This is a genomic window from Streptomyces changanensis (assembly GCF_024600715.1).
GTDB classification, from domain to species: domain Bacteria; phylum Actinomycetota; class Actinomycetes; order Streptomycetales; family Streptomycetaceae; genus Streptomyces; species Streptomyces changanensis.
Genome location: NZ_CP102332.1, coordinates 3,376,936 through 3,491,103, shown reverse-complemented (window position 1 = coordinate 3,491,103; position 114,168 = coordinate 3,376,936). Strand labels below are relative to the sequence as shown.

At 72.2% G+C, this 114,168-nt stretch carries 100 protein-coding genes, 3 tRNA genes and 3 pseudogenes (2 of these 106 cut by a window edge); 51 read left to right on the top strand and 55 right to left on the bottom strand.

All coding sequences use genetic code 11. From position 1 onward, the window contains the following. Together NRO40_RS15455 and NRO40_RS15450 are read left to right on the top strand one after the other, a co-directional pair. On the top strand, positions 1-432 hold the 3' portion of the coding sequence (locus tag NRO40_RS15455; RefSeq protein WP_058944865.1) for a MarR family winged helix-turn-helix transcriptional regulator. Its footprint begins 72 nt before the window's first position; the window shows 432 of its 504 coding nt (coding positions 73-504); its start codon lies off the left edge, out of view; the stop codon is at positions 430-432. A gap of 8 nt (positions 433-440) precedes the next feature. Beyond that, a complete protein-coding gene (locus NRO40_RS15450; protein WP_079047469.1) occupies positions 441-2,015 on the top strand; it encodes an MDR family MFS transporter in 1,575 nt (524 codons plus the stop codon). 423 nt (positions 2,016-2,438) lie between these two features. Here the strand turns inward: NRO40_RS15450 and NRO40_RS15445 are convergent, their stop codons facing one another. From NRO40_RS15445 to NRO40_RS15405, 9 genes are all read right to left on the bottom strand, one after another. Next, the gene (locus NRO40_RS15445; RefSeq protein WP_058944866.1) at positions 2,439-3,224 is read right to left on the bottom strand and encodes a TetR/AcrR family transcriptional regulator; all 786 of its coding nucleotides are present in this window, start codon (positions 3,222-3,224) and stop codon (positions 2,439-2,441) included. 29 nt (positions 3,225-3,253) lie between these two features. Next, a complete protein-coding gene (locus NRO40_RS15440; RefSeq protein WP_058944867.1) occupies positions 3,254-4,762 on the bottom strand; it encodes an MFS transporter in 1,509 nt (502 codons plus the stop codon). Positions 4,763-4,991: 229 nt separating this feature from the next. After that, complete coding sequence (locus tag NRO40_RS15435) at positions 4,992-5,735, bottom strand: response regulator transcription factor (RefSeq protein WP_058944868.1); 744 nt, start codon at positions 5,733-5,735, stop codon at positions 4,992-4,994. Positions 5,736-5,769: 34 nt separating this feature from the next. After that, on the bottom strand, positions 5,770-6,855 hold the full coding sequence (locus NRO40_RS15430; RefSeq protein ID WP_079047472.1) for an amidohydrolase family protein: 1,086 nt from the start codon (positions 6,853-6,855) through the stop codon (positions 5,770-5,772). Positions 6,856-7,028: 173 nt separating this feature from the next. Then, positions 7,029-7,877 (bottom strand): DUF2797 domain-containing protein, encoded by an 849-nt coding sequence (locus NRO40_RS15425; protein WP_058944869.1) that lies wholly within the window; start codon positions 7,875-7,877, stop codon positions 7,029-7,031. After that, entirely contained in the window at positions 7,874-8,029 is a 156-nt protein-coding gene (locus NRO40_RS15420; RefSeq protein WP_157901937.1) for a hypothetical protein, read from the bottom strand. Before NRO40_RS15420 ends, NRO40_RS15425 begins: the two co-directional genes overlap by 4 nt. A gap of 63 nt (positions 8,030-8,092) precedes the next feature. Next, positions 8,093-8,536, bottom strand: a complete 444-nt coding sequence (locus NRO40_RS15415; protein WP_157901938.1) for a DUF7677 family protein — start codon at positions 8,534-8,536, stop codon at positions 8,093-8,095. An 88-nt stretch (positions 8,537-8,624) separates the two neighbouring features. After that, a tRNA-Arg gene (locus NRO40_RS15410) sits at positions 8,625-8,697 on the bottom strand. Between the two features lie 202 nt (positions 8,698-8,899). After that, positions 8,900-8,990: transfer RNA gene (locus NRO40_RS15405), tRNA-Ser, on the bottom strand. A 204-nt stretch (positions 8,991-9,194) separates the two neighbouring features. Between NRO40_RS15405 and NRO40_RS15400 the strand changes: the two genes are divergently transcribed. Both NRO40_RS15400 and NRO40_RS15395 read left to right on the top strand, forming a co-directional pair. Next, positions 9,195-9,641, top strand: coding sequence for an SSI family serine proteinase inhibitor (locus tag NRO40_RS15400; protein WP_058944870.1), 447 nt, complete (start codon positions 9,195-9,197; stop codon positions 9,639-9,641). Positions 9,642-9,797: 156 nt separating this feature from the next. Beyond that, positions 9,798-13,754 (top strand): response regulator, encoded by a 3,957-nt coding sequence (locus NRO40_RS15395; RefSeq protein WP_058944871.1) that lies wholly within the window; start codon positions 9,798-9,800, stop codon positions 13,752-13,754. A 220-nt stretch (positions 13,755-13,974) separates the two neighbouring features. Here the strand turns inward: NRO40_RS15395 and NRO40_RS15390 are convergent, their stop codons facing one another. The 4 genes from NRO40_RS15390 to NRO40_RS15375 form a co-directional block, all read right to left on the bottom strand. Next, positions 13,975-15,624: a long-chain fatty acid--CoA ligase gene (locus NRO40_RS15390; protein ID WP_058944872.1), complete on the bottom strand. Its 1,650-nt coding sequence runs from the start codon at positions 15,622-15,624 to the stop codon at positions 13,975-13,977. Positions 15,625-15,855: 231 nt separating this feature from the next. Continuing rightward, positions 15,856-16,401, bottom strand: a complete 546-nt coding sequence (locus NRO40_RS15385; RefSeq protein WP_058944873.1) for a SigE family RNA polymerase sigma factor — start codon at positions 16,399-16,401, stop codon at positions 15,856-15,858. Positions 16,402-16,466: 65 nt separating this feature from the next. After that, positions 16,467-17,363 carry a DUF817 domain-containing protein gene (locus NRO40_RS15380; protein ID WP_079047471.1) on the bottom strand — a complete coding sequence of 299 codons (897 nt, stop codon included), beginning with the start codon at positions 17,361-17,363 and terminating at the stop codon, positions 16,467-16,469. Positions 17,364-17,505: 142 nt separating this feature from the next. Beyond that, a complete protein-coding gene (locus NRO40_RS15375) occupies positions 17,506-18,099 on the bottom strand; it encodes a GNAT family N-acetyltransferase (RefSeq protein ID WP_058944874.1) in 594 nt (197 codons plus the stop codon). A gap of 291 nt (positions 18,100-18,390) precedes the next feature. Here NRO40_RS15375 and NRO40_RS15370 point away from each other — a divergent pair, with 291 nt between their 5' ends. Continuing rightward, positions 18,391-18,822, top strand: a complete 432-nt coding sequence (locus tag NRO40_RS15370; protein ID WP_257375432.1) for a hypothetical protein — start codon at positions 18,391-18,393, stop codon at positions 18,820-18,822. A gap of 143 nt (positions 18,823-18,965) precedes the next feature. On the opposite strand, the gene NRO40_RS15365 is transcribed toward NRO40_RS15370, so the two are convergent. From NRO40_RS15365 to NRO40_RS15350, 4 genes are all read right to left on the bottom strand, one after another. Further along, the gene (locus NRO40_RS15365; protein WP_058942015.1) at positions 18,966-19,382 is read right to left on the bottom strand and encodes a VOC family protein; all 417 of its coding nucleotides are present in this window, start codon (positions 19,380-19,382) and stop codon (positions 18,966-18,968) included. A gap of 10 nt (positions 19,383-19,392) precedes the next feature. Further along, positions 19,393-19,848 carry a helix-turn-helix transcriptional regulator gene (locus tag NRO40_RS15360; RefSeq protein ID WP_058942016.1) on the bottom strand — a complete coding sequence of 152 codons (456 nt, stop codon included), beginning with the start codon at positions 19,846-19,848 and terminating at the stop codon, positions 19,393-19,395. Positions 19,849-20,630: 782 nt separating this feature from the next. Continuing rightward, positions 20,631-20,715, bottom strand: a tRNA-Ser gene (locus NRO40_RS15355). Between the two features lie 172 nt (positions 20,716-20,887). Next, positions 20,888-21,745 (bottom strand): GNAT family N-acetyltransferase, encoded by an 858-nt coding sequence (locus tag NRO40_RS15350; RefSeq protein ID WP_058942017.1) that lies wholly within the window; start codon positions 21,743-21,745, stop codon positions 20,888-20,890. 213 nt (positions 21,746-21,958) lie between these two features. Between NRO40_RS15350 and NRO40_RS15345 the strand changes: the two genes are divergently transcribed. Continuing rightward, on the top strand, positions 21,959-22,399 hold the full coding sequence (locus NRO40_RS15345; protein ID WP_058942018.1) for a DUF1622 domain-containing protein: 441 nt from the start codon (positions 21,959-21,961) through the stop codon (positions 22,397-22,399). Further along, positions 22,396-22,707: a DUF1622 domain-containing protein gene (locus NRO40_RS15340; RefSeq protein WP_107115079.1), complete on the top strand. Its 312-nt coding sequence runs from the start codon at positions 22,396-22,398 to the stop codon at positions 22,705-22,707. Before NRO40_RS15345 ends, NRO40_RS15340 begins: the two co-directional genes overlap by 4 nt. Before the next feature lie 199 nt (positions 22,708-22,906). Here the strand turns inward: NRO40_RS15340 and NRO40_RS15335 are convergent, their stop codons facing one another. Continuing rightward, positions 22,907-23,176, bottom strand: a complete 270-nt coding sequence (locus NRO40_RS15335) for a hypothetical protein (protein WP_058942019.1) — start codon at positions 23,174-23,176, stop codon at positions 22,907-22,909. Between the two features lie 8 nt (positions 23,177-23,184). Here NRO40_RS15335 and NRO40_RS15330 point away from each other — a divergent pair, with 8 nt between their 5' ends. Beyond that, complete coding sequence (locus tag NRO40_RS15330; RefSeq protein ID WP_257375431.1) at positions 23,185-23,313, top strand: hypothetical protein; 129 nt, start codon at positions 23,185-23,187, stop codon at positions 23,311-23,313. 61 nt (positions 23,314-23,374) lie between these two features. Here NRO40_RS15330 and NRO40_RS15325 read toward each other — a convergent pair whose 3' ends face one another. Next, positions 23,375-25,135 carry a S1C family serine protease gene (locus NRO40_RS15325; protein WP_058942020.1) on the bottom strand — a complete coding sequence of 587 codons (1,761 nt, stop codon included), beginning with the start codon at positions 25,133-25,135 and terminating at the stop codon, positions 23,375-23,377. A 232-nt stretch (positions 25,136-25,367) separates the two neighbouring features. Here NRO40_RS15325 and NRO40_RS15320 point away from each other — a divergent pair, with 232 nt between their 5' ends. The 3 genes from NRO40_RS15320 (at position 25,368) to NRO40_RS15310 (ending at position 27,953) form a co-directional block, all read left to right on the top strand. Next, positions 25,368-26,174, top strand: coding sequence for a glycerophosphodiester phosphodiesterase (locus NRO40_RS15320; protein WP_058942021.1), 807 nt, complete (start codon positions 25,368-25,370; stop codon positions 26,172-26,174). Between the two features lie 47 nt (positions 26,175-26,221). Next, the gene (locus NRO40_RS15315) at positions 26,222-26,911 is read left to right on the top strand and encodes an ATP-binding protein (RefSeq protein ID WP_079047031.1); all 690 of its coding nucleotides are present in this window, start codon (positions 26,222-26,224) and stop codon (positions 26,909-26,911) included. Between the two features lie 70 nt (positions 26,912-26,981). Next, complete coding sequence (locus NRO40_RS15310; protein ID WP_058942023.1) at positions 26,982-27,953, top strand: DUF5926 family protein; 972 nt, start codon at positions 26,982-26,984, stop codon at positions 27,951-27,953. 345 nt (positions 27,954-28,298) lie between these two features. Here the strand turns inward: NRO40_RS15310 and NRO40_RS15305 are convergent, their stop codons facing one another. Together NRO40_RS15305 and NRO40_RS15300 are read right to left on the bottom strand one after the other, a co-directional pair. After that, positions 28,299-29,054 (bottom strand): hypothetical protein, encoded by a 756-nt coding sequence (locus NRO40_RS15305; RefSeq protein ID WP_198549325.1) that lies wholly within the window; start codon positions 29,052-29,054, stop codon positions 28,299-28,301. 206 nt (positions 29,055-29,260) lie between these two features. Beyond that, a complete protein-coding gene (locus NRO40_RS15300; protein ID WP_058942024.1) occupies positions 29,261-29,941 on the bottom strand; it encodes a bifunctional DNA primase/polymerase in 681 nt (226 codons plus the stop codon). Positions 29,942-30,498: 557 nt separating this feature from the next. Here NRO40_RS15300 and NRO40_RS15295 point away from each other — a divergent pair. After that, entirely contained in the window at positions 30,499-32,253 is a 1,755-nt protein-coding gene (locus tag NRO40_RS15295; RefSeq protein ID WP_079047032.1) for a PP2C family protein-serine/threonine phosphatase, read from the top strand. A 261-nt stretch (positions 32,254-32,514) separates the two neighbouring features. Further along, positions 32,515-33,978: an aminopeptidase P family protein gene (locus tag NRO40_RS15290; protein WP_058942026.1), complete on the top strand. Its 1,464-nt coding sequence runs from the start codon at positions 32,515-32,517 to the stop codon at positions 33,976-33,978. 148 nt (positions 33,979-34,126) lie between these two features. On the opposite strand, the gene NRO40_RS15285 is transcribed toward NRO40_RS15290, so the two are convergent. Further along, entirely contained in the window at positions 34,127-34,573 is a 447-nt protein-coding gene (locus NRO40_RS15285) for an ATP-binding protein (RefSeq protein ID WP_058942027.1), read from the bottom strand. A 222-nt stretch (positions 34,574-34,795) separates the two neighbouring features. Here NRO40_RS15285 and NRO40_RS15280 point away from each other — a divergent pair, with 222 nt between their 5' ends. The 9 genes from NRO40_RS15280 to NRO40_RS15240 all read left to right on the top strand — a co-directional run bounded on the left by NRO40_RS15280 (position 34,796) and on the right by NRO40_RS15240 (position 44,740). After that, positions 34,796-35,584, top strand: coding sequence for a hypothetical protein (locus NRO40_RS15280; RefSeq protein WP_058942028.1), 789 nt, complete (start codon positions 34,796-34,798; stop codon positions 35,582-35,584). Between the two features lie 254 nt (positions 35,585-35,838). Beyond that, positions 35,839-36,549 (top strand): YcnI family copper-binding membrane protein, encoded by a 711-nt coding sequence (locus NRO40_RS15275; RefSeq protein ID WP_058942029.1) that lies wholly within the window; start codon positions 35,839-35,841, stop codon positions 36,547-36,549. A 44-nt stretch (positions 36,550-36,593) separates the two neighbouring features. Then, positions 36,594-37,292, top strand: coding sequence for an SCO family protein (locus NRO40_RS15270; RefSeq protein WP_058942030.1), 699 nt, complete (start codon positions 36,594-36,596; stop codon positions 37,290-37,292). Next, positions 37,289-37,840, top strand: coding sequence for a copper chaperone PCu(A)C (locus tag NRO40_RS15265; protein WP_079047033.1), 552 nt, complete (start codon positions 37,289-37,291; stop codon positions 37,838-37,840). Before NRO40_RS15270 ends, NRO40_RS15265 begins: the two co-directional genes overlap by 4 nt. 22 nt (positions 37,841-37,862) lie before the next feature. Then, on the top strand, positions 37,863-39,812 hold the full coding sequence (locus NRO40_RS15260) for a copper resistance protein CopC (protein ID WP_058942031.1): 1,950 nt from the start codon (positions 37,863-37,865) through the stop codon (positions 39,810-39,812). Positions 39,813-39,820: 8 nt separating this feature from the next. Continuing rightward, positions 39,821-41,065, top strand: coding sequence for an iron uptake transporter deferrochelatase/peroxidase subunit (gene efeB, locus NRO40_RS15255; RefSeq protein ID WP_058942032.1), 1,245 nt, complete (start codon positions 39,821-39,823; stop codon positions 41,063-41,065). Between the two features lie 35 nt (positions 41,066-41,100). Continuing rightward, positions 41,101-42,039: a prephenate dehydratase gene (gene pheA, locus NRO40_RS15250; protein WP_058942033.1), complete on the top strand. Its 939-nt coding sequence runs from the start codon at positions 41,101-41,103 to the stop codon at positions 42,037-42,039. A 620-nt stretch (positions 42,040-42,659) separates the two neighbouring features. Further along, positions 42,660-43,937, top strand: coding sequence for a serine--tRNA ligase (serS, locus tag NRO40_RS15245; RefSeq protein WP_058942034.1), 1,278 nt, complete (start codon positions 42,660-42,662; stop codon positions 43,935-43,937). After that, positions 43,934-44,740: an HAD family hydrolase gene (locus NRO40_RS15240; protein WP_058942035.1), complete on the top strand. Its 807-nt coding sequence runs from the start codon at positions 43,934-43,936 to the stop codon at positions 44,738-44,740. The genes serS and NRO40_RS15240 overlap by 4 nt, the downstream gene beginning before the upstream one ends. 594 nt (positions 44,741-45,334) lie before the next feature. Here NRO40_RS15240 and lpdA read toward each other — a convergent pair. From lpdA to NRO40_RS15215, 5 genes are all read right to left on the bottom strand, one after another. Next, entirely contained in the window at positions 45,335-46,738 is a 1,404-nt protein-coding gene (lpdA, locus tag NRO40_RS15235; RefSeq protein WP_058942036.1) for a dihydrolipoyl dehydrogenase, read from the bottom strand. Between the two features lie 224 nt (positions 46,739-46,962). Next, positions 46,963-47,685 carry an ABC transporter permease gene (locus NRO40_RS15230; protein WP_058942037.1) on the bottom strand — a complete coding sequence of 241 codons (723 nt, stop codon included), beginning with the start codon at positions 47,683-47,685 and terminating at the stop codon, positions 46,963-46,965. 15 nt (positions 47,686-47,700) lie between these two features. Next, on the bottom strand, positions 47,701-48,612 hold the full coding sequence (locus NRO40_RS15225; RefSeq protein ID WP_058942038.1) for an ABC transporter ATP-binding protein: 912 nt from the start codon (positions 48,610-48,612) through the stop codon (positions 47,701-47,703). A 49-nt stretch (positions 48,613-48,661) separates the two neighbouring features. Continuing rightward, complete coding sequence (locus NRO40_RS15220) at positions 48,662-49,540, bottom strand: ABC transporter permease (RefSeq protein ID WP_058942039.1); 879 nt, start codon at positions 49,538-49,540, stop codon at positions 48,662-48,664. After that, positions 49,537-50,505 (bottom strand): ABC transporter ATP-binding protein, encoded by a 969-nt coding sequence (locus tag NRO40_RS15215; RefSeq protein ID WP_058942040.1) that lies wholly within the window; start codon positions 50,503-50,505, stop codon positions 49,537-49,539. Before NRO40_RS15215 ends, NRO40_RS15220 begins: the two co-directional genes overlap by 4 nt. A 265-nt stretch (positions 50,506-50,770) precedes the next feature. On the opposite strand from NRO40_RS15215, the pseudogene NRO40_RS15210 reads away from it, so the two are divergent. From NRO40_RS15210 to NRO40_RS15185, 6 genes and pseudogenes are all read left to right on the top strand, one after another. Further along, positions 50,771-51,315: pseudogene (locus NRO40_RS15210) on the top strand (hypothetical protein). Then, positions 51,312-53,084, top strand: a complete 1,773-nt coding sequence (locus NRO40_RS15205; protein ID WP_058942041.1) for an SDR family oxidoreductase — start codon at positions 51,312-51,314, stop codon at positions 53,082-53,084. Before NRO40_RS15210 ends, NRO40_RS15205 begins: the two are co-directional and overlap by 4 nt. 176 nt (positions 53,085-53,260) lie before the next feature. After that, the gene (locus NRO40_RS15200) at positions 53,261-54,226 is read left to right on the top strand and encodes a MerR family transcriptional regulator (RefSeq protein ID WP_058942042.1); all 966 of its coding nucleotides are present in this window, start codon (positions 53,261-53,263) and stop codon (positions 54,224-54,226) included. 135 nt (positions 54,227-54,361) lie between these two features. Further along, complete coding sequence (locus tag NRO40_RS15195; protein ID WP_058942043.1) at positions 54,362-54,919, top strand: RNA 2'-phosphotransferase; 558 nt, start codon at positions 54,362-54,364, stop codon at positions 54,917-54,919. An 88-nt stretch (positions 54,920-55,007) separates the two neighbouring features. Beyond that, positions 55,008-55,904: an LLM class flavin-dependent oxidoreductase gene (locus tag NRO40_RS15190; protein ID WP_058942044.1), complete on the top strand. Its 897-nt coding sequence runs from the start codon at positions 55,008-55,010 to the stop codon at positions 55,902-55,904. Positions 55,905-56,095: 191 nt separating this feature from the next. Further along, on the top strand, positions 56,096-56,920 hold the full coding sequence (locus NRO40_RS15185) for a Cof-type HAD-IIB family hydrolase (RefSeq protein WP_058942045.1): 825 nt from the start codon (positions 56,096-56,098) through the stop codon (positions 56,918-56,920). Between the two features lie 12 nt (positions 56,921-56,932). Here NRO40_RS15185 and NRO40_RS15180 read toward each other — a convergent pair whose 3' ends face one another. From NRO40_RS15180 to NRO40_RS15165, 4 genes are all read right to left on the bottom strand, one after another. Beyond that, positions 56,933-58,174 carry a M23 family metallopeptidase gene (locus tag NRO40_RS15180; protein ID WP_079047035.1) on the bottom strand — a complete coding sequence of 414 codons (1,242 nt, stop codon included), beginning with the start codon at positions 58,172-58,174 and terminating at the stop codon, positions 56,933-56,935. A gap of 177 nt (positions 58,175-58,351) precedes the next feature. Continuing rightward, a complete protein-coding gene (gene cydD, locus NRO40_RS15175; RefSeq protein ID WP_058942047.1) occupies positions 58,352-62,083 on the bottom strand; it encodes a thiol reductant ABC exporter subunit CydD in 3,732 nt (1,243 codons plus the stop codon). A 25-nt stretch (positions 62,084-62,108) separates the two neighbouring features. Next, the gene (gene cydB / locus NRO40_RS15170; protein ID WP_058942048.1) at positions 62,109-63,113 is read right to left on the bottom strand and encodes a cytochrome d ubiquinol oxidase subunit II; all 1,005 of its coding nucleotides are present in this window, start codon (positions 63,111-63,113) and stop codon (positions 62,109-62,111) included. A gap of 16 nt (positions 63,114-63,129) precedes the next feature. After that, complete coding sequence (locus NRO40_RS15165; RefSeq protein ID WP_058942049.1) at positions 63,130-64,635, bottom strand: cytochrome ubiquinol oxidase subunit I; 1,506 nt, start codon at positions 64,633-64,635, stop codon at positions 63,130-63,132. A gap of 209 nt (positions 64,636-64,844) precedes the next feature. Between NRO40_RS15165 and NRO40_RS15160 the strand changes: the two genes are divergently transcribed. Continuing rightward, positions 64,845-65,213, top strand: a complete 369-nt coding sequence (locus tag NRO40_RS15160) for a cyclophilin-like fold protein (RefSeq protein ID WP_058942050.1) — start codon at positions 64,845-64,847, stop codon at positions 65,211-65,213. Positions 65,214-65,363: 150 nt separating this feature from the next. On the opposite strand, the gene hisC is transcribed toward NRO40_RS15160, so the two are convergent. After that, entirely contained in the window at positions 65,364-66,449 is a 1,086-nt protein-coding gene (gene hisC, locus NRO40_RS15155) for a histidinol-phosphate transaminase (RefSeq protein ID WP_058942051.1), read from the bottom strand. Positions 66,450-66,842: 393 nt separating this feature from the next. Here hisC and NRO40_RS15150 point away from each other — a divergent pair, with 393 nt between their 5' ends. The 3 genes from NRO40_RS15150 (at position 66,843) to NRO40_RS15140 (ending at position 70,245) form a co-directional block, all read left to right on the top strand. Continuing rightward, on the top strand, positions 66,843-67,958 hold the full coding sequence (locus NRO40_RS15150; RefSeq protein WP_058942052.1) for a LacI family DNA-binding transcriptional regulator: 1,116 nt from the start codon (positions 66,843-66,845) through the stop codon (positions 67,956-67,958). 260 nt (positions 67,959-68,218) lie between these two features. Next, a complete protein-coding gene (locus tag NRO40_RS15145) occupies positions 68,219-69,400 on the top strand; it encodes a metallophosphoesterase (protein ID WP_257375430.1) in 1,182 nt (393 codons plus the stop codon). A 125-nt stretch (positions 69,401-69,525) separates the two neighbouring features. Then, positions 69,526-70,245: a hypothetical protein gene (locus NRO40_RS15140; protein ID WP_058942054.1), complete on the top strand. Its 720-nt coding sequence runs from the start codon at positions 69,526-69,528 to the stop codon at positions 70,243-70,245. Positions 70,246-70,663: 418 nt separating this feature from the next. Here the strand turns inward: NRO40_RS15140 and thiC are convergent, their stop codons facing one another. Then, on the bottom strand, positions 70,664-72,445 hold the full coding sequence (gene thiC, locus NRO40_RS15135) for a phosphomethylpyrimidine synthase ThiC (RefSeq protein ID WP_058942055.1): 1,782 nt from the start codon (positions 72,443-72,445) through the stop codon (positions 70,664-70,666). Positions 72,446-72,665: 220 nt separating this feature from the next. Between thiC and NRO40_RS15130 the strand changes: the two genes are divergently transcribed. Beyond that, entirely contained in the window at positions 72,666-74,030 is a 1,365-nt protein-coding gene (locus NRO40_RS15130; RefSeq protein ID WP_058942056.1) for a YibE/F family protein, read from the top strand. A gap of 57 nt (positions 74,031-74,087) precedes the next feature. On the opposite strand, the gene NRO40_RS15125 is transcribed toward NRO40_RS15130, so the two are convergent. The 4 genes from NRO40_RS15125 to NRO40_RS15110 form a co-directional block, all read right to left on the bottom strand. After that, positions 74,088-74,522 carry an SsgA family sporulation/cell division regulator gene (locus tag NRO40_RS15125; protein WP_058942076.1) on the bottom strand — a complete coding sequence of 145 codons (435 nt, stop codon included), beginning with the start codon at positions 74,520-74,522 and terminating at the stop codon, positions 74,088-74,090. A 137-nt stretch (positions 74,523-74,659) separates the two neighbouring features. Next, complete coding sequence (locus tag NRO40_RS15120; RefSeq protein ID WP_058942077.1) at positions 74,660-75,424, bottom strand: IclR family transcriptional regulator; 765 nt, start codon at positions 75,422-75,424, stop codon at positions 74,660-74,662. 247 nt (positions 75,425-75,671) lie between these two features. Further along, positions 75,672-75,905, bottom strand: coding sequence for a DUF5326 family protein (locus NRO40_RS15115; protein WP_058942057.1), 234 nt, complete (start codon positions 75,903-75,905; stop codon positions 75,672-75,674). 172 nt (positions 75,906-76,077) lie between these two features. After that, on the bottom strand, positions 76,078-76,395 hold the full coding sequence (locus NRO40_RS15110; protein WP_058942058.1) for a cupin domain-containing protein: 318 nt from the start codon (positions 76,393-76,395) through the stop codon (positions 76,078-76,080). A gap of 50 nt (positions 76,396-76,445) precedes the next feature. Here NRO40_RS15110 and NRO40_RS15105 point away from each other — a divergent pair, with 50 nt between their 5' ends. From NRO40_RS15105 to NRO40_RS15090, 4 genes are all read left to right on the top strand, one after another. Then, complete coding sequence (locus tag NRO40_RS15105; protein ID WP_058942059.1) at positions 76,446-76,826, top strand: phage holin family protein; 381 nt, start codon at positions 76,446-76,448, stop codon at positions 76,824-76,826. Continuing rightward, positions 76,826-78,004, top strand: a complete 1,179-nt coding sequence (locus NRO40_RS15100) for a cystathionine gamma-lyase (RefSeq protein ID WP_058942060.1) — start codon at positions 76,826-76,828, stop codon at positions 78,002-78,004. Before NRO40_RS15105 ends, NRO40_RS15100 begins: the two co-directional genes overlap by 1 nt. Positions 78,005-78,289: 285 nt before the next feature. Continuing rightward, positions 78,290-79,186: a LysR family transcriptional regulator gene (locus NRO40_RS15095; RefSeq protein WP_058942061.1), complete on the top strand. Its 897-nt coding sequence runs from the start codon at positions 78,290-78,292 to the stop codon at positions 79,184-79,186. Positions 79,187-79,365: 179 nt separating this feature from the next. Further along, positions 79,366-79,845 (top strand): NUDIX domain-containing protein, encoded by a 480-nt coding sequence (locus tag NRO40_RS15090; protein ID WP_058942062.1) that lies wholly within the window; start codon positions 79,366-79,368, stop codon positions 79,843-79,845. Positions 79,846-80,031: 186 nt separating this feature from the next. On the opposite strand, the gene NRO40_RS15085 is transcribed toward NRO40_RS15090, so the two are convergent. Continuing rightward, positions 80,032-81,390, bottom strand: a complete 1,359-nt coding sequence (locus NRO40_RS15085) for a globin domain-containing protein (protein WP_079047036.1) — start codon at positions 81,388-81,390, stop codon at positions 80,032-80,034. Positions 81,391-81,777: 387 nt separating this feature from the next. Further along, a complete protein-coding gene (locus tag NRO40_RS15080; protein WP_058942064.1) occupies positions 81,778-83,010 on the bottom strand; it encodes an MFS transporter in 1,233 nt (410 codons plus the stop codon). 154 nt (positions 83,011-83,164) lie between these two features. Between NRO40_RS15080 and NRO40_RS15075 the strand changes: the two genes are divergently transcribed. Together NRO40_RS15075 and NRO40_RS15070 are read left to right on the top strand one after the other, a co-directional pair. Further along, on the top strand, positions 83,165-83,623 hold the full coding sequence (locus NRO40_RS15075) for a MarR family winged helix-turn-helix transcriptional regulator (RefSeq protein WP_058942065.1): 459 nt from the start codon (positions 83,165-83,167) through the stop codon (positions 83,621-83,623). Positions 83,624-83,643: 20 nt separating this feature from the next. Beyond that, on the top strand, positions 83,644-84,096 hold the full coding sequence (locus NRO40_RS15070; RefSeq protein ID WP_058942066.1) for a GNAT family N-acetyltransferase: 453 nt from the start codon (positions 83,644-83,646) through the stop codon (positions 84,094-84,096). Positions 84,097-84,176: 80 nt separating this feature from the next. Here NRO40_RS15070 and NRO40_RS15065 read toward each other — a convergent pair whose 3' ends face one another. Beyond that, on the bottom strand, positions 84,177-85,547 hold the full coding sequence (locus tag NRO40_RS15065) for a serine hydrolase domain-containing protein (protein ID WP_058942067.1): 1,371 nt from the start codon (positions 85,545-85,547) through the stop codon (positions 84,177-84,179). Positions 85,548-85,633: 86 nt separating this feature from the next. On the opposite strand from NRO40_RS15065, the gene NRO40_RS15060 reads away from it, so the two are divergent. Beyond that, complete coding sequence (locus NRO40_RS15060; RefSeq protein ID WP_058942068.1) at positions 85,634-86,296, top strand: GOLPH3/VPS74 family protein; 663 nt, start codon at positions 85,634-85,636, stop codon at positions 86,294-86,296. A gap of 6 nt (positions 86,297-86,302) precedes the next feature. Here the strand turns inward: NRO40_RS15060 and NRO40_RS15055 are convergent. Next, a pseudogene (locus tag NRO40_RS15055) lies at positions 86,303-86,936 on the bottom strand (LysE family transporter). A 646-nt stretch (positions 86,937-87,582) separates the two neighbouring features. Here NRO40_RS15055 and NRO40_RS15050 point away from each other — a divergent pair. Together NRO40_RS15050 and NRO40_RS15045 are read left to right on the top strand one after the other, a co-directional pair. Further along, positions 87,583-88,320: a dienelactone hydrolase family protein gene (locus NRO40_RS15050; RefSeq protein WP_058942069.1), complete on the top strand. Its 738-nt coding sequence runs from the start codon at positions 87,583-87,585 to the stop codon at positions 88,318-88,320. A 235-nt stretch (positions 88,321-88,555) separates the two neighbouring features. After that, positions 88,556-89,383 (top strand): DUF6193 family natural product biosynthesis protein, encoded by an 828-nt coding sequence (locus NRO40_RS15045; RefSeq protein ID WP_257375429.1) that lies wholly within the window; start codon positions 88,556-88,558, stop codon positions 89,381-89,383. Positions 89,384-89,405: 22 nt separating this feature from the next. On the opposite strand, the gene NRO40_RS15040 is transcribed toward NRO40_RS15045, so the two are convergent. After that, on the bottom strand, positions 89,406-89,708 hold the full coding sequence (locus NRO40_RS15040) for a hypothetical protein (protein ID WP_058942078.1): 303 nt from the start codon (positions 89,706-89,708) through the stop codon (positions 89,406-89,408). A gap of 58 nt (positions 89,709-89,766) precedes the next feature. Then, positions 89,767-90,102 (bottom strand): hypothetical protein, encoded by a 336-nt coding sequence (locus tag NRO40_RS15035; protein WP_079047037.1) that lies wholly within the window; start codon positions 90,100-90,102, stop codon positions 89,767-89,769. A 200-nt stretch (positions 90,103-90,302) separates the two neighbouring features. On the opposite strand from NRO40_RS15035, the gene NRO40_RS15030 reads away from it, so the two are divergent. The 3 genes from NRO40_RS15030 to NRO40_RS15020 all read left to right on the top strand — a co-directional run bounded on the left by NRO40_RS15030 (position 90,303) and on the right by NRO40_RS15020 (position 92,665). Next, positions 90,303-91,544 carry a hypothetical protein gene (locus NRO40_RS15030; protein ID WP_232791058.1) on the top strand — a complete coding sequence of 414 codons (1,242 nt, stop codon included), beginning with the start codon at positions 90,303-90,305 and terminating at the stop codon, positions 91,542-91,544. 324 nt (positions 91,545-91,868) lie between these two features. After that, the gene (locus NRO40_RS15025; RefSeq protein WP_058942071.1) at positions 91,869-92,267 is read left to right on the top strand and encodes a hypothetical protein; all 399 of its coding nucleotides are present in this window, start codon (positions 91,869-91,871) and stop codon (positions 92,265-92,267) included. After that, positions 92,264-92,665, top strand: a complete 402-nt coding sequence (locus tag NRO40_RS15020; RefSeq protein ID WP_306674873.1) for a hypothetical protein — start codon at positions 92,264-92,266, stop codon at positions 92,663-92,665. The genes NRO40_RS15025 and NRO40_RS15020 overlap by 4 nt, the downstream gene beginning before the upstream one ends. 12 nt (positions 92,666-92,677) lie before the next feature. On the opposite strand, the gene NRO40_RS15015 is transcribed toward NRO40_RS15020, so the two are convergent. The 6 genes and pseudogenes from NRO40_RS15015 to dnaB form a co-directional block, all read right to left on the bottom strand. Further along, positions 92,678-94,678, bottom strand: a complete 2,001-nt coding sequence (locus NRO40_RS15015; RefSeq protein WP_232791059.1) for a LysR family transcriptional regulator — start codon at positions 94,676-94,678, stop codon at positions 92,678-92,680. A 213-nt stretch (positions 94,679-94,891) separates the two neighbouring features. Beyond that, positions 94,892-95,332: pseudogene (locus NRO40_RS15010) on the bottom strand (TniQ family protein); the annotation flags it as partial. Beyond that, a complete protein-coding gene (locus tag NRO40_RS15005; protein WP_058942073.1) occupies positions 95,329-96,447 on the bottom strand; it encodes an AAA family ATPase in 1,119 nt (372 codons plus the stop codon). The gene NRO40_RS15005 and the pseudogene NRO40_RS15010, both read right to left, overlap by 4 nt. Beyond that, complete coding sequence (locus NRO40_RS15000; RefSeq protein ID WP_257375428.1) at positions 96,444-98,570, bottom strand: helix-turn-helix domain-containing protein; 2,127 nt, start codon at positions 98,568-98,570, stop codon at positions 96,444-96,446. Before NRO40_RS15000 ends, NRO40_RS15005 begins: the two co-directional genes overlap by 4 nt. After that, the gene (locus NRO40_RS14995; RefSeq protein ID WP_232791174.1) at positions 98,567-99,211 is read right to left on the bottom strand and encodes a TnsA-like heteromeric transposase endonuclease subunit; all 645 of its coding nucleotides are present in this window, start codon (positions 99,209-99,211) and stop codon (positions 98,567-98,569) included. Before NRO40_RS14995 ends, NRO40_RS15000 begins: the two co-directional genes overlap by 4 nt. A gap of 269 nt (positions 99,212-99,480) precedes the next feature. After that, positions 99,481-100,974: a replicative DNA helicase gene (gene dnaB, locus NRO40_RS14990; protein ID WP_058943641.1), complete on the bottom strand. Its 1,494-nt coding sequence runs from the start codon at positions 100,972-100,974 to the stop codon at positions 99,481-99,483. A gap of 442 nt (positions 100,975-101,416) precedes the next feature. Here dnaB and NRO40_RS14985 point away from each other — a divergent pair, with 442 nt between their 5' ends. Continuing rightward, a complete protein-coding gene (locus NRO40_RS14985; RefSeq protein WP_058943640.1) occupies positions 101,417-102,754 on the top strand; it encodes an MATE family efflux transporter in 1,338 nt (445 codons plus the stop codon). Positions 102,755-102,906: 152 nt separating this feature from the next. On the opposite strand, the gene rplI is transcribed toward NRO40_RS14985, so the two are convergent. From rplI to rpsF, 4 genes are all read right to left on the bottom strand, one after another. After that, entirely contained in the window at positions 102,907-103,353 is a 447-nt protein-coding gene (gene rplI, locus NRO40_RS14980; protein WP_058943639.1) for a 50S ribosomal protein L9, read from the bottom strand. Between the two features lie 18 nt (positions 103,354-103,371). Next, positions 103,372-103,608 (bottom strand): 30S ribosomal protein S18, encoded by a 237-nt coding sequence (gene rpsR / locus NRO40_RS14975; protein WP_005315025.1) that lies wholly within the window; start codon positions 103,606-103,608, stop codon positions 103,372-103,374. Between the two features lie 44 nt (positions 103,609-103,652). Further along, the gene (locus tag NRO40_RS14970) at positions 103,653-104,228 is read right to left on the bottom strand and encodes a single-stranded DNA-binding protein (RefSeq protein WP_058943638.1); all 576 of its coding nucleotides are present in this window, start codon (positions 104,226-104,228) and stop codon (positions 103,653-103,655) included. A gap of 71 nt (positions 104,229-104,299) precedes the next feature. Beyond that, positions 104,300-104,590 carry a 30S ribosomal protein S6 gene (gene rpsF / locus NRO40_RS14965; protein ID WP_015609864.1) on the bottom strand — a complete coding sequence of 97 codons (291 nt, stop codon included), beginning with the start codon at positions 104,588-104,590 and terminating at the stop codon, positions 104,300-104,302. 297 nt (positions 104,591-104,887) lie between these two features. Between rpsF and NRO40_RS14960 the strand changes: the two genes are divergently transcribed. From NRO40_RS14960 to NRO40_RS14950, 3 genes are all read left to right on the top strand, one after another. Continuing rightward, positions 104,888-105,202, top strand: a complete 315-nt coding sequence (locus tag NRO40_RS14960; protein WP_058943637.1) for a hypothetical protein — start codon at positions 104,888-104,890, stop codon at positions 105,200-105,202. Between the two features lie 110 nt (positions 105,203-105,312). Next, positions 105,313-106,431 carry a lipid II:glycine glycyltransferase FemX gene (locus tag NRO40_RS14955; protein ID WP_058943636.1) on the top strand — a complete coding sequence of 373 codons (1,119 nt, stop codon included), beginning with the start codon at positions 105,313-105,315 and terminating at the stop codon, positions 106,429-106,431. Positions 106,432-106,512: 81 nt separating this feature from the next. After that, positions 106,513-107,544 carry an alanine racemase gene (locus NRO40_RS14950; RefSeq protein ID WP_058943635.1) on the top strand — a complete coding sequence of 344 codons (1,032 nt, stop codon included), beginning with the start codon at positions 106,513-106,515 and terminating at the stop codon, positions 107,542-107,544. Positions 107,545-107,601: 57 nt separating this feature from the next. Here the strand turns inward: NRO40_RS14950 and NRO40_RS14945 are convergent, their stop codons facing one another. Both NRO40_RS14945 and NRO40_RS14940 read right to left on the bottom strand, forming a co-directional pair. Next, positions 107,602-109,098, bottom strand: a complete 1,497-nt coding sequence (locus NRO40_RS14945) for a glycosyltransferase family 87 protein (protein ID WP_079047286.1) — start codon at positions 109,096-109,098, stop codon at positions 107,602-107,604. Between the two features lie 160 nt (positions 109,099-109,258). Next, complete coding sequence (locus NRO40_RS14940; RefSeq protein WP_058943633.1) at positions 109,259-112,003, bottom strand: transglycosylase domain-containing protein; 2,745 nt, start codon at positions 112,001-112,003, stop codon at positions 109,259-109,261. A gap of 359 nt (positions 112,004-112,362) precedes the next feature. Between NRO40_RS14940 and NRO40_RS14935 the strand changes: the two genes are divergently transcribed. Further along, the gene (locus tag NRO40_RS14935) at positions 112,363-113,055 is read left to right on the top strand and encodes a PadR family transcriptional regulator (protein ID WP_058943632.1); all 693 of its coding nucleotides are present in this window, start codon (positions 112,363-112,365) and stop codon (positions 113,053-113,055) included. Positions 113,056-113,105: 50 nt separating this feature from the next. After that, positions 113,106-114,168: the 5' portion of an inositol-3-phosphate synthase gene (locus tag NRO40_RS14930; RefSeq protein WP_058943631.1), read on the top strand. The gene runs 20 nt beyond the window's last position; the window shows 1,063 of its 1,083 coding nt (coding positions 1-1,063); the start codon lies at positions 113,106-113,108; its stop codon lies off the right edge, out of view.

Below are 114,168 nucleotides of genomic sequence, written 5' to 3'. Positions count from 1 at the left end.
GCACGGATGCTCCCCACCGAGTGCCCCAGCGGGGCGGCCGCGGTGCTGGCCCTGCTGGACCGGTACGGGGACATGCGGATGAGCCGGCTGGCGGAGCTGATGGCCATCGACATGTCGGTGACCAGCCGCCACGTCGCCCACGTCGTGGAACGCGACTGGGTGGAGCGTTCACCCGACCCGGGCGACCGGCGCTCCCGCATCCTGCGGCTCACCCCGGACGGCCGGGCGGTCCTCCGGGACCTCGGGCGACGCGCCGCGGACCTGTTCGCGGACCGGCTCGGGGACTGGTCCGACGACGAGGTCGGACAGCTGATCACCTTGCTGGCCCGCCTGCGCGGATCCTTCGGGGACTGCCGGGCGCAGCCGACGAGGGCGCGGACACCGCAGGAAGAACCGCAACCAGCACACACGACGCAGACGACGTACGCGTAAGGAAGTTCATGGCTACGACCACACCGACCGACGTGCGGGACGGCCACGCCGACGGGGCCGCCGGCGAGCCGATGACGCACCGACAGATCATGGAGGCGCTGTCCGGGCTGCTGCTCGGCATGTTCGTCGCCATCCTGTCGTCGACGATCGTCTCCAACGCCCTCCCCGAGATCATCTCCGACCTCGGCGGCGGCCAGAGCGCCTACACCTGGGTGGTGACGGCGTCGCTCCTCGCGATGACGGCGACCACTCCGCTGTGGGGCAAGCTCGCGGACCTCTTCTCCAAGAAGCTGTTGGTGCAGCTGGCACTCGTCATCTACGTCGTCGGTTCGATCGTCGCGGGCCTGTCGCAGAGCGCGGGCATGCTGATCGCCTGCCGCGTCGTCCAGGGCATCGGCGTCGGCGGGCTGTCGGCCCTCGCCCAGATCGTCATGGCCGCGATGATCTCCCCGCGCGAGCGCGGCCGGTACTCCGGCTACCTCGGGGCGACCTTCGCCGTCGCGACGGTCGGGGGGCCGCTGATCGGCGGCGTCATCACCGACACCGACTGGCTGGGCTGGCGCTGGTGCTTCTACGTGGGCGTGCCCTTCGCCGTCCTCGCGCTGATCGTGCTCCAGAAGACGCTGCGCCTGCCGGTGGTCCGGCGTGAGGTGAAGGTCGACTGGTCGGGCGCGGCCCTGATCAGCGCCGCCGTGTCGCTGCTGCTCGTGTGGGTGACCTTCGCCGGGGACAAGTACGACTGGCTGTCGTGGCAGTCGTACCTGATGGTGGGCGGCTCGGTGCTGCTCGGCGCGGCGTTCGTGCTGGTGGAGTCCCGGGCGAGCGACCCGATCATCCCGCTGCGCCTCTTCCGCAACCGCACGATCACGCTGGCCTCGCTGGCCTCGCTCTTCGTCGGCGTCGCGATGTTCGCGGGCACGGTCTTCTTCAGCCAGTACTTCCAGCTGGCCCGGGACAAGAGCCCGACCATGTCCGGCGTCATGACCATACCGATGATCGCGGGCCTGTTCGTGTCGTCCACCGTCTCGGGCCTGGTGATCACCCGGACCGGGCGCTGGAAGGCGTGGCTGGTGACCGGTGGCGCGCTGGTGACGGCGGGCCTCGGACTCCTCGGCGGACTGCGCTACGACACCGAGTACTGGCACGTCGCGGTGTACATGGCGGTCCTCGGCCTGGGACTCGGCATGATGATGCAGAACCTCGTCCTGTGCACCCAGAACCAGGTCGCCACCGCCGACCTGGGCGCCGCCTCGTCGGTCGTGACGTTCTTCCGCTCCCTGGGCGGCGCCGTGGGCGTCTCCGCACTGGGCGCGGTCATGGCGAACAAGGTCACGGAGTACGTCAAGGACGGCCTCACCGCCCTCGGCCCGCAGGGCGCGGCCCTCGGCCACGGCGGCACGGGCGGCGGCGGCATCCCCGACCTGGAGAAGCTGCCGGAGCCGATCCGCCTGGTGATGGAGAACGCGTACGGGCACGCCGTCGGCGACATCTTCCTGTACTCGGCGCCCTTCGCCCTGGTCGCCTTCCTGGTGACGCTGTTCATCCGTGAGGTCGCGCTGAAGAGCGCGAAGGCCGACCACTGAGGCCGGGCCACTGAGCCCCGGGCGCGCCGCTCCGTAGCGGAGGGCGGCGCGCCCGGCAGAAGAGGGCCCCGGCGGCCGGAGTGTGGGAGGGGACGCCCACACTCCGGCCACCGGGGCCTCACTCGTCCCCCGCGTACGACGCCGACCCGGCCGGCCTGACCCGACCCGGCCGACCCGGCCGACCCGGCCGAACAGGACCACCCGACCACCCGACCACCCGACCGACCCGGCCCACCCGGCCGAATCCGGGCACCGGGTCGGTGCCCTCGCGTCCCGGTGGTGCGGGTGGCGAAGGGGTGCGTACCCCCCTCCGTTCAACCGGGGAGGGTCCGCTGCCAGGAGTGACCGACCCCGGGCCGCACCCCGCGCCCTCCCGGCCGGGGCCGGAGGGGGCTGCGGCGGGGCGCAGGGCCGTGGTCGCCGTCAGGTGCCGTCGCCGGAGGACATCGCCTCGATGCCCGCGAGCAGCAGCTCGAAGGCGAAGGCGAAGTCGCGGTCGCGCATCTCCTCCACCGTCCCGCCGCCCCGGGCGGCCACCATCTCCGCGGCGGAGTCGACCATCGGGGCCAGCTCCGGCTGCCCGTCGACGGCGCTCATCGCGTACCGGAAGTACTCGTCCTGGCTGAGCCCGGCCTCCTCGCAGCGCCGGAGGAAGTGGCCCTCGATCGTGCCGAAGCCGTACACGAACTGGAAGACCGCGGCGATGGCGCCGGTCTGGCGGTCCGGGGGCAGGCCGGTGGAGCGGACGATCCGCTGCACGGACAGGACGAACGCCGCCCAGTGCGGGCCGACGTTGAGGAAGCGGCCCATCAGCGGTGACATCCACGGGTGGCGGACGAGCAGGGCCCGGTACCCCTCGGCGAGCCGGCGCAGCCGGTCGCGCCAGTCGCCGTCCTCCGCCTCGTCGGGCAGCGGCACCTCGCCGACCGCCGCGTCGCTCGCCAGCTCCAGCAGGTCGTCCTTGGAGTCGACGTACCAGTACAGGGACATCGCGGTCACGTTCAGCTCGGCCGCGAGCCGGCGCATGGAGAACTTGGCGAGGCCCTCCTCGTCCAGCAGCCGCACCGTCGCCGCCGTGATGCGGTCGCGGTCCAGGCCGGACGGCTGGTCGCCGCCCGGCCTGCGGCCCCGGGACGTCGCCGCCTTGCCGTCCAGCCAGACGCTCATGCGCGCCGGGCGCTTCGTGTCGCGATCGGCTGCCGCCACCATGGCCTCCTCGTCGTTCCGTGCCGCCGATGCTATGCCGGGGCCGGCGCGCGTCGCTCCGCCCGCCGCAGCAGCAGCGCCGCGAGCAGGCCGCCCGCGAGGACCGCGACCGCGCCGACCAGCTGGCTGGTCTCCAGGCCCGCCGCGAACGCGTCGGCGATACGGGCCCGCTCCGACGGGCCCTCCGCCGCGGCGAGCGCCGCCGGCAGGGAGACGGCGGTGACCGAGGCGAGCGCGGCGAACCGCGCGTTCAGCACGGCACCCAGCACGGCGACGCCCAGGCCGTTGCCGATCTCGGCGAGGGTGCCGTTGATCCCGGCGCCGACACCGGCCTTCTCCGGCGGTATGGCGCTCATGATGGCGTTGGCCATGGCCGGCATCGACAAGGAGACGCCCGCGCCCATGACGACGAGGCCGAGGAGCATCCCGCCGTAGCCGTGCGCGCCGCCGAGGAGCGCGATCGAGGCGAGCCCGGCCGAGACCAGGGCCATGCCGAGGGCGATGGTGAGGGGCGTGCCAAGCTTCGGCAGCAGCCTGGCGCCGACCCCGCTGAGATTCAGCACGACGACGGTCAGGGCGAGCGGGGCCGTGCGCAGACCGGCGGCGAGCGGGTCGTACCCGAGGACGAACTGCAGGTGCTGCGTGAGCAGGAACAGCGAGCCGGTCATGCCGAACGCGACCAGGATCGCGCCCGCGACGGCGCCCACGAACCGCTGGTCGCGGAAGAAGTGCATGTCCAGCATGGGGTGCGGGACGCGCAGCTCCCAGAACGCGAACGCGCCCATGACGACCAGGCCGAGCGAGGCCGAGCCGAGGACCTGCCCGGAGGTCCAGCCGTGTTCGGGGCCGTTGATGATGGCGTACACCAGCGCCGTCATACCGACCGTGGACAGCACCGCGCCGAGCAGGTCGGGACGGTCGCCCTGCTTGTGCCGGGACTCCGGTACGAGGAGGGCGACGGCGATGAGGCCGAGCACGGCGACCGGCAGGTTGACCAGGAAGATGGCGCCCCACCAGAAGTGGTCGAGCACGAACCCGCCCAGCAGGGGGCCGGCGGCGAAGCCGAGCGAGCTGACCGTGGACCACAGGGCGATGGCCTTGACCCGCTCCGTGTCGTCGAAGATCTGGACGACGACGGCGAGCGTCGTGGTCATCAGCAGCGCGCCGCCGACGCCCATGCCCGCGCGGGCGGCGATGAGCTGCGTGGAGCTCTGCGCGAGGCCGGCGGCGAGCGAGCCGACGCCGAAGAGCGCGAGGCCGGTGAGGAGCATCCGCTTGCGGCCGTAGCGGTCGGCGGCGTTGCCCGCGGTCAGCAGGAGGCCGGACTGGACCAGGGCGTAGGCGTTGATCATCCACTGGATGTCGGCGGTGGACGCGTCCAGCTCCCGGGTGAGGGAGGGGATCGCCACGTTGAGCACGGTGTTGTCGAGCAGCACGGTGAGCTGGGCCAGGCAGATGACGGCGAGGATCAGCCAGCGCTGCGGGTGGCCGCCGCCGGGCGCGGCGGCGGTGGGCGGGTTCTCGGCGGTCGTCGCCGTCACGGAGGCGCTCCTTTACGGTGTAAGAGGTTGATGCCTTACACCGTAAAGGAGAGTCCCTTACGCCGTATAGTGATTATCTTCGGCCGGCTCTTTCACGTCAGGTCGCGCCGCGGGGGGCCTGGTGGGTGTGCGGGACGGCCGGTACGGGGGTGCCGCTGGTTGCCCGTCCGTCGGCCTGACCGGCTCCTCCACGGCGAGCCGGGTGGCCGGCGGCCCGGCAACCGGGCCGTCACTCGCCGGGTTTGATCAGGTAACCGGCTCCCCGCCGGGTGTGGATCATCGGCGTACGACCGGCGTCGATCTTGCGGCGGAGGTAGGAGACGTACAGCTCGACGACGTTCGCCTGGCCGCGGAAGTCGTAGGACCACACGCGGTCGAGGATCTGTGCCTTGCTGAGCACGCGCCGTGGGTTGCGCATGAGGAAGCGCAGCAGTTCGAACTCGGTCGCGGTGAGGTGGATACCCTGCCCGCCCCGCGTCACCTCGTGGCTGTCCTCGTCGAGGGTCAGGTCGCCGACGACCAGCAGCGACCCGCCGCGTTCGAGGCCGGCGCCGGAGCGGCGGACCAGGCCGCGCAGCCGCGCGACGACGTCCTCCAGGCCGAACGGCTTGGTGACGTGGTCGTCTCCGCCGGCGGTGAGCCCGGCGACGCGGTCCTCGACGGAGTCCTTCGCCGTCAGGAACAGCACGGGCGTCTCCGCGCGGTCGCGCCGCAGCCGCTGCAGGACGCTCAACCCGTCCGTGTCGGGCAGCTTCACGTCGAGCACGACGGCGTCGGGCCGGAAGTCCCGCGCGGCCTGCACGGCCTCGGCGCCGTTCTCCGCGCTGCGGACCTCCCAGCCCTCGTGGCGGAGGGCGAGGAACAGCAGTTCCGACAGTGACGGCTCGGCGCCGACGACGAGAACGCGGACGGGACCGCTGTCGGGGCGGCGCGTCCCGGCGCGGGTCCGAAGGGGGGAGGGGGAGGCGGTCATGGCACCACGCTGCGGCGGCGCCCTGAGAGGCGGCTTACGCGTTCCTGTGAATTCCCTGAGAATCCATACCCGTCCCCGCCGTGCCCGTCCCCGCCGCTCCCGTGCCCGGGTCGGCACCCGTCCCCGGGTCGGCACCCGTCCCCGCGTCGGCGAAGAGGGCGGCGGCGTTCCCGTGGAGCACGCCCCGCAGCCAGTCGTCCCCGAGTCCGAGCCGTTCCAGGGCCTCCAGCTGGTGGAGGTAGCCGTAGGGGATGTTGGGGAAGTCGCTGCCGAGCAGGACGCGGTCGCCGAGGGCGAGGAGCCGGCCGTGCTCCTGGCGGGGGAAGGGCGCGAGGCGCTCGGAGAAGTCGGTGAAGACCATCGTGGTGTCGAGCCGCACCTCGTCGTACCGCTCGGCGAGGTCGAGGAAGTCGGCGTACTCGGGCATGCCCATGTGCGCGACGACCAGCCGCAGCCGCGGGTACCGGGCGAGCAGCCTCCCGACGGGGCCCGGGCCCGTGTGGGCGCCGGGCGTGGGGCCGGAGCCGCAGTGGACGACGACCGGTACGCGCGCGTCGGCGAGGGCGCCCCAGGCCGGGTCGAGGAGCGGGTCGTTCGGGTCGAAGTCGCCGACCTGGAGGTGCACCTTGAACACCCGCGCCCCGCGCGCGAGGTGCTCGGTGACGTACCGCCCGACGCCGTCCTCCGGGTAGAGCGTCCCCGTGCACAGGCACTCCGGCACCCGCGTGGCGAACCCCGCCGCCCAGTCGTTGAGCCACCGGGCCATGCCGGCCTTGTGCGGGTAGACCATCGACGTGAACCGCAGCACCCCGAACCGGCGCAGCAGGTCGACGCGCCGGTCCTCCTCCTCGCGGTAGGTGATCGGCCAGGCGACGCCGGTCAGGTCCTCGACGCCGTCGAAGTAGGCCCACACCTTGCGCAGGACGCGGTCGGGCATGAAGTGCGTGTGCACGTCGAGGAGTCCGGGCAGTCCGAGCCGGCGGGCGACCGCCCGTACGGCCGCTGCCTCCCCGCCCCCACCGCCTCCGCCGCCTCCGCCGTGTCGCGCGTCCCGCGGCGTCCCGTCCGCCCCGACCGTCCTGCCCGTGCCGCCGGCCGCCCGGCCACCCGGTCCGTCCATGTCGCCCACCCGCCCGCCTTCCCGCGTGGCGCGTCCCGCCCGCAGCGCGTCGTGTCACCACCGGCATCACTACCCACCCGGCTCCCCGCCACCGGCCCCGCATCGCTCCACGGCCCCGCATCGCCCCACCGGCCCGGCACCCGCCCGCCACCGGATGCGGCGCCGCCGCGCGGTCAGAACAGGCCGCGTTGCACCACCTCGACCGGCAGGGTCGTGCCGCCCTCCGCACGGGCGAGCTCCCACCCCGCGGCGAGCCGGCCGTCGAGCACGACCTGCCGCCCGTCGTCCAGCTCCAGGTGCAGGTCGGGCCCCGCGACGGCGAGCACCGTGCCGCGCAGCTCCCCGCCTCCGGCGAGGCGTCCGACGACGCCGTCGACCCGCTCCACGTGCCGCAACCCGAAGACGTCGACGTGGTCGCGCACCCCGTCGAGGGGCAGTGCCTCCAGGGTGTCCGCCCATCCCCCGACGGCGCGGGCGTCGCGGTACGCGCGTTCGATCCGCTCGGCCCTCGCGGTGGGTCCCGGCAGGTCGACCCGGGCCAGGCGCTTCGCCGCGTACGGGATCCGGTCGGGCACGCCGAGCGCGGCGCCCAGCACCTCCTCGGTGCGCCGGGCGGCCATCAGGGGCCCGCGCCCGAGCCAGGCGAAGGCGACGGCCCCCTGTTCGAGGAGGCGCGCGTCGCCCCGCTCCTCGGCGGTGATCCCGACCTTGAGGAGCGCGCCGCCGAACCAGGCGAGGTACACACGGAAGACGCGCGGGTCGTCCAGGGCGGTGTCGGCGGCGACGGAGTGCGCCCGGTCGAGCCGCGCGCACTCGGGGCACGTGCCGCCGGTGCTCCGGGCGGGGACGACGGCACCGGTGGGACAGGGGTTGCCGCGCGCTCCGGGGCAGCGGCGCTCCCCCGTGACGCGGAAGCCGAGCTCGCGCCCGTGGGTGAGCGGGCTGGTCCGCCCACCCTCCCAGGCCCAGACGGGGCGGCCCGCGACCCACCGGACGCCCCGGCAGCGCCAGCCGCCGCTCACGACGCGCCGGATGCCGGCGACAACCCGCCCGCCGACGCCCCGTCTCGGTGGCCGAGGGCGCCCGCCTCGTCCATGGCGCCGGCGGCGCCCGGCAGCGGCAGCACGGGCGGGGCACCGGGGAGGAAGGGCCGGTTGCCGGCGGTCAGCACCATGCGGGCCACTGTCCCACACGCCCACCGCCCGCCCGGCCGCCCGCGGGGAGGCGAGCGGCCCGCTCAGGGCCCGTGCAGTTCGGTCTCCCACGCCTCGAACGGCGGTTCCGCCGTGTAGTCGGGGTCGCACCGCATCCTGATCCACTGGGCGACCCGGTACTGAGCCTCGCCGTCGTTGAGCGTCCGGCCCTCCTCGTCGACCTCCAGGACGTTGGTGAAGATGGCGAAGGCCATCTCCAGGTCCGACCCGAACCGGAACACCCGGTCCCGGTAGTCGATCCCGTCGAGCAGGTCGACGTCGAGGGTGTCATTGGCCAGGTAGAAGGCGAAGAACCGGATGGCGGCCCGTACGTCGGTGGGTAGGTGCGTCACCCGGCCATGATGGGCGAGACCCGCGCCGGGGCGTCCGGGGGTGACGGCGACGGACCGGCCGGTGCCGACGACGCGGCCGGCGGCGCTCCTCGTCGTACCGGCGTCCACCCGGCTCTCCCAGGCGGTGGATGGCACGAACGGCTGAACCTGGTTGCTGTACTTCGCCGCTGTACGGCCCGGCAACGCAAGAGGCCCCGGATTTCTCCGGGGCCCCTCATCTGTGTGCACTCGGCAGGATTCGAACCTGCAACCTTCTGATCCGTAGTCAGATGCTCTATCCGTTAAGCTACGAGTGCCTGCCAGCGATCTTACTCCCTGGCTTTCCTCCCGGGCTTTTCGGCCCGGTCGGCGTTGCGGGAACAACATTACATGACCTGCGCCGGGACGCGAAATCCATTAGCCAAACCACCCTTGACCTGGGCAAATCACCCATCGGCGCGAGGATCCGGGGCCGGGAACGGCAGAAGCCCCGGCCGTGGGGCCGGGGCTTCCGTGGGGCGGAGGCGGAGGGATTTGAACCCTCGATGGGCTTTAAGACCCAAACCGCATTAGCAGTGCGGCGCCATAGACCGGACTAGGCGACGCCTCCACTGCACCCGTGCTCGCGCGTGAGGTGCGTGCAGATGATGACACAGCCCAGGGCCGCGCCACCAATCGGTGACAACGGTACTAGGCGCGAGGGGCGCGGGGCAAAGGCTTACGGTTGCGCAACGCGGAGGGCGGTGCAGCGTTAGAGAGGTGGGGCCGGGCCCCACCGGTGCCCCTCATGGTTCCCGAGCGTCCTGGAGTACGCATGCTGCGCCGTCTCGTCCTCACCTCCGCCGCCTCCCTCGCCGCCCTCGGCGTCGCCACCCCCCTCGCCGTGGCCGCGCCGCTGCCCCCGCTGCCGTCGCTGCTGGGCGCGCCCGACTCCCTGACGATCACCGTCGAGCGGTCCGGCAACCCGACGGCCGACGGCACGTTCAAGCTGGAGTGTGACGGCGACCGGGGCACCGGTACCCACCCGCGCGCCCAGCGCGCCTGCGAACGGCTGGCGGAGCTGTCGCAGGACGGCCAGGACCCGTTCAGCCCGGTGCCGCAGGACCGGATGTGCACCCAGCAGCACGGCGGCCCCGCCACGGCCCGGGTCGAGGGGACCTGGCACGGCCGGCCGGTCGAGGCCGAATTCGCGCGGACCAACGGCTGCGAGATCGCCCGCTGGGAGAACATGCAGCCGGTCCTGCCGCAGGCGCGGTCGTAGCGCCACGCCGCGCTCACCAGGACGAACGGGCCGGGGGCGTACGCCATGCGCACACAACCTTGCTCAGAGCTCCCCCTCATCCGCCGTCGCGCGTGCACCCCCAGCCCTTAGACTCCCTCCCGTAAGCGGCAGTAGGTCAGTGGGAGGAAGCGCGTCGTGAGCAGCAGGCCATCCCGAGGCGCTGCTCGCCTCGCAGCCATACTCGACGCCCTGCCGGACGGGCTCGTCCTCGTCAACACCAACGGCACGGTCGTCAACGCCAACACCATCGCCCTGGAGATGTTCGAGACGCCCGGCACGGCGCTCGTCGGCCGGGGCCTGCTGGACCTGTTGCCCTCGTTCGACTCCCGGCTCATCCCCGGTTCCATGCGGCGGCCGGAAGCGGCCGATCCCCTCGGTCGGACGAAGCCCACGCGCATGGTGGCCCGCCGGACGGACGGCGACGAGTTCCCCGTCGAGGTCACCAGCGCCGGCTTGGAGGACGGCCGCGAGGCGTACGACGCGTACGGCGGCGGCTACAGCGGCGACGAACTGCTGATGATCGTCGTGCGGGACCTCTCCGGGGCCCTCGACACCGAGGCCGAGCTCGCCCGCTCGCAGCGGCAGACCGAGATGATCCTGCGCGCCGCGTCGGAGGGCGTGGTCGGCACCGACACGGACGGCCGCATCGTCCTCGTCAACCCCGCCGCCGCCCAGATCCTCGGCTGGCGCGCCAGCGACCTGGGCGGCCGCGAGCTGCACCCGCTGATGCTGCACTCCCGGGCCGACGGGGAGCCCTTCCCGTACGACGAGTCGCCGCTCGCCGACACGCTGCGCTCCGGACGCAAGCACCGCGTGCGGGGCCAGGTGGTGTGGGCGAAGGACGGGTCCTCCGTGCCGGTGGACCTGACGACCGCGCCGGTACGGGACGGGGACCAGCTCGTCGGCGCCGTGATGACCTTCGCCGACCGGCGGCCGTACGAGCAGCTCACCGAGGAGCACGCCGCCGAGATGGCCGCGCTCACGGAGAAGCACGAGACGGAGGCCGCCGCGGTCGCCGAGCGGCACGCGGCGGAGGTCGCGGCGCTCGAGGAGCGGCTCGCCGAGGCGGACCGGCGGCACGAGGCGCTCACCGCGCGGCACGCCCAGCTGACGGCCGTGCTCGGCGACTCGCTGCGCGGACCGCTGATGGAGCTGCGCCGCGAGCTCGGCACGCTCGCCGCGGACCCGGCCGGGCAGCTGTGGCCCGAGGCCAACCAGATCCTGCACCACCTGGCCGCCGGGTACGCCCGGATGACGACCCTCGTCGACAACGTCCTCGGCTTCCAGCGGCTGGACGTGGGCGAGGAGGAGCTGCGCAAGGAGCTGGTGCTGCTCGACGCGGTCGTGGCGAGCGGCATCGAGGGCGCGGTCGAGCTGATCGGGCCGGGTCGGGTGCAGTTCGCGGTGCACGCGCCGCCGATCGAGGCGGAGGTGGACGGCGTACGGCTGTCGACCGCCCTGGCCCACCTCGTGGCGGACGTCGCCGGCGTCGACTCCACGGGCAAGGCCCGGGTGGTGGCCGACGGCGGGTACGCCGGCTCGACCATCGTGGTGGCCGCCGCGCAGCGCGGCGACGTCGTCCGCATCGAGGTGCGCGGCCCGTACGCGGGCGGCGACCCGGTCCACGAACCGATCGTGCGCGGCATCGTCCGCGCGCACGGCGGCGTCCTGCAGACCCACGACGTGCCGGGGACGACCGGCGGGGCGTACGTCCTGGAAGTGCCGCTCGGCGAGGGCGGCGGCGCGGTTCCCACCGCGGAGCGGGCGGACGGCGCGGCGCCCGGTGCGGAGGTCGGCACGGCGGGCGGCGGGGGCGCCGAGGGTACGGAGGGCGCCGGGGCCGTCGCGGTGCCGGAGGCCGGGGCGGGCGGGGCGGCCGTCGTGCCCGCGCAGGGTTCCGGCGGGATCGGGCGGCGGCGCGCGCGGCGCGCCTCGACGGACTCCTTCCTCGACAGCCCGGTACACGCCGAGGACCCCGTGGCCGCAGGGCCGACCGGTCGCCGCCGCGCCGCCCCCGGCACCGGGGGCGGTACGGGGGAGCAGCAGCTGATCCCCGCGCAGGACGCGGGCGCCGCGGAGCCGACCGGCCGGCGGCGCGGGCGGCCCAGCCCCGCCGAGTCCCCCGCGCCTTCGGCCGCCCCGGCACTCCCGCCCGCCGAGGGGTCGGTGGTCACGGCCGCCGAGTCGGCGCAGGCGCGCCCGGCCGCGCTCGGCGACACCGTCCCGCCGCAGGGCGTCGCCCCCACGGGCGAGGCCGTACCGGCCGGCCGGCGGGCGCGGCGTGCGCTCGCGGCGGGTCAGGAGCGGGCGGCGGCGCCCGAGGGGGCGGCCCGTTCCGCGTTCGCCCTGCCGCCCGCCGAGGCGGACCGCGTCCAGCCTCAGGGGCAGGCGCGGGCGTTGCCGCAGGCGCAGGGCTTGCCTCCGGGGGCCCAGCCGGTCGCGACGGCGCACGCACGGCCGGTCGCGCCGGCGGTGGCGGTCGCGTCGGGGGTGCCGGTCGCGCCGGTTGACGAGGGGCGTCACGACGCGGTGCGGTCGGTGCCGGGCGCCGACCACACGCCGCCGCTGCCGCATCCCCTTCCGATCCCCCCGGGCGCCACCCCGCCGCCCGGCGCCCCGCTCGCGCCCGGCACCACCGTGGTCCCGCCGGGCGGCGTCGTACCGCCGGGTGGTGTGGTCCCGCCGGGCGGTGTGGCCGGGACGGGTGCTGCTCCGGCCGAGGCGGCCTCCGGGCCCGTACCGCCCGTTGCTCCGGCCACCGTGCCTCCCGCCGGCGCGACTCCCGACGCGGCGCCCGTGCCGCCCGGCGCTCCCACCGCGCCCGGTGATGCCGGAGCCGTACCGCAGGCGACGCCGACCGGGCGCCGCCGCGCTGTGACCGCCCCCGACGCACCGGCGGCCCCCGGCTCCGCCACGCCCGCCGCCGGCACCCCGGCCGCCGGCACGCCCGCCGTGCCACCCGGGGACGCGACCACCTCCACCCAGGGGCGGGCGTTCAGCGTCCGCACCCTCGGTCAGGGCGTGCCGTTCGCCCAGCCCGCGACCGCTCCGCAGCCCCAGACGCCCGCGCAGGGCACCGGTTCCGGGCGGCGCCGCAAGCTGGCCACTCCCCCGGAGACCGACCCGCAGCCCACGACGGACGCGACCGCTCCGGCGGCACTCCCCGGACAGCAGCCGCCGGTCCAGCAGCCCGCCGCCCCCCAGCCACCGGCGCAGCAGCGTCTCGCCGCGCCCGCCACGGAAGGGCGCGCGTACGAGATAGGGGCACCCGACGAGGGCGCGGACGAGGGCCCCGAACCGCTGGACGGCCCCGGCGGCGCCGTCGAGGTCGCCAACCAGCCGCCGCCGCGCCCCGTCGACGACGAGCTGCCGCCCGAGCCGCTGGACAACCCCCGCCGGCTCCTCGTGTGGCCGGCGCCGGACGTCGCCACGCAGCAGGCGCTGAGCGACCGCGGGTACCGGCCGGTGATCGTGCACTCCCGCGAGGAGGTGGACGCGCAGATCGCGGCGTTCCCGGCGGCTCTGTTCGTCGACCCGCTGACCGGACCGATCACGCGGACGGCCCTGCAGTCGCTGCGCCAGGCGGCCGTCGCCGCCGAGGTGCCGGTACTGCTGGCGGCCGGACTCGGCCAGGCGACGCGGGAGGCGGCGTACGGCGCCGACCCGGCCGTACTCCTCAAGGCGCTGGCGCCGCGCGACAGCGACCAGCACCCGTCGCGGGTCCTGCTGATCGAGGAGCACGACGAGATCGCCCACGCGCTGGCGGCGGCGCTGGAGCGGCGCGGCATGCAGGTGCAGCGGGCCGCGGCCGACACCGACGCGGTGGCGCTCGCCACCCGGCTGCGGCCGAACCTCGTCGTCATGGACCTGATGCAGGTGCGGCGCAGGCGGGCCGGGATCATCGACTGGCTGCGCGCCAACGGGCATCTGAACCGCACCCCGCTGGTCGTCTACACCTCGGCGGGGCTCGACGCGGCGGAGCTGCCGAAGCTGGCGTCCGGCGAGACGGTGCTGTTCCTGGCGGAACGGTCGACGAGCGCCGAGGTGCAGTCGCGGATCGTCGACCTGCTCGCGAAGATCGGCACCAACTGACGCCGGTCCCCCACCGCACGGGGGACGCGGCGGTCTCACGGTGAGACGCGGCCTCGCGGTGACGCCGGTTCGCGGTGACGTCGGTTCACGGTGACGAGACCGGAATCGGCGGCCACCGGACCCGGGGCCACCGGAAACGCGGGACCCGGGGAGGCGGCGCGGGAGGAGGGGCGGGCCCGGCCCGCCCCTCCTCACCACCCACCGACCCGCGCGGTACGGGTCAGAGCTGGGTGACGTCCAACTCGCCCTCCGCGTACTGCCTGCGGATCACCTTCTTGTCGAACTTGCCGACACTGGTCTTGGGCACCGCCGGGATGATCGCCCAGCGCTCCGGCAGCTGCCACCGCGCGACGCCGGCCTCCGCGAGGAACGCCCGCAGCGCCACGTAGTCCGTCTCGGCGCCCTCCTTGAGGACCACCGTCGCGAGCGGGCGCTCGCCCCACCGGTCGTCGGGGACGGCCACGACGGCGGCCTCGGCGACGGCCGGGTGGCCCATCAGGGCGTTCTCCAGCTCGACCGACGAGATCCATTCGCCGCCCGACTTGATGACGTCCTTCGCGCGGTCGGTGAGGGTCAGGAACCCGTCCGGGCTGATGATGCCGACGTCACCCGTCTTGAGCCAGCCGTCCGCGCTGAACTTGTCGTCGGGCCGCAGCGGTTCGCCGGTCGAGCCGCCGTAGTACGCGCCGGCGATCCACGGGCCGCGGACCTCCAGCTCGCCCGCCGACTCGCCGTCCCACGGCAGGATGTCGCCGCCCGGTCCGACGAGTCGGGCCTCGACACCGGCCGGGAAGCGGCCCTGCGTGATGCGGTACGGCCACTCCTCCTCGGCGGTCAGTCCCGCCGGCGGAAGGGCCATCGTGCCGAGCGGGGACGTCTCCGTCATGCCCCAGGCGTGGCAGAGGCGGACGCCGAGCTTGTCGTACGCCTCCATGAGGGAGGGCGGGCAGGCGGCGCCGCCGATGGTGACGGAGGCCATGGAGGAGAGGTCGCGCGGGTTGGCGGTGACCTCGGCGAGCAGGCCCTGCCAGATGGTCGGCACGGCGGCGGCGTGCGTGGGCCGCTCCTTCTCGATCATCTCGGCGAGCGGGGCCGGCTGGAGGAAGCGGTCCGGCATCAGCATGTTCACGCCGGTCATGAAGGTGGCGTGCGGCAGGCCCCAGGCGTTGACGTGGAACTGCGGGACGACGACGAGCGTCGTGTCGCGGTCGGTCAGCCCCATGGACTCGGCCATGTTGACCTGCATCGAGTGCAGGTAGACCGAGCGGTGGGAGTAGACGACGCCCTTCGGGTCGCCGGTGGTGCCCGAGGTGTAGCACATGGCGGCGGCCTGGCGTTCGTCCAGCTCGGGCCAGTCGAAGGTGGTGGGCCGGTCGGCGATGAGCTCGTCGTAGTCGTGGACGCGCGGCGCGGCGCCCGCCAGGACGGAGCGGTCACCGGCGCCGGAGACGACGACGTGCTCGACCGTCGGCAGGTGCTGCAGCAGGGGGGCCAGGAGGGGGAGGAGGCTGCCGTTGACCAGGACGACCTTGTCGGCCGCGTGGTTGACGATCCATATCAGCTGCTCGGCGGGCAGGCGCAGGTTGAGCGTGTGCAGGACCGCGCCCATGGAGGGGATCGCCAGGTACGCCTCGACGTGCTCGGCGTTGTTCCACATGAGGGTCGCCACCCGGTCGTCGCCGGTGACCCCCAGTTCGTCGCGCAGGGCGTTGGCCAGCTGCGTGGCCCGGGCGCCCGTCTCGGCGAAGCTGCGCCGCTGCGGCTCCGGTCCGCCGGTCCAGGTGGTGATCTGAGACGTGCCGTGGATCGACATCCCGTGGTGCAGGATACGGGTCACGGTCAGCGGTACGTCCTGCATGGTGCTGAGCACGGCGTCCTCCCGGTGGGCGCTCGCTTCGCGGCAGTGTGGTGTGGAGATTCTGCGCACATACCAAGCGGTATGTCACTACCTGAAGGTTCGCCGTTTCACGTGAAACATCCCGCGCGGAGTCCGATCGGGCACCGTGCCGGGGGGCCGCGCCGCGCCGTGCGGTGCCGTACGGGGCCACGCCGTGCGCCCCCGTACGGGGACCGAGCCGTGACGTGCGGGTACCCCTCCGCGTCACCGTACCGGCGCGAGCTCCGGGTCGTCCCGGAGTTTGCCGAGTGCGCGGGAGACGGCGCTCTTGACCGTGCCCACGGAGACCCCGAGCAGCGCCGCCGTCTGCGCCTCGCTCAGGTCCTCGTAGTACCGGAGGACGACCATGGCCCGCTGGCGGTCGGGCAGCCGCATGACCGCGCGCCACATCGCGTCGTGCAGGACCTGCCGCTCGGCCGGGTCCGGCTCGGGCACGCCGTGCGGCTCGGGCAGCTCCTCGCACGCGAACTCGTCGACCTTGCGCTTGCGCCACTGCGACGTGCGGGTGTTGACGAGCGCGCGGCGCACGTAGCCGTCGAGGGCGCGGTGGTCCTCGATGCGCTCCCAGGCGACGAACGTCTTGGTCAGCGCCGTCTGGAGCAGGTCCTCGGCGTCGCTCGGGTTCGCGGTGAGCGACCGGGCGGTGCGCAGCAGGAGGGGCCCCCGGGCCCGTACGTACGAGGAGAAGCACGGGTACCCGGTGGCGGCCGTGGAGGCTCCGGCGCAGACGGGGCCAGTAGTCGCGGTCATACGGACCACGCTAGGAGCGGCCGCCTCGCGGGGGATCGCCCCCAGGTCCCGAAAGCGGGTCCCCCTCAGGTTGTAGGGGTGGTGCGGGCCCCACCTCCTGAAGGTGGAGGGGCGGCGGCCACCCGGTCGGGGTTCCGCAGGCGTCGGCGGTGTGCCGGGATACCGGCCGCCGGAGCGCCGCTCCGGGTCGGAGCGGCTTCGGCGCCGCGCCGCCGGGTCCGTTCGACCAGGACGAACGTCACGCTGATCAGCAGCGCCCACGCGCCGAACTTCGTCAGGGCGACCGGCTGCCAGCCGTTCAACTGGTGCGGGTAGCTCCAGGCCCCGACGTAGGTGGCGGCGTTCTCGGCGACCCACAGGAAGAAGCCGATCAGGACGAAGGAGAGCCCGAGGGGCATGCGGTGGCTCCGCCCACCGACGGTGTACCGGACCCACGCACCGGCGGTGACGGCGAGGAGGCCGGCGGCGAGGACCCAGCGGGCGTCCGGGAGCCAGTGGTGGGTGAAGAAGTTGACGTACACGGCGGCCGCGACGGCGGTGGTCGCGGTGGCGCGGTAGCCGGAGACCCGCAGGTCGAACAGGTGCCAGGCGCGGCAGACGTAGCTGCCGACGGCGGCGTACAGGAATCCGCCGTACAGCGGCACCCCGGCGATCTTCGTGACGGCGTCCTCGGGATAGGCCCAGGAGCCGAGCCGCACCTTGACCAGCTCGAAGGCCAACCCGATGAGGTGGCAGGCCGCGATGACACCGGTGTCCCGGGCGGTGTCCCACCCCACCCACCGGGCGACGACGGCGAGCAGCACACCGTACGCCAGGACCAGGTCGTACCGCGCGACCGGCAGCTCCGGCAGCAGCCCGGAGACGGCGATCCCGCCGACGAGCGCGAGGGCGAAGGCGCAGCAGCGGAGCTGGAGCAGCCCGAAGAGCAGAAGCTGTCGCAGGGCGTCACGGATCGTGTCCATGGCGGGAAGGACGCACGGGCACGCGCGGCGGGTTTCGGGGTACTGGCGTGGGCGGGCCTCCCGGGACGGGCGTGGGCGCCGGGCGAGGGGCCCGGGACGGGCCCGGGCGCGTACCCGTGAGACCCGGGACGGGCCCGGGCGGTCAGAGGCGGGCGGCGAGCCGCGCCTTCGCCTCCGGCCACTCGTCGGCGAGGAGGGAGAAGTACACACTGTCGCGCCAGGTGCCGTCGGGCCGGCGGCGGTGTCGGCGCAGCACGCCCTCCCGGCGGGCGCCGAGCCGGGCGATGGCCGCCTGGGAGCGCTGGTTGAGGTGGTCGGTCTTCAGCTGCACGCGGCCCATGCCCAAGTCGTCGAAGGCGTGGGTGAGCAGGAGCAGCTTGGCCTCCGTGTTCACGGCGGTGCGCCAGTACGCACGGCCGTACCAGGTCCAGCCGATCTCCAGTCGCTCGTCGTCCGCGTCGATGTCCAGGTAGCAGGTCCACCCCACGGCTCGCCCGTCGGCGCGGTGCACCACGGCGAACGGCACGTACTCACCGCGCTCGGCAGCCTCCAGCACCGCGTCGAGCTTCTCCGCGAGCTCCGCCTCGGAGCGCGGCGCGGGCCCACCCTGCCACCGCCACACCTCCTCGTCCCGCCCGCCGGCGGCGAACAGGTCGCCCAGGTGGTCGGCGGTGAGCGGCTCCAGGCGGACGTGTCGTCCGACCAGGGTGGTGGAGGTGGGGCGAGTGGCAGGCATGACGGCAACCTAACCGAACGTTGCACTAGCTGCAAGCATTTATCGCACTAGTACGAACGAGAATGCTCTCGCCATCCACACAGCCGGAGGCGGCACACCCGTCCCCGCACCCACCCCCGCAATTCCCATTCGGAAGCAATTCGTTGATTCTTCGACTTTTCATCGGAACCTCACGGGAGGCTCAAATGCATTGAGCCACCGCAAGGCCTTCGGATAACTTCACGGGGTCAAACCGCGACCCGTCACACATCGACCGGACGGAACTCGCGGCACGACGGAAACGGGAGACAAGTGAAGAACTTCAAGCGAGCCCTGGGCGTCGGCGGGGCGGTCCTCGCCTGCGTCATGGCGTCGGCGACGACGGCCCACGCCGCACCGGTCAAGGGCACCGGCAAGGCGTACTACGGCTGCACCAACACGGTCTACGTGTGGAAGTCAGCCGGCAAGGTCCACGCCTACGCGCAGCAGGACTGCAAGCAGGCGAAGATCAAGATCATGCGGCCCACGATCGCGCTGTCCGGCAACAACGGAAAGCAGTTCGTGACCAAGGGCAAGGCGTGCACCAAGGTCAACACCTGTCGCACGCCCACCGTGACCCTCAAGGCGAACAAGGGCTGGACGTACCGCGCGTCCAACGCGGGGACGGGTTCCTTCGCTCAGGCCGGAGCGGCCGACTTCTGGTGGCCCACCAACACGGTCGCGCACGCGTCCCTGAAGGGCTGACACCCACCGCGGACGACGCATCCGACGCACCACAGCGGCGGCTCCCGGAATCCTCACGGTTCCGGGAGCCGCCGCGACGCGTTGCGGTCAGTCAGCCGGGTGCGTGCCGACGGGAAATCCCGCCCCGACCGGAATTCGGGTATTCAGCGCGTACGCGACTGGGTGACCCTCACCATGTTGCCCGCCGGGTCGCGGAAGGCGCAGTCACGGACGCCGTAAGGCTGGTCGATGGGCTCCTGGAGCACCTCGGCGCCGGCCGCCCGCACCCGTTCGAAGGTCGCGTCGCAGTCGCCGGTGGAGAAGATCACGCCTCGGAGCTGGCCCTTGGCCAACATCTCCGCCATCACCTGCCGGTCCGCCGGGGAGGCGTTGGGGTCGGCGAGCGGCGGTTCGAGGACGATCTCCACGTCCGGCTGCTCGGACGAACCGACGGTCACCCACCGCATGCCCTCGAACGCGACGTCGTTGCGCACCTCCAGCCCGAGGGCGTCACGGTAGAAGGCGAGCGCCTTGTCGTGGTCGTCGACGGCGATGAAGCACTGGGAAAGCTTGATGTCCATGCCGTCGACGCTACGAGGCGGCGGTGGATTCCGCTTCTCCGTTCCTGACCGGTTCACCGTTCCTGACCGGTACGCCGTTCCGCACGGGTCGCGTCAGGACCTTGGCCACGCACGCGGGGACGGCGGCACCCGCGTCGTGCCGGCGGGCCCGGTACGCGCTCGGTGTCTCGCCGACCAGCTCGGTGAAGCGCGAACTGAACGACCCGAGCGAGGTGCACCCGACGGCGAAGCAGACCTCCGTCACGCTCAGGTCCCCGCGCCGCAGCAGCGCCTTCGCCCGTTCGACGCGCCGGGTCATGAGGTAGCCGTACGGCGTCTCCCCGTAGGCGGCGCGGAAGGTGCGGGAGAAGTGCCCCGGCGACATGTGGGCGCCACGCGCCAGCGTCGGCACGTCCAGCGGCCGCGCGTACTCCCGGTCCATCACGTCCCGGGCACGACGCAGCCGCACCAGATCCTCAAGCCTCACACCCCCACCCTCCCACGCAACCCCCGAGAACGAGCCGCCCGACCGGATGGCGGGGGCCCCGTACGCGAGTGCCGGCCGTGGAGGGCGGAGGCCGGGAACTCCCCTCCCTTCTGCCACCGACCCCGGCGAAGCCCAGCCGACACGGCACCGGGCACACGACGCCCACTCCACGGTGTGCGGGTCCATGGCCGACGGGATGGGATCCGGGGTGAGTGGTGGGTTGGGTGGTGAAGGCTCGCTGCATCCGGCGTAGGTCCGGTGGGCGAGGAGCCGCGACCCGTCAAGACAACTGTTCCAGGTCGTGCCCGACGTGGTGGATCAGAGGCTGATGGGTACTCACAGGCGACTCGACGGATCGATGCACACGATCTCAGGCGCCAGCCTGCGCCTCGGCGTCTGCGGTTCGTGCGTTCCTGCGGAGGGTGATCGCACGATGGGCAGCCGACGCCGCCAGGCCAGCGAACCAGGTTCCCCCCAGGCACGGTCCAAGGAGTTCCCACCAGTCCACGACTGGCTCTGCGAGGATCCCCGCGACCCACCAAACGTCGTAGGCCACGATGCCGGTCAACCCCACGGCAACAAGAGCCGTCGTCCACCAACGCTCAGGCCACCCCTTGCTCACGATTCCCCCAGCCAGACCCGCCGATGCGGACACGCCCAGTGTGCCGTGCCCGCTACGTGCCCTCTCAAGCGGGGAGCGACGGGGAACAGCGGATGACGACAGCGCACCAGCACGCGAACGGCCCCCAACCGTGTACCTGGTCAGGGGCCGTCCCACCACGCGGTGGGTGTGGGATTTGAACCCACGGTGACTCGCGCCACGACGGTTTTCAAGACCGTTCCCTTAGGCCGCTCGGGCAACCCACCTCGCTCCGCCCGCCTGGGGCAGGGCGGGTACAGCGTACCGGCCCCCGGTCGGGTGCGGGGGCCGTGGCCCACACGGGGCGCTGGGCAGGACCGGCCCGGCACCATGGGGGCGGTGCGCCGGCCGCCCCGGGCCGGCCCCGGTGAGGAGGGGCCGGCGGTGTCGTGGGGCGGGTCATGCGAAGTCGTACACCGCCCAGTCGGTGAGCGGACCGTATCCGATGCGCCGGTAGAGGCCGTTGCTGGTGGGGTTGGCGGGGTCCGCGAACAGGAGGACGTCCGTCGCGCCCGCGGCCAGCGCGGCCCTGCTCACCTCGACCGTCACCGCTCCCGCGTAGCCGCGGCCCCGGAGGTGGGCCGGGGTGTGGACGGGGTCCACCCGGACCATGCCGCCGACCATCGCCGTCGAGCCCGCCAGGGAGACGGGAGTGCCGTCCGGGGTCTCCCAGAACGTGAACCGCTTGTCGGCGAAGCGGGAGCCGGCCCAGGAGGCGGCGTCCACGGCGGGGGCCTCTCCGACGGCATCGCAGAACTCGCCGCACCAACGGACCACGTGCTCGTGGTCCTCCTGGCCGGCGACCCGCCCCCGACCTTCCGGGCAACGCTCCGGCGGGGTGAGCGTGCCGAGACGGTACAGCCGGATCCGCTTGCGATGCGTCGGCGCCGCGCCGGTGTGCCGCCGCCACGCCTCGGTGAAAGCGGTGGCGGTGCCGTGGTCCGCGCTGACGTAGGGGAGGGAGTGCCCGAGCGCGGCCAGGTGGGCGGCGAGGGCGTCGGCGTGCTCGGCGGTGAGCGGGGTGAGGCTCAGGCCACGGGACGGGAGCCGGTAGAACGCGGCGCGGACCTCCCCCGCCCGCTCCAGCCGGCCGAAGAGGGGGACCCCGGCGCCGTGTGCGCCCGCCCCGCCCGTCCGCAGCTTCTCGGTCACCGTCAGCGGCATGGTGTGCAGGGCGGGCCGCGAACGCAGGAAGTCCCCGGCGCGGGCGAGGAAGTCGTCGACGTCTTCGGTGAGGTGCCAGTCGTCCGGTCGCATGCCTCATGATCTCGCCCGCCGGCAGGCTTGCGCCCTCCCATCCGGGTCGCGCACCAGGCGAGTTGACGCTGCCGGTCGGTACTGGCCACATCACCCGTCCCCGCGGCACGCGGGTCCGGGGCGAGGGGGTGCGGGGCCGGGTGGGGTCGTGTGACCGGGGGTGTCGGGCGCGTCGGGGTGGGGGAAGCCGGATCGGGGGGTACGCCGGGGTCTATGACTCTTTCCCTCGACCTGTTGCCCGAGGAGGACCTGCGTGAGGCGATCGGGCTGCTGGTGCGGCTGGTCGAGTCGGCCGGTGCGCTGATCATCTTCGTCGGGGCGGCGTGGGCCTTCGCGCAGTTCGTCCTCGGCATGGCGCGTGACCGGGCGCGGACCGGGGCGTTCAACCGGATCCGGCTGCGGCTCGGGCGGTTCCTCGTGCTGGGGCTGGAGTTCCAGCTCGCCGGTGACGTGCTGCGGACCGCCGTCGCGCCGAGCTTCGCCGAGATCGGCCAACTGGCCGCCATCGCCGCGATCCGGACCGCCCTCAACTACTTCCTGGGCCGCGAGATCGCCCAGGAACGTGACGAGATCGAACGCGCGGGCAAGCGGGCGGCCGCGGACGGCCCTGGGCCCGCGGCCGGCGGCGACCACGCGACCGCCGCCACACCGTGACGGCGGTCCTGCTCCAGGCGTCCGTCCTCTGTGCGGCCATGGGCCTGCTCGCGTGCCCCTTCGCCTACCGGGCGACCGGCCGCGTACCACCGACGCTGGCGGTGCTCCTGGACTTCCTCACCGCCGCGGGACTGCTGCGCCTCGCCGCAGCGCCCGACTGGAAGGGCATCGCCACGGCCGCCGCCGTCATCGCCCTCCGCAAGGTCGTCTCGGGTGCGCTCGGCCGGGCCGGCCCGTCAGCCGCCGGCCCGTCAGCCACCGGCCCGTCAGCCGCGGGCCCCCGCCACGGAGGTCACCCGCGCGGGTGAGACGCACGGCCGGCGGACGGGCGTACGCGACGCCCGCCGTCTGCGGGCGGGCCGCGCGCCCCGGCGGGCGTCGGGCGCGCGCCGGCACCGGCTCCGGCGCCGCGCCCCTGCCCTCTCGCGTGTTCCGCGCCGCCCCCTCCCAGGAGACGCCCCGGAGGGTTCCATGAACGTTCCCTGGCCCGGGTGACCCGGAGGGCCGTCATCGACGTCCGGACGGAGCGGCCGGCGAGCTCGTGGTGTCGTTCCTCGCCGCCGGCGGCTGCGCGGCCTTGTCCGCGCTCGTCCACGCGGGCGCGATGACGTACACGCTCGCCCACCACCGGCACTGGGACGTACCGGCCGCGCTCTTCGTCTCCGTCTCCTTCGCCCTGATCACGCTGCTCTCGTCCGTGCCGCGCCTGGTCGCCGAGGCCACCGTGAGCACGGGCAGCGCCTTCCCGCGCGCGCTGATCTGGGGTACGGGCTTCACGGTCGGCGGTGCTGCCGGTCGTCGCCGCTGCCATGGGCGACGCGCGGTACTCGATGTGCGCGCTGATCGGGGCCGTCACCGTGCCGGCCGTCGCCTGCTTCGGCGAGATGGCGGCGTACGCGCTCGCCGAGGCGTGACCCCCGCGGCGGAAGGCGCGGGAGGGCCTCGTCCGGGGCCCTCCCGCGCGGGGGCGGGCGGTCAGTCGCCCTTGCGCTCGCCGAGCGTGATCTGGACCTGCTTCTCCTGGCCGCCGCGCTTGTACGTCACCGTCACGGTGTCACCGGGCTTGTGCGTCCAGATCTCGCTGATCAGCGTCGGGCCGCTGTCGATGATCCGGTTGCCGAAGCGCGTGATGACGTCCCCGGGGCGCAGCCCGGCCTTGGCCGCCGGGCCGTTCGGCGTGATCGCCGCCGTACCGCCGGTGCCCTGGTCGACGATGGTCGCGCCCTCGCCCTTCTCCGTCATGTTCACGGTCGCGCCGATCATCGGGTAGACCGGCTCGCCCGTCTTGATCAGCTGCTCGGCGACGTTCTTCGCCTGGTTCACCGGGATGGCGAAGCCGAGGCCGACCGAGCCCGCCTGGGACTGTCCGAGGCCGCCGGAGCCGGGGGACTGGATGGCGGAGTTGATGCCGATGACCGCGCCGCGCGCGTCCAGCAGCGGGCCGCCGGAGTTGCCCGGGTTGATCGACGCGTCGGTCTGGAGCGCGCTCATGTACGAGTTCTTGCCGCCCGAGCCGTCGCTGGAGGCGACCGGGCGGTTCTTCGCGCTGATGATGCCGGTCGTCACCGTGTTGGAGAGGCCGAACGGGGCACCGATCGCGATCGTCGCGTCGCCGACGGCGACCTTCTCGGAGTCGCCCAGCGGGAGCGGCGTCAACCCGGAGGGGGCGTTGCGCAGCTTGAGCACCGCGACGTCGTACCCCTGTGCGCGGCCGACGACCTCGGCGTCGTACTTCTTGCCGTCGGCGAACGTCGCCGTGACCGCGCCGCCGTCCGCCGCCGACGCCACCACGTGGTTGTTGGTGACGATGTGGCCTTCCTTGTCGTAGACGAATCCGGTGCCCGTACCGCCCTCGCCCTCCGCCGCGCCCGACTTGGCCTCGATCGTGACGACGCTCGGCAGGGCCTTGGCCGCGATGGCCGCGACGGTGCCGGGGTCGCGCTTGAAGTCGGCTGGGGTGTCGCCGGCGGAGATGGTCGTCGAGGCGGAGGTGTCGTTGCGCTCGGCCGCCCAGTAGCCGAAGCCGCCGCCCACGCCACCGGCGACGAGCGCCGCGACGAGGACCGCCGCGATCAGGCCGCCGGAACGTTTGCGCGGGGACGGCGGGACGGGCGGGAGGCCCGGGGGCGTCCCCCATCCGCCCCATCCGCCGCCGTGGCCACCGCCCGCCGGGGTCTGGCCGCCGTTCGCGGGATAACCGGCAGCGGGGTAACCGGCAGCGGCCGAATGACCGCCGCCCGCCGGACCGCCTGCCTGGCCGCCCTCCTGGTGGCCGCCGCCCTGGTGGCCGCCACCGCCCTGGCCCGCGGCCGCGTGCGCGTCGGCCGGCGGGGAGCCGCCGTCGTGCGCCGGCGGCTGCTCGTGGCCGTGGGCCGCGGCGTACGCCGGAGCGGGCGCGCGGTGCGGCGGGTACGCGGGCGGCGCCGCCGGGGGCGGCGGGGTCGCGGGCCCGCCGGGGGCCGTCGTCGGGTACGCGGCCGTCGGCTGCTCCCCGGCCGGGGCGGCGGACGCCCCCGGAACCGCGGAAGCGGCGGGCGCCGCGGGCGGAGCGGTCGGCGGCGCGGGGGCCGCGGGGGCCGCGGCCGGAGGTGCCGGTGTCGTCGACGGCGCGGGCTCCGCGGCACCCGGGGCGGCGGTGGCGGGGGCGGTGGGCCGCTGGGGGGTCTCCTCGGGAGCGGGCGCGGACGGGGCGTCGGGGGCGGACGGGACCGCGTTGCCCTCGTTCTCGGTGCTCACAGCTCGTTCTCCTCGGTGTCCACGTCGTCATCCACGTCGTCGCTCGGCACGAGCCCGCCGTGCAGCGTCCGTGTGCGCACTCAGCTTTTCCTACTGCTCGTCAGGCCACTGTAAGCGGGAGCTGTGCGTCCGCCACCGCTCCTTTATCCCAGACAAATGGGACGTGCCCCGCTGCGGCCGAAGTACACCGGCCGGTGTCGGCCGGGCGGGCGAACGGTGGCACCATGTCGCGGTGACCCACGCACGACAGCACAGCATCCGAGTCGTCGCCCACCGGGGTGCCTCCGAGGAAGCGCCCGAGCACACCCTCGCCGCCTACGTGAAGGCCATCGAGGACGGGGCGGACGCCCTGGAGTGCGACGTGCGGCTCACCGCCGACGGACACCTGGTCTGCGTGCACGACCGCCGCGTGAACCGCACCTCCAACGGGCGCGGCGCGGTCTCCGCCCTGGAGCTGGCCGACCTGGCCGCCCTGGACTTCGGCTCCTGGAAGGACCGGTACGAGAGCCCCGACTGGGGCGACCCCGAGTACACCTCGGTCCTCACCCTGGAACGGCTGCTGGAGCTGGTCGCGGACGCGGGACGCCCCGTCGGGTTGGCGATCGAGACGAAGCACCCCACCCGCTGGGCGGGCCAGGTGGAGGAGCGGCTCGTCCGGCAGCTGCGCCGGTTCGGCCTGGCGGACCCGGCCACGCCGGAGGAGTCGGCCGTGCGGATCATGAGCTTCTCCGCTCGCTCGCTGCACCGCGTGGCGGCCGCCGTGCCGACGGTCCCGACCGTGTACCTCACCCAGTTCGTGTCGCCCCGCCTGCGGGACGGGCGGCTGCCCGCCGGCTCGCGGATCGCCGGCCCCTCGATCCGCATCCTGCGCAGCAACCCCACGTTCGTGGAGCGGGCCCACCGGGCCGGTCACGAGGTCCACGTGTGGACGGTCGACGATCCCGACGACGTCGACCTGTGCGTGCGCCTCGGCGTGGACGCGATCATCACGAACCGTCCCAGGCAGGTCCTGTCACAGCTGGGGCGTACGCCCCTGTAGTCACCGCGTGTGCTCCGGCGCGTTCGCACCGTGGCGGTCCGTGTCGAATGCGTCACTGGATGCGGACTGGCCGGTTTCCGGTCCAGGCCATTGGGGCATCCACTCGATGGCGTGGGGTGAAGGAGGTCTCGGGGGTGGCGTTGGTGGTGGCCCGGGAAGTGCCGACGTCGTCGAGCATGGCCGTACCCCATGGCCCTGCGGGCGTGGGCGAGGCGAGGCACCGGATGCGCGAGCACCTGCGGCGCAGCGGCGTCGCGGATCCGGTCGTCGACGACGCCGTACTGATCCTCTCCGAACTGCTCAGCAACTCCTGCCGGCACGGCAGACCGCTGGACGCGGCCGACGCCGGCGAGGGCGCCGTCCGCGCCTCCTGGCGCGTGGACGACCGCGGCGCCCTGACGGTCGAGGTCACGGACGGGGGCGGACCGACCCGGCCTGCGCCGTCCACGCCGTCGGTCACCGCGCGCGGCGGCCGCGGGCTGAACATCATCGACGCGCTCTCCCACGAGTGGGGCGTACGGGACGGCGCGGCCGGCGAGGTGACGGTCTGGGCCCTCGTCGCGGGGTCGGCGCCGCGGCCGGACGGTGCCGCTCCGCGCGTCAACGGCCGGCGCCGCGACCCCTCGCCGCTCGCGGGCGGGCACTTCCCCGGCGCGCGGGCCGCTCGGGCGGGCGCGGCCGCGGTACCGCTCGTGGGCGATCTCGGCTTCCTCGACGTGTACGGGGACGCCGACTGAGGCCCGGGGTCCTCCCGTACGGCTAGGCTCGCGGCCGACACCGGACCGCGTTCCATCGGGAGACCCACGCATGGCCAAGAAGCGCCCCCAGAAGAAGTCCGCCGGCGCACCGCAGGTGACGAACGGCGAGGTGCCGGTCGTCGGCGCCCGGGAGCCCTGCCCGTGCGGTTCGGGCCGCCGCTACAAGGCCTGCCACGGCCGGGCCGCCGCGCACGCGGTCACCGAGCTCGTCCAGCGCCCCTTCGAGGGCCTGGCCGGCGAGTGCGACTGGGTCGCGCTGCGCGAGCTGGTCCCGGCGGCCACCGCGCCGCTGCGCCTGAAGGGCGGGCTGCCGGACGGCGTGCCGTCGGTGACGCTCGCGACCGTCCTGCCGATGGCCTGGCCGGCGCTGCGCCGCGACGACGGCTCCGTCCTGCTGGCCCTGCAGAACGACACGTCCTCCGGTGACCTCAGCCGCGACCTGGCGGACACCCTCCAGCGCGCTCTGGAGGCCGAGCCGGGCACGCCCGTCGCCGCCCGCCGCGTACCGGCGGAGGGGCCGCGCCTGCAGGACCTGCTCGACGCGGAGGCGGGCTTCGAGCCGGCCGTCCACACGGGCTTCGAGTTCTGGGTGCCCGAGTCCGCGGACAGCGCCTCGCCCGAGGTCGCCGCCTCCCTGGAGCGGGCCAACGCCGCAGCCATCCCGACGGTGAAGCTGCCGGGCGTGGACGCCGCGTACTGGTGCGAGACGCCGGACAAGAACCACCTGCGGTGGGTCATGCCGCACCCGGAGGAGGAGCTGCTCGACGCGCTCGCCCGGCTGCACGCCGCGGGGACGTCGTCGCTCGGTGAGGGCACCCGGCTCGTCGGTTCGTTCCGGGCGCACGGCCTGGTCGTCCCGGTGTGGGACCTGCCGACCGGGATGACGGCGGCGGACTGCGAGAAGCCGGCCGCGGCGTTCGCGGAGCGGCTCGCGGGCGCGCTGGCCTCGGACGCGCCGCTGACGGCGGAGGAGCGGCGGGCGCGCGGCGGGCTCACCAACCGTCAGGTCACGCTCAGCTGAACCATCGGGGCGGCGTCGGTCCCGCGGGTCGGGCCCGGGGGCCGGGCCCGTGGGTCGGGCCCGGGAGCCGGTTCGGTAGGTCCGTTCCGTGGGTCCGTTCCGCGGGTCGGTCCCGGGTCTGTTCCGCGGGCAGGTCGGCGGTCGGTTCCGCGAGTCCGGCTGGATCTTTACCTGGCCCTTACCGGCCGGTAAATAGCTGTCCGAATAAGCGAGATCGAATTTGCGAACCGCCGATCTCTTGTTACCGTTCTAGAAGCCCGGTCGCTGGTGCATCCCCCGTCGCCAGCGACCGGGTTCTTGCTTTTTCCCGGAATCCGACCTTCCGGTTCGCTTCCGCCCGTCGGCTCAGCCGGCCCGCGACGGCGCGCGCACGCTTCCGGACCGCAGCAGCAGCGGGCCATCCGGGTCCCCGCCCGCCGCGAACTCCGCGACCGCCGTGTACCCCTCCGCCCCGCCACGCCCCTCTTCACGTGGGGTTTCGCAGGTTCCGGGTTCGTCGACCGCCGGGACCACGCAGTGCGTGCGCACCGTACGGCCGGCCGGTCCCATGAGGCTGAGGATCGCCCGCAGCTCCTCGCCCCTGGTGTTGCGGTAGTAGGTCCGCGCCCACGTCGCCGCCCCGTCGGCGACCACGCAGGTCTGCGCCTCGACGCCTCGCGGGGAGACGAGGGCCGGGCCGCAGTGCGTGACGCGCCCCGCGCCCGTCGCATCCGACGGGTCGGCAGTTTCGGTCATCCGGCGGGCCGGTGTCCCTTTCCGGCCGGATCCGCCGGAGGCGTCTGACGCATCGGGGGCGTCTGACGCGTCGGCTCCGTCGGACTCGGCTCCGTCGGCTCCGTCGGACCCGTCGGCCGACGTGCCGCCCGTGCCCGTGCCGGTGGCGGGGCGCGCGTCCGTGGCCGTACCGGGCACGGGGCGCGTGTCGGCGGGGACGTGTGCCGAGAGGGCGCCGGGGGGCGGGGCGACCGCCACCGGGCCCGGCCCGCCGCCGGTGACGAACCCCGCCTCGCGGGGGCCGCCGGCCGGTCCGGCCGTCGCCACGAGCGGCAGCAGCGTGGCGGCGACCACGAGGGCGCCGAGCCCGATCATGCGGAGGTTCATGGGTGTCCCACCTGACCCGTGGGGCCTGTCGGGTGACTGACGGTGGGGCGACGATATCGGTGACGGGCGCGCGCCTTCCGGGCCGCGCGCCCGTTTCCCGTACAAGTCGGCCGGGCGTCACACCCGTACGAGTGACCCGTCTGTGTGGGGTGCCCCCGGTGACGCCTCCTGCGGCGTCCTCTGCGGCACCTCCGGCGGGCGAGGGGTCAGTAGCGGAGCCGGCTGCCGCCGTCCGGCGCGCCCGCGCTCGCCTCGACGAGGGCGTCCAGGACCGTCTCCACGTCCGGCAGCCACGGCGCGGCGCCCGCGAGCGGCGGCCGCTCCCAGCGCACGGCGCCCGTGCCGGTCTCCGACGGCGGCAGCACCAGGTAGCCGCCGTCACCGTGGAAGCGGAGCGAACTGGGCACGCAGTCCTTCGTGTACAGGAGTTCGCCGAGCCGTTCCAGGGAGTAGGGGGCCACCAGGAGTGACCAGCGCGTGGGCGTCGCCACGACGGGGCCGAGGCGCAGACCGCCCCGGTCCAGCACCGCGAGGGCGCGCGCGCCGGCGAGGGCCGGGAGGCTGATCGCGCAGGGTGCGCGACCGCCCGTGGCCAGGACGACGGGGGCGTCCGGCCGGTTGGTCCACCACCAGCGGATCATCCGCTGGTCGGTGGTGGCCGCGAGCAGGCCGGGGTCGAAGGGGTGGGCGCCGGGGACGACGCAGTCGGGATCTGGGCAGGCGCAGCCGCGCTGCCGGTCGCCGCGGCCACCCGTCGCCTTGAGCCCCACTCCGGGGAGGACGGGCCACTGCCACCCGGTGGCGCTGAGGAGCGCCGCGTCGAGGTGGGCGTTGCCCTTCCTGCGCCCGAACCGGAGCCTGCGTCGCCTACCGAGGATCTCGCGCATAGGCGCTCGTTCCTTTCCGTTGAACGCCGAGGTCCACATCACATCAACATGTGTGCGTTACTTCACTGTGCGTACGGGGCGGCACACTGCCGCCCTGGCCACCGGCAGGGGCGCCGCGCGGCCGGACGAGCGCCGCTTGTGGGGCCGGCGTCAGCCGATTCCATGGAGCGCGTGGCGAGGGGTGGCGCGAGCAGGGCGCCTTTCCGTACCACCGGTGCGGTTCCGTCGGGACGGCACCGCCGAACCGGCACCGCTTGCGTGCCGCCGCGCCGTCCCGCTGGTTCTCTCCCCGCCAGGCGTACGCGAGGCCGGGGCGCGCCCTCGGCGGTGAGGACGCCGGGGCTCCCCGCCGGGTTCCGGGCCTGCCCCAACTTCCCCTGGCCTCCACCGATTACGTACCCCGCGCGCTCGGAATGACGCCGTCGCCCGAGCCGGCTGGGTGTCGCCTCGGGTGGTGCCCCTTGTCGAACGCGCTCAGTCGACCGCAAAACCTGCCCATCGGGGCTATTTTTTGGCCAAGTTCAGCATCGCACAGACACCACACGTCCCGCAGGACAATGCTGGACATCCCCTCACGTCTACGTGTACATGTGGATGCACTGATAGCGGCGCAGCATGACATGCGGATTGACATGGGGGTTTGCGATGCTATTGAGCAAAGAAGAGCAGCCGGAAAGCCGGCTGCCATGAGCGCCCCTCACCTGCCGAAAGTGGCCGGAATCGATCCGACGGTTCCCTCCCCTGCGCACACTGCAACGCCCCTCCCGGGCATCCCCGCCGCTGCCCCCGCACCCGGCGCGCAGATCCAGGACCGGCTGGCGGGCTGGGTATCCGACCTGACCACCCTCCACGAACTGACCGAGCGCCTCGCCCGGACACGCACCCTCGACGAGGCGCTGCGCGAACTCCTGCGGGCCGGTGCCGCCCTCGTCGGGGCCCGTCGCGGCATGGCCGTCCTCGAACCCGCCGACGGGCACGGCCCCACCACGACCATCGGCCTCGGGCTCGCCCACGCCGACCTCGGCACCATCGAGACCGTGCCGCGCGGCGCCACCTCGTACGGCCGCCTCCTCGACGGGCTGCCCGGCGTGCCGCCGCCCGACCGGCCGCCCGCTTCCGACCCCGCGCCGGACCCCGCCGCGCCGGCCGTGGGCGCGTCCCCGGCCGCCGTGCCCGGCCCCCTCGCCGCCCCGGACCTGGCCACCCCTGACCTGGCCGCCCCCGGCCCCGCCGCTCCGGGCCCCGGCGCCTCAGTCCCCGCCGTTCCGGACCTCCTGGCCCCCGGCCCCGCAGCCCCGGACCTCGCCGCTCCGGATCTCCTCGGTGACGAGCGGCTGGACCCGCGCCACCGCGAGGTCGCCGCCCGCCTGGGCTTCGCCGCCAGTTACGCGCTGCCGCTCGACGCCGAGGACACCGGCCGCCTCGGCGCCGCCGTCTGGCTGTACGACGAACCGGCCGAGCCCGACGCCCGCCGCCGCCACCTCGTCGGCCTCTACGGGCGGTACGCCTCCGAGCACCTGGCCCGGCTCCTGGAGCTGGAGCGGGGGCGCGCCGAGATCGCCACCATCACGGAGGAACTGCTGCCCACCCGGATGCCGCGCGTTCCGGGCGTGCGCCTCGCCGCGCGGCACGTCCCCGGGGCGCGCGGCGGCGGTGACTGGTACGACGCGCTGCCGCTCCCGGAGGGGGCCCTCGGCCTGGCCGTCGGCTCCGTCTCGGGGTCGGGACCGAGCGCCCTGGCCGCCATGGGGCGGTTGCGGGCCTCGCTGCGCGCGTACGCGGTGATGGAGGGTGAGGATCCGGTCGCCGTCCTGTCCGACCTGGAGCTGCTGCTGCGGCTCACGGAACCGGCGCGATCCGCGACCGCGCTGTTCGCCTTCGCCGAGCCTGTGCGGCGGAAGATCGTGCTGGCCGGCGCCGGCCACGCCCCGCCGCTGGTCGTGGGCGACCGTCGCACCGAGTACGTCGAGACGTCGCTGTCGGCGCCGCTCGGGATGCTCTCCTGCTGGGAGGCGCCGAGCGTCGACCTCGTGGTCGAGCCCGGGGAGACCGTGCTGCTGTACACGGACGGGTTGCTGCGGCGGATCGGCGGCCCGGTGGACCGCGCCTTCGCCCGGCTGCACGCCGCCGCGGCCGGTGTGCCGAGGGCCGACCGCGCCGACCCCGGGGCGGTCGCCGACCACGTGCTGCGGCTGGTGCTCGCCGGGGCCTCCCCGGACGGACCGGACGGCGGCTCGGCGGGCGGTCGGAGCGGTCGGCGGGGCCAGGACGGCGACGAGGACGTCGTGATGCTCGCCGCCCGCTTCGACTAGGCCCTGGGTCCCCGCCCGCGCCCCGGGGCGGTGCCGCGTCCAGGGACGCGACCGGGGACGGGACCGGACCGGAAACAGAGGGCCGGAACGGCGCCGGGACCCGTGTGGGGACCAGGGGCCGGGGCCTTTCGGTCAGGTACCGGCGGACCGCTTCTTCACCCCTGGGCCTCCTTACGCACGCCCGTACGATGGTGGACGTGACCCCGGGCCCCTCAGGCCCGGGTCAGGGGGTTCAGTGTCGTACCTGAAGGAGGCGGACCCGTGGCCGATGAGCTCACTCCGGAAACCCCGGAGAGCGACGAAGAGGCGATCCAGCAGCGCAAGAACGGCCTGTACTGGGGCGTCTCCGACGAACTCGCCGAGAACATGAAGACCGGCTGGGCCGACACCGAGCTGCGGGACCTGCGGCCCGTCGCGCAGGCCGCGCACACGGCGGCCCGCCGTGCCGCGCTCTCGGCCCGCTTCCCCGGCGAGCGCCTGGTGGTCCCGGCGGGCAATCTGAAGACCCGCGCGAACGACACGGAGTACAGCTTCCGCGCCGCCACCGAGTACGCCTACCTCACCGGCAACCAGACCGAGGACGGCGTCCTCGTGCTGGAGCCGAAGGCCGGCGGCGAGGGCCACGACGCGACGCTGTGCCTGCTGCCCCGATCCGACCGGGAGAACGGCGAGTTCTGGCTCTCCGGCCAGGGGGAGCTGTGGGTGGGCCGCCGCCACTCGCTGAGCGAGGCCGCCACCCTGTACGGCATCCCCACCGACGACGTGCGCGAGCTGGCCGGCAGGCTGCGCGAGGCCACCGGCCCCGTCCGCGTCGTGCGCGGCTACGACGCCGGCATCGAGAAGGCCCTCACCGACAAGGTCACCGCCGAGCGGGACGAGGAGCTGCGCGTCTTCCTCTCCGAGGCGCGGCTCGTGAAGGACGACTTCGAGATCGCCGAGCTGGAGAAGGCGTGCGCCTCCACGGCGCGCGGCTTCGAGGACGTCGTCAAGGTCCTCGACAAGGCCGAGGCGACCTCCGAGCGCTACATCGAGGGCACCTTCTTCCTGCGCGCCCGCGTCGAGGGCAACGACGTCGGGTACGGCTCGATCTGCGCCGCCGGCCCGCACGCCTGCACCCTCCACTGGGTCCGCAACGACGGCCCGGTCCGCTCCGGTGACCTGCTCCTGCTGGACGCCGGCGTGGAGACCACCGAGCTGTACACCGCCGACGTGACGCGGACGCTGCCCATCTCCGGCACGTTCACCGACATCCAGCGGAAGATCTACGACGCCGTCTACGAGGCGCAGGAGGCGGGCATCGCGGCGGTCAAGCCGGGCGCCGCGTTCCGCGACTTCCACGACGCCGCCCAGCGCGTCCTCGCCGAGAAGCTCGTCGAGTGGGGCCTGCTGGAGGGTCCGGTCGAGCGCGTCCTGGAGCTGGGGCTCCAGCGCCGCTGGACCCTGCACGGCACCGGCCACATGCTCGGCATGGACGTCCACGACTGCGCCGCCGCGCGCACCGAGGCGTACGTCGCGGGCACGCTGGAGCCGGGCATGTGCCTGACGGTCGAGCCGGGTCTGTACTTCCAGACGGACGACCTCACCGTCCCGGAGGAGTACCGGGGCATCGGTGTCCGGATCGAGGACGACATCCTGGTCACCGAGGACGGCAACCGGAACCTCTCGGACGCCCTGCCGCGCACCTCCGCCGAGGTCGAGACGTGGATGGCGAATCTGAAGGGCTGAGCCGTCGCGGTACGACGACAGCGTCCCCCCGCCGGAAGACCGGTGGGGGGACGCTCGCGTTTCACGTGAAACATCGACGCGCACGGGCGCACGGGCCGCACCACGCGGCCGCTGTTTCACGTGAAACAGCGGCCGCGGGCTCCCGCCGTCAGGTGGTCAGGGCGAGGGGCGCGTCCGCGCGCCACTTCACGATCTTGTCGAAGGAGACGACGGCACCGCCCCGCCCGGCCCTGTTGCCGAAGTGGACGTGGTCGGCGAGCTCCTCGATGAGGCGCAGCCCCCGCCCTCCCTCGGCGTCGACCGGTGCCGGGCCCGGGGGCATCGCGCGCAGCGGGCCTGCCGGGAAACCGGGGCCCGAGTCGGAGACCTCGATGCAGCACTTCTCCCCGTCGAGGTACGCGGTGACCCGGAACTCCGCGGAGCCGTCGCCGGCATGCTCCACGGCGTTCGCACAGGCTTCCCCGAGGGCGAGAGACAGGTCGTAGGAGGTGTCCGGGTCGACGCCCGCGGTCTCCATGGCGCCGAGGAGGAGGCGACGGGCGAGCGGGACGCTCGCAGCCTCGCGCCGCAAATGGAGGGACCACCAGATGCTCATGCTGAAGCCTCCCGGCCGCGGCTCGACATGTCGTTACGTATTGCCCCGTATTCGCTCAGTAAGCATGGAGTTGACGCCGCCTACCCCGTTCAGCGGAAGTGCGTGCCCCGGACGCCGGTGCAGGGGGAGACGGCCGGCGCCTTTCGGGGATTCCGGCGCCAAAGGCGACGTACCGGACCTGCCGTAGGGGTGGCGGGGGCGTGGTGGGATGATGGCCCGGCCATGTCTGCCCCCCTTGGTCCACGGCTGCTGAGGGCCGCGGTGTTCACCGCGGTCTGCCTCGTGCTGTCCGCGCTGGGCCACTCGCTCGCCGCGTGCGAGCCCGTGCCGTGGTGGACGTTCCTCGTCGGTTTCGCCGCGATCTTCGTCCTGTCCCTGCCGTTGACCGGGTGCCGGCGCTCGCTGCCGACGATCACGGCGGCCCTGGCGGGCGGACAGCTCGGCCTCCACACCCTCTTCGGGATCGGGCAGGAGCACGCGGCCCCCGCCGCCTCCGGAGGCCCCGCCGGCGACGCGCTGATCCGCGCCGCCGCACGGCTGATGTGCGGCGGGAGCACCAGCGGGCTCACCCAGGGCGAGGCGCACCGGATCGTGACGACCGCGGGCCTCGACCCGGCGACCGCCGCGGCCGCGGCCGGTCCGGCGACCGCCCCCGCTCCGGTCGAGACGCCGATGCTGCCGAACCTGTCGATGGTCCTCGGGCACCTCCTCGCCGCCGTCGTGGCCGGCTGGCTGCTGCGCCGCGGCGACCTCGCGCTGCTGCGGCTCGTCCGGCTGGCCGAGCTGTCGGCGCGGGGCGCGGTCGAGGCGGCCGAGGAGGCGCTCGTACGGGCGCTGCGCGCGGCCCTCGTCCTCGTGCGCGTCCTGCTCGCCGGGGTGCGGTCACTGCTCGCGGACGCCATGCTCGGCGCCCGCGCCCGGGAGGACGTGCCGCCGCCCCAGGCGGCCGGGGCCCTCCAGCACTCCGTGATCAGGCGCGGCCCGCCGTCCGCCTTCACGCTCGCGGCCTGACCCTCAGGGTCGGCCTCCCCGTAGCCCACGCGGCCCCACCCGGCGCACCCGTACGCCGACACGTCCGACCCCCTTCCGGCATCCGTCCGGCGCCCGGCGGCGTCCCGCACACCGCGCGGCGGCCCCACGGCCCGTCCGGCAGGTCCGGTGCGTCGGCCCGTGCCGGTACGACCCGCCCGGGGTGGCGCCGCCGCGCCCCACGCGCACACGTTCGCGCGCCGGCGCCCCACGCCCCTGCTCTGGAGTGTCCTCACATGAACGTCACCCGTCTGCCCTCGCGGCTCGCCCTCGTCTCGGGCGTCGCCGTCTCGTCCGTCCTCCTGCTCTCCTCCGCCGCCCACGCCCACGTGACCGTGCAGCCCCAGGGGCCGGCCGCGAAGGGCGGCTACGCCACGGTCAACTTCAAGGTCCCCAACGAGCGGGACGGCGCGTCCACCGTGAAGCTGGAGGTCACCCTCCCCAAGGACCACCCGATCGCCTCCGTGATGCCGCAGCCCGTGCCGGGCTGGACCGTCACGGTCGAGAAGGCGAAGCTGGCCACTCCGCTCGACCTGCACGGCAAGAAGATCACCGAGGCCCCGTCCAAGATCACCTGGACGGCGAGCGGATCGAAGATCGGTCCCGGCCAGTTCCAGCAGTTCCCGGTGTCACTCGGCCGGCTCCCCGAGAAAACCGACCGGCTCGTCTTCAAGGCCCTCCAGACGTACGACAACAAGGAGGTCGTGCGCTGGATCGAGGAGCCCGAGGAGGGGAAGGCCGAGCCGGACTCGCCCGCGCCCGTGCTGGAGCTCACCGCCGCCGGGGCCGAGCCCGCGGACGACACGGACGACTCCCGGGCCGTCGCCTCCGATGACGACGACGGCGACACCACGGCCCGTGTCCTCGGCGTCATCGGCATCCTGGTCGGAGCCGCCGGCGTCGCCTTCGGTGTCCTCGCGGGCCGCCGCCGCTCCCCCTCCGCCTGAGCCACGCCCCCATCCCGCCCCTGACTGATCTGAGAGACAACGTGATGCGCAACGTCCTCCGCGCCACGCGGCCCCGTCCCGCGGCCCGGCGCACCCGGCTGGCCGCCGCCGCACTCGCCGCCGCGTCGGCGCTGGCCCTGTCCGCCTGCGGCACCGGTTCCACCTCCGGCGACAGCCCCGTCGCCGACGTGTCGATGGCCGCCGACGCCGACAAGCCCGGCACGATCCTCGACCGGCCCTTCGACAAGCCGGACCTCGTCCTCACCGACACCACCGGCAAGCCGTACGACCTGCGCGCCCGCACCAAGGGCAAGCCGACGCTGGTCTACTTCGGCTACACCCACTGCCCCGACGTCTGCCCGCTGACCATGAGCAACCTCGCCACCGCGATGAAGGAACTGCCCAAGGCCGACCGGGACAAGCTGGAGGTCGTCTTCGTCACCACCGACCCGGAGCGCGACACCCCGGCCGAGCTCGCCAAGTGGCTGCCCGCCGCGGGCGACCCGAGCTTCGTCGGACTGAGCGGGCCCTTCCCGACCATCCAGGCCGGGGCCCGGCAGCTCGGCATCGGCATCGACCCGCCGTCCAAGGACAAGGACGGCAAGATCGTGTCCATGCACGGCGCGCAGGTGATGGCGTTCTCGCCGAAGAACGACCGCGGTTACGTCGTCTACGGCGAGAGCACCACCGTCGAGGAGTACGCCAAGGACCTGCCGAAGCTCATCCGTGGGGAGAACCCGTGACCCGCCGCACCACCACCGCCCTCTCCGCGGCCCTCGCCCTCGTCACCGGCCTGGCCCTGGGAGGCTGCTCCTCCGCCGGCGCCGCGGACGGCGAGCCGCGGGTGAAGGTCGCCGGGGCGTTCGTCCCCGAGCCGGTCAACGCCGATATGGCGGGCGGTTTCCTCACCGTCACCAACACCGGGGACACCGGGGACACCCTCACCTCCGTCACCAGCGACCTCTCCGACGACGTGCAGATGCACGAGACGAAGAACCAGAAGATGCGGCAGGTCGCCTCCTTCGACGTGCCCGCCCACGGCGAGCTGCGGCTGGAGCGCGGCGGCAGCCACCTGATGTTCATGGGACTCAAGCGCACCCCCAAGAAGGGCGACACGGTCCGCCTCCGGCTCACCTTCAAGGAGTCCGGCGCGATCGACGTCCGGGTCCCGGTCGAGTCCCGGACCCACAACCCGGGGGCGACCGGGCAGCACGACGGCCACGCCGGGACCGACGGCCACGCCGGGCACGAGGCGCCGCAGCAGTCGGGTCACGACGGCATGCGGCACTGAGCGACGAGGAAACCACCCCCACATGACGGCCGACGCCCCCCGCCCCCACTCCCCCAGCCGGCGCCCACACCGGCTGGCGGCCCTGCTGCTGCTCACGGCGGCGCTGCTCGGCACCGCGCTCTGCGGCGCGGCGTCCGCGCACTCCGCCCTGACCGGCAGCGACCCGGCGGACGGTGCGGTGGTCGCCACCGCGCCGCAGCGGGTCACGCTCACCTTCTCCGAGCAGGTCGCCCTCGGCGACGACAGCATCCGCGTCCTCGAACCCAGCGGGAAGCGGGCGGACACCGGTGAGCTCCAGGACCTGTGCAGCGGATCGCTCGTCCGGTACGGCGTGGACCTCCGCGACGGGCTCCCCAAGGGCACGTACACCGTGGCCTGGCAGGCCGTGTCCGCGGACAGCCACCCGATCTCGGGGGCGTTCAGCTTCTCCATCGGCGCGCCGTCCGCGACCGCGGTCGTCCTGCCGGAGCAGCGGGCGGGCGGCGGTGCCGTGGGCGTGCTGTACGACGTCGGCCGGTACGTGTCGTACGCGGGGTTCGTCGTCCTCGTGGGCGGGGCGGCGTTCGTGCTGGCGTGCTGGCCGCGGGGTGCCGGGGTGCGGCCGGTGCAGCGGCTCGTCGCGTACGGCTGGGTGACGCTCACCGCGGCCACCCTCGCCCTGCTCCTGCTGCGCGGGCCGTACACCGGCTCCGGTGAGCTGGGGGACGCGTTCGACCCGGGCGTGCTCCAGGGCGTCCTGGGCACCAAGACCGGTGCCGCGCTGACCTCCCGTCTGCTGCTCGTGGGGGCGGCGGCGCTGTTCGTCGCGGTCCTGTTCGGTCCGTACGCGCGGCGCGAGGGGCCGGGCGACCGGCGGGACCTGGTCTTCGGTCTGGGCGTCGGCGGCACGGTCGTCGCGGCGGGGCTCGCCGGTACGTGGGCCCTGTCGGAGCACGCCTCGACGGGCGTCCAGCCGTGGCTCGCCATGCCGCTGGACGTGCTGCACCTGCTGGCCGTCGCGGGCTGGCTGGGCGGTCTCGCCGCGCTGCTCGTCGCGCTGTACCGGGCGCCGTCGATCGAGCGCGCGGCGGTACTGCGGTACTCGCGTCTGGCGTTCGGCGCCGTGCTGGTGCTGGTCGTGACGGGGCTGTACCAGTCGTGGCGGCAGGTCGGCTCGTGGACGGCGCTGACGGGTACGGCGTACGGGCGGCTGCTGCTCGCCAAGGTCGCGCTGATCGCCGTCCTGCTGGGCGCCGGCTGGGTGTCGCGGCGCTGGACCCGTCAGCTCGCCGGGACGCTGCCCGCGGTACCGGCGGAGCCGGGGGAGACGGCGGAGCCGGGGGAGACGGCGGAGCCGGGCGCGGACGACGCCGTGCCCGGGCCGGTGGCGGACGGCGTACCCGGGCCGATGGACGATCCGGTGCGGGCCGCGCAGCTCGCCCGGCAGCGGGCCGCCGTGGCGGTGGCCCGCGAGCGGCGCGTCCGGGACGCGGACCCGGCGCGGGCCGGGCTGCGCCGCTCGGTGCTCGCCGAGGCGTCCGTCGTCGTCGTCCTCCTGGGCGTGACCACCGTGCTCACCGCGACCGAGCCGGGGCGGACGCAGGAGCGGGCCGACCGGGCGCAGGCCGCGTCCGCGACGGCCGTACCGGACCGCCCCGTCGATGTCAGCCTGCCGTTCGACACCGGCGGCCCGAACGGCACCGGCACCGTCCGGCTGAGCCTCGACCCCGGCCGGTCGGGGGGCAACTCGCTGCGCGTGGCCGTCGACGGGCCGGACGGCAGGCCGCGGGACGTGGCCGAACTGAAGGTGTCGTTCACGCTGGACGCGCAGCGGATCGGGCCGCTGCCCGTCCCCCTCGACCGGGACGCGCCGGGCCGCTGGACGGCCCGCTCGGCACAGCTGCCGATGCCGGGCGACTGGCGGATGCGGGTGACCGTGCGCACCTCGGACATCGATCAGACCACCATCGACAAGAACGTGAAGATCGGTTGACCTTTGACATGAGCGACAACCTGGAGATTTCGAGGCGGCGGCTGCTCGGCACCATGGGCGCCGCGGGCGCGACGGGGCTCGCGGTCGGTGCGGCCGGGGGCGCCGTCGGACACGCGGTGCTCGGCGACGGGTCCGGTACGACGGGTCCGGCACTGGCGACCGTCGGTTCGACGCGCGTGCCGTTCCGGGGGGCCCACCAGGCGGGCATCCTCCAGCCGCTGCAGGCGCGCGGCCACCTCGTCGCCTTCGACCTGGCGCCGGGCGCCGGGCGCAAGGAGGCCGTCGCGCTGATGCGGCGCTGGTCGACGGCGGCGGAGCTGCTGATGGCGGGCGAGCCGGTGGGCCCGAGCGACGGCGGGATCGCGCGGGACGCGGGGCCCTGCTCCCTGACGGTCACCTTCGGCTTCGGGCGGTCGTTCTTCGACCGTACGGGGCTGGTGGCGCGGCGGCCGCAGGAGCTGGAGCCGCTGCCGGCGTTCTCGTCCGACCGGTTGGACCCCAAGCGGTCCGACGGTGACCTGTGGGTGCAGATCGGCGCCGACGACGCGCTCGTCGCGTTCCACGCGCTGCGCACCGTCCAGCGCGAGGCGGGCGCCGCGGTGAGGGTGCGCTGGCAGATGAACGGCTTCAACCGCTCGCTCGGCGCGACGGCCCGGCCCATGACCGCCCGCAACCTGATGGGGCAGGTCGACGGCACCGGCAACCCGAAGCCGACCGACCCGGGCTTCGACCGGCACGTCTTCGTCGCCGCCGGCGGGGCCCAGCCCTGGATGACGGGTGGGTCGTACGCGGTGGTGCGGCGGATCCGGATGCTCCTGGACGACTGGGACGCGCTGCCGCTGAAGCACCAGGAGGCGGTCATAGGCCGCCGCAAGTCCGACGGCGCCCCGCTCACCGGCGGTACCGAGACCACGGAACCGGACCTGGACAAGCTGGGCCCGGACGGCAAGCCGGTGATCCCGGCCGACGCCCACGCGCGGATCTCGGCGCCCGAGCAGAACGGCGGGGCGACGATGCTGCGCCGCCCGTTCTCCTTCCACGACGGGATCGGCCCGGACGGGACGCCGGACGCCGGACTGCTGTTCGTCTGCTGGCAGGCGGACCCGACGCGGGCGTTCGTGCCGGTACAGCGGAAGCTGGACCGCGGCGACGCCCTGTCGGCGTTCATCCGTCACGAGGCCAGCGCCCTGTTCGCCGTGCCGGGCGGTCCGGCGGACGGCGAGTACGTGGGTCAGCGGCTGCTGGAGGCATGAGCCGCGGGGGGTTCGCGCGCATTAGGGTGACCGGTATGTCGGCCACGCGATTCACGTATCTCGGTCCCGAGGGCACCTTCACGGAGGCGGCCCTGCGCACGCTGCCGGAAGCCGCGACGCGGGAGCTGGTGCCGATGGTGTCGGTGCCCGCCGCCCTCGACGCCGTGCGCAACGGCGAGGCGGCCGCCGCCCTCGTCCCCATCGAGAACTCCGTGGAGGGCGGGGTCACCGCGACCCTCGACGAGCTGGCCTCCGGCGAACCGCTGATGATCTACCGCGAGGTGCTGCTGCCGATCGCCTTCGCGCTGCTGGTGCGACCGGGTACGGCGCTGACCGACGTCAAGACGGTGACGGGCCACCCGGTGGCGCAGCCGCAGGTGCGGAACTGGCTGCGCCGCCACCTGCCGGAGGCGGTGTGGGAGTCGGCCGCGTCGAACGCGGACGGGGCCCGGCTGGTGCAGGAGGGCCGGTTCGACGCGGCGTTCGCGGGTGCGTTCGCGGCGGCGACGTACGGGCTGGAGGCCCTGGTCGAGGACATCCACGACGCGGAGAACGCCGAGACGCGGTTCGTGCTGGTGGGCCGGCCGGCGCGACCCGCGGCGCCGACGGGCGCGGACAAGACGTCGATGGTGCTGTGGCTGCGGGACGACCACCCCGGCGCGCTGCTGGAGCTGCTGCAGGAGTTCGCGGTGCGCGGCGTCAACCTGATGCTGATCCAGTCGCGGCCCACGGGTGCGGGGATCGGCAACTACTGCTTCGCCGTCGACGCCGAGGGGCACGTGGCGGACCGGCGGATGGGTGAGGCACTGATGGGGCTGAAGCGGATCTGCCCGAAGGTCCGGTTCCTGGGTTCGTATCCGCGGGCGGGCGTGGCCGTCGCGGACGTGCGCGCGCTGCGGCCCGGTACGACCGATTCCGATTTCACGGCGGCGGCGGACTGGCTGGCGCGGTGCCAGGACGGCCGCGGCGCCTGAGGCCGGTACGGGGGCCGGGGCGGCACCGGGCGGGCGCTGCGGCGGGTCGGGGGGTGCGGCGGAGCCGTGGGCTCAGGCGGGTCCGGGGGCGCGAGGGGTCCGGCGGCCGGGGCGGCACGCGGCGGGCTGAGAAGCCCCACAGCCGCCCCGAGTTATCCACAGGAGGTGCTCTCGACCTGGGGACAAGTCGACATCCGAGGACCGATCCATCCCCCCGCGATCCGGACAAGGTCGATAAATCGGTGTAGTCACCTCACCGACGTCCACAGGTGGCTTTGTCGACCCCCGTCACCCCAATTCCTTTGATCACCCCATTAGGGCGAGGAATTCCCACCCGAATGAGTGTCCAGTACAGGTTTGAGCGGGGAAAAGGCCGCCAGAGGCCCGAGTTCCCGATTGATCAATGCGGAAGTCCACACCTCTTCCCCACAGCCTGTGGATAACATTCCCCATCTTGTCGACTCTGTGGACAAGTGACGCGCGTGGACTCCGCATTGGCGATCATTCACTGACACTCCCTACCTATCTTCACTAACACCTGCAATCAGGACAAAGTGACACGCGTGGTGCCAGGTGATATGCGGTGGGGTGCGGTCTGCGCACACCGGTAGCCTTGAGGGGTGATTGACCTTCGCCTGCTCCGTGAGGACCCCGACCGTGTTCGCGCCTCCCAGCGCGCCCGTGGAGAGGACGTCGAGCTCGTCGACGCCCTGCTCTCCGCCGATGAGCGGCGCAGGTCGTCCGGCGTCCGCTTCGACGAGCTCCGCTCCGAACAGAAGTCGCTCGGCAAGCTGATCCCCAAGGCGTCCCCGGAGGAGAAGGCCGAGCTGCTCAAGCGCGCCGAGCAGCTGAAGGCCGACGTCAAGGCCGCCGACGCCGAGCAGCACGAGGCCGACGAGGAGACCCGTCGCCTGCTGCTCCGGCTCGGCAACATCGTCCACACGGACGTCCCGGTCGGCGGCGAGGAGGACTTCGTCGTCCTGGAGACGCACGGCACGATCCGCGACTTCGCCGCCGAGGGCTTCGAGCCCAAGGACCACCTGGAGATCGGCGAGGCGCTGGCCGCCATCGATGTCGAGCGCGGCGCGAAGGTGTCGGGCTCCCGCTTCTACTACCTGACCGGTGTCGGCGCGCTCCTGGAGCTCGCCCTCGTCAACGCGGCCATCGCGCAGGCGACCGAGGCCGGCTTCGTCCCGATGCTCACGCCGACGCTCGTGCGCCCGCGTGCCATGGAGGGCACGGGCTTCCTCGGCCAGGCCGCGGAGAACGTCTACCACCTGGAGAAGGACGACTACTACCTGGTCGGGACGTCCGAGGTGCCGCTCGCCGCGTACCACATGGACGAGATCATCGACGCCGACAAGCTGCCGCTGCGGTACGCCGGCTTCTCCCCCTGCTACCGGCGCGAGGCCGGTACGTACGGCAAGGACACCCGCGGCATCTTCCGCGTCCACCAGTTCGACAAGGTCGAGATGTTCTCGTACGTCGCGCCGGAGGAGGCCGAGGCCGAGCACAAGCGGCTCCTGGAGTGGGAGAAGCAGTGGCTGACCTCGCTGGAGCTGCCGTTCCAGGTGATCGACGTCGCCACCGGTGACCTCGGCGCGTCCGCGTCGCGCAAGTACGACTGCGAGGCGTGGATCCCGACGCAGGGCAAGTACCGCGAGCTGACGTCCGCGTCGAACTGCGACAGCTTCCAGGCCCGCCGCCTCTCCGTCCGCATGCGCGACGGGAAGAAGGTGCAGCCCCTGTCGACGCTGAACGGCACGCTGTGCGCCGTGCCGCGCACGATCGTGGCCATCCTGGAGAACCACCAGCTGGCCGACGGCTCCGTGCGCGTGCCCGAGGTGCTCCGGCCGTACCTCGGCGGCCGGGAGCTGCTGGAGCCCGTGGCCAAGTGAGCGCCTTCCCCTACCGGCTCGTCGCGACCGACCTCGACGGGACGCTGCTGCGCTCCGACGGCTCCGTGTCGCCGCGCACGCGCGCCGCGCTCGCCGCCGCCACGGCGGCGGGCGCCGCGCACATCGTGGTCACCGGCCGGTCCGTGCCCTGGACCCGGCACATCCTCGATGACCTCGGCTACGACGGGCTCGCGGTGTGCGGCCAGGGCGCGCAGGTCTACCACGCGGGTGAGCACCGGCTGCTGACGTCGGTGACGCTGGACCGGCAGCTCGCGGGGCTCGCCCTGTCGAAGCTGGAGGCCGAGGTGGGCCCGCTGGCGCTCGCCGCCAGCCGCGACGGTCTGGAGGGCGAGGTGCTCGTCGGCCGCGGCTACCGGGTCCAGGAGGGCCCGCTGCCGTACCTGCCGCTCGAGGACCCCGCCGATCTGTGGTCCGCCCCGCTGAACAAGGTGTACGTCCAGCACCCCGACCTCGACGACGACGCACTCGCCACGGTGGCGCGCCAGGTGGTCGGCGGACTGGTGGACGTGGTCATGGCGGGCCCGGGGATAGTGGAGATCCTGCCGCTGGGCCTCAGCAAGGCGACGGGGCTGTCCCTGGCGGCCCGCCGCCTCGGGATGAAGGCCGCGGACACGATCGCCTTCGGTGACATGCCCAACGACATCCCGATGTTCGCCTGGGCCGCGCACGGCGTGGCCATGGCCAACGCCCACGAGACGCTGAAGGCCGTCGCCCACGAGGTCACGGAGTCCCACGACGACGACGGCATCGCCACGGTCCTGGAGAGGCTCCTCACCGACTGACCCCGGGCCGGGCGCGCCGTCCCCGTCGCCGGCCGGTCCGCCGGGCGGGGGCGGGCGACGGGACGGCGCGCGGTCTTCCGCGCGCGGAAGGCCGCGTACGGAAGACCGTGTGCGGAAGGCCGCGCGCGGAAGGCCGTGTGCGGCGGCGGGCCCGCCGGGGGCACTGCCTCACGGCCCGCTCGCTCCCGCGCACACCAGCGGTGGTGCGGCGGACACGGACCGGCGCGCGTGAGCTGCCGTACGTGACGGACCGGGCCGCCGCGCGGGAGGCGCTGGAGGCGGCCGGCCCGGGAAGGGCGGCCCGCGCGTCACGCGCGCTCGAAGCGGCCGCCCCGGGCAGCCGCGCCGCGTCGGCCCACAAGGTGCCGTGCGTGGCCGCGTCGGTGCCTGCCGGGCGCTGCCCCACGGGAGACCCGAAGGGCGCTGCCCCGCGGGGAGCCGACGGGCCCGGACTCTCCTCCGCCGCCGTCGTGCTCCACCCCGGTCCCGGTGTGGTCGGTCGGCGGGAGTACCGCCGACCGGCGCGGCGTGGAGCAGCACGCCGCGCCCACCACTGTGCCGGGGCCCTCCGGCCCCCGCCAGCGGTTTTCCGCGTCAGAAATTGATCATGTGACCGGCGAGGCCGTGCACGGCCTCCTTCACCGCCTCGCCCAGCGTCGGGTGGGCGTGGACGTTGCGCGCGACCTCATGGACCGTCAGGTCCCACTGCTGGGCCAGTGTCAGCTCGGGCAGCAGCTCCGTGACGTCCGGTCCGATGAGGTGGGCGCCGATGATCTCGCCGTACTTGGCGTCGCTGATCAGCTTCACGAAGCCCGTCGAGTCGCCGAGGCCGTGCGCCTTGCCGTTCGCGGTGAACGGGAACTTGGCGACCTTGACGTCGAAGCCCTTCTCGCGGGCCTGCTCCTCGGTCCAGCCGAAGCTGGCGATCTGCGGCTGGCAGTACGTCGCGCGCGGGATCATCGGGTAGTCGAGCTCCATCGTCTCGGCGCCCGCGATGGTCTCGGCGGCCACGACGCCCATCGACTCGGCCGTGTGCGCGAGCATCAGCTTCGCCGTCACGTCGCCGATGGCGTAGATGTGCGGCACCGAGGTGCGGCACCGCCCGTCCACGTCGATGGCGCCGCGCTCGGTGAGCCGGACACCGGTGGCCTCCAGCCCGTAGCCCGTGACGTTCGGCGCGAAGCCGATCGCCTGGAGGACCTTGTCGGCCTCCAGCACCTGCTGGGCGCCGTCCTTGCCCGTGACGGTGACGCGGACCTGCGGGCCCGACTCGTCGATCGACTCCACCCGCGTCGACGTCATGACGTCGATGCCGAGCTTGCGGTACTGCTTGGCGAGCTCCGCCGAGACGTCCTTGTCCTCCAGGGGCGCCATCCGGTCGAGGAACTCGACGATCGTCACCTTCACGCCGTAGTTGTGCAGCACGTACGCGAACTCGACGCCGATCGCGCCGGCGCCCGCGATCACCACGGACCGCGGCAGGTCATCGGCGAGGATCTGCTCCTCGTAGGTGACGACGCGGTCGCTGCGGCGCGTGCCGGGGAGCAGGCGGGGCGTGGCACCGGTCGCGATGATGCAGTGGTCGAAGGAGACCGTGGCCGTCGAACCGTCGGCCTGTGCCACCTCCAGGGTGTTCGCGTCGACGAAGGTGCCGCGGCCGGTGAACTCGGTGATCCCGTTCTTCTTCATCAGGTAGTGGACGCCCTTCACCCGGCCGTCCGCGACCCGGCGGCTGCGCCGGAACGCCTCGCCGTAGTCGAAGGAGACCTGGCCGTCGACCTTGATGCCGAAGGTCTTCGCCTCGTGCGTGAAGATGTGCGCCAGTTCGGCGTTGCGCAGGAGCGCCTTGGTGGGGATGCAGCCGACGTTCAGGCAGACGCCGCCCCAGTACTTCTCCTCCACGACCGCGACCCGCTTGCCCAGCTGGGCCGCGCGGATCGCGGCGACGTAGCCGCCGGGGCCGGCTCCGAGCACGACGACGTCGAAGCGGTCTGACATGGCTTCTCCCCAAGGTGTGAGTGCAGGTCTGCGGCCGGGCGGGTCGCGCCCGGCCCCACAGTAATCCCGTGCGGGTTCCGCCGCTGCGACGCCCGTCTCCCTGTGGAAAACCCCGGCCGCGACCCGCACCGCCGCACCGCCGCCCGGGCTCCCGGGCTCCCCTACGACGAGACCCGGCCCCCGTCACCCCCGTGACGGGACCCGGGTCCGCCTCACCGCCCGGCCTACTCCTCGCCCGCCAGGGTCAGCGTGCGCAGCTTGTGTCCCGCGAACCAGGTGGCCGCGACGGTGACCACGGCCAGCAGCGCCGTGGCGACCGGCAGGGCCACGTCGGAGGAGACGAGCCCCTCGCCGCGGGTGACCTGCTCGGCGACGGCCAGCGCCCACTGCTGGACGCTCAGGGTCCGCGCCCCGGAGATCACGCTGCCGAACAGCGACTCCCACACCAGGGCGTAGACGAGCCCGATGACGACGGCGTGGCGGCTGACCGTGCCGAGGAGGAGGAAGAGGGCACTGTACGCGATCGACGCGACGAGCGCGGCGACGGTGTAGGCGACGGCGACCTGCTGGCCGTTGCCGTTGAGGATGAACCCGGCCACGAGGGTGGGGAGGGCCGAGAAGACCATGGTGACCGCGATGGCGACGGTCAGCTTGGTGAGGATGATCGTGGGCCGCTTCACCGGCTTGGAGAGGAGGTACACGATCGAGCCGTCGTCGATCTCCGGGCCGATCGCGCCGGTGCCGGCGATGACCGCGATGAGCGGCACCATCGTGGCGAGGGCGAAGCCGCCGAGGAGGTCGGCGGCGATCTGGTCGTCCGCGCCGTTGAACACGCGGACGGCGACCGCGATGGCCAGCAGGAGGACGGGCAGCACGAAGAGGATCGCTGCCCGGCGGCGGCCGAGCAGACCGCGGTAGGTGAGCCGGGCGACAGTGGGGTGGTACATGGTCGAGGGCTCCCTTCAGGCCGCGACGAGGTACGAGAAGACCGACTCGAGGGACTCGTCCGAGGGCGAGACCGTCAACAGCCGGATGGAGTGCGCGCGGGCGACCTTCGGCAGCAGCTCCGTGAACCGGCCGAAGTCGACGGCCTGGATCCGCAGGGCGCCCTCCCGGACGTCGACCTCGATGCCGGCCGTCGACGGGTCGGCGATGAGCGCGGCGGCCAGGGCCCGGTCGTCGCTGGAGCGGACCAGGTAGCGGTGCGGGCGGTCGGTCATCAGGCGGCGGATGCGGCGGAAGTCGCCGCTCGCCGCGTGCCGTCCGGCGACGATGACCTCGATGTGCGAGGCGAGCTGCTCGACCTCCTCCAGGATGTGCGAGGAGAACAGGACGGTGCGGCCCGCGGCGCCCATCCGCCGCAGCAGGTCCATCAGCTGCATGCGCTGGCGCGGGTCCATGCCGTTGAACGGCTCGTCGAGGAGGAGCACCGACGGGTCGTGCACCAGCGCGGACGCCATCTTCACCCGCTGCCGCATGCCCTTGCTGTACGTGGAGATCCGCCGGTCCTGCGCGTACTCCATCTCGACGGTCGCGAGGGCGCGCTGCGCCTCCGCCGCGCCGAGGCCGTGCAGTTCGGCGTTGGCGAGGACGAAGTCGCGTCCGGTGAGGAAGTCGTACATGGCCTCCCGCTCCGGCACGACGCCGATGTGGCGGTAGACGGACTCGTTCCGCCAGATCGCCTGGCCGTCGAGGGTGACCGAGCCGGTGGAGGGGGCGAGGAACCCGCCCATCATGTTGATGAGCGTGGACTTGCCGGCGCCGTTGGGGCCGAGGAGGCCGGTCACGCCGGGGCCGATCGTCATGGTGACGTCGTTGACGGCGACGACGTTGCCGAACCAGCGCGACGCGTGGTCGATGGTGAGAGTGCTCATGGGCGCGGCCCATTCCTTCGGACGGTGGTGGAGGGCGACGGGAGGGCGGTCACAGGCCGGCCTTCCGGTAGCGGAGCATCAGGCCGGCGTAGGAGCCGGCGATGAGCCCGAGGACGACCAGCAGGTAGACCACGCCCGCACCGGTGCCGGGTCCGGCGCCGCCCGGGAAGGACGTCGTGGCGCCGAGGAAGGCGGTCTGCACGCCGTCGATGAGCGTGATCGGCGAGAACAGGCCGAGCCAGGTCACGGCGGCCGTGTTGTCCGTGCCCCAGGCGATGGCCTGGACGGTGGTGACGGCGCCGTACGAGATGAACAGCGCGGCGATGACCGCCGCGACGCCGAAGCCGCGGCGCGGCGTCAGCGCGGCCAGCAGCAGGCCGATGCCACCGAACAGGAGCGACAGCAGGGCCACGGAAGCCACCCCCTGGGCGAAGCCCTCGGTCTGCTCGGAGAAGTCCATCTTGGCCAGCAGGGCGCCCGCGTAGAGCAGGACCAGCGGGAGCGCGGTGAGGATGAAGAGCGCCGACGCCATGGCCGCGTACTTGGCGAGGACGTAGTCGGCCCGTTCGATGGGGCGGGAGAAGTACAGCGGGATGCTCCTGAAGCGCAGGTCCCGCGAGACGGACTGGGGCGCCTGGGAGGCCACGTACAGCGCGATGACCAGCTGCATGATGATCGCGTAGCGCGTGTAGTCGACGCCCAGGGAGGCGGACTTGGCGACCACGGCGACCGCGACGATGATCAGCGCCGGTACGCACATGACGCCCAGCAGGATCATCGGCAGCACCTTGGACTTGGCGCTGCGGCCCAGCCCGTAGGCGCCGCGCAGGGACTGCGCGAACAGGGACCTGCGCGCGTAGGCGCGGCCGAGGCGGGGACCGTCGTACTTGCGGTACCCGATGTTGTGGATCTGCGTCTCGGTGCTCATCGGGGCTGGACCTCCTGCGGCCGGCCGGCCGCGGCGTCGGGGCGGAACACCTCGGCGATGTGGTGGCGGCGCTGTTCCATGCGGACGAGGCCGAGCCCCAGGTCGGCGACGGTGTCGCGGACGATGTCGTAGGTCTCCTCGCCGGCCGCCTCCAGCAGCAGGACGTGGCCCGCGCCGGGCAGGCCCTCCTCCACGCGCGCGTGGAGGGTCACCCCGGCGGCGGCGAGGGCGGCGCGGAGCGCGGCCGTCCCGTCGGGGTGGGTGTCGGAGTCGGTGACCTCGACGGCGACCGTGGTCGTGGTCTGCGTGAAGTCGCTGGTGGAGCTGGAGCGCAGCAGGCGGCCGCCGTCGATGACGACGACGTGGTCGCAGGTGCGCTCCAGCTCGCCGAGCAGGTGCGAGGTGACCAGCACCGAGATGCCGAAGTCGGTCCAGACGCGGCGGATCAGGCCCAGCATGTCGTCGCGGCCGACCGGGTCGAGGCCGTTGGTCGGCTCGTCCAGGAGGACCAGCTGCGGGTCGTGGACGAGCGCCTGGGCGAGCTTCACGCGCTGCTTCATGCCGGTCGAGTAGCCGCCCATGGGGCGGTAGCGCTCCTCGTACAGGCCGACGTGGCGAAGCGTGTCGGCGGTGCGCTCGCGGGCCGCGGTCGGCGGCAGCCCGGACATGCGGGCCATGTGCACGACGAACTCGGTGGCCGACACGTCCGGCGGCAGGCAGTCGTGCTCCGGCATGTAGCCGACCCGCTCGCGGATGGCGGGGCCGCTCGTCGCCACGTCGAGTCCCAGCACCCGGGCGCGGCCCTCGGTGGCGGGGGACAGGCCGAGCAGGATTTTGATCATCGTCGACTTGCCGGCTCCGTTGGCACCCACGAGTCCGGTCACACCGGGTCCGATGTCCAGGGAGAGCCGGTCGAGAGCGGTCACCCGGGGGAACCGCTTGCTGAGGCTTTCGGTGGCGATCACAGTCACGGTTCGACGGTAGTGGCGGGGACCACACCGCACGTCAGTCCAGGCGGCTGGATCCGTCTCCGACTCCAGGCGTACGTGCCCGTACGGGAGGGGTATGCCGTGCGGGGTTTTCCACAGGCGGTCGACGCGCCCTTGACGTCGCCGCCGGGCATTGTCACATTCACTGGTGTCAAGTTGGTCGGTGTCGGACGGGTGTCGGGGTCACGGGTGTGCGTACCGCGCGCGGCCGGTGACGGCGCCCGCGGACGGGCGGGGTGGCATGACGGCGAGGACGGCGGCGGCGCGCGGGCCGCGGGGGGTCGGAGAGGCGGCGCAGCGTCTGGCGTACGCGTGCGCCGAGGCGGTGGCGGCGCGGTTGGGGCCGGGGGTCACCGAGCGGGAGGCGGCGCGGACGCGGCGGGACTGGCTGCGCGCCCGGGGCGTGCGGGTCCGCCGGGGGTACGCCGACCGGCACCGCGCCCACCCCTTCGGAGTGGTCGCGCACAAGGTGGGCCGGGTGCGGGAGCGGCGGTGGTCCCCCACCCTGTTCGGGTTCGGCACGCAGGCGTTGAAGGGGCTCGCGTCCGACGCGCCGCACGGCCACCGGGAGGGCTGGTCACCGCTGTGGTCGCCGCACGGGTTCTCCGACCATCCGCCACAGTCCGGGGTGTGGGCGTCGAGCCGCGCCTCGGGTTCCGGGGTACGGGAGCGAAGTTCGAGGAGCCGCTGGTGGTGACCGACTCCCGGGACCCGCGGGAGAGCGCGTTCCGGCTCGACGACGATCTGCCGCACGTCCGCCGATGGGCCGAGGAGGCCACCGCATGAGTCTGCTGAGGGGCGCCCGCGAGCGCTGGATCCGTACGGGCGGCATCGAGCTGTGCGTCGCAGAGCTGGGCGAACCGGACCGGCCCGTGGTCGTCCTCGTCCACGGCTACCCGGACTCGAAGGAGGTGTGGTCCGAGGTCGCCCTGCGGCTGGCCGAGCGCTTCCACGTCGTGCTGTACGACGTGCGGGGCCACGGCAGGTCGACGGCCCCGGTGCCGCTGCGCGGCGGGTTCAGGCTGGAGAAGCTGACGGACGACTTCCTGGCGGTCGTCGACGCGGTCAGCCCTGACCGGCCGGTCCACCTGGTCGGCCACGACTGGGGTTCCGTGCAGGGCTGGGAGTTCGCGACGATCGCCCGCACCGAAGGCAGGATCGCCTCCTTCACGTCGATCTCCGGGCCGTCGCTCGACCACTTCGGCCACTGGATCGGGCGGCGCGTCGCCCGGCCGACCCCGCGCCGCGTGGTCCAGCTCCTCGGCCAGGGCGCCAAGTCCTGGTACGTGTACCTGCTGCACACACCGGTGGTGCCCGAGCTCGCCTGGCGCGGACCCCTGGGGCGGCGGTGGCCGGACCTCCTGCGCCGGGTGGAGAAGGTACCGGCCGACGGCTACCCCACCGCGTCGCTGCCGTCGGACGCGGCGCACGGCGCGTGGCTGTACCGGGACAACGTCCGCCCGCGCCTGCGGCACCCGCGCCCCGACGCGTACGCGCACGTCCCGGTACAGCTGATCACCCCGACCCGTGACGCCTTCCTGTCGGAGCGGCTCTACGACGAGCTGGACCGGTGGGCCCCCCTGCTGGTGCGGCGGACGCTGCCGGCGAAGCACTGGGTGCCACGGACGCGCCCCGACCAGGTCGCCGCGTGGATCACGGACTTCGTGACCGCGCACGACGAGCGGGACGCCCCGGTGGCACCCGTACCGCCACCGCCCCGGCGGCGGTACGCGGACCGGTTCGCCGGGCAGCTGGTGCTGGTGACGGGCGCCGCGAGCGGTATCGGCCGGGCCACGGCGCTCGCGTTCGCCGGGGCGGGGGCTCGGGTGGTGGCCGTCGACCGGGACGCGGAGGGCGCGGCCCGTACCGCGGAGCTGTCCCGCCTGGTCGGCGCGCCGGCCGCGTGGGCCGAGGTGGTGGACGTGGCCGACGAGCCGGCGATGGAGGAGCTCGGCGCGAAGGTCGCCGCCGAGTACGGCACGGTGGACGTCCTGGTGAACAACGCCGGGATCGGCATGTCGGGGCCCTTCCTGGAGACGACCGGCGAGGACTGGAGGAAGGTCCTCGACGTCAACCTGTGGGGCGTGATCCACGGCTGCCGGATCTTCGGCGGGCAGATGGCCGAGCGCGGGCAGGGCGGCCACATCGTGAACACCGCGTCCGCCGCCGCCTTCCAGCCCTCCCGGGCCCTCTCCGCGTACTGCACCTCCAAGGCGGCGGTGCTGATGCTCAGCGAGTGCCTGCGCGCCGAGCTGGCCGGGCGGGACATCGGCGTCTCGGCGGTCTGCCCCGGCCTCGTCAAGACGGGCATCACGGCGACGGCGCTCTTCACCGGTGTGTCCGACGGGGAGCAGGAACGCCTGCGCGGGCGTGCGTCCCGGCTGTACGGGCTGCGCGGCTACCCGCCGGAGAAGGTCGCCGACGCGGTCCTGCGGGCGGTCGCGGAGAACCGCGCGGTGGTGCCCGTGACACCGGAGGCCCGGGGCGCCCGCCTCCTGTCCCGGCTGGCGCCGGGCGCGCTGCGCGCCCTCGCGAGGCTGTCGCCGCCGCTGTGAGCCGTCCGGCGGGGCGGCCGTACCATCCCAGGCGGAAGGCCCGGGCCGGTACGAAGGCCCCGGGACCGTGGGCCGGGGCCGGCGCGAAGGGCCCGGGGACGTGGGCCCGGGCCGTACTGAGCCCCGGGACCGTGGGCCCGGGCCGGCGCGAAGGGCCCGGCCAGTGAGGAGTGAGCGTGTCCGAGCAGCCGGCCGGCGGGACACCGGCGGCCGAGTACCGGATCGAGGACCTGGCGCATCTGAGCGGCGCCACGGTCCGGACGATCCGCGCCTACCAGGACCGCGGGCTGCTGCCCCGGCCCGAGCGGCGCGGCCGGGCCAACGTGTACGGCGACGCCCACCTGGCCCGGCTGCGGCAGATCGCGGACCTCCTCGACCGGGGCTACACCCTGGCGTCGATCAAGGAGCTGCTGGAGGCCTGGGACACCGGACGCGGCCTCGGCGGCGTGCTCGGCCTCGTCGCCGAGGTGAACGGCCCGTGGACGGACGAGCAGGCCGACCGCGTCACGCGCGCGGAGCTGGACGCGGCGTTCGGCGGCACGCCCGACCAGCGGGCCGTCGAGGAGGCCGTCGCGCTGGGCGTCCTGGAGCGGGTACCGGGGCGGGACGACGAGTTCCTGGTGCCCAGCCCGCAGGAGCTGGCCGTGGCGGTGGAGCTGTACGGGGCGGGGGTGCCGCTCCTCGCCATCGCCGAGCACCTGCGGGAGTTGCGGACGCATGTGGAGCACATCGCCCACCGGTTCCTGGAGTTCACCACGGAGCACGTCTTCGCCCGCTACCTGGGGCACCTGCCCCCGAAGGACGCCGACGCGGCGGAGGCGGCGGCCCTGGTACGCCGGCTGCGGCCGCTCGCCCAGCAGACCGTCGACGCCGAACTGGCCCGGGCGATGCGGCTCCTCGCGACCCGCCACCTCCAGCAGCACCTGGCCCCGGGCGGGCCGCCGGAGCGGGAGGACGAGGCGCGCTCCGTCGTCCTGCCCGCCGCGACGGTGCGGGCGGTGGACCGGCTGGTGGGCACGGCGGCCGCGCCGGCCTTCATTGCCGCCGCGGCCGAACGGGAGGTGCAGGCCCGGACCATGGACGCGCTCACCGCGCGGTCACGGACGTCACAGAAGTCCCCCGAAGAGGAAGGGAGCCCCTGAGAAAGGGAGGGATGGGTGCCCGTTGTCCACAGAATCATCGAAAACCCCTGTGGATAACACCAGTTGGCTGTGGACCAAACCTGTAGGCCGATTTTTTGGTGGCAGATCGGGAGTGATCCCTGCCACCCTGCCGCCATGGACGCACGACGCACCGTGAAGGTGTCGAAGTACCTCTCCCGGCACCTGCGGCACGAGCCGGAGCGGATCGGCCTCGTCCTCGACGCCCACGGCTGGGTCCCCGTCGACGACCTCCTGCACGCGCTGGCCCGGCACGGCGTGCCCCTCAGCCGCGCCGAGCTGGAGCACGTCGTCGCGTCGAGCGACAAGCAGCGCTTCGCCCTGGACGGCGACCGCATCCGCGCCAACCAGGGGCACAGCGTCGAGGTGGACCTCGCCCTGCCGCCCGCCGAACCGCCCGCGTACCTCTACCACGGCACGGTGGCCGCCAGCCTGGACGCCATCCGCGCCGACGGCCTGCGCCCCATGGGCCGCCACCACGTCCACCTCTCCCCCGACCGTGAGACCGCCCGGCGGGTCGGGGCCCGGCGCGGCAGGCCCGTCGTCCTGGCGGTCGACGCGGCGGCCATGCACCGCGACGGCCACGTGTTCCGCGTCAGCGCCAACGGCGTCTGGCTCACCGACGCCGTACCACCCCGCTACCTGCGGTTCCGGCAGCCCTCCGGGCAGGGATAGCCGCTCGGGCCGGCCGCGCGCGCGGCCGCCGGGCCGGCGCGCGTGCGGGCACGGCCGTGGCCGCCGGGACACGCGTATCGTCGGGGACATGCGTCTGAGCACGGTGATCCTCCCCATCCACCGGTGGAGTGAGGGACAGAAGATCTGGCGGCGGGCCGAAGAGCTGGGCTTCCACGCTTCCTACACGTACGACCACCTGTCCTGGCGAAGCTTCCGGGACGGTCCGTGGTTCGGTGCGCTGCCGACGCTGACGGCGGCGGCTGTCGTGACGGAGCGCATGCGGCTGGGGACCTTGGTCACGTCGCCGAACTTCCGCCACCCGGTCACCCTCGCCAAGGAGCTGATCTCCCTGGACGACATCTCCGGGGGCCGCGTCACCCTCGGCATCGGCGCGGGCGGCAACGGCTTCGACGCGACGGCGCTCGGCCAGGAGGCGTGGACGCCGCGGGAGCGGGCGGACCGGTTCGCCGAGTTCGTGCCGCTGCTCGACCGGCTCCTCACCGAGGGCGCCGTCACCCACGAGGGCGCCCACTATTCGGCGGTCGAGGCGCGCAACGTACCGGGCTGCGTGCAGCGGCCCCGGCTGCCCTTCGCCGTCGCGGCGACCGGGCCGCGCGGGATGCGGCTCACCGCCCGGCACGGCCAGGGCTGGGTGACCACCGGGGACCCGAAACTGTTCGAGACGGGCACGCCGGAGCAGTCGCGGGCCGCCCTGAGCGAGCAGCTCGACCGGCTGGCCAAGGCGTGCGCCGACGCCGGGCGGGACGTGGCCGAACTGGACAAGGTCCTCCTGACCGGCTTCACCCCGGACCGGGGGCGTCCGCTGGAGTCCGTGGACGCGTTCGTGGACTTCGCCGGGCGCCACGCGGAGCTCGGGTTCGACGAGATCGTCCTGCACACGCCGGTCCCCGACTCGGACTTCGCCGCCGACGAGGCCGTCTTCGAACGGATCGCCACCGAGGCACCGGCCCAGCTGAACGGCTGACGGACCGAGTCGCCGGTCCGGTGAGGGCGGACCGCCCGTACCCGTGTTGTCCGGGTGTTCCCCCTCCGCACACCCGTGCGGCACGGATGGCTCAGATGCGCACCCTTTCGCACGTCCGTGCACCCGGGTGCCGCCCGGTACGGGACAATGGGCCCGTGACCTCACCGACGACCTTCCCGGGCAGCCGACCGATGGCGCGGCGGCGTCCGCGCCTGATCGCCACCGACCTCGACGGGACGCTCCTGCGCGACGACAAGACCGTCTCCGACCGGACGGTCGCCGCACTGGCGGCCGCCGAGGACGCCGGCATCGAGGTCTTCTTCGTCACCGGGCGGCCCGCCCGCTGGATGGACGTCGTCAGCGCGCACGTCCACGGCCACGGTCTCGCCATCTGCTCCAACGGCGCGGCCGTCGTCGACCTGCACGCCGGACGGCGGATGGTCGAGGTACGGCCCCTGGACCGGGCGACCGCGCGCGACGTCGTCACGACCCTCCGGCGGGAGGCCCCCGGTACGGCCTTCGCCATGGAGTTCACCGACGGCATCCGCCACGAGGCGGAGTACCCGCCCCTCCACCTCGACGCGTCCGTCGCCGTCGGACCGGCCGAGGAACTGCTCCACGAGGACGAGCCCGGGGCGGGCGCGCCGCTGCTGAAGCTGCTCGCCCTCCACCGCGACCTCACGCCCGACGGTTTCCTCGCCCTGGCCCGCACCGCCGCCGGACACCGCGCCACGATCACCCGCTCCAGCCCGACCGCGCTGCTGGAGGTGAGCGGCCTCGGGGTCTCCAAGGCGAGCACGCTCGCCCTGTGCTGCGCCGAGCGGGGCATCTCGTCCGACGAGGTCGTCGCGTTCGGCGACATGCCGAACGACATCGAGATGCTCACCTGGGCGGGCACGTCGTACGCGATGGGCAACGCCCACCCGGACGTCGTCGCCGCCGCCTCCGGCCGGACCGTCGCCAACGAGGACGACGGCGTCGCCGCCGTCATCGAGACGCTGCTCGCCGCCCCCTGACGGTGGGTGGCGCTACCGCGGGCCGCCGCTCAGGGTGACCCCGCGCTCGCGCAACCAGCGCACCGGGTCCACCCCCGAGCCCAGGTGCGGTGTGAGCCTCACCTCGAAGTGCAGGTGCGGCCCGGTCGAGTTGCCCGTCGTCCCGGCCAGGCCGATGCGCTGCCCGGCGGTGACGGCCCGCCCGGGCGCCACGGCGGCGGACGCCAGGTGGGCGTACTGCGAGTACCAGCCCTCCGCGTGCCGGACGACCACCTCGATGCCGAAGGCGCCCCCGCACGCCACCGAGTGGACGCGCCCCGCCCCGATCGCCCGTACCGGGGTGCCGATGTCCACGGCGAAGTCCTGCCCCGTGTGCCGGTGCGCCCAGTGCCGGCCCCTACCGGCGAACGGAGCCGACAGGGTGTAGCCGTCCTCCTCCGACACCGGTGCCACCCAGGTACCGCCGCCGCCCTCCGTACCGGCGGCGGCCTCCGTAGCGGCGGCGGCCGGGTGTGGCGGCTCCGCCCCTCCCGGACTCCCCGGCGCGGTGAGGCCCCCCGGAGCGGCGGGGCGGGCCGGAGCGGCGGGGCCGTCCGGCTGGGCCGTCGAGGTCACCCCCCGGCACGTGCCCGCCGCGACGCTGCGGTCCGCCGCCGCCTGGAGCCGCCACCGCGCGCGCTCCAGACGCGCCACCAGGTCCCGCCTCACCTGGGCGAGCCGGTCGCGCCGCTCCTCCAGCTCCCGCCACGCCGCCCGCGCCCGGGCCGCCGCGTCCGCCAGCCGCCGTTCGGCCCGGGCGGTACGCGTGAGGAGCCGGTCGACGGCCGCGTCCGCCTGTCGCTCCACGCCCTGCGCGCGCAGGGCGTCCTCCGGGTCGTCGGCGAGGAGCAGACGCGACGCCGCCACCGCGACGGAGCCGCCCGTCCGGTACTGGGCCCGGGCCAGCTCGCCGACGCGTCGGTTCAGGGCGGCGAGTTCGCGTCGGGTGCGGGCCAGCTCCGCCTGGAGGCGGTCGGCCTTGACCTGCTGGGCGGCGGCGCCGCGCCGTCCCCGCTCGTACGCGGCGGTGATCCGGGCCGCCTCGTCGAGCAGCCGCGACACCTCGGCGCCCGGCGACGGCCCGTCGAACCGGCCGGGACCGCCGGTGCCGACGGTCCCGGCCGTGAGCGCCGCGGCGGGGGAGGGGTGGGCGAACGGCAGGGCGAGGGCGAGCAGGGTGACCAGCGCGGCGGGCACCGACCCGAGCAGTGGCCGCCGACCGTGGGGAGGGCGCATCCCGGGATCGTCACCCTTCCGCCGCGCCATCCCCGGCATCTCGCCGCGCCGAACGGCGCCGTACCGCCGACCGGCCTACAGCCGTACGGCCGTCCGGCCCATCCCCGCACCCCCCGGTGGCACGAGTAGCGCCGGTACGCCGACCGCCGGTACGCAGCCGCCGGTACCCCTCGCCCGCTACCGGCCGCGGGGAGCCGGCGACGCGTCACCGGCGGCGTGACGGAGGTCGTCCGCCGCGCGCTCGCGGTCCCGCATCCGCCGCAGCGGTCCGTCGACGGCGACGAGCTCCGCGTACGGGCCCCGCTGCACGACCCGGCCGCCCGCGAGGACGAGGACCTCGTCGACCGCGTCGAGCCCGTGCAGCCGGTGCGTGATGAGGAGCGTGGTGCGGCCGTGCGTCGCCCGCAGCAGGTCGTCGGTGAGCGCGTCGGCCGTGGCCAGGTCGAGGTGCTCGGCGGGCTCGTCGAGGACGAGGACCGGGAAGTCGGCGAGGAGCGCCCGGGCGAGGGCGAGGCGCTGCCGCTGGCCGCCGGAGAGCCGCGCGCCGTGCTCGCCGACCAGGGTGTCCAAGCCGTCCGGCAGGGATTCCACCCACTCCAGGAGCCGGGCCCCGGCGAGGGCCCGCCGCAGTTCGTCGTCGTCGGCGCCGGTCCGGGCGAGCCGGAGGTTCTCCCGGATGGTGCTGTCGAAGAGGTGGGCGTCCTGGGCGCAGAGCCCGACGAACCGGCGTACGTCGTCCCCGTCGAGCGTCGACGCGTCGACACCGCCGAGGCGGTACGTGCCGGCGCCGGTCTCCAGGAACCGCAGCAGCACCTGCGCGAGGGTCGTCTTGCCGGCCCCGGAGGCGCCGACGACGGCGACGCGCCGCCCCGCCTCCAGGCGCAGGTCGAACGCGGCGAGGGCGTCCCGGTCCTGGCCCGGGTGGCGTGCCGCGATCCCGTTCAGCTCCAGCGGGAAAGGGCTCGCGGGCGGCGGGGCGGGGGACTCCGGCTCCGCGACGGGCAGCGGCGCGTCGAGCACCTCGAAGACCCGCTCGGCGCTGCGCCGTACGCGCTGCCGGTACTGCACGGCCGACGGCATGCCCGTCACCGCCTCGAACGCGGCGAGCGGGAGGAGGACGACGACGGCGAGCGCCACCCCGTCGAGGCGACCGTCGCGGACGGCCTGGACGCCGACGAGCGCGGCGGCCGCCACGGTCAGCCCCGCCGTCAGTGCGATGAGCCCACCGCCGAGCGCCGTCGCGGCGGACTGCCGGGCGGCGATCCGGGTGAGCGTCCCGTCGGCCTCGCGCGTGCGCTCGACGCGCCCGCGCACCGCGCCCGCCACGGTCAGCTCGGCGCAGCCGCGCAGCAGGTCGACGACCCGGGTGGCCAGCAGACCGCGTGCCGGCGCGAGCCGCCGCTCGGCGCGGCGGGCGACGGCACCGCCCAGCGCCGGGGCGGCGACGCCCGCGACGACGAGGCCCACGGCAAGCACCGCCCCCGCCCCGGGCAGCAGCCACGCCGTGAACCCGACCGCGCCGGCCCCCACCAGGACGGCCGTACCGGCGGGCAGCAGCCAGCGCAGCCAGTAGTCCTGGAGGGCGTCGACGTCGGAGACGAGCCGCGAGAGCAGGTCGCCGCGCCCGGTCCGGCGCAGACCGGCGGGTGCGATCCGCTCCAGGCGCCGGTAGGCGGCCACGCGGAGGTCGGCGAGCATGCGCAGCACGGCGTCGTGCGAGACCAGCCGCTCGGCGTAGCGGAAGACGGCCCGACCGGTGCCGAAGGCGCGCGTCGCCGTGACGGCGACCATCAGGTGGAGGATGGGCGGCTGTTCGGAGGCCCGGGAGATGAGCCAGCCGGAGACCGCCATGAGGCCGACGGCCGACCCGAGGGCGAGGCTGCCGAGGAGCAGCGCCAAGGCGAGCCTGCCCCGCAGTTCCCCCGCCATCGCCCGGATCCGCGCCGGCACCCTCCTGCCGTCCTGCGGGCCGGCGGGAGTGGTGCGGGCGGTGGGGGTGGTGGCCGGTTCGGGACGGGGAGCCGGCTGCCCCCCGAACAGGCCGCCCACGACGCCGAACGCGTCGTCGACCATGTCCGCCCCGACGTCCCGCACGCCGCCGGCCGACGGGCCGCCGGATCCCGGCACGGCCCCGCCACCGGGGCGCGCGCCGGAACCGGGCACGCGGGTCTCCAGCACGGCCTGATCCGCATCCGCCGCGGCCGGACCCGCCGCCGGTACGGCCGGACCCGCCGCCGGTACGGCCGGACCCGCCGCCGCGGGTCGGTCCTCCGGCGTGCCGGACCGCAGCGCGACCACGCGGTCGGCGACGGCGAGGAGGGCGGGCCGGTGCACGACCAGGAGGACCGTCCGGCCCGCTGTGAGGCGGCGTACCGCCCGCACCACGGCCTCTTCCGTGCCACCGTCCAGGGCGGCGGTCGGCTCGTCGAGCAGCACCACCGGCCGGTCGGCCAGGAACGCCCGGGCGAGGGCGAGTCGCTGCCGCTGCCCGGCCGACAGACCGGCGCCGTCCTCGCCGAGTACCGTGCCGACGCCGTCCGGCAGTTCACCGACGAAGTCCGCGCCGGCCTCGCGCAGCGCGGCCCGTACGGCGTCGTCGTCCGCGTCCGGCCTGGCCAGGCGGACGTTGTCCGCGAGGGTCCCGGCGAAGAGGTAGGGGCGCTGGGGCACCCAGGCCACGCGTTCGCGCCACCGCTCGGGGTCCAGGTCGGCGAGGTCGACGCCACCGATCCGCACGCTCCCCGACTCCGGTGCGGTGAAGCCCAGCACCACGTCCAGCAGCGTCGACTTGCCGACCCCGCTCGGTCCGACCAGGGCCACCGTCTCCCCGGGGCCGACGACGAGCGAGGCGCGGTCCAGCGAGGGTTTCGCCCGCCCCTCGTGGCGTACGGTCACCGCGTCGAGCGCGATGCGGACCGGTCCTGCGGGCAGGACGGCCGTACCGCCCTCCCGCACGGGTGTCTCCAGGACCGCGAAGACCTCCTCGGCGGCCGACAGGCCCTCCGCCGCCGCGTGGTACTGCGTACCGACCTGGCGCAGCGGGAGGTATGCCTCCGGCGTCAGGATGAGGATGACCAGGCCGGTGTACAGGTCGAGCGTGCCGTGGACCAGGCGCATGCCGATCCCGACGGCGACCAGGGCCACCGAGAGCGTGGCGAGCAACTCCAGCGCGAAGGAGGACAGGAAGGCGATCCGCAGGGTGCGGAGCGTCGCCTGCCGGTACTGCGAGGTGATCGTCCGGATGGATTCGGCCTGGGCCTTCGCCCGGCCGAATACCTTCAGGGTCGGGAGCCCGGCCACCACGTCGAGGAAGTGGCCCGACAGCCGTGACAACAGCCGCCACTGCCGGTCCATGCGGGCCTGGGTGGCCCAGCCGATGAGGACCATGAAGAGCGGGATCAGCGGCAGGGTCACCACGATGATGGCCGCCGACACCCAGTCCTCGGTCACGATGCGCGCGAGGACGGCGACGGGGACGACCACGGCCAGGCCGAGCTGCGGCAGGTAACGGGCGAAGTAGTCGTCCAGCGCGTCCACGCCGCGTGTGGCCAGCGCCACGAGCGACCCGGTCCGCTGACCGCTCAGCCAGCCGGGGCCGAGGGCCGCCGCCCGTTCCAGCAGCCGGTCCCGCAACTCGGACTTGACGGCGGCACTGGCCCGGTGGGCGGCCAGTTCCGTCGACCACGCCACGAGGGCGCGGCCGGCGGCGACCGCCGCGAGCAACGTCAGCGGCAGGGTGAGGTCACGGACGTCCAACCCCTGCTGGAACGCCCCGACGACGATCTCGGCGATGAGCATCGCCTGGGCGACCACGAGCGCCGCCCCGGCCAGCCCGAGGAGGACCACCGTCGCGAGGAAGAGACGGGTGGCTCCGGCGTACCGGAGCAGACGCGGATCGATCGGTTTCACGTGAAACATCCCCTGCCGGTGGCGCCTAGTGCGTCGCGTCGGCGATGTGCTGGGTGCCGATGCGCTTGCGGAACACCCAGTACGTCCAGCCCTGGTAGAGCAGGACGAGCGGCGTGGCGATGGCCGCGCACCAGGTCATGATCTTCAGCGTGTACGGGCTGGACGCCGAGTTGCTCACCGTCAGGCTCCAGTCCGGGTCGAGCGAGGACGGCATGAGGTTCGGGAAGAGCGTCAGGAACAGCATGGCGAACGCGGCGGCGATCGTGACCCCCGACAGGGCGAACGACCAACCCTCCCGTCCGGCCCGGATCGCGCCGACCGCCCCGGCGAGGGCGGCCAGGGCGACGGCCGTCGCGGCCATGCTGGTCCCGTCCCCGCGCGTGGACTGGGTCCACAGCAGGAAACCGGCGGAGAGGGCCGCGGTGACGAGGCCGAGGGCCAGCGCCAGCTTCCCGGCTCGGACCCGGATGTCACCCACGGTCTTCAGCGCGGTGAACACGGCCCCGTGGAAGGTGAACAGCGTCAGCGTGACCGCCCCGCCGAGCAGGGCGAACGGGTTGAGCAGGTCGAGGAGCGAGCCGACGTACTCCTTCGACGCGTCGATCTCGACGCCCCGCACGATGTTGGCGAAGGCGACGCCCCACAGGAAGGCGGGCACGAGGGAGGTCCAGAAGATGGCCTGCTCCCAGTTGTGCTGCCAGCGCTCCTCGGGCCGCTTGGCCCGGTACTCGAAGGCGACGCCGCGCACGATCAGGCAGAGCAGGATGACGAGCAGCGGCAGGTAGAAGCCGGAGAAGAGGGTGGCGTACCAGTCGGGGAAGGCGGCGAAGGTGGCACCGGCCGCGGTGAGCAGCCACACCTCGTTGCCGTCCCAGACGGGGCCGATGGTGTTGATGAGAACGCGCTTCTCGGTCCGGTCGCGGGCGAGCAGCTTGGTCAGGACGCCGACGCCGAAGTCGAAGCCCTCCAGGAAGAAGTAGCCGATCCACAGGACGGCTATGAGTACGAACCAGACGGTGGGCAGTTCCATGCCTCGCTCCCCTTCCTCAGTACGAGAAGGCCATGGGGCGGTCGGCGTCGCGGTCGTGGCCGCCGATCCTGGTGGGCGGGTTGAGGTCGGCCTCGGTGAGTTCCGGGGGGCCGGCCTTGACGTACTTCACGAGCAGCTTGACCTCGACCACGGCGAGCACCGCGTAGAGGAGCGTGAAGGCGATCATCGAGATGAGGACCTCGACCTGGGTGGTGCCGGGGGAGACCGCGTCGCTGGTGCGCAACACGCCGTAGACGACCCACGGCTGCCGGCCGGTCTCGGTGAAGATCCAGCCCCAGGAGTTGGCGATCAGGGGGAAGCCCAGGGTCCACAGGGCGGTCAGCCAGTACAGACGGGTCAGCTTGTGGCTCAGGGGCTTGCGGAAGAGCACGAGGTGGGGCACCTCGTCGTCGCCGACGCGCAGGGGCGCGGGCAGCAGGAACCTGCGGCGGGTCAGCCACAACCCGAGCAGGCCGAGGGTGAAGGAGGCCATGCCAAAGCCGATCATCCAGCGGAAGGACCAGTAGGCGACCGGGATGTTGGGCCGGTAGTCGCCGGGCCCGTACTTCTCCTGCTCGGCCTTGTTGGTGTCGTTGATGCCGGGCACGTAGGAGGAGAGGTCGCCGTCGGCGAGAAAGGAGAGCAGGCCGGGGATCTCGATGGCCACCTTGTTGTGGCCCTCGTCGACGTCGCCGTAGGCGAAGATCGAGAAGGGGGCCGGCCCCTCGCCGTCCCACAGGGCCTCGGCTGCGGCCATCTTCATGGGCTGCTGCTTGAACATGACCTTGCCGAGCAGGTCTCCGCTGACCGCGGTCAGCATGCCCGCGACCACGACGGTGACGAGACCGAGCCGCAGGGAGGTCTTCATCACCTGGACGTGCTTCCTGCGGGCCAGGTGGAAGGCGGCGATACCGACCATGAACGCACCACCGGTGAGGAAGGCGGCGGTCAAGCTGTGGAAGACCTGGGTGACGGCCGTGTCCTGGGACAGGACGGCCCAGAAGTCGGTGAGCTCCGCCCGTCCGGACACCTTGTTGATCGTGTACCCGACCGGGTGCTGCATCCAGGAGTTGGCGGCGAGGATGAAGTAGGCGGAGAGGATGGTGCCGATCGACACCATCCATATGCAGGCCAGGTGGACGCGCTTCGGCAGCTTGTCCCAGCCGAAGATCCACAGGCCGATGAAGGTCGACTCGAAGAAGAACGCGATGAGCGCCTCGAAGGCGAGCGGCGCCCCGAAGACGTCGCCGACGAAGCGCGAGTAGTCGGACCAGTTCATCCCGAACTGGAACTCCTGGACGATGCCGGTGACGACGCCCATCGCGATGTTGATCAGGAAGAGCTTGCCCCAGAACTTGGTGGCCCTGAGGTACTTCTCCTTGTTCGTGCGCACCCACGCGGTCTGCAGACCTGCCGTGAGCGCGGCGAGTGAGATGGTCAGGGGGACGAAGAGGAAGTGGTAGACGGTGGTGATACCGAACTGCCACCGCGCCAGCGTCTCTGGCGCCAGAGCCAGGTCCACGACGATCTTCTCCTTACGGCCTCGCAGCCCTGGCGGCCTCTCAGCCCCACGGCCTTCCGTTCGCCCGCCGATTCCGGTGGATCAAGGGAGGAACCTGGCGCGCTTGTGAATGCGTTCACAATCACAATCATTATGACGCAGACGAAATCCGTAGGGAGAGGTGGGGGTGCCTCTTCCGTCACACTTCAACATCTTGTTGAATTCGCGCCATGCAGATACGCATCTCGTGGCCGTCCGGCCACACCACCGCCACCATCGACGAGACCCCCACGAGCAGAGCGCTCGCGGGGGTCCTCCCGATCGTCTCCACCGCCCGTACCTGGGGCGAGGAGGTCTACTTCGACACACCCGTCTCGACCGGGACGGAACCGGGTGCCCGCCAGGTCGTCGAGCCGGGCACGGTCGCGTTCTGGCCGGAGGGCGACGCGCTGGCGCTCTGCTACGGCCCCACGCCGATCTCCCGGGGCGCGGAGTGCCGGCTGGCCTCTCCGTGCAACGTCCTCGGCCGGCTCGACGACGACCCGCGGATCCTCGCGACGGTCCGGGACGGCGACCCGATCCGCGTCGAAGCCGCCTGATCCACGTCCGGCCCGGCTGTCACCTCTCCGACACCGGCCCGCGGCACGACGACCCGCCCCGCGGAGCCGGAACCGGAACCGGAACCGGAACCGCTGAGGACTACCGAGACCCGCTCGGACCGCGCGGGCCGCTCGGACCGCTCGGGCCGCTCAGAAGCGCTCCTTGCGGAACGCCTCCGCGGTCCGCAGGAAGATGTCGTTCGCCTCGACCTCGCCGATGGTGACCCGGACGCCGTCGGGGGCGAACGGCCGGACGACCACGCCCGCCTCCTCGCAGGCGGCGGCGAAGTCGCCGGACAGCTCGCCGAGCGGCAGCCACACGAAGTTCGCCTGCGTCAGCGGCAGCTCCCACCCCTGGGCCGCCAGCGCCTCGCAGACCCGCTTGCGCTCGCACACCAGCGAGCCGACCCGGCCCAGCAGCTCGTCCTCCGCGCGCAGGGAGGCCACCGCCGCGTCCTGCGCGACCTGCGTGACGCCGAACGGCACCGCCGTCTTGCGCAGGGCGGCCGCGACCGGCTCGTGCGCGATGGCGAACCCGACGCGCATGCCGGCGAGCCCGTACGCCTTGGAGAAGGTGCGCAGCACGGCGACGTTGGGCCGGGTCCGGTAGAGCTCGATGCCGTCCGGCACCTCGTCGTCACGGATGAACTCGATGTACGCCTCGTCGAGGACGACCAGGATGTCGGACGGCACCCGGTCGAGGAAGCGCTCCAGCTCGGCACGGTGCACGACGGTGCCGGTCGGGTTGTTGGGGTTGCAGACGAAGATGAGCCGTGTGCGCTCGGTGATCGCCTCCGCCATCGCGTCCAGGTCGTGCGTACCGTCCGCGGTGAGCGGGACCTTCACCGGCGTGGCGCCACTGATCTGCGTGACGATGGGGTACGCCTCGAAGGACCGCCAGGCGAACATGACCTCGTCACCGGGGCCGGCCGTGGACTGCACCAGCGACTGGGCGATCCCGACCGACCCCGTACCGGTCGCCACGTGGGACACGGGCACGCCGAAGCGCTCCGCCAGCTCGTGCACCAGGGCGGTGCAGGCCAGGTCCGGGTAGCGGTTGAGGTCGGCCGCGGCGGCCAGGGCCGCCTCCAGCACGCCCGGCAGCGGCGGGTACGGGTTCTCGTTGGAGGACAGCTTGTAGGCGACGCGGCCTTCGGTGGCGGTGGCCGGCTTCCCCGGCTTGTAGGTGGGGATGTCGTCCAGCACGGCGCGCAGCTTGGGGCTCGTCTCGCTCACTGTGGTCCTCCTCGACCGTATGTACCACCGATACTGCACACCTTATGAGGATTCCGCGTTCCTGCGAATGGCCGAATTCGGGCCATCGTCGGTGACGGCCGGCACAGCGGCCGGTTCGGCTCCCGCGTCCGGGGGGAGCGCGGGAGAACCTGGCGCACGCTGGTGGCCCGCGCCGTGGCGCGCGTCCCCCGTAGAGGTGAGTTGCACGCTCTTCGAAACCGCGTCCAGCAGCCGGGCGCGGACGCGCCCACGACGCGCCCCGCCCGGGAAAACCACCCAACTTCCTTCTTTTCACAGCCCGTTGACCCATCCGGACCTTGCAGAAACGTGCCTGTCAACGCACGCATATGCGTCCGTCCTCGGCGTCTCCCGTCGCCCTACTATCGGCTCGCCATGACAGCAGCAGGGAAGCACCAGGTGAGCCGGGCACAGACCCGGGGGAGCCGGCAGGGGCGCGCGGGCATCCGGGATGTGGCCGCCGCGGCGGGCGTCTCCATCACGACTGTCTCCGACGCCCTCAACGGCAAGGGCCGGCTCCCGGACGCCACCCGCCGCCACGTCCGCGAGGTCGCCGACCGGCTGGGCTACCGGCCCTCCGCGGCGGCCCGCACGCTCCGTACCGGCAAGTCGGGCCTCATCGGCCTGACCGTGACGACCTACGGGGATGAACCTTTCACCTTCACCGAGTTCGCCTACTTCGCCGAGATGGCCAGGGCCGCCACCTCCGCCGCGCTCGCCCGCGGCTACGCCCTGGTCATCCTCCCCGCCACCTCCCGCCGCAGCCCGGTCGACGTCTGGTCGAACGTCGCCCTCGACGGGACCGTGGTCATCGACCCCTCCGACCACGACCCCGTCGTCACCGAGCTGGTCCGCCAGGGGCTCCCCGTCGTCTCCGACGGCCGCCCCGCCGGGACCCTCCCCGTCACCGCCTGGGTCGACAACGACCACGAAGCGGCCGTCCTGGGCCTCCTCGACCACCTCGCCGACGCCGGCGCCCGTCGGATCGGCCTGCTCACCGGCACCACCACCGACACGTACACCCGCCTGTCCACCACCGCCTACCTCCACTGGTGCGAGCGCGTCGGGCAGGACCCGGTCTTCGAGTCGTACCCGGCCCACGACCCGTGCGCCGGCGCGGTCGCCGCCGACCGGCTGCTCGCCCGCCCCGACCGCCCCGACGCCGTCTACGGCCTCTTCGACCCGAACGGCACCGACCTGCTGGCCGCCGCCCGGCGGTACGGTCTGCGGGTCCCCGAGGACCTGCTCCTCGTGTGCTGCAGCGAGTCCACGGTGTACGCCACGACGGAACCGCCGATCACGACGCTCTCGCTCAAACCGCGCCGGATCGGGACCGCGGTCGTCCAGCTGCTGATCGACGCGATCGAGGGCATCGACCACGACCGCCCCGTCGAGCAGGTGATACCGACGGAGCTGATCATCCGGACGTCGTCGCAGCGCAGGGCGCCGCGGACGACCGTGAGTCCGCCGCGCCAACCGCGCCAGGAGTAGGACACGACAGGCCAGCCCAGGACAGAACCGGGCAGAACCTCACAACGAGCCGGCGCGGAACTCGGCAGCTCCCTGACGGGAACCGCGTCTCTCCCGGTCCAGACCTTCTCAATTGGGGCGAAACAGCCGGCGAACCGGGCGTGCACCCTGATTCACCACCCCTGGTGCGTCACACAGCACAAGCCTCATTCCTATGATGGGCGCACGACAGCGCGGGCCGCCCCGACCAGGCCGGTCCGCGATGTGAGGGCGTCGCGACGGTGGTGGAGGGGTCGATGACTCAGGGGGCCGGTCAGGGACCCGTGGTGCGGACGGCGACGTTGCGCGACTTCCGCGTACCGCCGTACGCCCAGGTACCCGTTCAGGGTCACTCCGCATATCCGCAGCCGCAGGGGGCTCCGGTGCCGGAGCCCCCGCAGCGGCAGCCGGTCGCGCCGCCGCCGGCACAGCAGGTGCCACCGGCGCCGCATCCGGGCAACGCCTTTCCCGAGGAGGAGTTCCCGGACGGCTACACGCCGACCGAACGCGACCTGCCGGTCATCAACCGGGGCGACACGCTCCAGGTTTCGGTGACCCCGGACGCCGCGCCCGAGCCCGCCCCCGGAGTGCCGGGACCGGGCCCCGGACCGCTCTACGTCGTGGGTGACGTCCACGGCTACCTCGACGAACTCCTCGTCGCCCTGCGCGAGAAGGGTCTCGTCGACGCGGACGGCCACTGGACGGCCGGCAACACCCGGCTGTGGTTCCTGGGCGACTTCACGGACCGCGGCCCCGACGGCATCGGCGTCATCGACCTCGTCATGCGCCTGTCCGCCGAGGCGGCGGCCGCCGGCGGCTACTGCAAGGCCCTGATGGGCAACCACGAGCTGCTGCTGCTCGGCGCCAAGCGGTTCGGCGACACCCCGGTCAACTCTGGCGCCGGCACCGCCACCTTCCAGGCCGCCTGGCTGCTCAACGGCGGCCAGAAGAACGACATGGACCGCCTCCAGGAGGTCCACCTCCAGTGGATGTCCCGCCTGGACGCGATCGTCGAGCAGGACGGCCACCTCCTGCTGCACTCCGACACCACCGCGTACCTCGACTACGGCGCCACCATCGAGGACGTCAACGACACGGTTCACTCCATCCTCACCCGCCACGACGCCGACGAGTGCTGGGACCTGTTCCGCAAGCTCACCAAGCGGTTCGCGTTCCGTGATGACGGTGGCGCCGACGCCGTCCGCGAACTCCTCGCGGCGTACGGCGGGCGGCGCGTCGTGCACGGCCACAGCCCGATCCCGTACCTGCTGGGCGAGGTCGGCACCGAGGACGCCGACGGCGAGCCGGTCGTCCCGGTCGTCGCGGGCCCGCACGTGTACGCGGACGGGCTCGCCATCGCCATGGACGGCGGTGTGACGATGGCCGGGAGGCTGCTCGTCCAGCAGCTGCCGCTCGCTGACTGAGCGCGACGACGAGGGGCGAATTCCGGGAATCCCTGTCACCCCCCGGCGTGACGGCTCTACGATCGGCTGCCCACCCGCCGTCACGCGGCGGGCCCAGGCCCCACGGGAGTAACGGGGGACGCATCATGACGAGCGCTCCGCACCTGCTGCCCGAGGACCGCGCCGACTACGAGCGCGTCCTCGACGAAGCACTGCGCACCGCGACCGACCGTCCGGAGCCGTCCGCGGCGGCCGCGCGGCTCGGCGCCGGACAGCTCCGCGCCATGGCCCTGGACGCGGCCGCACTGATCAACACGGCCGCGGCCACCGAGTACGCGCACCTCGTCCGGGTGCGCGAGGAACACCGCAGACCGTCCGGCCCCGTCACCGGCCCCTCCGCAGGCCCCGGCTTCCCCGGCCCGCAGGGCGAGGTGACGCCCGGAGCGGGTCTCGGCGTCGTCGTCACCGTCCTGACGCCCGTCCTGGCGGGGACGGCCGCGGTCGTCCTGCTGCTCCTCGGCTACGTGCTGCGGATGCTGGACCCGCCGCCGGACATCGCCGGCCAGCTGCTCTCCGCCGGCTGGTTCTTCGCCGCCGTCACGGCCGCCGGACTGCTCGCGGCGGGAGCCGGACTGCTGGTCACGGCCCTGCGCAACCGCCCGGCCGAAGTGCACGGCACGGGAGCCGCCGAACCGGACGAGGTCGCCCGCGCACGCGAGGCGTGGCACCACGCCTTGCGGGAACGCGGCGTCCTGCCGTTCCTGTACGAAGCGCTGGCCGCGTCGGACGCCCACCCGGTGGGCACGCAGGAACCCACGACTCCGCGGCCGCCCGCCCCGGGCCTCGCCGCCCCGCACGCGGACTGACCCTCCCCCGGCCCGTCCGTCCGGGAGGCCCGCCCGGACGGCCCTCCCACCCCGGACAGGCCGCACCCGCCGGGAGGGGGCTTGTCGGGTGTGGCACAGCGCGGCGCCCAGGACACCGGCCGGTCGCGACCGGCCGTCCCCCGGCCGCCGGGGTGGACGGTGACGGCGGACGTGGGCGAGGACGTCGACCTCGACGACGACGCGGAGACGCACCGCCGCCTCCCCCGTCCGGCCCGGCTGTGCCCCGGGGCGGGGGGCCCGCCGGGGCGTAGCCGCCGGGAGCGGCCGCCGCGTGTCCGATCGTGAGGTGCCAGGTCGTACCGGGGGGTGGTGCCGGCTGGTGGGCCGGACGGCGACGGGGCGGGCCCGCGACTCCCCCCTTGGGTCGCGGGTCCGCCCCGTGGTCAGTGCCGGGCGCCTACTCCGCGAGCGGGAGGTAGACCCGGTTGCCCGCGGCGGCGAACTCCGCGGACTTCTCGGCCATGCCGGCCTCGATCTCGTCCTGCCCGAGGTCGCCGCCGTGCTCGCGCCGGATGTCCTGCGAGATCTTCATCGAGCAGAACTTCGGCCCGCACATCGAGCAGAAGTGCGCCGTCTTGGCGGGCTCCGCGGGCAGCGTCTCGTCGTGGAACGCACGCGCCGTGTCGGGGTCGAGCGCCAGGTTGAACTGATCCTCCCAGCGGAACTCGAAGCGCGCGTCCGACAGCGCGTCGTCCCACTCCTGGGCGCCCGGGTGCCCCTTGGCGAGGTCCGCCGCGTGCGCCGCGATCTTGTACGTGATGACACCGGTCTTCACGTCGTCGCGGTTCGGCAGGCCGAGGTGCTCCTTGGGCGTGACGTAGCAGAGCATCGCGGTGCCCCACCAGGCGATCATCGCCGCGCCGATGCCCGAGGTGATGTGGTCGTACGCCGGGGCGACGTCCGTCGTCAGCGGGCCGAGCGTGTAGAACGGCGCCTCCTCGCAGATCTCCTGCTGGAGGTCGATGTTCTCCTTGATCTTGTGCATCGGGACGTGGCCCGGGCCCTCGATCATCGTCTGGACGTTGTGCCGCTTGGCGATCCGGTTCAGCTCGCCGAGCGTGCGCAACTCCGCGAACTGCGCCTCGTCGTTGGCGTCCGCGATCGACCCGGGGCGCAGACCGTCGCCGAGCGAGTACGTCACGTCGTACGCGGCGAGGATCTCGCAGAGCTCCTCGAAGTTCTCGTAGAGGAACGACTCCTTGTGGTGGGCGAGACACCACGCGGCCATGATCGAACCACCGCGGGAGACGATGCCGGTCTTGCGGCGGGCCGTGAGCGGCACGTACCGGAGCAGGACGCCCGCGTGCACCGTCATGTAGTCGACGCCCTGTTCGGCCTGCTCGATGACCGTGTCCTTGTAGACCTCCCAGGAGAGCTCCTCCGCCCGGCCGTCGACCTTCTCCAGCGCCTGGTAGAGCGGCACCGTGCCGATGGGGACGGGGGAGTTGCGCAGCACCCACTCGCGGGTGGTGTGGATGTTGCGGCCCGTGGAGAGGTCCATGACCGTGTCGGCGCCCCAGCGGGTCGCCCAGGTCATCTTCTCGACCTCCTCCTCGATGGAGGAGGTGACGGCGGAGTTGCCGATGTTGGCGTTGACCTTCACCAGGAACCGCTTGCCGATGATCATCGGCTCGATCTCCGGGTGGTTCACGTTGGCCGGGAGCACCGCCCGCCCGGCCGCGATCTCGTCACGCACCACCTCCGGCGCGACGTTCTCGCGGAGGGCGACGTACTCCATCTCCGGTGTGATCTCGCCACGGCGGGCGTACGCGAGCTGGGTCACGGCCTGGCCGTCCCGGCCGCGCCGGGGCTGGCGCGGGCGGCCCGGGAAGACGGCGTCGAGGTTGCGCAGGCCGCCACGCGGCGACGTGTGCTTGATGCCGTCGTCCTCCGGGCGCACCGGGCGTCCGGCGTACTCCTCGGTGTCGCCGCGGGCCACGATCCAGTTCTCCCGGAGGGGCGGCAGGCCGCGGCGGACGTCGGTCTCGACGTTCGGATCGGTGTACGGCCCGGACGTGTCGTAGAGCGTGACGTCCTTGCCGTTGGTGAGGTGCACCTGCCGGACCGGCACGCGGAGGTCGGGGCGCGAGCCCTCGAGGTACCCCTTGTGCCAGCCGATGGACTTCCCGCTCTCCTCGGTGTTGTCGGAGGCAGGCGTGCGTGCGTCCTGAACGGTCATCCTGACCTACTCCCTACGCCGGCATTACCCGGTAACAGGTTCGGCGGTCGGCGCAGCGGCTTCCGTCGGCGAGGTTTCACGTGAAACATCGCGTGGACGGAGGTCAGCGCCCTCTCAGCCCGGTGCTCCGAGCTCCCGCGTGTGCAAAGGTGCCACCACGCTAGCGCCCTTCCGGCCACGCTGAACAGGGGGCCCCTGCCGTTCTTGCGATGATCGGTGGGTGACTTCCTCGCATCAGCACCCGGAGAACGGGTCGGGACACGGCCCCGAGCACGGTCCTGGGCACCACCCGGAACCCGACGCGCTCGCGCATGTCCACACCCACGCCCACGGCCCCGCCGCACCCGTATCGCAGCACCTGCGCAAGGTCATCGCGGCGGTGTTGATTCCCTTCGCCACGGCGGTGCTCGTCGGGCTCGCCGTCCTCTGGCCGGGCGGCGCCCCGGCTCACGAACGTACCGGCGTCGGCTTCGACCGGCAGACCGAACGGGGTGAGGTCGTCCGCGTCGAGCAGGTCGACTGCAAGGACGTGAACGCCGCGCAGGTCCCGCCGACCGGTGACACCAGCACACCCCAGGGCCGGGAGGCGGTCAACGCCCAGCAGGGCCAGTGCAAGCGCGTCACCATCGAGGTGACGAGCGGACAGGACGAGGGCCGCCGCTTCACGGAGATCGTCCAACCGGACGCACCGCGCCAGCTGGAGCAGGGGCAGGGCGTCGTGGTGGCGTTCGCACCGGACGCGCCGGAGGACCTGCAGTACTCGGTGACGGACGTCGACCGCCGCTTCCCGTTGATCCTGCTCGCCGCCGCCTTCGCCTTGGCCGTGGTCGCCGTGGGGCGCTTGCGTGGACTGATGGCGCTGATCGCCCTCGGTACCAGCTTCGTCTTCCTGACCTTCTTCATCCTCCCCGCAATCCTCCAGGGGTCGAACCCGCTGGTGGTGGCGGTGGTCGGATCGAGCGCGATCATGCTCATCGCGCTCTACCTGAGTCATGGCCTGAGCGCGCGGACCTCGGTCGCCGTCCTCGGCACACTGATCTCGCTGCTGCTGATCGGCCTGCTCGGCTCCCTCTTCATCGGCTGGGCCAGGCTCACCGGCAACACGGACGACTACACCGGACTGATCCACGGGCTGTACCCGGGCATCGACATGTCGGGGCTGCTGCTCGCCGGCGTCATCATCGGATCGCTCGGTGTGCTCGACGACGTGACGGTCACGCAGACGTCCGCCGTGTGGGAACTGCACCAGGCGGACCCGAAGATGGGCCCGCGCGCCCTGTACCGGGCGGGCATCCGGATCGGCCGCGACCACATCGCGTCGGTGGTGAACACGCTGGTCCTGGCCTACGCGGGTGCCGCACTGCCGCTGCTGCTGCTCTTCTCGATCGCCCAGAGCAGCGTGGGGACGGTGGCCAACAGCGAGCTGGTGGCCCAGGAGATCGTCCGGACGCTGGTCGGCTCCATCGGCCTCGTCGCGTCGGTGCCGGTCACGACGGGCCTGGCGGCCCTGGTGGTCTCGGCGGACCGGCCCTCCGCACCGGGCGGGCCGACTCGTACGGGACGGGGCCGCCGTCGCAAGAAGTGACCCCGGCGGCCCCGGTCCGGGGTCGCCGGACCGGGGCCGATCGGTGTGCCGGGACGGTCAGCCCGCGTTCTCGGCCAGGATGCGTCCGAGGGCCTCGTCCAGGCCCTCGTCGAAGTCGCCGAGCGCGCTCTCCTGGCCGAGGGGCACCAGCTTGTCGGTGCGGTCGAGGAAGGCGACCAGGGGTGGCGCGCTGGCGCGGAACAGCGCCTGGTCGGGGCCGACGCGCAGCCGGATGTGGACATCGGACAGATGGTCCTCGTCCGCGGTCGGCTCGACCCGCACGTCACCTTCCCCGGTGGCGCTGTTGATGCCGTCGAGGAGGAGCTCGCGACCGAAGGTCCAGGTCACGGGGGCGTCACCGGGCAGGTGGAAGGTCATTCGGACGGCGAAGGGGTCTCTCGTCTCGTACCCCAGCTCGACCGGGATCCTGAAGGAGAGCTCGTCCGAGACGATGAAGCTCATCAGGACCTCGGCCTGGACCGACTCGCGCATCATGTACCCCGCTGTAGATGAATGTCTTGAAGCAGTTCTCAAAGCAGTGGAGAGGGAAAACTGGCCAGGATTGATCCCCCCTGGCCCTCTTGACGTAATGCTGGTGCACGCGCTAGCGGATCACAAGGAGTGATTTTTCAGATACTGATAGAGAAGGCGAGCGAACCCAACAGCGCGTTGATTTCGCTGCGTAGTTGCTCGACCGCAGGGAGCAACCTATCTTCCGCGTGCAAGGGTACAGAAATGGCCATCGCCGCGGTGGTGGTTCCGGCAGTGATGGGGATGGCGGCGCAGACGGTCCCGAGCGCGTACTCCTGCCGCTCGACGAGGGGGTCCTCCACCCCACCGCGGTCGAGACGTTCCAGGAGAGTCCGGTGGTCACGGACGGTGTAGGGCGTGATGGGCTGCACGGGATGGCGCTCCAGGTGGTCCCGGCGCTCCCGGTCACCGAGCTGGCTGAGCAGGCACTGGCCGATCGCGTGGGCGTGACCGGTCGCACGGAAGTCCGCCCATTCGGCGACGGCGGGCGCGGCGGGCGTGTCGGAGACGGCGACGAGCTCGATCTCGCCGTCCCGGTAGACCGCGAAGTACACGGGCACGCCGATGGCGTCCCGCCAGCGAGCGAGACAGTCCTCGATCTTGGTGCGACGATTCTGCAGCGTCCCGGCACCGGCCAGCCGGTGGGCGGCCTCACCGAGGGTGAACACACCTCGGTCGCGCAGCAGGTAACCCTCGTGCGTCAGGGTGCGCAGCAGGTGGTACGCGGTAGGCAGCGGCAGCCCGGTCTCTCGCGCGAGCTGCTTGGCGGGGGCCCCGCCCTCGTGGGACCCCACCGCCTCCAGCAGTCGGAGCGCACGCTGCACCGAGCCGATGAGAGTCGGGGCAGTGGTAGTCGAAGCCATGACCGAAGGACACCCCCTGGGCATGTCGCCCATGAGCGGTCACCACTGGAGCCCCTGGATGCGTCTCGGCGCGACCCTGCACATTGCGCCGCATACAGTCGCAACAGTCGTACAAACCGCTGGTAGGGCGTTCAGTCAGCCCTTGATTCCAAGGGCCGCGGAAGCCCTGCCACTCTAATGGCAGCCTCCGTTCGGGGGTGCCTTCCGGAGGGGCCGTTCCCCCGGGCGGCCTAACGCCCGGGTCGGTTCACCAGCCGTCGCGGGTGGAGGACGACGAGGACGACGACGATCCCGTGAACTTCCGCACGACGTACAGGAGTCCGCCGACCAGCGCCACGAACACCAGTGCCTTGAACAGCAGGCTGACCACGAAGTAGACGGCGCTCGCGATCAGGCCGCCGAAGACGACCACGGCGATGACCGGTATGGCCACCCACTTCACCCACCAGGGCAGGCCCCGCAGGAGTTCCTTAACCGCCATCTCGTCCGCCTCGTCTCTCTCGCGTCTGCCACGTCGTTCCGTGTGGACGCCTTCGATGCTAGGCGCGGCCGGTGCCCGGCGGGGGCCCCGCAGCCCTTGGACTCCCCTGAACCTCCCCCTAGGGAGCGTCGGGGTCGACCCGCCCCTCCGGTAGCCCCGCGGGAGGAGGCCGTCAGCCCTCGGGCGGCGAGAACACCACCATGACCCGCAGGTCCTCGGTCACGTGGTGGAACCGGTGCGGGACCCCGGCCGGCACATAGACCACACTGCCGCGCCCCACCTGCGTCGTCTCGTCGCCGACCGTGATCGAGGCCCGCCCGCTGACGACGAAGTAGACCTCGTCCTCCTTGTGCGGCTGCTGCGGGTCCCGTTGCCCCGCGTCGAGCGCGTACAGCCCGACCGACATGTTCCGCTCGCGCAGGAACTGGAGGTACGCGCCGTCATGGGCGGCGCGTTCCGCCTCCAGCTCGTCCAGTCGGAATGCCTTCATCGCCGCTCGTCCCCGCCCTCGTGGTGATCGTGTCTGCCACGATCAGACACATGATGAATTTCGTAGTCAAGACGCTCGCGAACGCGGGCGCGCTGGCCGTCGCGATCTGGTTGCTGGACGACATCACGCTCACCGGCGACAGCACGGGCCGCAAGGCCCTGACACTGGTGCTCGTCGCCCTGGTCTTCGGCGTGGTGAACATCCTCGTCAAGCCGCTCGTGAACCTCCTCACGCTGCCGCTCTTCGTCCTCACCCTCGGCCTGTTCACCCTCATCGTCAACGCCCTGATGCTGCTGCTGACGTCCTGGCTCGCGGACAAGCTGGACCTCAGCTTCCACGTGGAGGGCTTCTGGACCGCCGTGCTCGGCGGTCTGATCATCTCCGTCGTCTCCTGGGCCCTCAACGTCGTGCTCCCCGACGGTCGCGACTGATGGCGTCCGTACCCGGCACGGGCGAAGGCACAGGCGAGGGAACGGGCGACGGGACGGGTGAGGGGACCCGGGCCGTACGGGCCGGCCTGCCGGAGCCCCGCAAGCACGAACCGACCCTTCCGGGCCCGGTGTTCGCCGCCCACTACCACCTACCGGGCGAGCCGACCGGCCCGTACACCTACGGTCGCGACGAGAACCCGACCTGGACGCTGCTGGAACGGGCCATCGGCGAACTGGAGGCCCCGGGGGCCGACGCGGCGGAGACGGTGGTCTTCGCCTCCGGCATGGCCGCGATCTCCTCGGTGCTCTTCTCGCAGCTCGCGGCCGGTGACGCGGTCGTCCTCCCGGCCGACGGCTACCAGGCCCTGCCCCTGGTGGCCGAACAGCTGACCGCGTATGGGATCGAGGTCCGCACGGCGCCCACCGGTGGCGACGCCCAGCTGTCAGCCCTGGACGGCGCGAAACTGCTCTGGCTCGAGACCCCTTCCAACCCGGGACTCGACGTGTGCGACGTCCGGCGCCTGGTGGCGGCCGCGCACGAGGCCGGCGCGCTGGTCGCCGTCGACAACACGCTGGCCACGCCGCTCGGACAGCGCCCCCTGGCGCTGGGCGCCGACTTCTCCGTGGCCAGTGACACCAAGGGCCTGACCGGCCACGGTGACGTCCTGCTCGGTCACGTCACCACCGCGGACGCCGCGCTCGCCGCCGGGGTACGCCGTTGGCGGAAGATCGTCGGCGCGATCCCCGGACCGATGGAGGCATGGCTCGCCCACCGTTCGCTGGCCACCCTCCACCTCCGTGTCGACCGGCAGTGCGCCAACGCCCTCGCCCTCGCCGAGGCCCTGGCGGAGCGCGACGACGTGACCGGGCTGCGGTACCCGGGCCTGCCGGGCGATCCGTCGCACCGGGTGGCGGCCGCGCAGATGCGCCGCTTCGGGTCAGTGGTCTCGTTCGTCCTCGCCGACCGCGAGCGCGCGGAGCGGTTCCTGGACGCGCTGCGCCTGGTGGACGACGCCACGAGCTTCGGCGGGGTCCGCTCGACGGCCGAGCGGCGCGGGCGGTGGGGCGGCGACGCGGTGCCGGCCGGGTTCGTCCGGTTCTCGGTCGGTGCCGAAGACCCGGACGACCTCGTCGCGGACGTCCTGCGCGCCCTGGACGCGGCGGCCGGACCGCACTGACGGGACCGACACCGCCGGCGGGGCTCACCGTGCCGGCAGGGCCGACCGAGCGGACAGGGCTCATCGGGCGGACAGCTGAAGCCCTCGCCGGGCGGGTACCGGTGGACGGGCGGTCCGAGCCTCCCCCTCGTGGCTCGGACCGCCCACCTGGTGTCGCCGGAATCCGGCCTGAGCCAGGCTAATTGACCCTACGTCAGTGTCCCATCACGCTGACGACAGCGCCCTATCGACATATTTATAGTTGTACGGCTTCGGGGAAGGCGCTCACCGAGGAGAGGGAGGGGCATGGATCTCGGCCTGTTGCGGACCTTCGTCACGGTGCACCGAGCCGGCTCCTTCACCCGTGCCGCGGCCCTCCTCGGCCTCTCCCAGCCGGCCGTCACCAGCCAGATCCGCACGCTGGAACGGCAGTTGGGGCGCCCTCTGTTCCTACGACAGGCCCGCGGCGTCACGCCGACCACCGTCGGCGACGAACTGGCCCATCGCGCCGCACCGCACCTCGACGCCCTCGTCGAGATCTCCGAGACGGGGGTGCACGGGCGGGTCGGGACGCGCACCCTCCACCTCGCGGGACCGCCGGAGTTCGTCGCGCTGCGGGCGTTACCGGCCCTGGCGCCGCTCGTCGCCGAGGGCCTCACCCTGCGGACGTCGCTGTTCGGCGCCGCCGAGGAGTGCCTGGACGGGCTGGCCGCCGGCCGGCACGACCTGGCCGTGGCCACGGCGCGGCCGCGCGGCGGTCTGCTCACCGCGAGACCGCTCTGCGACGAGGAGCACGTCCTCGTGGCCGCCCCGCGCTGGGCCGCGCGCCTGGCCCCGGAGACCCTGCTGAGCCGCGGGTCCGTGGTGCTGGAGCAGCTCCCCGTGGTCGAGGTCCACGAGTCGCTGCCCTTCGTGACCCGCTACTGGGCCGCCGTCTTCGAGTCGAAGCCCGCCGCCACGGGCACGGTCGTCGTGCCCGACCTGCGGGCGGTCCTGGAGAGCGCCGCCGCCGGGGCGGGACTCGCCGTGCTTCCGCGCTACCTGTGCGAGGACGCCCTGCGCAGCGGCCGCCTCGTCGCGCTCCTGGATCCCCCGGTGCCCCCACTGCGCACGTACTTCCTGGTCGTGCGCACCGGGACGCTGGCTCTGGCGCACATCGCCCGGGCGCACGAGGTCCTGCTGCGGGCCGCGGCCGCGTGGTGACGGCCGCCGGGCGGTGACATGAGCCGCGGCTTGAGGAGCCACGCGTGTCCCAAGCCGTGGGGTGACGGGAGGCAGCGGGTGGCGACGGCCCGCCACCGCGCGGTCACACGCGACGGTTACCCGGCGGTCGCTCCTCCCTGGCGGGTTTCAAGCGGTACGCCACGGGCCATTGTCCTGCCATGACCGAACGTCCAGTGGTCAAGCGCACCGCCCGCGCCGTCCTCCTCGACGGCGACGATCTGATCCTGATCAAGCGGACCAAGCCCGGAATGGATCCCTACTGGCTCACGCCGGGCGGCGGTGTCGAACCGAGCGACGCGACCGTCGTCGACGCACTCCACCGCGAGGTGCACGAGGAACTCGGCGCCAAGATCACCGACGTGGTTCCGTGTTTCGTGGACACCGTCGAGCACATCGAGGACGGCGGCGTCTCGGGCGTGAAGGTGCAGCACTTCTTCGTCTGCCGGCTGGAGTCGATGGACCCCGGCCAGCGGCACGGGCCGGAGGTCGACGAGCCGGTCGGCGAGTACGAGATCGTCCGGATCCCGTTCACCAGGGTCGGCATCGCCGCCGTGCACCTCGTGCCGCTGTCGCTGCGGCACTACCTCGACGGCAACATCGAGGGCGTCCGCGCCATGCACGCGCCCGACCTGGGCTGAGGATCCGACCCCTGCCGAGGATCCGTTCCGCCCTCTGTCGGGGTTCCGACCGCCGCGGAGGTGCCTCCCCTCTGCCGGGGGTTCCGCCCCACTGCCGGGTTCCGCCCGCTGTCGAGCCGTCGGCCTGGTGCGAGCCCGCGGCTGCGGCACCCGGTGACCGCGCCGTCCGACACCACCGCCCGCGACTCAGCCGGTCGCCGCGACGAGCTCGTCCAGCGAGTCGTGGCGGATGCGCTCGTGCGGGACTCCCACCCCCCGCAGCGCGTCGATCCCACTGCGGATCATGCCGGGCGGGCCGGACAGGTAGGCGTGGTACTCGTCCCAGGGTCCGTGCGCGCGGACCACGTCCGGCAGCGGGGTCTTGCCGTCGATCACGGCGCGCACCTCCAGCCAGGGGTGGGCCTGCCGGAGCCGCAGCATGGTGTCGATGTCGTACAGGTCATGATCCGTGCGGGCGCCGTAGAAGACCTCGACGGGCCGGCGCCGTCCGTGTTCGACGACGTCCTCCACCAGTGCCTTGATCGGCGCTATGCCGGTGCCGCCACCCACGCAGAGCAGTCCGCTGTCGGACGTGTGGTCGACGGTCATCGAGCCGGCCGGCGGACCGAGCCGCAGGACGTCACCCGGGCGGGCGCGGTGGACCAGCGCGTTCGACACCCAGCCCGCCGGTACCGCCTTCACGTGGAAGGTCAGCAGCCCGTCGGGACGCGGGGCCGCGGCGAACGAGTAGTGCCGCCACACCCGGGGCCACCAGGGTGTCTCCAGACTGGCGTACTGCCCGGCCAGGAAGGGGTACGGCTGGTCGGGGCGCACGGTCACGACGGCTATGTCGGGCGTCCTCAGCTCGTGCGCCACCACTTCGGCGTGCCACCAGGGCGGTCCCTTCCGCTCGTCGTCGGCCGCCGCGTCGATCATGATCTGCGAGATGGTGGTGTACGTGCGGATCCAGGCGGCCTCCGTCTCTCCGTCCCAGGTACGGGTGGCGTATCGGGTCAGCGCGCCGATCAGGGCCTCTCCCACGGCGGGGTAGTGAGCGGCCTGCGTGCCGTACTTCCGGTGGCCGCGGCCGAGGTGCCGGAGGTAGTCGGTGAGCACCGCCGGGTCGTCCATGTGCTCGGCGGCCGTCAGCAGCGCTCTGAGGAGACGGTCCCGCTGGGCGTCCATCGCCACGGGGAAGAGGTCGCGCAGGGGCGGATGGCGTACGAAGAGCAGAGCGTAGAAGTACGAGGTCATCTGGTCGGCCACGGGAGCCACCTCGGCGAGGGTGCGCCGTATCCGTATCGCGTCCGGCGACCCCGACGCGGCCGCGGCGGTGGCCCCGGGCACTCCCGAGGCGGCAGGAGGCGCGGGCGGTGGCTGCGTGGCGGGCGCCGCGGGCGGGCGCACCCGTTCACCGCCGGGGGACGCCGGAGCGTTGCCCGGCGGGCCGGCGGGCGTGCGTGGCGTGAACCATCCGCCCGCGGCGCCCTGGTCCCCGGCTGAGCCTTCTGCGCCTCCGGGGCCGGAGGAGCCCCGGCCGGCCGGTGTGGTGGTCGCAGCGTTCATAGAGTGCCTCGCCTCGAACTCGTCTCACGATCTGTTCCCGCACTTCCGTCGGCCCGGTTCGCCGTGAGCGCATCATGACAGGCGCCACGGCCGACCGGGCCGAGTGCGGGAAGCCTCGTTCTTCGTACCCGCTTCCCCGTGAGGCTGCACAACCCCCTTGCCATGGGTTGCCATGAGAATCTGCACAGAGCCGGTTCGCGATCTCCACGCCGGCCGGCCCCGTGCGCCCCGGGCATCACAAGGCCCGGGCACCGGCGCGCGGTGTTTCACGTGAAACCACGCGCCGGGGCGCCAGGGCGGTCCTGCCGCCCTGACGCCCCGGTCGTCACGTATCGGACCCGGTGCCGACTCTCGCCGCTCAGCCCGCGCCGGTTCGACGGGTGCCGGTCACCGCCGGGGGGCGGCCACGACCACCGGCTCGGCCGCTGCTCCGGCGGCGGTTCCGGCCCCGGCCACGACACGGGAGGCGCCGCGCCGGCCGCGGCGCTCCAGCGCGCCGGACAGCACCGCGAGGGCCAGGGCCGACCCGGCGAGCAGCGCGCCGACCCAGTTCGGGGCCGTGATGCCCCAGCCGGCCGCGATGACCAGGCCGCCGAGCCAGGCCGCGAGGGCGTTGCCGAGGTTGAAGGCCCCGATGTTCACGGCGGACGCGAGGGTCGGGGCCCCGGACGCCTGGTCCAGGACACGCTTCTGCAGGGGTGGCACGGTGGCGAAGCCGAGGGCGCCGATCAGCGTGAGGGTGACCGCGGCGGTGATCTTGTCCTGGGCGGTGACGGTGAACAGGGCGAGCACCAGGGCGAGGGCTCCCAGTGACACGTAGAGCATCGGCATCAACGCACGGTCGGCGAAACGGCCGCCCACGAGGTTGCCGCCCACCATGCCTAGACCGAAGAGGACGAGCAGCCAGGTGACGGAGCCGTCGGCGAAGCCGGCGGCCTCGGTCATCATCGGCGTGATGTACGTGATCGCGGCGAAGACGCCACCGAAGCCGAGCACGGTCATCGCCATGGCGAGCAGGACCTGGACGTTGCGGAACGCGGCCAGCTCGTGGCGCAGGCGCACGCCCTCGGGGCGCGGCTGCTCGGGCACGAGGCGGGCGATGCCGAGCAGGCCCAGCACGCCGAGCGCGGCGACGATCAGGAAGGTGGCGCGCCAGCCGGCGGTCTGACCGACGAACGTGCCGAGCGGCACGCCGATGACATTGGCCACCGTCAGCCCGGTGAACATCATCGCGATGGCGCCGGCCTTCTTCTCCGGCGCGACCAGGTCGGCGGCGACGACCGCGCCGATGCCGAAGAAGGCACCGTGGGCGAGGGAGGCGACGACCCGGCCGGACAGCATGACACCGAAGGTGGGGGCGAGGGCGGACAGTACGTTGCCCGCGACGAAGAGGACCATCAGCAGCATGAGCATGCGCTTGCGTGGGATGCGCGTGCCGAGCACGGTCATGAGCGGGGCCCCGAGCACCACCCCGAGCGCGTAACCCGTGACCAGGAAGCCCGCGGTGGGGATGGACACCCCGTAGTCGGCCGCGACCTCCGGAAGCAGCCCCATGATCACGAACTCCGTCGTGCCGATCCCGAAGGCTCCGATGGCCAGAGCGAGGAGCGCGAGCGGCATGGACAGCCCCTTCCTGATGGTTGCATTAGCGCTTTACAAGCCAGAACAATAGTTGCATGCGCGCTTTAATTGCAAACGCGGGCTATTGCGGACGTCGTCTATCCTGAGGGAAGCGTCCCGCCACCGGGGACACGAGCGGCGGAGAGGGAGAGCGATGAGAGCGACAGACCCGTCACTGACGGCCCTCGCCCAGGGGTGGTGTGCGCTCTCACTGCTGCACGGCAGGATCGAGAGCCACGTCGAACGGGCCCTGGAGGGCGCGCACGGCCTCAGCGTGCGGGAGTACTCGCTCCTCGACGTCCTCAGCCGCCAGCACGACGGCCCGGGCGGACACCTCCAGATGAAGCAGGTCGCCGACGCCGTCGTACTGAGCCAGAGCGCGACCACCCGCCTGGTCACCCGGCTGGAGGATCGCGGGTTGCTCACCCGCTACCTCTGCGACACCGACCGCCGCGGCATCTACACCGACGTCACCCAGGCCGGGCAGGAGCTTCTCGCCGAGGCCCGGCCCACCCATGACGCCGCGCTGCGCGAGGCACTGGACGAAGCGGGCCGGAAGCCGGAGCTCGCCCCGCTGGTCAAGGCACTCGAAGAGCTGAACACCGCGGACTGACGGCGAGTAGCCTCCGATGCATGAACGATCTTGAGATTCGTCGTGCGGCGGCGGTCGACGTCCCCGACATCGTGGCCATGCTCGCCGACGACCCGCTGGGCGCCGAGCGGGAGTCCCCCGACGACCTCGCCCCCTACCTCGCCGCGTTCGCGCGGGTGGACGGCGACCCCCACCAGCATCTGGTCGTGGCCGTGCGCGGCGGGCGCGTCATCGGCACCCTGCACCTGACCGTCATCCCGGGCCTCTCCCGCCGCGGCGCGACCCGGGCCTTGATCGAGGCGGTACGGGTCCACGCCGATGCACGGGGAAGCGGACTCGGCACCCACCTCATCGAGTGGGCGGTGGCCGAGTCCCGCCGCCTGGGTTGCGCACTCGTCCAGCTCACCTCGGACGTCACCCGCACCGACGCGCACCGGTTCTACGAGCGCCTCGGGTTCACGGCCTCCCACGTCGGGTTCAAGATGGCACTCTGACGCTGTTCGACGCGAAACCGGCGCCGCCCGTGGTGTTTCACGTGAAACCTCCAGCGCATCCCGCTGTTCCACGTGGAACCTCAGGGGGCGCCGCGCCACCCGCCCTCGTCCACCCCGCCCGGTACGGCGTCCCCCGGCTCGTACGGCTCACGGGTGAAGACGAACGATCCGAGGTCGAGATGGCTCACCGAGCCGTCCTCCCGCCGGACCACCCGGAGCACCTCGCCGTCGTAGTAGCCGTCGAGGCCGATCCAGCCGCCGTCCGGCCGGCGTCGGAACCGCGACCCGCGGCCCGCCCCCCGCAACGGTCGCAACTCCACGCCACCGTCCGCGAGCAGCGCCAGCCCGTACGCGTAGGTCCCCCAGTACCAGGGCCCTGTCAGCGCCAGCAGGGCATGGTCGGCCCCCGCGAGCGGTCGCCAGGGCCCCGGCAGGGGTGGCTCCGCCTCGGCGACGACGTTCACCAGGTCCGCGGCGAGCGCGCCGGCCTGCGGTCCGGACGTCGCGTTGGCCAGGACGACGGCCGCGACGTCCTCCTCGACGCCGAACCACAGCCCGGCGACGAACCCGGGCAGCGAACCGGAATGCCCCGCGAGGCTGCGTCCGTTCCGTCGTGCGAGCTGCAGACCCAGCCCGTAGCCCCCGTCCCAGTCACCCGCGACGGGCGGTGCCGCGGCCGTCCGCATCTCCCGCACGGACGAGGCCGACAGGACGCGGTCGTCCCCGCCGGCGAGGAACGACGCGAACCGGCAGAGGTCGGCGGCCGTCGCCCACAGCACCCCGGCCGGCGCCATCACCCCCAGGTCCTCGGCCGGCTCCGGCAGCAGCACGTCGGCCCACGGGTGCACCGCCCAGCCCTCGGCGTACGGCGCGACCGGCCGCGACGTCGTCCGCTCCATGCCCAGCGGCTCCAGCACCTCACCGCGCAGCGCCTCTTCCCACGGGACGCCGCGAACCTCGGCCACGAGCGCGCCGAGCAGGGTGTACCCGGGGTTCGAGTAGTGGTGGCGGCGTCCGGGCGGGTGCACCAGCGGCCGGTCGCCGAGGACCTCGGGGAGGCCGGGACGCAGCCCGCCCGGAGCGCGCTCCCACCAGGGGCCCGGCGACTCCGCCGCCAGACCGCCGCTGTGGCCGAGCAGTTGCGCCACCGTCACCGCGCCCACGCCCGTCCCCGGCAGGTGACGTTCCAGCGGGTCGTCGAGGTCCAGCAGCCCTTCGTCCCGCAACCGCATCACCAGTACGGCGGTGAACGGCTTGGTGATCGAGCCGATGCGGTACTGGGTGTCGGCGGCGGACCCAACGTCGCCGCGCGCCCCCGCCCACACCATGCGGCCGCCGCGGGCGACGGCCGCGACGAGCGAGGGGGCACGCCCTTCCGTCTGGGCGACAGCGATCCGGTGGAGCAGCGCGTGCTCCGTCGTGGGCAGCAACGCTGTGAAGGATGAGGTCATGGGCCCACATGTACCGCACGGCACGGAACCCTCCGCACCGCCGGTGCGTCGACATCGGTGTACGGGACGATCGAGGGGGGGCTCGCATGTCGGTGACGCTGGGCGAGGAGATCATGCTGCTGTCGCTGGACGACGTGTCCGGTGTCGCGAAGGACCGCTCCTCCGCCGGGTGGGCCGTCGCGGGCGGCACCCTGCTGGAGCTGGCCATGCGGTACCGAGTCCGCGTCGCCGGCGGCCTGGTGAGCCTCACCGACACGTCCACGACCCGGGTTCCGCTGCTCGACGACCGGTTGGAGCGGCTCGCCGAATGGGCGGGCCGCCGCGGCGGCGGCAAGGTCACCGACTGGCTGACGAAGGACCAGTCCACGGCCGTCCGGGCGACGGTCGAAAGCCTCTGCGACCGTCGCCTGGTCGTCGAGGAGCGCCACCGCACGCTGGGGATCTTCCCGGTACGGCGCTATCCCGAGGCCGACGGCAGCGTGGAGCGTGAGCTGCGCGACCGCCTGAACCGGGTCGTGCTGGAGGGCAGCCGCCCCGACGACCGCACCTCCGCGCTGGTCGCCCTCCTCCACGGCGCCCGGCTGCACGGCATCACCTTCCCCGGGGTGCCCCGCAAGGAGATCGAGCCGCGCATGGCCGCCATCGCCGAGGGCAAGTGGGTGGCCGACAGCGTGCGCAGGGCCATTCGTGACATGCAGGCCACCATGACCGCCATCACCACCACGACCGTCATCGTCGCCGTCTCCTGACACGCCTCAGGCCGGCCACAGCAACAGGTGCACGGCGAGGGCCGTGATCAGGGCGCTGGCGACCATCGCGGTGGCCAGCCGCCCACGCGGACCGGTCAGCGCCCGCCCAACAGGACACCGCCCCCGGCGAGGAACAGCTACCAGCCGGCCGACGCCAGGAAGGCCGCTCCCACGAAGATCCCCTGCTCCAGGGCGCCCGGGTCCCGCGCCGACCGCCCGCCGAGCACGAGCACGGCGAAGTAGACGACGGTGATGGGGTTGTCCAGGGTGATGCCCAGGAACGTCAGGTACGCCCGGAGCGGCCCCGGGGCGTCACCGGCGTCGTCACCCGCCGCCCCCGCGCCGCCGCGGTACGCGCGGACCGCGGTGACGGCACCCGCACCGCCAGGACGACCAGCACCAGGGCCGACGCCCACCGCAGTGGCACGGTCACCGGCTGGAGTACCGGTACGAGCGTCGCGCCGCCCGCCACGGCGATCAGGGCGTACAGCCCGTCGGCCGTCGCCACGCCCAGCGCCGCTCCGGCCCCCACGCGCCACGACGTCCGCGCGGACAGCGCCACCAAGCAGGCCCCGACGGCCCCCACCGGTATGGCGATCCCGCACCCGGCGAGCAGCCCCCCGACCAGGGCGGCGATCACGCGACCGGATGCGTGGACCCCGCCTCCGTCCCCGCCTGCCGCTGGAGCCCCCGGCGCAGGACGGCGGGAAGCGACAGGGACACGGGAACACGGATCGAGGTCATACCCGCATGGTCCGCAGACCCCCGAATCCCCGGCAAACGGTTTTCCCCGCCCGCCGTGCTCAGAACGATCCGAGGAACTCCTCCCGCACCACCGCGCCGAGCGCGCCCCGGAACCGTCTCCTGGATGGTGTGGCCGGCCGCAAGCTCGAGGTCCGGGCGGCGGGCGGCGACTGGTAGGCGTTGACACCGCCCAGGTAATGGCCGCGGACCACCGCGCCGTACATCCCCAGCCCCTCTGGGACCGCCGCGGCGTCCTCGGCGTAGCCGGTGCGGGCGGAGCCGGCGGTTCGGCCGCAGTGGCCGTGCCCCCGCGCGCCGGTTCGCGCGCGATGGCCGACGTCATGCCCCCTCCGGCCGGTCTCCCCGTCACGCCGGAGCGTGTGGATCCCCCTGCGTTCCGTCCTCCGCCCTCCGTCTCCGCCCCGTGGCGGTGCTCTGACCCTGCGGTTCGACAGAGCCACCCCACGGGCCCGCACCCCCGCTGTTCTGCCGACAGTGAAGACCGGCCCGACCGGGCGCGACCATCAATACAGTCCGGTTCCATGACGACGGTCACCACGCGCACGGTCACATATCCGGCCGACGGTCTCACGATGGTCGGGCACCTCGCGCTCCCGGCCGGTGCCGGCCGCCGGCCCGCAGTCCTGATCGGGCCCGAGGGGCCGGGCCTGAACGACTTCCAGCGCCGCCGGGCCGACGCCCTCGCCGAACTGGGGTATGTGGCGCTGGCCTTCGACATCAATGGCGGGCGCTGGTTCACCGACCCACAGGAGATGCTGGCGCGCTTGACCCCGCTGCTCGCCGACCCCGACCGGATGCGGGGTATCGGCCATGCGGCACTCGATGTGCTGCGTGCCGAACCGCGGACCGACCCCGACCGGATCGCCGCCATCGGCTACGGCACCGGGGGCGCGATCGGGCTGGAACTCGGGCGCGACGGCGTCAACCTGCGCGCGATCGGGACGGTCAACGGACTGACCACGGGTCGACCCGGCGAGGCGGCGCGCATCCGTTGCCCCGTGTGGGCCGGGGTCGGATCGGAAGACCCGATCATGCCCGCTGAGCAGCGGGACGCCTTCGCCGCCGAGATGCAGGCTGCGGGCGTCGACTGGCGCCTCGTGGTCTACGGCGGAGCCCTGCACGCCTTCCACCACCCGCCGGTCGACCAGCCGGCCGACCAGACCGTGCTCCCCGGCGTCGGCTACCACCCCAAGCACGCGCAGCGGGCTTGGCGCGACATCATCGACCTGCTCGCCGAGTGCCTGCCGGTAACGGAGTGAGCCGGCCCCCTCGTACGGAGCGGGACCCGACGGGCTCCCGGCCCCGGGCCCGCGCGACAGCGGTGTGGGTTCTCCGGTTTCGCTGTCCTATGGCGATGCTGTGACTGTAGGATCCCGCGGTTCGTGTCATAGAGCATCGCGTTGACCTGCAGCTTCTCTTTGAGTCTCACAGCGTGACGAGCTTGATCAATCTCACGGACGTGGCAGATTCCTCAGCACGAGGGAGACTGCCTCGGTGACCTCGAACGCGCCCCCCCTGCCCGGCACGAGCCACTCCCGGCCGACGCTTCCTTGTATCCAGACCTGGCGTCCGCCGGCAGCTTCGCCGGAGCGCTGGAAGCCGTGGCTGCTGAGCTTCGCCGGAGCGCTGGAAGCCGTGGCTGCTGAGCTCGGTCTCTCCCTAGGCAGGGTTCTTGTGGATGATTCGAACCCGCTCCGGACGGCAGGCGTCGAGAGCACGGTGGCTGACCGTGAGGCGTGCTGGATCAGCCTGGGGTCTGTGGAGCGGTGGTTCATCTTCAGCGGTTGGTCCATGGGGGTGCAGTTGGTCTCGGGCGCGACTCAGGACTTGGGCGAGATGGCACGGGCCCTGGAGGCATGGCGGAACGGCCTGAGGCTCAAAGAGATCCGCGAGGTGAGCCCATTCGTCAAGGTCACCGAGCTGGCCGAAGCCCATGAAAAGGGTCCGGCCGAGGCGGTCGCGGTGAAGTGGCGCTTGCTCCTTGAATGCCTGCGCCGAGATTCGGACCGCCGGGAGCTCGCCCATCGGACGCTGAAGGTTGCCGAGCTTGCGCATGCCGAACCACAGCTGCGCCAGCTGCTTCCGTTCACCAGCCACTGGTCGCTTCATTTCACAACCTGCACTGGGTTCCCGTACTCATGGGACGTGCCGTTCATCGATCCGCTGAGCGACGGACGATATCGAGTCTGCGGCCCTTCACAAGGAAGAGTGATCGGTGAGGCGGACACCGCTGAGCACGCGATCGCTTTGGTGGTGGGCGGGCTTCCGGCGAACTGCGGACCAGCAGTCGCCGGCACTGTCAACGATCAACAGTCTTTGTAGTTCCTCCTCCGCCCGTCCGATCTCATGACGGCCGGGCTGCGATCTGCCGACGGGCGGAGTTCCAGACCTCCTCGAACCCGTCGGAGGTCAGCTGCTCCGGATCGTGGCCTTCCCACTCGGAGACGGGCTGTTCGGCTGTGATCCCGAACCTGTTGTCGTACTCGTCGAGGCGGCCTGCGTCGCGGGCCCGCTGCCACTCGGCGAGGGAGGCAGCTGCGATCGGGGTCAGCTCAGGCCCTTCGAGTTCGACCTGCCGGATCACCCAGCCTTCGGCGTCGACCTCGAAGTAGAACCAGGTGTCTTCCTCGTCCCAGTAGCAGCGCATCCAGGTGGTCACCAGGCCATGATGACGGGCCAGGTGCACCGCGCTGCTCCGCTTCGCCTCATGACTGGGCGATGAATCCTGCGGATCGATCGAGCTGGAAAGGAGAACCGACCCGGGTGGGATCCCAGCCCTGATCCCGTGCCGCTCGAATGCCGGCAGCAACGTGTGCTGGGCGAATGGGCTCCGTCTCGACGCCCACCCAGTTGCTGGGATGGGCCTGGCCGCTGGTGACGATCAAGGTCGTGCCCGGCCGGCTGCCGCCGGCCGCTTCGACCGCGTAGGTCATCGGTGTCCAGCAGAGTCCCTGCATGTAGGAGGGCTTCCTGCGGATCCGCCAGCGGTACTCGATTCCGTCAACGGTTATGCGCCGGGAACCCTTCTTGTTCAGCGCCATCTTCGCCTCCTCCGCTGTTGGACTGTGCTGTGTCGCCGCGGGCGCGAAAAGCAGGTTGCACGCGAACGTACCGAACGTCATCGCCGACAAGTACCTTCGGGACTACGGATGGGTTGATCAGCCCATAAGTTGGTGTCAGTGCCGAGCGACCCGGCGCATCGCACCCACCCCGGGTGCACTCACCGCGATCGGAGAGCACCGTGAAGAACAGCCCGTTGTGGCGAGTGGTTGACAACGAGAGTGGTAGCCAGTCCATCGTTAGCACGCCCTCCGAGGCGGTCACGTTCGTCAACAGCCGGTTCGACACCGATGACGACGACGAGCCGTTCAGCATCACCGAGGTCGGTCCTCTCCTTCCGAAGCCGCTCGGGGTCATCACCGCATGGGCCGCCGAGAAGGACGGCGAGCGAACCGACGGGCGTACTGCCCCGATCACCATCAGGCCGGTTGTGACGGACAACGCCAGCGAGTGCGATGACGTCGTGCTCTGGGGCGACGTGTACGTCTCCTGGGACCACGACATGTACACCGTCGAGGGGCCGGACGGCTCCGAGTACAGCGAGGCTTACAGCGCAACCGAGTTGAGTGCGATCCTTGCCGAGTACGCCGACGACTATGAGTACGCGCCTGAAGGGCCCGACAGCCACAGGTGGCCGAAACCGGAAGAGTTGATCACCTACGGCGCCCAGGAGTGTGCCAAGCGGTTCGGGCACCTCGACGACGATGCCCTGCTGTGGCTCGCTGCCACCCGCATCACGCTCGCCGTGTGGCGCAACACACCCGTCGAGAACTGGCATGCCGGGAAGAGTCCGCTGCACGACGGCACGATGATGCGGATCAACACGGCAACCACCCGACTCGTGCGCTCGATGCTGTCGTTCGACCATGTCGACTGGATCGGTCTCGGTCTCGCGATCGTCAACCCGTCCCGGGTTCTACCGACAGGGCAGTCCGTACTCGAGCTCGGGCTGGCCTGCCACAACCCTGACGACCCGGCGCACGAGGTTGATCCGCGAGAAGAACTCGCGGAGATGGCGCAGGTCGCGATCTCATGGGGGCGAAGGTACTGCCTTCACGAGAAGGAGTTCGGCCTGCGAACCCTGATCGAATCCTTCTGTGCGTCCGACAACGGCTGGTTCGGAGCACCGAGTTGGGGGCGCATCGTCGATCGGTTCCTTACGGCTGTCGACGACCGGGAGAATGCGCACTGGGGCATATACCAGGACAAGCCTTGGTTCAACGAGTGGTTCACCAACCGGCCGGCCGACATTGCGGATACCACGGAATTTCGTCGGCTGCTCCTTGCCGGGCCCGACCTGCTTTCCGAGGAGGCCGCCGAATGGTGCGTGGATGGTGCCATCGGCTACGTCTGCCAGGACGACCACGCGAACGACTGCTGGCGGTGCGGTATCCCGCTGGCAACGGAATCCCCCAACGAGTGAATGTGTGCACCAGCATAGAAAAGCAGCAATCCACTGACCGCACTCTCTCCCGCCTACTCGGCGGCCTCCCCTGCTTGGGGAGCCAGTCGCGGCTCCACTGACTGGAGATGTGCGGGTGCTTCTGACGGATCTGTGGCAGCAACGCTGGCCCGGCTGCCCGCTGGTCGGCACAAGCTCCGTGAGCCCTACAGGAGTGTCTGGGTCCGCTTCCACAGTCCGTCGGGTCTTTGACATCAGTATCACGGGCCTGCTGGTTTCTTGATAACCACGGCTTCCACGACACGGAGGTCGAGCAGGTCGCCGGACCTCCGGGATCATGACGCCATGCAACTCCGATACTTCAATCAGACCGGATGGACCGCCATCTTCAATGGCACTGAGACCGAGATCGGTCGCATGGTGCGCGTGGAGGGATGGGATCCCGCAACCGGGACAGCCTTGGTGGTCGACCCGCAACGAGGGGCACTGCGCCAGGTCACGGACTACGTGGACTTCTCCCACTTGGAGCGGGCCGATCAGGTGGTCGCCGCGATACCCGGTGGGGGATGGCGGGCACACTGGACGGATGAAGGGCCGGGTGGATCACCTCTCACGGAGCAGGTGCTGGCCTGGTTGATCACTTCGCAGGGCCGGGCGACTGCCATCACAGTCGATGCTGAGGGGCATGTGGAGGACGCCGACAGCGCCGACGCCTTCATACCGCCGGGTGAGGAACTTCAGTGACGGCGTCGATGCCGCAACAGGCGGGCCCGGCGTCCGAGGGTCGGGCTTCTGATGCCGACTGGGAGGCTCCCTACTACCGGGTTCGGGCCGCCGGCTTCCAGGTGCTCTTCCTCGTGGAACCGGACGAGGCGATCGAAGAGGTCTGCAACGTCGATGCCGAGGTTCATCTTGCCGACGGGTCGCGCTGGAGTTCCACGATCTTCACTCTCGCCGAGGTGGATCGGCTCATGCGGAGCTGGGAGGCGAGCGGAGAGGCGGTCTCCGGGCAGTGCTTCTTCTGCGCGGACGGGCTGATCGTGCGGAATCCCGGCATCGGCAGCATGGTGCGCGTGATTGCCGCGCTCGTGGCCTCCGGCGAGTTGGACGGGGTATTCCGACGCATTGCCGACCCGGAATGATCATGCCGCGTCTCAGGGCATCGTGTTGTCCTGCATCTTTCGAATGGCCTTGAGCACCTTCTTCCCCAGGGGAGTGAGCGTCATGGGCCTACCTCGTTCCGCCCGGACCAGGAGTGGTCCACCGAGTTCTCGTTCGATCCGGTTGATCTGTGCGACGAGGGTGAACGTGTTGAGGCCGAGGCCGCTCGCTGCGGCACCGAGGCTGGGGTAGGGAGATGCAGCCGCGAATCGGCTCAACCGTTCGCTGGCCCCCTGGCCGCCGAGTGCCGGCCGAAGGATGCTTGGTGCTCGGCTGGCCTGGTCGATTGCCCGAAGTACCTGGCTGTGACTGGACCCTCCGCGTGGTCGCAGCGGAACGTTGTGGGTCTTGGCCCAGCGGGCCATGTTCGCGGTGCTCATGCCAGCTTCTCGGGCGAGGTCCGGCAGGGTCCGGCGGCGGTGGACGTACTGCTCGATGAGCCAGGCCCGTTCGACAGTGCCGCGGCGCTTGTAGTCCTTGGGGCCCTCGCGGAGCGGGATGCCGTACTCCTTGGCAAGGTCGGTCAGCACTCTCCGGGAGAAGCCGGTGAGGGTGGCGATCTGCTGGAGGGACCGGTGTTCGTCGAGGTAGAGCCGGGTGAAGCGCTCTGCCGGAATGGCTTGCCGGGCCTGCTGCCGGATGCGGCCGGTGGCCCTGGCGGTGCTCTTCGTCAGCGGGGGTGCGGGGGCTGGATGCTCGTCGAGGGCATGTCGGATGGCCTCGACGGTCGTGCCCAGGACCTGGGCGGCGTGCTGAACGGGGTGCTGGCGTTCGCGGACAAGCTGGTGCAGGCGGGGTAGGTCGACGTGTGCCGGGTCGGGGCCGGGAAGGGAGAGCCCTGCCAGCAGGGTGGCGGGCGGCTGCCAGGTCATGGGCTCGTCGTGGATGTGGTGTGAGGCCAGGAAGGTGAGGACTTCCTGCTGGAGGGCATGCACGAGTTCAGGGGTCTGAAGCGCGGTGAACCGCAGGGACGTCGCCCGGAACTCTGCACTGTCGGGCCCGCCCAGGTCGTCGGGGGCAGACTCGGCGGGCAGGCCGCTGAGACGTTGGAAGAGCTGGCTGCGTGCGATGCGTTCGCGCCGTCCGGTTCCCGGTGGTGTTCCGGTGCGGCGGCAGATCTCCAGCCAGCGGTCATGAGGAAGCAGGCCGGTGTAGTTGAGGAGTCGGCGCCGACCGTAGTCGATGGGGGTGCTGTTGGCACCGAGGTAGTCCGCGAGCCGGTCCAGAGCAGTGGCGATGTCCGGCCATTGCGGAAGGTCGTCGACTTCCTGGAGGAGGCGTGACACCTCAGTGCCGTCGATGACGTCACCGATCAGCCCGGCTGCCTGGTCCAGGGATGTGCGGCTGTCGGGAATCAGCAACAGGGCGGCGAGAACGGGAGCCAGAGCCCGCGCATGGATTCCTTCAGGTGGTGCGAGGCGGATCGTCCAGGGCGGCCAGAACATCGTGGGGATCTTCCTGGCTCGCTGCTCGATGTCCCGAGTGGTCCGGGTCGGCCGGCGGGGGGTCTCGGTCATGATGCGGTAGCGGACGTATTCGCTGGGGCGGAGGGAAGGGGCGAGGGCCGCCAGGTGCACGGACTGCAGCACCGGGCTGATGCCCCTGCCCCAGCTGTCGATGCTGGTCGCCGAGATCTGCGTGAGTTCCTCGCGTACTGCTTCCAGCAGGCTCCGCAGGGCCTCGCCGGCCGGGTGGATTCCTGGTTGCTCCAGGATGCTCAGGGCCATGGTGACCGCGACGGCCGTGTCCGCGGCTCGGGGCGGGGCCATGAACCCCGGACGTTCCATGGCCTGTCCGGTGTGCGGGGAGACCGCATCGGTGCTGAGGTGAGCTTCTGCGATGTCAGCCGGGATCTGTTCTCGTAGGACAGCTGCGGGCAGGTCGCTCAGGACGCGTATGCCCAGGGCCCGGATGTCGGCCAGCACCGCCGAGGCCGGCTGGGGAGAGGTTCGGTAGGGGCCGAAAGCTGCCGTTGCCCCGTCGATGATCTCCATCACTCGGTCCTGCGCCGTGAGAACCGGATGACCAGGAGGCAGGAGGAGCGTCGAAGCGCGGGTCAGATCGGTGCCGCAGCCCGCCGAGAACGGGCGGGTGGGGCGGGTCGGTGGATTGCCGCAGAGTTCAGGCCGGGGGACGGACCGGCCGGAACGGGGCCGCTGCCGCGGCACCCTCCCGCAGTGCGGGCAGCAGTCCGCCAGCAGCCTGCGGTGCCAGGTGCAGGCGAAGGAGAAACCGAGCCTCCAGGACAATTGCCATCGCCCACCAGTGGCATGAAGGCACTCCGGACAGAACCGGGATCCCCCTCCGCGGCCCCAAAGGACGTGCCGTGACACGGCCCGGCCCCCGGCACTCAGGTGGAGGGCCCGTCCGTCGTAATGAGTCAGGGTCAGGGCAGCGACTGTCTCCGGGGACGTCCCGGTGGCGTGTGCGACAGCGGCGGCCAACCGCTCGTCGAGGACGATCGTCCAGTCTGCCGGGATGCCCCTGAACTGGTTTCCGGCCCGGTGCCGGACCGGGAAGCCGAAGTGCAGCAGAACATCACCGAGCGCGGTGTCCATCCGTCTTGCTATCGCCTCCAGCCATGAGTCCAGGGCCTCGCCGGGCAGTGGAGGCAGCCGGATCGGCAGGGTGCGGGCCGGCGTTCTCATGCGGGTCGCCGGCTCCGGGGCCGCGGGCGGCTGGTCAGCCGTTTCTTCTCCAGCGCGGCCTGCAGTTCGAGGCGGGCGGCCTCGGATGCCTCGTCGTTCTTCACCCGGTCCATGAGCTCCTGGTCAAGACGTTCGGCGCCGGTGCGGACCGCCCGCTGGCAGCTGCGGTTGATCAGCGTCATCAGCGAGCCGATGTGTCCGGTGCTGCGGGCGAAGAGGTAGTCCGACAGGTCGTCCGCGAGCATGCCGGGATGCTTGTCGGTGAGCACGACTCGCTGTTCGAGGGCCAGCAGCATCTGCCGCCACTCCCGGCGCCCGGCCTCCATATCGATGGTGAACGGACGAAGCCCGAGGCGGGTGGTGCGGCGGCCGGTCTGGGCCAGAGCGGTGTCGCGCCCGTTCGTTCCTTCGCCGAACAGGCCCTTCTTCGCGAGCTCGACCCCCACCATCAGCAACGTCACCGGGAACTCGTTGGCGATCCACTTCAGGTGGTTGCTCACCTCGATGCCGCTCTTCTGTCCCCATTTCAAAAAGTGCAGATCGTCCAGAACCACCAGGCGGACATCACAGGACAGCACGCAGTCCAGCACCCGCCGTCCGAACTGGGCGGTGGTCCCCCGCATCTGTCCGGGGTGGCCGAAGAACTCCAGCATGGCCCGGTTGAGATCCTTCATTCCGGTGTTCCCGGTCAGCCCGACCCGGCAGACCGGGATCCGCTCGTGCCCTTGGCTCGTGAACGCGCCCGACTCCTCGATCTCCCGCTGGTGGAAGTCGCGGGCGAAGGCCAGCACCGAGGTCGTCTTGCCCAGACCCGGGAACGCGTCGACGGCCACCGCCCCCTTGGCCTTGTCGCCGTCCTGCTCGTTGCTGTCGACGATGTCCCATAGGTCTTCATGGAGCTCTGTCAGTTGCGGCGTCTTGACCGGGCCGATGTTCGCGTGCCACTGCCGGCGCTGACGGTCGTAGTCCGCCCGCGCCTGTGTGGGCAGGGACTTCAGCTGCTTGCGGGTCAGCAGGTCGGGCCGGCTGCGGCGAGGGCTCTCTGCGAACGCCTTGAAGTCCTCCTTCCGCGACAAGGCAAGACTGCCTGGCTGCGGAACGCTGCCGTCGTTCACACGTCCTCCAGGGCATCGGCGTAGAAGTCGTCCTCCCCGGCGAGGTCCTCCAGATCGGCCTCGTCGTCATCCCCGGTCTCCGTCACCACGTCGGGCTCCCGCAGTTCCGCGGTCTGCTCGTCCTGGCCGAGGGCCTTGCGTACGGACGGAAGCGAGACGACCGTCTCCGCCTCACTCTCCGGAAGCTCGATGGCGGCCTGCTCGCGCGAGAGCCGCAGGGCCATGCGCCGCTCGGCGATCGTGGTGCCCAGCCCGAGATTCCACCGCTCCAACAAATCAGCGACGGCAAGCCGGTCGTCAGGAAAGCGATACTTCGAGGCCGCCAGCTGCCGGGCGAACGTCAACGCGTCCTCGCTCAGCGGCATCTCGGCCGATGGCGCGTGCTCCCAGACCAGCGTGCGCCAGGCCCGAGTAGCCGGATCGCGGAAGTAGATCCGGGTGATGTCGTCGGGGTCCACCTGGAAAGGCCAGCCGTTCTTGACCGGACTGTCGTAGGGGCTAAGGACTCCCGGCTCGGGCAGGCCGGGGCCGCTGTAACGGCGGCGGCCGATCTCGACCCCGTAGTGCTGGACCGTGCGCCACTTCGTCTGCAGGAACTCGTAAGCCAGGTCCCGGTCGCGGGGCGCTTCGATGTAACCCGCCCGCGCCATGCCGTGCTCGAACATCTTCGCTGGGGACATCCGCAGACCCGGCAGACCGGGATCGACCAGACTGGAATGCGGCCGGCAGTGATAGACCGCCGCGGTCCACTCCCGGATGATCGCCTCAAGCTCGTCGAGGAAGAAGAACGCGTCGTCCTCCGGGCTCTCACCCCGCGAGTGGATGTCGGGGCCCTTATAGCCGGGCAGCACCTGCAGCAGCCCCTCCCGCAAAGTCCGGAAGTAGCGCTCGACCGGCCCCTTATCGCGGCCCGTCCGCAGCCGGGCCGGCTGGATGGAGATGCCCATCCGTCGGCAGACACTGGTCAGGTGCTCCGAGACATAGACCTTGCCGTGGTCGACGACCAGCGTCTCGGGAACCAAAGGCGGCGAGGCCAGCCCCGGCCCGGTGGCGCCTTCGACATCGACCAGGACGGTGCGGGGGATGCCATGCTCGGGCCAGACCGCGTGCCGCGGCCAGTCCCGCCCCGCCAGCCGCGGCCGAAACGACTGGAACAGCACCGCACTGACATCCACCGCCTTCGTCGAGACCGGAGTCAGCCGGATCCCCGTGATGCAGCGGGAGTACCAGTCCATCCCGACACTCAACTCGGCCTGAACCCACTTCAGCGTCAACGGGTCGAACGCAAAGACGTCCAAGCGGGTGGAGTCCATCAGCAGATACTCACCCGGACGCGTCGGCCGCAGCTTCCCGTACGGACCCTCCGGCCGACCGGCGATATCCCGGTTCCGCTTCGTACTCAGCCGGAACAGCGGATGGCGTCGCTCCAGCTCCTCCAGAAGGCGAAAGGCCGTCGCCCGGCTCGGCTGCCGCACCACCCCCTCACCGAACCGCGCTATTACCCGAGCCCGGGTCCGCTCGATCACCATCGTCCGCGACGGCCGCGACTGGTCGGTGTGCTCGGCCATCACCTCTACCGCGGTCTCCACCCACCGATCATCAACTCCTGAGTGGGGTCTTTCTGTTGTCTTCTTCGGCGCGAGCCCGGCCTCTCCGCCACGACGAAAGTCAGAGACCCATTGCTTCACGGCACGAGGTGATACCCCCAGCTCAGCCGCCTTTGCCGTGTATCGAGCCTCCCACGGTTGCTCCGGGCGATAGGCCGGTCGGGGCTCACCATCGCGTGCCAGTTCCGGAGCTCCAGACCGGTATCCCGTCAGAACCTCCCGGACGTGCTCAGCGCGTTCAAGGACTTTCGCCCGTGCAGAGCTGTCGAGCTGCCCAAGTACGACCGAAGCGATCTCCTCTTCGTCGTCGGCTGACGGTCCCGGGCCGTCTGGACTTACAGCGGCACGGTCCGAGAACAGAAGTTCTTTGAGTGACAGGCGCAGCAATCGCCCCCGGCCATCCTTCAGGACCACTTCGTTGCCTGCCGTGGTCGCAGCCATCTCCACCACCTCGACGGATTCCCCGTCGTAGCGGAAGCGCGTACCGACCCCGACCCGAGCCCCTGCTCTACTCATGCCACCCACCTCAGAACGTGTGAAGGGCCCAGCGGCCGATTGAGGTCGGTAACGAGAGACTGCATCCAGAGCAAATGATGGATGGCAGAGCGGACTTGGGACTCCGGACGATTCGGCAGACAGCGCGCGGCCTGCCTCAGAGAGACACCGTCGAGCTCAGCTCCCCGAAGGTCTTCCAGGATCTCTGGGCTGAACAGCCAGTCCCGTCGGTAGCCTGCCAGGAACCGGATGTTCTCCAGCTCCACGGCCGGAGGCTCGCTCCAGACCTCGTACTTCCATCCCCGCAACTCCACCGCCTGCCGGGTCCAATCGAAGGTGATCGCCACCTCTGGTTTGGACAACCGATGCAGCGGCTTGACGTCGACGACCACCGGTGCCTGCTCGGTAAGGAGGAGATAGTCCGGTATGTGCCGACGGACCTTCCCCTCCAACACCGTCTTCAGCAAGAAGGGCTGGGCCACGATGCCGCGTACGGCCGGATCGAAGTCGGCGAAGAGCAACCGCGACAGCTCCAGTCGCGACTCGTAGATCACGTGATCCCGCATCGTCGCCGACCAGTAAGTGCCGGAGTAGTGCTTCTGGCCCTTGTGCCAGCGGAACGTCCGCCACGGACAAGCCGACTGCAGGAGATCGGCAGGCACCGTACGCCAGTCTTGGTCCTCTACGAGAGCACCACGTTGATGACGGATACTCACCGTCGCAGCGACGTCCACCGCACCCCCAGCCCACGAGTGACTGCCCGTGTAGCCAAGGTGTCAGCGTTCGCTCCCCGCATGGAGAGGTCGCCCCTTACGCCACCCAGAAGAGTGAACGATCCGAGCTGCGAGTCTCATGATGGCTGCATAAATGCCATCCATATGCAGCGGGCGCTGAGATTATGAAGCTGGATTTGAGACCCTACAGTGACCTGTCAGGTCTGGGCCATGTCCACGAAGCGGGAGTAGTGACCCTGGAACGCGACGGTGATCGTCGCCGTCGGACCGTTACGGTGCTTGGCGACGATCAGGTCGGCCTCGCCGGCGCGCGGGGACTCCTTCTCGTAGGCGTCCTCGCGGTGGAGCAGGATCACCATGTCGGCGTCCTGCTCGATGGAACCGGACTCGCGCAGGTCGGAGACCATCGGCTTCTTGTCCGTGCGCTGCTCGGGGCCTCGGTTCAGCTGGGAGAGAGCGATGACCGGAAGCTCCAGCTCCTTCGCCAGCAGCTTGAGGTTACGGGACATGTCCGAGACCTCCTGCTGCCGGCTCTCGGCGCGCTTCGAACCGCCGGACTGCATCAGCTGAAGGTAGTCGATGACGACCAGCTTCAGGTTGTTGCGCTGCTTGAGGCGGCGGCACTTGGCGCGGATCTCCATCATCGACAGGTTCGGGGAGTCGTCGATGTAGAGCGGTGCCTGGGAGACGTCCGGCATGCGCCGGGCCAGCCGGGTCCAGTCCTCGTCGGTCATCGTGCCGGAGCGCATGTGGTGCAGGGCGACCCGCGCCTCCGCGGAGAGCAGGCGCATCGCGATCTCGTTGCGCCCCATCTCCAGGGAGAAGATCACGCTGGGCAGGTTGTGCTTGATCGAGCATGCCCGGGCGAAGTCCAGCGCCAGGGTCGACTTTCCCATGGCGGGACGGGCGGCGATGACGATCATCTGGCCGGGGTGCAGGCCGTTGGTCAGGGAGTCGAAGTCGGTGAAGCCCGTGGGCACGCCGGTCATCTCGCCGCTGCGGGAGCCGATCGCCTCGATCTCGTCGAGGGCGCCCTCCATGATGTCGCCGAGGGGGAGGTAGTCCTCGCTCGTGCGCTGCTCGGTGACGGCGTAGATCTCGGCCTGCGCCTGGTTGACGATCTCGTCGACGTCGCCGTCTGCGGCGTATCCCATCTGCGTGATCTTGGTGCCGGCCTCCACCAGCCGTCGGAGGACCGCGCGCTCGTGGACGATCTCGGCGTAGTACGAGGCGTTGGCGGCCGTCGGCACGGACTGCACCAGCGTGTGCAGGTACGACGCACCGCCCACACGGTTGACCTCGCCGCGCTTCGTCAGCTCGGCGCCGACCGTGATCGGGTCGGCGGGCTCCCCCTTCGCGTAGAGGTCGAGAATCGCCTGGAAGATCGTCTCGTGCGCCGGACGGTAGAAGTCGTGACCCTTGATGATCTCCACGACGTCCGCGATGGCGTCCTTGGAGAGGAGCATGCCGCCCAGCACGGACTGCTCGGCGTCCAGGTCCTGCGGGGGGACGCGCTCGAAGGCGCCCGCGCCGCCGCCGTCCCAGGGGCCGCCGTCGGCGCCCCGTTCGTGCTGCTCGTCGCGTCCCCGGCCGCGGCCGCCACCCCGTCCGCCGACGAGACCCTCGCCGCCGCGCTGCCGGGAGACGGGCAGGCGGTCGCTCGGTCCGCTGTCGGTCCAGGGGTCGTCCAAAGGCTCGGGGATGCTCACCGGCCCACCTCCTCCCGTCCGCACCGCGGACCTTGCCGTGCCACTCTTTCTACGCCACGGCTCTGACAAACAAGAGGCTTCGACTCCACCTCGCGGCACGTCGGGCGCCGGACCACGGTAGGCCCGCGGGCACCGTCAGCCAATCTGGTTATCCACAGGCCCTGTGGGCGAAGGCTTCGATGCTGTGGAGAACCCGCTTGATCCTGTGCACGGACCAGGGGACAGCCGTGTGGACAAACTCATACCCAACCCACGAGAAGCGCCCTGACCTGCAGCTTTTCCATCCACCGGCTGTGGGGGAGAAAAACTTTCACGGCTGGATCAAGATCACTCCGAATGGCCCGGGCGCGCGCCGCGACGGCGCGTCGATGTAAGGGCTGCAGATCAGTTGTGTCTCTTACCTGTGGACGATTACATTGACCCCATGACCCAGGCTTCCACGACCCCCAGGAAGATCGGCCGGCATCACGACCGCGAGATCCTCGCCCTGGCACTTCCGGCCTTCGGCGCCCTCGTCGCCGAGCCCCTGTTCGTGCTCGTCGACAGTGCCGTCGTGGGTCACCTCGGCACCGCACAACTGGCCGGTCTGGGCGTCGCCGCCGCGCTGCTGTCCACCGCGGTGAGCGTGTTCGTCTTCCTCGCCTACGCCACCACGGCCGCCGTCGCCCGCCGCGTCGGCGCGGGAGACCTCCCCTCGGCGATCCGCCAGGGCATGGACGGCATCTGGCTCGCCCTCCTCCTCGGAGCCGCCGTCGTGGCGGTCACCCTGCCGACGGCCCCTTGGGTCGTGGAGACCTTCGGCGCCTCCGGCACCGCCGCCCCGCACGCGACCACCTATCTGCGCGTGTCCAGTCTCGGCATCCCCTCCATGCTGGTCGTGCTCGCGGCCACCGGCGTCCTGCGCGGGCTCCAGGACACCCGCACCCCGCTGTACGTCGCGATCGCCGGCTTCAGCGCCAACGCGGTCCTCAGTGTCACGCTGGTGTACGGCGCCGGCCTCGGCATCGCGGGTTCCGCCTGGGGCACCGTGATCGCGCAGTGCGGCATGGCCGCCGCGTACCTCACCGTCGTCGTCCGGGGAGCCAGGCGCCACGGCGCCTCCCTGCGGCCCGACGTCGCCGGCATCCGGGCGAGTGCCCAGGCGGGCGTGCCCCTCCTCATCCGGACCCTCTCCCTGCGCGCGGTTTTGATGATCGCCACCGCCATCGCGGCCCGCCTGGGGGACGTGTCGGTGGCGGCGCACCAGATCATCCTGTCGCTGTGGAGCCTCATGGCCTTCGCGCTGGACGCCATCGCCATCGCGGGGCAGGCCATCATCGGCCGCTACCTCGGTGCCGGTGACACCGAGGGTGCCCGGGCGGTGTGCCGTCGGATGGTGCGGTGGGGTGTGGCCTCAGGCGTGGCGCTCGGGTTTCTCATCGTCGCCGCCCGACCGCTGTTCACCCCGCTCTTCACCGGTGACAACGCCGTTCGGGACGCGCTTGTGCCCGCACTCCTGGTCGTGGCGCTCACCCAGCCGGTCGCGGGAGTGGTCTTCGTCCTGGACGGTGTCCTGATGGGCGCGGGGGACGGCCCGTACCTGGCGGGTGCCATGGTCGTCACGCTCGTCGTCTTCGCACCGGTGGCGCTCTTGGTGCCGGTGCTCGGCGGCGGGCTGACGGCCCTGTGGGGGGCGATGTCCCTGATGATGGCGACCCGCGTGGTGACCCTTTGGGTAAGGATGCGCTCCGGTCGCTGGCTCGTCACGGGAGCCGCCCGCTGATGTTTCACGTGAAACCGGTCGCGACCGCGTTTCACGTGGAACACGGTGGTGGGCCACCCCTGGTACACGGTGGTGGGCCCCCTGGAACGCGGTGGAGGGCCGCACCCTGACGGGTGCGGCCCTCCACGTGCTCAGCTCTGCGCAGGCAGGGCTCAGGCAGCGACGACCTCGACACCGAGGTTCGCGGCGACCTCGGGGTGCAGGCGCACCGACACCTTGTGCGAGCCAAGGGTCTTGATCGGCGAACCGAGCTCGACACGGCGCTTGTCGACCTCCGGGCCACCGGCGGACTTGATCGCCGAGGCGATGTCAGCCGGGGTCACGGAGCCGAAGAGGCGGCCGGCGTCGCCGGAGCGAACGGCCAGGCGCACCTGGACGGCCTCGAGCTGGGCCTTGATCTGGTTGGCCTGCTCGATGGTCGCGATCTCGTGGATCTTGCGGGCGCGGCGGATCTGCGCCACGTCCTTCTCGCCACCCTTGGTCCAGCGGATCGCGAAACCGCGCGGGACCAGGTAGTTGCGAGCGTAACCGTCCTTGACGTCGACGACGTCGCCGGCGGCACCGAGGCCAGAGACCTCGTGGGTAAGGATGATCTTCATCAGTCGGTCACCCTTCCCTTATCGCGCGGTGGACGTGTAGGGCAGCAGCGCCATCTCACGGCTGTTCTTGACGGCCGTGGCGACGTCACGCTGGTGCTGCGTGCAGTTGCCGGTCACGCGGCGGGCACGGATCTTGCCGCGGTCGGAAATGAACTTCCGCAGCATGTTCGTGTCCTTGTAGTCCACGTACGCGGTCTTGTCCTTGCAGAACGCGCAGACCTTCTTCTTAGGCTTGCGCACAGGCGGCTTCGCCATGGTGTTTCTCCTGTGTGATCAAGAAGTGGGGTACGAGCCCGCCCCTAGAAGGGGGGCTCGTCCGAGTAGCCGCCGCCGGAACCGCCGCCCCAGCCGCCCTGGCCGCCCTGCTGGCCGCCGGGCTGCGGGCTGCTGGCCCAGGGGTCGTCGCCGGGAGCGCCGCCGCCCTGCTGGCCGCCCGGGGCGCCGCTCCAGCTGCCGCCGCCCTGGCCGCCCTGCTGGCCGCCGCCGCCGAACCCGCCCTGACCGCCGCGACCGGTGGTCTTGGTGACCTTGGCCGTGGCGTTCTTGAGGCTGGGGCCGACTTCCTCGACGTCCAGTTCGAAGACCGTGCGCTTGACGCCCTCGCGGTCCTCGTAGGACCGCTGCTTCAGCCGGCCCTGCACGATGACGCGCATGCCCCGCTGGAGCGACTCGGCGACGTTCTCCGCCGCCTGGCGCCAGACCGAGCACGTCAGGAACAGGCTCTCGCCGTCCTTCCACTCGTTGGTCTGGCGATCGAAGGTGCGGGGAGTGGACGCGACGCGGAACTTCGCGACCGCCGCACCGGACGGGGTGAAGCGCAGCTCGGGGTCGTCGACAAGATTGCCGACGACCGTGATGACGGTCTCGCCTGCCATGGGGAACCTCTCGGCGGGATTGCTTCTGGCTGCTTGCTGCTACTCGGACCCGATGACCGTGAGCCGGAGGCTCAGTGGATCTCGGGGCGGAGGACCTTGGTCCGGAGGACCGACTCGTTCAGGTTCATCTGGCGGTCGAGCTCCTTGACGACCGCAGGCTCGGCCTGCAGGTCGATGACCGAGTAGATGCCCTCGGGCTTCTTCTTGATCTCGTAAGCGAGACGACGACGGCCCCAGGTGTCGACCTTCTCGACCTTTCCGTTGCCCTCACGGACGACGGAGAGGAAGTTCTCGATCAGCGGGGAGACAGCGCGCTCCTCGAGATCGGGGTCGAGGATGACCATCACCTCGTAGTGACGCATGTGGAACCCACCTCCTTTGGACTCAGCGGCCACGGTCGTTCCGTGGCAGGAGGGTCGTGATGCGTACGCAACGGTATCGGGGCCCACTGACAACGGCCACGGGCCGGCGGTGAGCCGACCACAGTGCGGCCGCCGCCCCACCCGTTTCCGGGCATGGGCAGACACCGGTGCAGACCGTACAGAGTACCTGCATCGAGGCTTCCGGTTGAAATCCGGTGGCCGGAGGCCGCAATCTGGACACATCGGGTGCGGGCGGCGCTACAGTGCGCCGCCTTCCGGCAAGCCAGGAGGTGCCTCATGGCTCAGGTGTTCCACCGTCATCCGTCCTCGTCCCTCTTCGCCACGGACGGCAAGCCCCATCCCCTCCAGGACACGCTGATGGCCGTGACCCTGGTCCTGGGCGCGCTCGCCTTCATCACCGCGCAGTTCCACGGCCTCCACCTGCTCAGCTCGTGGGCGGGTCTCGTGGGCATCGTCACGGGCGCGTACGGCCAGTTCGTCTCGGTGACCACGCGGGAGCGCACCTTCCTGATCGTGGGCCTGGGCGCCTCGGCGGTCGGCTTCTTCCTCGGGATGGCCCGCGGTGGTCTGTTCGGCGGCCTGCTCGGCTAGCCCCTCGCGCAGTACGGCCAGTCGGGGCGCTCCTCCGTGCCAGTAGGCTTCGGCGCGAGAGCTGGAACCCCTGTACCGATGGGGGACATACCTGCCGAGGAGCGCCCCGCATGAGCCTGACCCTGAGGACCATCAGCCGAGAGCAGCATCTGGCGTACATCCAGAGCCTTCCGGCGGCGAGTCACTGCCAGGTTCCGGCGTGGGCCGACGTGAAGACCGAATGGCGCTCGGAGAACCTGGGCTGGTTCGACAAGGACGGGCAGCTGGTCGGTGCGGGACTGGTCCTGTACCGCCAGCTCCCCAAGATCAAGCGGTACCTGGCCTACCTGCCCGAGGGCCCGGTCATCAACTGGTACGCGCCCAACCTGGACGACTGGCTCCAGCCGATGCTCCAGCACCTCAAGAACCAGGGTGCGTTCTCGGTCAAGATGGGCCCGCCCGTGGTCATCCGCCGCTGGGACGCGCCGGCGATCAAGTCGGGCATCCAGGACCCCGAGGTGAAGCGCCTGCGGGACATCGAGGCCACGCACATCGAGCCCCGCGCCTTCGAGGTGTCGGACCGGTTGCGCAAGATGGGCTGGCAGCAGGGCGAGGACGGCGGCGCCGGCTTCGGTGACGTGCAGCCCCGCTACGTCTTCCAGGTCCCGCTCGCCAACCGGTCGCTGGACGACGTCCTCAAGGGCTTCAACCAGCTGTGGCGGCGGAACATCAAGAAGGCCGAGAAGGCCGGTGTCGAGGTCGTCCAGGGTGGCTACGAGGACCTCGCCGAGTGGCAGCGGCTGTACGAGATCACGGCCGTTCGCGACCGTTTCCGGCCGCGCCCGCTGTCCTACTTCCAGCGCATGTGGACCGTCCTCAACAACGAGGACCCCAACCGCATGCGGCTGTACTTCGCGCGGCACAACGGCGTGAACCTCTCCGCGGCGACGATGCTCGTCGTCGGTGGCCACGTCTGGTACTCCTACGGCGCTTCGGACAACGTCGGCCGCGAGTTCCGCCCCTCGAACGCGATGCAGTGGCGCATGCTGCGCGACGCCTACGCCATGGGCGCGACCGTGTACGACCTGCGCGGCATTTCGGACTCCCTGGACGAGACCGACCACCTCTTCGGCCTGATCCAGTTCAAGGTGGGTACGGGCGGCGAGGCCGTCGAGTACATCGGCGAGTGGGACTTCCCGCTCAACAAGCTGCTGCACAAGGCGCTGGACATGTACATGTCCCGCCGCTGAGGCACCCGTACGCTCGCACACGTCCCGTACCACCCGTCACACCCGACACCCCCACGCCCACAGAAAGGGTCCGGACCGTCCATGGCGCTCTCCCTGTACGTCGACACCGCTCGCTGGCGGGCGCACCAGAAGTCCGTGATCGACCAGTTCCCGGGGATCATCCCGGTCTGCAAGGGCAACGGATACGGGTTCGGCCACGAGCGCCTCGCCGAGGAGGTCAACCGCTTCGGCGCCGACATGCTCGCCGTCGGCACCACCTACGAGGCCGCCCGCATGAAGGACTGGTTCGGTGGCGACCTGCTCGTCCTGACGCCGTTCCGCCGGGGCGAGGAGCCGGTCCCGCTCCCGGACCGCGTCATCCGCTCCGTGTCGTCCGTGGACGGCGTGCACGCCCTCGTGGGGGCGCGGGTCGTCATCGAGTGCATGAGCTCGATGAAGCGGCACGGCGTCCACGAGCACGAGCTGGCCCAGCTCCACTCCGCGATCGAGGACGTGCGCCTGGAGGGGTTCGCCCTCCACCTCCCGCTGGACCGCACCGACGGCTCCGACGCCGTCGAGGAGGTCATCGGCTGGATGGACCGGCTGCGCGCCGCCCGGCTGCCGCTCCACTCCATGTTCGTGAGCCATCTGCGGGCCGAGGAACTGGCGCGCCTCCAGCAGCAGTTCCCGCAGACCCGGTTCCGCGCCCGCATCGGTACGCGGCTGTGGCTCGGCGACCACGAGGCGACGGAGTACCGGGGTGCGGTCCTCGACGTCACCCGTGTGTCGAAGGGCGACCGCTTCGGCTACCGGCAGCAGCGCGCCGCGTCCGACGGCTGGCTGGTCGTCGTCGCCGGCGGCACCTCGCACGGCGTCGGCCTGGAAGCTCCGAAGGCCATGCACGGCGTGATGCCGCGCGCCAAGGGCGTGGCGCGGGCCGGTCTCGCGACGGTCAACCGGAACCTCTCGCCCTTCGTGTGGGCGGGCAAGCAGCGCTGGTTCGCGGAACCCCCGCACATGCAGGTGTCCATCCTCTTCGTCCCGTCGGACGCCCAGGAGCCGCAGGTCGGCGACGAGCTGGTCGCGCACCTGCGGCACACCACCACGCAGTACGACCGGATCGTCGACCGCTAGGACGCGTCGCCGGGCCCCTGGCCGTGTGAAGGGTCGCACCCCGACGGGTGCGGCCCTTCACGCCGTTTCACGTGAAACAACGCCCGGGTGTTCCCCGTCCATAGGGGCCGGCTCCTGACCCTCCGCACGCCGCGTCCGCGCCGCGCTCCCGACGACGAAGACGTCCGGAGCGCCGTCCAGGACCCCTCCGGAGGGATCGTCGGAGCCGTCCTGCCGGACCGCGTCCAGTTCGGGGCGCAGAACGTCGCGAACGACCAGGGCGCACAGGTACAGCGTCCCGACGAGGTGCAGCACGATGGCGAAGTGGTAGCCGTCCGGCGGGAGCCCCTGCTTGCTGTCGGTGGTGACGTACACGAGGTACATCCAGATCCCGAGGAAGTACGCCACCTCGCACGCCTGCCACACCAGGAAGCTCCGCCACCGAGGCCGGGCCAGGGCGGCGAGCGGGATCAGCCACAGCACGTACTGGGGCGAGTAGACCTTGTTGGTCAGGATGAAGGCGGCCACCACCAGGAACGCCAGCTGGGCAAAGCGGGGGCGGCGGGGCGCGGTGAGCGCCAGCGCGGCGATCCCGGCGCACACCAGCAGCATGAGCACGCTCGCCGTCGTGTTGACCGTCTCGATCTGCAGGTCGAGGTCCGCGCGCTGGGTGAGCACCAGCCAGAAGGAACCGAAGTCGATGTTCCTCTCCTGGCTGAAGACGTAGAACTTCTTCCAGCCCTCCGGGGCCAGCAGCATCACGGGCAGGTTCACCGCGAGCCAGGCACCGGCGGAGCCCAGCAGGGCCACGGCGAAGGGCCGCCACTTCCCGGCCCGCCAGCAGAGCACGAGGAGCGGTCCGAGGAGCAGGAACGGGTACAGCTTGGCGGCCGTGGCGAGGCCCAGGAGCACGCCGAAGGCGAGGGCGCGACCCCGGCTCCACATGAGCACCGCGGCGGCGGTGAGGGCGATGGCGAGCAGGTCCCAGTTGATCGTGGCGTTCAGCGCGAAGGCCGGAGCCAGGGCGACCAGAAGGGCGTCCCAGGGGCGACGCCGGTGCGTACGGGCGACGCACACCGCGATCACCGCGGCGCAGACGAGCAGCATGCCCGCGTTGACCATCCAGTACATCTGCTCCCGGTACTGGAGGTCTCCCCCACCCGGCGTGAGCCACGCGGCGACCTGCATGAAGAGCCCCGTGAGGACCGGGTACTCCAGGTACTGCATGTCCCCGGGGAACCGGTCGAAGTACGGGATCAGACCGTCGGAGAACCCGCGGCCGACGAACAGGTGCGGGATGTCGGAGTAGCAGGCGTGCGTGTACTGCGAGGCTGCGCCGCGGAACCAGGCCCAGTTGTAGCAGGGCAGCTTCTGCACCATGCCGAGCGCGAACATGCCGATCGCCACCAGCGCGACGACCCGCACGGGCGTGAGGTCGACGGTGCCGAGCCGGGCGCGGCGGCCGACGGGGCCGCCGATCAGCTCGCTGCCCGCGGCGGCGACCTCGTCCCGGCGCGTGGGGCACACGACGGACCGCCGGTCGTGGGGGACGCTCGTCTTCTCTGGGCTCGGCATGCGGGACATCCTGCCGTATCCCACCGGGAACGCGGCGAGGGCCGCCGCACCCGGTGTACGCGCGGTGTGGCGTACGGGGTGCGACGGCCCTCGTGGGGAGTCCGTCCGGCCGTCCGGCGGGTGGCCGGACGACCGGGGGAGGGGGCCGGGGAGGAGGGCGCTAGCCGCCTGTTCCGCCGAACCAGCCTCCGCTCCCGTTGCCGTTGCCGTTGCCTCCGGTGGCGGCGTTGCCGCCGGTCGTCGGCGGTTCACTGCTCTCGCCGCCTTCGGTGGCCCCGCCGTCGGTGGTGTTGCCACCGTCGACCGTTCCGCCCGAGTCGGTCCCGTCGGTGGTCCCGGCGTCGGTGCCACCGTTCTCCGTCCCGCAATCCCAGTCGAACGGGTCACAGGTCTCCTCGGGCTTCCCCGGCTTCGACTGCGAGGGACGGACCGACGGGGACGGGGATGGCGACGGGGACATCGACGGGGAGGGGGACGTCGAGGGTTCCACGCTCGGGGACGGCTTGGGGGTCTTCGCGCCACCGCCGTACACGGGCCCGGCGTCCAGGTCCTCGGGCGCGGGGAACCGCTTCGCCGGCAGGCCCTTGTGCGCCTCGGTCATGTACGCCTTCCAGATCTCGGACGGGAAGGACGAACCGTGGACCTTCTCACGGCCGCCCGTGCCGAACATCTCCTCGAACTTGCGGTTCTTGTTGGCGGCGTTGTCGTCGAGGCGGTACATGTCGATCGCCGTCGCGAGCTGCGGAGTGTAGCCGACGAACCAGGCGGACTTGTTGCCGTCGGTGGTACCGGTCTTGCCGGCCGCGGTGCGGTCGGGGAGGCGGGCCTTCTTGCCGGTGCCCTTCTCCACGACGTCGACGAGCACGTCGGTGATGTTGCTGCTGATCGCGGTCGAGAACGCGCGCTTGGCCTTGTCCTCGTGGCGGTAGACCACGACGCCGTTCCGCTTCACCTCGGTCACGGAGAACGGGTCGCGCTGCTCACCGTTGGCGGCGAACGTCGCGTAGGCGGCCGCCATCCGGATGGCGCTGGGGTCGGAGATGCCGATGGAGAACGACGGCACGTTGCCCTGGGCGAGGCTGCTCTTCAGGAGGCCGGCGGAGATGGCCGTCTCCCTGACCTGCTCGATGCCGATGTCCATGCCGAGCTGGACGAACGGAGAGTTGGCCGAGTGGATCATCGCCTCGCGGAGGTTGATGTCCGGGTAGCTCTCGTCGTTGTCGTTGACCTGCAGCCACTCGTTGTCGTTCTCGTCCCGCCAGGTGCTGCCATCGTAGTTGCGGATCTTCAGCTTGTTGGCGCCGTTGTAGATCGCCGTGTCCGGGTCGATCTTCGTGCGGTCCTCGGGACCCTGGTTCTCACCCTTGTTGGGGTTGCGAACGCCGTGCTCCATGCCGGCCGCGAGCACGAACGGCTTGAACGTCGAACCGACCTGGGCACCGGTCTGGTCGGCGTTGTTGGTGAAGTGCTTCGTCGCGTCGGTGCCGCCGTAGATGGCGACGATCGCACCCGTCGACGGATTGACGGAGGCGCCGCCGAACTGGACGTGCGTGTCCGTCTTCGGGCGTGCCTCCGGGTCGATGTGCTCGGCGTACGTCTTCTTGACGGCCTTCTCCAGGGCGTCGACCCTCTTCTTCTCGAAGGTCGTCTTGATCTCGTAGCCGCCCGTGGCGAGGTCCTCGGCGGTGATGCCCTCTTCGTTGTTGTTGATGAAGTACGCCTTGGCCAGGTCCACCAGGTAGCCGACCTGTCCGCCGAGCTTCGCCTGCTTCTGCGGCTGGTTGACCTCGGGGAACGTGAGCGTCGCGCGCGTGCCGGCGTCCAGCTTCCCGTCCTTCACCATCTCGTCGAGGATCCAGCTCCAGCGCTTCGTCGCCCGCTCGGTGTTGGCCGCGGCGGTCGCCTTGGGGTCGATCTCGGGGGAGCCGGCCGGGTCGTAGTAGGTGGAGCCCTTGAGCAGGGAGGCAAGGAACGCGCACTGCTCCGTGGTCAGCTTGTTGGCGTCCTTGCCGAAGTACGTGCGCGCTGCCGCCTGGATGCCGTAGGCGCCCCGCCCGAAGTACGAGGTGTTCAGGTAGCCCGCCATGATCTCCTTCTTGGTCAACTCGGTGTTGACCCGGATGGAGATGAAGAGCTCCTTGAACTTCCGGTCCAGCGTCTGCGACTGGTTGTTCAGGCGGTTGTTCTTGACGTACTGCTGGGTGATGGTCGAGCCACCCTGGGTCTCGCCGCCCGTCGCCATGTTGAACAGGGCGCGGCCGATGCCCATCGGGTCGACGCCGGAGTCCGTCCAGAACGTCTTGTTCTCGGCGGAGACCACGGCGTCCTGCATCGCTTCGGGGATGTCGCCGTACCCGATGATCTGCCGGTTGACCTCACCACCGGTGGCGGCCATCTGCGAGCCGTCCGACCAGTAGTAGACGTTGTTCTGCGCCGTCGCGGCCTTGTCCGGGTCCGGCAGCTCCACCATCGCGTACGCGAGCGTGGCCCCGCCCGTGAGCATGACGAGGAAGCCGGCGCACAGACCCGCCGCGAGCTTCCAGGACGGCACCCAGCGGCGCCAGCCGTACCGGTCGTGCCGCGGGTAGTCGATCAGCCGCTTCCGGCCTGGGCGCCCGCCCCCGCGGCCGCCGCCCGCGTACCCCCCGCCGCCGGTACCGCGGCGGCCTCCGCCATGGCCCCCCGACCCGCCGGCGCCGTCGGCGCCGCGGCGGCGGCCGCCGCGCTGGGCAGCCCGCCGCGCCTCGGCGCGCCCGCCATAGGGCTGGCCCTCGCCGTACGAGTCGGAAGGGGATCCTGTACTGACATCCCGCGCCGGCCGGCGGCCGGGCTGCTGGGCAGCGCGCCGGGCCGCGGCGCGGCCGCCACCCTGCGGCTGCGGCGGTTTACGACGGTGCTCGCTCATCGAACGACTACTCCTCGGGCAGGCGAGTACGCCTGGAAGCGGCAGCTGAGTTCCGGTCCCCCCGAAATGGGTCGGACGAGGCCGCCAGGCCCGTCCTCCATGCACCCACCACGACGATGACGTCCCCCGTCGCCTCGTGGTTCCCCCCGGTATGCATGCCGCACAGACTACGCACGGCCAAAACCCCCCTTGCGCCCGAGTTCACCCCAAACCACGCAACTCGCTTACTGCGAATTGTTGATGTGACGCCGTTCACCATCGACCCACTTGTCGGCTCAGCACTGCCGTTCTATCGTCATGATGTATCGAACCGATACATCAGGGCGGCATAACGAGCGGCGTGGAGGAGGAAGCGGCTGATGAGCAGGCGCTCCGGCATCCTCGAGTTCGCCGTCCTGGGTCTGCTCCGCGAGGCGCCGATGCACGGCTACGAGCTGCGCAAGCGGCTCAACACCTCGCTGGGGATCTTCCGAGCCTTCAGCTACGGCACCCTCTACCCCTGCCTCAAGACCCTGGTCGCAAACGGCTGGTTGATAGAGGAACCGGGCAGTGCCCCCGAGGACGCCCTCGCCGCCTCCCTCTCCGGACGGCGGGCGAAGATCGTCTACCGCTTGACCGCCGAAGGCAAGGAGCACTTCGAGGAGTTGCTGACCCACACGGGGCCGGACTCCTGGGAGGACGAGCACTTCGCCGCCCGCTTCGCCTTCTTCGGCCAGACGGAGCGCGACGTCCGAATGCGCGTGCTGGAAGGCCGCCGCAGCCGCCTCGAAGAGCGGCTGGAGAAGATGCGCGCCTCACTGGCGCGCACCCGCGAGCGGCTCGACGACTACACGCTCGAACTCCAGCGGCACGGCATGGAGTCCGTCGAGCGCGAGGTCCGCTGGCTCAACGAGCTCATCGAGAGCGAGCGGGCCGGGCGGGACCAGCGACGATCCGACGCGGAGACCTCGGCGGACACCGCGGAGCAGGACAGGACATCTGACGACACGGGCGGCCTGCCCCGGCACGGGGGCAGTACCCGGCCGGATCCGTCCGACGACACCACCAAGTGAGGTCCTGCGCACCGCAGGACCTCGTCGAGAACAAACAGGGAGCAACCGGAATGGGTTCGGTTCGCGTAGCCATCGTCGGCGTGGGCAACTGCGCCGCCTCGCTGGTGCAGGGCGTCGAGTACTACAAGGACGCCGACCCGGCGGGCAAGGTGCCGGGGCTGATGCACGTCCAGTTCGGCGACTACCACGTGCGGGACGTCGAGTTCGTCGCAGCCTTCGACGTGGACGCGAAGAAGGTGGGCCTCGACCTGGCCGACGCCATCGGCGCCAGCGAGAACAACACCATCAAGATCTGCGACGTGCCGACCTCCGGTGTGACGGTCCAGCGCGGCCACACCCTGGACGGTCTCGGCAAGTACTACCGCCAGACCATCGAGGAGTCCGCCGAGGAGCCGGTGGACATCGTCCAGGTCCTCAAGGACAGGCAGGTCGACGTCCTCGTCTGCTACCTGCCCGTGGGCTCCGAGGAGGCGGCCAAGTTCTACGCGCAGTGCGCCATCGACGCCAAGGTCGCCTTCGTGAACGCCCTCCCGGTGTTCATCGCCGGCACCAAGGAGTGGGCGGACAAGTTCACCGAGGCCGGTGTGCCGATCGTCGGCGACGACATCAAGTCGCAGGTGGGCGCCACCATCACGCACCGCGTCATGGCGAAGCTCTTCGAGGACCGGGGCGTCGTCCTGGACCGCACGATGCAGCTGAACGTCGGCGGCAACATGGACTTCAAGAACATGCTCGAGCGCGAGCGCCTGGAGTCCAAGAAGATCTCCAAGACGCAGGCCGTCACCTCCCAGATCCCCGACCGGGACCTCGGCGCGGACAACGTCCACATCGGCCCGTCGGACTACGTGGCCTGGCTGGACGACCGCAAGTGGGCCTACGTCCGTCTCGAGGGCCGTGCCTTCGGTGACGTCCCGCTGAACCTGGAGTACAAGCTCGAGGTCTGGGACTCCCCGAACTCGGCCGGCGTCATCATCGACGCCGTGCGCGCCGCGAAGATCGCCAAGGACCGCGGCATCGGCGGCCCGATCCTCTCCGCGTCCTCGTACTTCATGAAGTCCCCGCCGGTCCAGTACTTCGACGACGAGGCCCGCGAGAACGTCGAGAAGTTCATCA

Coding starts and splice junctions, on each gene's coding strand:
- NRO40_RS15385 (WP_058944873.1), bottom strand. CDS start 16,401: ATGACCGCGACTACTGGCCCCGTCTGCGCCGGAGCCTCCACGGCCGCC.
- NRO40_RS15080 (WP_058942064.1), bottom strand. CDS start 83,010: ATGCCGCTCGCGCTCCTCGCTCTGGCCATCGGAGCCTTCGGGATCGGC.
- NRO40_RS15105 (WP_058942059.1), top strand. CDS start 76,446: ATGATGAATTTCGTAGTCAAGACGCTCGCGAACGCGGGCGCGCTGGCC.
- cydB (WP_058942048.1), bottom strand. CDS start 63,113: ATGGAACTGCCCACCGTCTGGTTCGTACTCATAGCCGTCCTGTGGATC.
- NRO40_RS15015 (WP_232791059.1), bottom strand. CDS start 94,678: ATGGAGATCATCGACGGGGCAACGGCAGCTTTCGGCCCCTACCGAACC.
- NRO40_RS15100 (WP_058942060.1), top strand. CDS start 76,826: ATGGCGTCCGTACCCGGCACGGGCGAAGGCACAGGCGAGGGAACGGGC.
- NRO40_RS15180 (WP_079047035.1), bottom strand. CDS start 58,174: ATGCGCCCTCCCCACGGTCGGCGGCCACTGCTCGGGTCGGTGCCCGCC.
- NRO40_RS15185 (WP_058942045.1), top strand. CDS start 56,096: ATGGCGCGGCGGCGTCCGCGCCTGATCGCCACCGACCTCGACGGGACG.
- NRO40_RS14955 (WP_058943636.1), top strand. CDS start 105,313: ATGAGCCTGACCCTGAGGACCATCAGCCGAGAGCAGCATCTGGCGTAC.
- NRO40_RS15230 (WP_058942037.1), bottom strand. CDS start 47,685: ATGTACCACCCCACTGTCGCCCGGCTCACCTACCGCGGTCTGCTCGGC.
- NRO40_RS15295 (WP_079047032.1), top strand. CDS start 30,499: ATGCTGGACATCCCCTCACGTCTACGTGTACATGTGGATGCACTGATA.
- NRO40_RS15315 (WP_079047031.1), top strand. CDS start 26,222: ATGCGTCACTGGATGCGGACTGGCCGGTTTCCGGTCCAGGCCATTGGG.
- NRO40_RS15450 (WP_079047469.1), top strand. CDS start 441: ATGGCTACGACCACACCGACCGACGTGCGGGACGGCCACGCCGACGGG.
- NRO40_RS15085 (WP_079047036.1), bottom strand. CDS start 81,390: ATGAACGCTGCGACCACCACACCGGCCGGCCGGGGCTCCTCCGGCCCC.
- NRO40_RS15160 (WP_058942050.1), top strand. CDS start 64,845: ATGCAGATACGCATCTCGTGGCCGTCCGGCCACACCACCGCCACCATC.
- NRO40_RS14950 (WP_058943635.1), top strand. CDS start 106,513: ATGGCGCTCTCCCTGTACGTCGACACCGCTCGCTGGCGGGCGCACCAG.
- rpsR (WP_005315025.1), bottom strand. CDS start 103,608: ATGGCGAAGCCGCCTGTGCGCAAGCCTAAGAAGAAGGTCTGCGCGTTC.
- NRO40_RS15345 (WP_058942018.1), top strand. CDS start 21,959: ATGACTCTTTCCCTCGACCTGTTGCCCGAGGAGGACCTGCGTGAGGCG.
- NRO40_RS15310 (WP_058942023.1), top strand. CDS start 26,982: ATGGCCAAGAAGCGCCCCCAGAAGAAGTCCGCCGGCGCACCGCAGGTG.
- lpdA (WP_058942036.1), bottom strand. CDS start 46,738: ATGTCAGACCGCTTCGACGTCGTCGTGCTCGGAGCCGGCCCCGGCGGC.
- NRO40_RS15435 (WP_058944868.1), bottom strand. CDS start 5,735: ATGACCGCCTCCCCCTCCCCCCTTCGGACCCGCGCCGGGACGCGCCGC.
- NRO40_RS15375 (WP_058944874.1), bottom strand. CDS start 18,099: ATGCCTGCCACTCGCCCCACCTCCACCACCCTGGTCGGACGACACGTC.
- NRO40_RS15065 (WP_058942067.1), bottom strand. CDS start 85,547: ATGACCTCATCCTTCACAGCGTTGCTGCCCACGACGGAGCACGCGCTG.
- NRO40_RS15090 (WP_058942062.1), top strand. CDS start 79,366: ATGACCGAACGTCCAGTGGTCAAGCGCACCGCCCGCGCCGTCCTCCTC.
- rplI (WP_058943639.1), bottom strand. CDS start 103,353: ATGAAGATCATCCTTACCCACGAGGTCTCTGGCCTCGGTGCCGCCGGC.
- NRO40_RS15270 (WP_058942030.1), top strand. CDS start 36,594: ATGCGCAACGTCCTCCGCGCCACGCGGCCCCGTCCCGCGGCCCGGCGC.
- NRO40_RS15305 (WP_198549325.1), bottom strand. CDS start 29,054: ATGAACCTCCGCATGATCGGGCTCGGCGCCCTCGTGGTCGCCGCCACG.
- NRO40_RS14945 (WP_079047286.1), bottom strand. CDS start 109,098: ATGCCGAGCCCAGAGAAGACGAGCGTCCCCCACGACCGGCGGTCCGTC.
- NRO40_RS15275 (WP_058942029.1), top strand. CDS start 35,839: ATGAACGTCACCCGTCTGCCCTCGCGGCTCGCCCTCGTCTCGGGCGTC.
- NRO40_RS15025 (WP_058942071.1), top strand. CDS start 91,869: ATGCAACTCCGATACTTCAATCAGACCGGATGGACCGCCATCTTCAAT.
- NRO40_RS15220 (WP_058942039.1), bottom strand. CDS start 49,540: ATGAGCACCGAGACGCAGATCCACAACATCGGGTACCGCAAGTACGAC.
- NRO40_RS15040 (WP_058942078.1), bottom strand. CDS start 89,708: ATGCGCTGCTACTGGGACGAGGAAGACACCTGGTTCTACTTCGAGGTC.
- NRO40_RS14935 (WP_058943632.1), top strand. CDS start 112,363: ATGAGCAGGCGCTCCGGCATCCTCGAGTTCGCCGTCCTGGGTCTGCTC.
- thiC (WP_058942055.1), bottom strand. CDS start 72,445: ATGACCGTTCAGGACGCACGCACGCCTGCCTCCGACAACACCGAGGAG.
- NRO40_RS15060 (WP_058942068.1), top strand. CDS start 85,634: ATGTCGGTGACGCTGGGCGAGGAGATCATGCTGCTGTCGCTGGACGAC.
- pheA (WP_058942033.1), top strand. CDS start 41,101: ATGTCGGCCACGCGATTCACGTATCTCGGTCCCGAGGGCACCTTCACG.
- NRO40_RS15300 (WP_058942024.1), bottom strand. CDS start 29,941: ATGCGCGAGATCCTCGGTAGGCGACGCAGGCTCCGGTTCGGGCGCAGG.
- NRO40_RS15205 (WP_058942041.1), top strand. CDS start 51,312: ATGAGTCTGCTGAGGGGCGCCCGCGAGCGCTGGATCCGTACGGGCGGC.
- NRO40_RS15115 (WP_058942057.1), bottom strand. CDS start 75,905: ATGGCGGTTAAGGAACTCCTGCGGGGCCTGCCCTGGTGGGTGAAGTGG.
- NRO40_RS15150 (WP_058942052.1), top strand. CDS start 66,843: ATGACAGCAGCAGGGAAGCACCAGGTGAGCCGGGCACAGACCCGGGGG.
- NRO40_RS15225 (WP_058942038.1), bottom strand. CDS start 48,612: ATGAGCACTCTCACCATCGACCACGCGTCGCGCTGGTTCGGCAACGTC.
- NRO40_RS14940 (WP_058943633.1), bottom strand. CDS start 112,003: ATGAGCGAGCACCGTCGTAAACCGCCGCAGCCGCAGGGTGGCGGCCGC.
- NRO40_RS15445 (WP_058944866.1), bottom strand. CDS start 3,224: ATGGTGGCGGCAGCCGATCGCGACACGAAGCGCCCGGCGCGCATGAGC.
- NRO40_RS15190 (WP_058942044.1), top strand. CDS start 55,008: ATGCGTCTGAGCACGGTGATCCTCCCCATCCACCGGTGGAGTGAGGGA.
- NRO40_RS15000 (WP_257375428.1), bottom strand. CDS start 98,570: ATGAGTAGAGCAGGGGCTCGGGTCGGGGTCGGTACGCGCTTCCGCTAC.
- NRO40_RS15075 (WP_058942065.1), top strand. CDS start 83,165: ATGAGAGCGACAGACCCGTCACTGACGGCCCTCGCCCAGGGGTGGTGT.
- NRO40_RS15050 (WP_058942069.1), top strand. CDS start 87,583: ATGACGACGGTCACCACGCGCACGGTCACATATCCGGCCGACGGTCTC.
- NRO40_RS15420 (WP_157901937.1), bottom strand. CDS start 8,029: ATGGTGCTGACCGCCGGCAACCGGCCCTTCCTCCCCGGTGCCCCGCCC.
- NRO40_RS15365 (WP_058942015.1), bottom strand. CDS start 19,382: ATGGACATCAAGCTTTCCCAGTGCTTCATCGCCGTCGACGACCACGAC.
- efeB (WP_058942032.1), top strand. CDS start 39,821: ATGAGCGACAACCTGGAGATTTCGAGGCGGCGGCTGCTCGGCACCATG.
- NRO40_RS15120 (WP_058942077.1), bottom strand. CDS start 75,424: ATGGCTTCGACTACCACTGCCCCGACTCTCATCGGCTCGGTGCAGCGT.
- NRO40_RS15070 (WP_058942066.1), top strand. CDS start 83,644: ATGAACGATCTTGAGATTCGTCGTGCGGCGGCGGTCGACGTCCCCGAC.
- NRO40_RS14970 (WP_058943638.1), bottom strand. CDS start 104,228: ATGGCAGGCGAGACCGTCATCACGGTCGTCGGCAATCTTGTCGACGAC.
- NRO40_RS15140 (WP_058942054.1), top strand. CDS start 69,526: ATGACGAGCGCTCCGCACCTGCTGCCCGAGGACCGCGCCGACTACGAG.
- NRO40_RS15430 (WP_079047472.1), bottom strand. CDS start 6,855: ATGGACGGACCGGGTGGCCGGGCGGCCGGCGGCACGGGCAGGACGGTC.
- rpsF (WP_015609864.1), bottom strand. CDS start 104,590: ATGCGTCACTACGAGGTGATGGTCATCCTCGACCCCGATCTCGAGGAG.
- NRO40_RS15035 (WP_079047037.1), bottom strand. CDS start 90,102: ATGGCGCTGAACAAGAAGGGTTCCCGGCGCATAACCGTTGACGGAATC.
- NRO40_RS15110 (WP_058942058.1), bottom strand. CDS start 76,395: ATGAAGGCATTCCGACTGGACGAGCTGGAGGCGGAACGCGCCGCCCAT.
- NRO40_RS15285 (WP_058942027.1), bottom strand. CDS start 34,573: ATGAGCATCTGGTGGTCCCTCCATTTGCGGCGCGAGGCTGCGAGCGTC.
- NRO40_RS15350 (WP_058942017.1), bottom strand. CDS start 21,745: ATGCGACCGGACGACTGGCACCTCACCGAAGACGTCGACGACTTCCTC.
- NRO40_RS15095 (WP_058942061.1), top strand. CDS start 78,290: ATGGATCTCGGCCTGTTGCGGACCTTCGTCACGGTGCACCGAGCCGGC.
- NRO40_RS15260 (WP_058942031.1), top strand. CDS start 37,863: ATGACGGCCGACGCCCCCCGCCCCCACTCCCCCAGCCGGCGCCCACAC.
- NRO40_RS15400 (WP_058944870.1), top strand. CDS start 9,195: ATGCTGCGCCGTCTCGTCCTCACCTCCGCCGCCTCCCTCGCCGCCCTC.
- NRO40_RS15380 (WP_079047471.1), bottom strand. CDS start 17,363: ATGGACACGATCCGTGACGCCCTGCGACAGCTTCTGCTCTTCGGGCTG.
- NRO40_RS15280 (WP_058942028.1), top strand. CDS start 34,796: ATGTCTGCCCCCCTTGGTCCACGGCTGCTGAGGGCCGCGGTGTTCACC.
- NRO40_RS14960 (WP_058943637.1), top strand. CDS start 104,888: ATGGCTCAGGTGTTCCACCGTCATCCGTCCTCGTCCCTCTTCGCCACG.
- NRO40_RS14985 (WP_058943640.1), top strand. CDS start 101,417: ATGACCCAGGCTTCCACGACCCCCAGGAAGATCGGCCGGCATCACGAC.
- NRO40_RS15125 (WP_058942076.1), bottom strand. CDS start 74,522: ATGCGCGAGTCGGTCCAGGCCGAGGTCCTGATGAGCTTCATCGTCTCG.
- NRO40_RS15195 (WP_058942043.1), top strand. CDS start 54,362: ATGGACGCACGACGCACCGTGAAGGTGTCGAAGTACCTCTCCCGGCAC.